General features: G+C 69.2%; 87 protein-coding genes and 1 pseudogene. 36 read left to right on the top strand and 52 right to left on the bottom strand.

Features of this window, described 5'->3' with window-relative positions; genetic code table 11:
• Window positions 1–575: 575 nt before the first annotated feature.
• The 5 genes from C5E10_RS14250 to C5E10_RS14230 all read right to left on the bottom strand — a co-directional run bounded on the left by C5E10_RS14250 (window position 576) and on the right by C5E10_RS14230 (window position 5936).
• A complete protein-coding gene (locus C5E10_RS14250) occupies window positions 576–1325 on the bottom strand; it encodes an ABC transporter permease (RefSeq protein ID WP_104332200.1) in 750 nt (249 codons plus the stop codon).
• The gene (locus C5E10_RS14245) at window positions 1325–2050 is read right to left on the bottom strand and encodes an ABC transporter permease (RefSeq protein WP_104332199.1); all 726 of its coding nucleotides are present in this window, start codon (window positions 2048–2050) and stop codon (window positions 1325–1327) included. Before C5E10_RS14245 ends, C5E10_RS14250 begins: the two co-directional genes overlap by 1 nt.
• Window positions 2047–3111 (bottom strand): ABC transporter ATP-binding protein, encoded by a 1065-nt coding sequence (locus C5E10_RS14240; RefSeq protein ID WP_104332198.1) that lies wholly within the window; start codon window positions 3109–3111, stop codon window positions 2047–2049. The genes C5E10_RS14245 and C5E10_RS14240 overlap by 4 nt, the downstream gene beginning before the upstream one ends.
• Before the next feature lie 46 nt (window positions 3112–3157).
• Window positions 3158–4837 carry an aromatic amino acid ammonia-lyase gene (locus C5E10_RS14235; RefSeq protein ID WP_104332197.1) on the bottom strand — a complete coding sequence of 560 codons (1680 nt, stop codon included), beginning with the start codon at window positions 4835–4837 and terminating at the stop codon, window positions 3158–3160.
• Between the two features lie 160 nt (window positions 4838–4997).
• A complete protein-coding gene (locus C5E10_RS14230; RefSeq protein WP_104240162.1) occupies window positions 4998–5936 on the bottom strand; it encodes an ABC transporter substrate-binding protein in 939 nt (312 codons plus the stop codon).
• A 243-nt stretch (window positions 5937–6179) separates the two neighbouring features.
• On the opposite strand from C5E10_RS14230, the gene C5E10_RS14225 reads away from it, so the two are divergent.
• Window positions 6180–7121 (top strand): asparaginase, encoded by a 942-nt coding sequence (locus tag C5E10_RS14225; RefSeq protein WP_258071152.1) that lies wholly within the window; start codon window positions 6180–6182, stop codon window positions 7119–7121.
• A gap of 695 nt (window positions 7122–7816) precedes the next feature.
• Here C5E10_RS14225 and purM read toward each other — a convergent pair.
• Window positions 7817–8923, bottom strand: coding sequence for a phosphoribosylformylglycinamidine cyclo-ligase (gene purM / locus C5E10_RS14220; RefSeq protein ID WP_104240161.1), 1107 nt, complete (start codon window positions 8921–8923; stop codon window positions 7817–7819).
• Between the two features lie 308 nt (window positions 8924–9231).
• Here purM and purF point away from each other — a divergent pair, with 308 nt between their 5' ends.
• The 4 genes from purF (at window position 9232) to C5E10_RS14200 (ending at window position 12897) form a co-directional block, all read left to right on the top strand.
• Window positions 9232–10689 carry an amidophosphoribosyltransferase gene (purF, locus tag C5E10_RS14215; RefSeq protein ID WP_104240160.1) on the top strand — a complete coding sequence of 486 codons (1458 nt, stop codon included), beginning with the start codon at window positions 9232–9234 and terminating at the stop codon, window positions 10687–10689.
• A 162-nt stretch (window positions 10690–10851) separates the two neighbouring features.
• Window positions 10852–11484 (top strand): biotin transporter BioY, encoded by a 633-nt coding sequence (locus tag C5E10_RS14210; RefSeq protein ID WP_104332196.1) that lies wholly within the window; start codon window positions 10852–10854, stop codon window positions 11482–11484.
• Between the two features lie 51 nt (window positions 11485–11535).
• Window positions 11536–12237, top strand: coding sequence for an energy-coupling factor ABC transporter ATP-binding protein (locus C5E10_RS14205; protein ID WP_104332195.1), 702 nt, complete (start codon window positions 11536–11538; stop codon window positions 12235–12237).
• A 45-nt stretch (window positions 12238–12282) separates the two neighbouring features.
• Entirely contained in the window at window positions 12283–12897 is a 615-nt protein-coding gene (locus tag C5E10_RS14200; protein WP_104332194.1) for an energy-coupling factor transporter transmembrane protein EcfT, read from the top strand.
• A 25-nt stretch (window positions 12898–12922) separates the two neighbouring features.
• On the opposite strand, the gene C5E10_RS14195 is transcribed toward C5E10_RS14200, so the two are convergent.
• Together C5E10_RS14195 and C5E10_RS14190 are read right to left on the bottom strand one after the other, a co-directional pair.
• A complete protein-coding gene (locus C5E10_RS14195; RefSeq protein WP_104332193.1) occupies window positions 12923–13354 on the bottom strand; it encodes a hypothetical protein in 432 nt (143 codons plus the stop codon).
• Between the two features lie 107 nt (window positions 13355–13461).
• A complete protein-coding gene (locus C5E10_RS14190; protein WP_104332192.1) occupies window positions 13462–13836 on the bottom strand; it encodes a sterol carrier family protein in 375 nt (124 codons plus the stop codon).
• A gap of 129 nt (window positions 13837–13965) precedes the next feature.
• Between C5E10_RS14190 and purD the strand changes: the two genes are divergently transcribed.
• From purD to C5E10_RS14170, 4 genes are all read left to right on the top strand, one after another.
• Entirely contained in the window at window positions 13966–15249 is a 1284-nt protein-coding gene (gene purD / locus C5E10_RS14185; protein WP_104332191.1) for a phosphoribosylamine--glycine ligase, read from the top strand.
• Entirely contained in the window at window positions 15246–16139 is an 894-nt protein-coding gene (locus tag C5E10_RS14180) for a phosphoribosylaminoimidazolesuccinocarboxamide synthase (protein ID WP_104298105.1), read from the top strand. The genes purD and C5E10_RS14180 overlap by 4 nt, the downstream gene beginning before the upstream one ends.
• A gap of 212 nt (window positions 16140–16351) precedes the next feature.
• Window positions 16352–17893: a SulP family inorganic anion transporter gene (locus tag C5E10_RS14175; protein WP_104332208.1), complete on the top strand. Its 1542-nt coding sequence runs from the start codon at window positions 16352–16354 to the stop codon at window positions 17891–17893.
• Between the two features lie 48 nt (window positions 17894–17941).
• The gene (locus tag C5E10_RS14170; RefSeq protein WP_104240152.1) at window positions 17942–18250 is read left to right on the top strand and encodes a DUF1905 domain-containing protein; all 309 of its coding nucleotides are present in this window, start codon (window positions 17942–17944) and stop codon (window positions 18248–18250) included.
• Between the two features lie 21 nt (window positions 18251–18271).
• Here the strand turns inward: C5E10_RS14170 and C5E10_RS14165 are convergent, their stop codons facing one another.
• On the bottom strand, window positions 18272–19753 hold the full coding sequence (locus C5E10_RS14165) for an MFS transporter (protein ID WP_181062782.1): 1482 nt from the start codon (window positions 19751–19753) through the stop codon (window positions 18272–18274).
• Between the two features lie 93 nt (window positions 19754–19846).
• On the opposite strand from C5E10_RS14165, the gene C5E10_RS14160 reads away from it, so the two are divergent.
• The gene (locus C5E10_RS14160) at window positions 19847–20560 is read left to right on the top strand and encodes a TetR/AcrR family transcriptional regulator (protein ID WP_104332189.1); all 714 of its coding nucleotides are present in this window, start codon (window positions 19847–19849) and stop codon (window positions 20558–20560) included.
• Window positions 20561–20894: 334 nt separating this feature from the next.
• Here C5E10_RS14160 and C5E10_RS14155 read toward each other — a convergent pair whose 3' ends face one another.
• The 3 genes from C5E10_RS14155 to C5E10_RS14145 all read right to left on the bottom strand — a co-directional run bounded on the left by C5E10_RS14155 (window position 20895) and on the right by C5E10_RS14145 (window position 24558).
• A complete protein-coding gene (locus C5E10_RS14155) occupies window positions 20895–22007 on the bottom strand; it encodes a transaldolase family protein (protein ID WP_104332188.1) in 1113 nt (370 codons plus the stop codon).
• Window positions 22008–22297: 290 nt separating this feature from the next.
• The gene (locus C5E10_RS14150; RefSeq protein ID WP_146080293.1) at window positions 22298–23116 is read right to left on the bottom strand and encodes a hypothetical protein; all 819 of its coding nucleotides are present in this window, start codon (window positions 23114–23116) and stop codon (window positions 22298–22300) included.
• Window positions 23117–23154: 38 nt separating this feature from the next.
• Window positions 23155–24558 carry an AI-2E family transporter gene (locus C5E10_RS14145; protein WP_104332186.1) on the bottom strand — a complete coding sequence of 468 codons (1404 nt, stop codon included), beginning with the start codon at window positions 24556–24558 and terminating at the stop codon, window positions 23155–23157.
• A 165-nt stretch (window positions 24559–24723) separates the two neighbouring features.
• Here C5E10_RS14145 and purS point away from each other — a divergent pair, with 165 nt between their 5' ends.
• From purS to C5E10_RS14130, 3 genes are read left to right on the top strand one after another with little or no spacing between them, the layout of a single operon-like run.
• A complete protein-coding gene (gene purS, locus C5E10_RS14140; RefSeq protein WP_104240146.1) occupies window positions 24724–25086 on the top strand; it encodes a phosphoribosylformylglycinamidine synthase subunit PurS in 363 nt (120 codons plus the stop codon).
• Window positions 25083–25787, top strand: coding sequence for a phosphoribosylformylglycinamidine synthase subunit PurQ (gene purQ / locus C5E10_RS14135; protein WP_104240145.1), 705 nt, complete (start codon window positions 25083–25085; stop codon window positions 25785–25787). Before purS ends, purQ begins: the two co-directional genes overlap by 4 nt.
• Window positions 25788–25820: 33 nt before the next feature.
• The gene (locus tag C5E10_RS14130; RefSeq protein WP_104332185.1) at window positions 25821–26327 is read left to right on the top strand and encodes a DUF3817 domain-containing protein; all 507 of its coding nucleotides are present in this window, start codon (window positions 25821–25823) and stop codon (window positions 26325–26327) included.
• Between the two features lie 110 nt (window positions 26328–26437).
• Here C5E10_RS14130 and C5E10_RS14125 read toward each other — a convergent pair whose 3' ends face one another.
• Entirely contained in the window at window positions 26438–27466 is a 1029-nt protein-coding gene (locus C5E10_RS14125) for an ATP-dependent 6-phosphofructokinase (protein ID WP_104240143.1), read from the bottom strand.
• Between the two features lie 192 nt (window positions 27467–27658).
• Window positions 27659–29179 (bottom strand): MFS transporter, encoded by a 1521-nt coding sequence (locus tag C5E10_RS14120; RefSeq protein WP_181062781.1) that lies wholly within the window; start codon window positions 29177–29179, stop codon window positions 27659–27661.
• Window positions 29180–29233: 54 nt separating this feature from the next.
• On the opposite strand from C5E10_RS14120, the gene C5E10_RS14115 reads away from it, so the two are divergent.
• Window positions 29234–29788, top strand: coding sequence for a TetR/AcrR family transcriptional regulator (locus C5E10_RS14115; RefSeq protein ID WP_104332184.1), 555 nt, complete (start codon window positions 29234–29236; stop codon window positions 29786–29788).
• Window positions 29789–30046: 258 nt separating this feature from the next.
• Here the strand turns inward: C5E10_RS14115 and C5E10_RS14110 are convergent, their stop codons facing one another.
• The gene (locus C5E10_RS14110; protein WP_104332183.1) at window positions 30047–31090 is read right to left on the bottom strand and encodes a LacI family DNA-binding transcriptional regulator; all 1044 of its coding nucleotides are present in this window, start codon (window positions 31088–31090) and stop codon (window positions 30047–30049) included.
• Between the two features lie 177 nt (window positions 31091–31267).
• On the opposite strand from C5E10_RS14110, the gene C5E10_RS14105 reads away from it, so the two are divergent.
• The 3 genes from C5E10_RS14105 (at window position 31268) to C5E10_RS14095 (ending at window position 34454) form a co-directional block, all read left to right on the top strand.
• Window positions 31268–32203, top strand: coding sequence for a dihydrodipicolinate synthase family protein (locus C5E10_RS14105; protein WP_104332182.1), 936 nt, complete (start codon window positions 31268–31270; stop codon window positions 32201–32203).
• A gap of 192 nt (window positions 32204–32395) precedes the next feature.
• Complete coding sequence (locus tag C5E10_RS14100; RefSeq protein ID WP_104332181.1) at window positions 32396–33697, top strand: Nramp family divalent metal transporter; 1302 nt, start codon at window positions 32396–32398, stop codon at window positions 33695–33697.
• A gap of 184 nt (window positions 33698–33881) precedes the next feature.
• Window positions 33882–34454 carry a YdeI family protein gene (locus C5E10_RS14095; RefSeq protein ID WP_104332180.1) on the top strand — a complete coding sequence of 191 codons (573 nt, stop codon included), beginning with the start codon at window positions 33882–33884 and terminating at the stop codon, window positions 34452–34454.
• Window positions 34455–34643: 189 nt separating this feature from the next.
• Here C5E10_RS14095 and thrC read toward each other — a convergent pair whose 3' ends face one another.
• Window positions 34644–36068: a threonine synthase gene (thrC, locus tag C5E10_RS14090; protein ID WP_104332206.1), complete on the bottom strand. Its 1425-nt coding sequence runs from the start codon at window positions 36066–36068 to the stop codon at window positions 34644–34646.
• Between the two features lie 62 nt (window positions 36069–36130).
• A complete protein-coding gene (locus tag C5E10_RS14085; protein WP_104332179.1) occupies window positions 36131–37621 on the bottom strand; it encodes an amino acid permease in 1491 nt (496 codons plus the stop codon).
• Window positions 37622–37867: 246 nt separating this feature from the next.
• Here C5E10_RS14085 and C5E10_RS14080 point away from each other — a divergent pair, with 246 nt between their 5' ends.
• Window positions 37868–38383, top strand: coding sequence for a GyrI-like domain-containing protein (locus C5E10_RS14080; RefSeq protein WP_181062780.1), 516 nt, complete (start codon window positions 37868–37870; stop codon window positions 38381–38383).
• Between the two features lie 929 nt (window positions 38384–39312).
• Here C5E10_RS14080 and galK read toward each other — a convergent pair.
• Both galK and galT read right to left on the bottom strand, forming a co-directional pair.
• Complete coding sequence (gene galK, locus C5E10_RS14075) at window positions 39313–40476, bottom strand: galactokinase (RefSeq protein WP_104332177.1); 1164 nt, start codon at window positions 40474–40476, stop codon at window positions 39313–39315.
• Entirely contained in the window at window positions 40473–41603 is a 1131-nt protein-coding gene (galT, locus tag C5E10_RS14070; protein WP_258071149.1) for a galactose-1-phosphate uridylyltransferase, read from the bottom strand. Before galT ends, galK begins: the two co-directional genes overlap by 4 nt.
• Window positions 41604–41673: 70 nt before the next feature.
• On the opposite strand from galT, the gene C5E10_RS14065 reads away from it, so the two are divergent.
• Entirely contained in the window at window positions 41674–42477 is an 804-nt protein-coding gene (locus tag C5E10_RS14065; protein WP_258071148.1) for a DeoR/GlpR family DNA-binding transcription regulator, read from the top strand.
• A gap of 126 nt (window positions 42478–42603) precedes the next feature.
• On the opposite strand, the gene C5E10_RS14060 is transcribed toward C5E10_RS14065, so the two are convergent.
• Genes C5E10_RS14060 through C5E10_RS14045 form a run of 4 tightly spaced genes read right to left on the bottom strand, consistent with a single transcriptional unit; the run spans window position 42604 to window position 46761 of the window.
• On the bottom strand, window positions 42604–43821 hold the full coding sequence (locus C5E10_RS14060) for an ABC transporter ATP-binding protein (RefSeq protein WP_146080292.1): 1218 nt from the start codon (window positions 43819–43821) through the stop codon (window positions 42604–42606).
• Entirely contained in the window at window positions 43818–44690 is an 873-nt protein-coding gene (locus tag C5E10_RS14055; RefSeq protein ID WP_104332175.1) for an ABC transporter permease, read from the bottom strand. The genes C5E10_RS14060 and C5E10_RS14055 overlap by 4 nt, the downstream gene beginning before the upstream one ends.
• Entirely contained in the window at window positions 44687–45634 is a 948-nt protein-coding gene (locus tag C5E10_RS14050) for an ABC transporter permease subunit (RefSeq protein ID WP_104332174.1), read from the bottom strand. The genes C5E10_RS14055 and C5E10_RS14050 overlap by 4 nt, the downstream gene beginning before the upstream one ends.
• Window positions 45634–46761 carry an ABC transporter substrate-binding protein gene (locus C5E10_RS14045; protein ID WP_104332173.1) on the bottom strand — a complete coding sequence of 376 codons (1128 nt, stop codon included), beginning with the start codon at window positions 46759–46761 and terminating at the stop codon, window positions 45634–45636. Before C5E10_RS14045 ends, C5E10_RS14050 begins: the two co-directional genes overlap by 1 nt.
• A gap of 269 nt (window positions 46762–47030) precedes the next feature.
• Here C5E10_RS14045 and purL point away from each other — a divergent pair, with 269 nt between their 5' ends.
• Together purL and zapE are read left to right on the top strand one after the other, a co-directional pair.
• Window positions 47031–49430 (top strand): phosphoribosylformylglycinamidine synthase subunit PurL, encoded by a 2400-nt coding sequence (purL, locus tag C5E10_RS14040; protein WP_258071147.1) that lies wholly within the window; start codon window positions 47031–47033, stop codon window positions 49428–49430.
• A gap of 30 nt (window positions 49431–49460) precedes the next feature.
• Window positions 49461–50717 (top strand): cell division protein ZapE, encoded by a 1257-nt coding sequence (zapE, locus tag C5E10_RS14035; RefSeq protein ID WP_104332171.1) that lies wholly within the window; start codon window positions 49461–49463, stop codon window positions 50715–50717.
• A gap of 158 nt (window positions 50718–50875) precedes the next feature.
• Here zapE and C5E10_RS14030 read toward each other — a convergent pair whose 3' ends face one another.
• From C5E10_RS14030 to C5E10_RS14020, 3 genes are all read right to left on the bottom strand, one after another.
• Entirely contained in the window at window positions 50876–51229 is a 354-nt protein-coding gene (locus C5E10_RS14030; protein ID WP_104332170.1) for a VOC family protein, read from the bottom strand.
• Between the two features lie 101 nt (window positions 51230–51330).
• Complete coding sequence (locus C5E10_RS14025; protein ID WP_104332169.1) at window positions 51331–52167, bottom strand: GyrI-like domain-containing protein; 837 nt, start codon at window positions 52165–52167, stop codon at window positions 51331–51333.
• A 205-nt stretch (window positions 52168–52372) separates the two neighbouring features.
• Complete coding sequence (locus C5E10_RS14020; RefSeq protein ID WP_104332168.1) at window positions 52373–53149, bottom strand: 1-acyl-sn-glycerol-3-phosphate acyltransferase; 777 nt, start codon at window positions 53147–53149, stop codon at window positions 52373–52375.
• A 198-nt stretch (window positions 53150–53347) separates the two neighbouring features.
• On the opposite strand from C5E10_RS14020, the gene C5E10_RS14015 reads away from it, so the two are divergent.
• The 3 genes from C5E10_RS14015 to C5E10_RS14005 all read left to right on the top strand — a co-directional run bounded on the left by C5E10_RS14015 (window position 53348) and on the right by C5E10_RS14005 (window position 55557).
• Window positions 53348–54064 carry a triose-phosphate isomerase gene (locus C5E10_RS14015; RefSeq protein WP_104240126.1) on the top strand — a complete coding sequence of 239 codons (717 nt, stop codon included), beginning with the start codon at window positions 53348–53350 and terminating at the stop codon, window positions 54062–54064.
• Window positions 54065–54103: 39 nt separating this feature from the next.
• Entirely contained in the window at window positions 54104–54952 is an 849-nt protein-coding gene (locus C5E10_RS14010; protein WP_104240125.1) for a class II fructose-bisphosphate aldolase, read from the top strand.
• A gap of 74 nt (window positions 54953–55026) precedes the next feature.
• Window positions 55027–55557: a YjbQ family protein gene (locus tag C5E10_RS14005; protein ID WP_104332167.1), complete on the top strand. Its 531-nt coding sequence runs from the start codon at window positions 55027–55029 to the stop codon at window positions 55555–55557.
• A gap of 376 nt (window positions 55558–55933) precedes the next feature.
• On the opposite strand, the gene C5E10_RS14000 is transcribed toward C5E10_RS14005, so the two are convergent.
• From C5E10_RS14000 to C5E10_RS13975, 6 genes are all read right to left on the bottom strand, one after another.
• Window positions 55934–56887 (bottom strand): sugar-binding transcriptional regulator, encoded by a 954-nt coding sequence (locus C5E10_RS14000; protein WP_104332166.1) that lies wholly within the window; start codon window positions 56885–56887, stop codon window positions 55934–55936.
• A gap of 267 nt (window positions 56888–57154) precedes the next feature.
• Entirely contained in the window at window positions 57155–58456 is a 1302-nt protein-coding gene (locus C5E10_RS13995; RefSeq protein WP_104240122.1) for an NAD(P)H-dependent oxidoreductase, read from the bottom strand.
• A gap of 46 nt (window positions 58457–58502) precedes the next feature.
• Window positions 58503–58988, bottom strand: coding sequence for a transcriptional regulator GutM (locus C5E10_RS13990; RefSeq protein ID WP_104332165.1), 486 nt, complete (start codon window positions 58986–58988; stop codon window positions 58503–58505).
• 3 nt (window positions 58989–58991) lie between these two features.
• Window positions 58992–59366: a PTS glucitol/sorbitol transporter subunit IIA gene (locus C5E10_RS13985; protein ID WP_104298078.1), complete on the bottom strand. Its 375-nt coding sequence runs from the start codon at window positions 59364–59366 to the stop codon at window positions 58992–58994.
• An 86-nt stretch (window positions 59367–59452) separates the two neighbouring features.
• Window positions 59453–60529 (bottom strand): PTS glucitol/sorbitol transporter subunit IIB, encoded by a 1077-nt coding sequence (locus tag C5E10_RS13980; protein ID WP_104240119.1) that lies wholly within the window; start codon window positions 60527–60529, stop codon window positions 59453–59455.
• Window positions 60526–61128: a PTS glucitol/sorbitol transporter subunit IIC gene (locus tag C5E10_RS13975; RefSeq protein WP_104240118.1), complete on the bottom strand. Its 603-nt coding sequence runs from the start codon at window positions 61126–61128 to the stop codon at window positions 60526–60528. The genes C5E10_RS13980 and C5E10_RS13975 overlap by 4 nt, the downstream gene beginning before the upstream one ends.
• 275 nt (window positions 61129–61403) lie before the next feature.
• Between C5E10_RS13975 and C5E10_RS13970 the strand changes: the two are divergent.
• Both C5E10_RS13970 and C5E10_RS13965 read left to right on the top strand, forming a co-directional pair.
• A pseudogene (locus tag C5E10_RS13970) lies at window positions 61404–62288 on the top strand (aldo/keto reductase).
• A gap of 418 nt (window positions 62289–62706) precedes the next feature.
• Window positions 62707–63591 (top strand): helix-turn-helix transcriptional regulator, encoded by an 885-nt coding sequence (locus C5E10_RS13965; RefSeq protein ID WP_104240116.1) that lies wholly within the window; start codon window positions 62707–62709, stop codon window positions 63589–63591.
• A 194-nt stretch (window positions 63592–63785) separates the two neighbouring features.
• On the opposite strand, the gene C5E10_RS13960 is transcribed toward C5E10_RS13965, so the two are convergent.
• The 4 genes from C5E10_RS13960 to C5E10_RS13945 all read right to left on the bottom strand — a co-directional run bounded on the left by C5E10_RS13960 (window position 63786) and on the right by C5E10_RS13945 (window position 67643).
• Window positions 63786–64202 carry a cupin domain-containing protein gene (locus tag C5E10_RS13960; RefSeq protein ID WP_104332164.1) on the bottom strand — a complete coding sequence of 139 codons (417 nt, stop codon included), beginning with the start codon at window positions 64200–64202 and terminating at the stop codon, window positions 63786–63788.
• Window positions 64203–64299: 97 nt separating this feature from the next.
• Window positions 64300–65361: a zinc-binding dehydrogenase gene (locus tag C5E10_RS13955; protein ID WP_181062779.1), complete on the bottom strand. Its 1062-nt coding sequence runs from the start codon at window positions 65359–65361 to the stop codon at window positions 64300–64302.
• Between the two features lie 515 nt (window positions 65362–65876).
• Window positions 65877–66926: an aromatic acid exporter family protein gene (locus tag C5E10_RS13950; protein ID WP_181057683.1), complete on the bottom strand. Its 1050-nt coding sequence runs from the start codon at window positions 66924–66926 to the stop codon at window positions 65877–65879.
• Between the two features lie 57 nt (window positions 66927–66983).
• Entirely contained in the window at window positions 66984–67643 is a 660-nt protein-coding gene (locus tag C5E10_RS13945; protein ID WP_104332163.1) for a hypothetical protein, read from the bottom strand.
• Between the two features lie 37 nt (window positions 67644–67680).
• On the opposite strand from C5E10_RS13945, the gene C5E10_RS13940 reads away from it, so the two are divergent.
• Window positions 67681–68619: an alpha/beta hydrolase gene (locus C5E10_RS13940; protein WP_104332162.1), complete on the top strand. Its 939-nt coding sequence runs from the start codon at window positions 67681–67683 to the stop codon at window positions 68617–68619.
• A gap of 53 nt (window positions 68620–68672) precedes the next feature.
• Here C5E10_RS13940 and C5E10_RS13935 read toward each other — a convergent pair whose 3' ends face one another.
• Genes C5E10_RS13935 through C5E10_RS13925 form a run of 3 tightly spaced genes read right to left on the bottom strand, consistent with a single transcriptional unit; the run spans window position 68673 to window position 73471 of the window.
• Window positions 68673–69803, bottom strand: coding sequence for a hypothetical protein (locus C5E10_RS13935; RefSeq protein WP_104332161.1), 1131 nt, complete (start codon window positions 69801–69803; stop codon window positions 68673–68675).
• Window positions 69800–71848, bottom strand: a complete 2049-nt coding sequence (locus tag C5E10_RS13930; RefSeq protein ID WP_104332160.1) for a hypothetical protein — start codon at window positions 71846–71848, stop codon at window positions 69800–69802. The genes C5E10_RS13935 and C5E10_RS13930 overlap by 4 nt, the downstream gene beginning before the upstream one ends.
• A gap of 3 nt (window positions 71849–71851) precedes the next feature.
• Window positions 71852–73471, bottom strand: coding sequence for a phenylacetate--CoA ligase family protein (locus tag C5E10_RS13925; protein WP_258071145.1), 1620 nt, complete (start codon window positions 73469–73471; stop codon window positions 71852–71854).
• 171 nt (window positions 73472–73642) lie between these two features.
• Between C5E10_RS13925 and C5E10_RS13920 the strand changes: the two genes are divergently transcribed.
• Together C5E10_RS13920 and C5E10_RS13915 are read left to right on the top strand one after the other, a co-directional pair.
• Window positions 73643–74647 (top strand): intradiol ring-cleavage dioxygenase, encoded by a 1005-nt coding sequence (locus C5E10_RS13920; protein WP_104332159.1) that lies wholly within the window; start codon window positions 73643–73645, stop codon window positions 74645–74647.
• A 36-nt stretch (window positions 74648–74683) separates the two neighbouring features.
• Window positions 74684–74986, top strand: coding sequence for a twin-arginine translocase TatA/TatE family subunit (locus C5E10_RS13915; protein ID WP_104332158.1), 303 nt, complete (start codon window positions 74684–74686; stop codon window positions 74984–74986).
• Here the strand turns inward: C5E10_RS13915 and C5E10_RS13910 are convergent.
• A complete protein-coding gene (locus C5E10_RS13910) occupies window positions 74938–77514 on the bottom strand; it encodes an excinuclease ABC subunit UvrA (RefSeq protein WP_104332157.1) in 2577 nt (858 codons plus the stop codon). The genes C5E10_RS13915 and C5E10_RS13910 overlap by 49 nt on opposite strands.
• 145 nt (window positions 77515–77659) lie before the next feature.
• Between C5E10_RS13910 and C5E10_RS13905 the strand changes: the two genes are divergently transcribed.
• Window positions 77660–78841 carry a Gfo/Idh/MocA family protein gene (locus tag C5E10_RS13905; protein ID WP_104332156.1) on the top strand — a complete coding sequence of 394 codons (1182 nt, stop codon included), beginning with the start codon at window positions 77660–77662 and terminating at the stop codon, window positions 78839–78841.
• Between the two features lie 774 nt (window positions 78842–79615).
• On the opposite strand, the gene C5E10_RS13900 is transcribed toward C5E10_RS13905, so the two are convergent.
• The 3 genes from C5E10_RS13900 to C5E10_RS13890 form a co-directional block, all read right to left on the bottom strand.
• Entirely contained in the window at window positions 79616–80656 is a 1041-nt protein-coding gene (locus tag C5E10_RS13900) for an NAD(P)-dependent alcohol dehydrogenase (RefSeq protein WP_104332155.1), read from the bottom strand.
• Window positions 80657–80755: 99 nt separating this feature from the next.
• Entirely contained in the window at window positions 80756–82447 is a 1692-nt protein-coding gene (locus C5E10_RS13895) for a threonine/serine exporter ThrE family protein (RefSeq protein ID WP_104332154.1), read from the bottom strand.
• Window positions 82448–82479: 32 nt separating this feature from the next.
• Window positions 82480–83553, bottom strand: coding sequence for an aminotransferase class V-fold PLP-dependent enzyme (locus C5E10_RS13890; RefSeq protein WP_104332153.1), 1074 nt, complete (start codon window positions 83551–83553; stop codon window positions 82480–82482).
• Between the two features lie 236 nt (window positions 83554–83789).
• On the opposite strand from C5E10_RS13890, the gene C5E10_RS13885 reads away from it, so the two are divergent.
• A complete protein-coding gene (locus C5E10_RS13885) occupies window positions 83790–84254 on the top strand; it encodes a DIP1984 family protein (protein ID WP_104240099.1) in 465 nt (154 codons plus the stop codon).
• A 290-nt stretch (window positions 84255–84544) separates the two neighbouring features.
• On the opposite strand, the gene C5E10_RS13880 is transcribed toward C5E10_RS13885, so the two are convergent.
• Complete coding sequence (locus C5E10_RS13880) at window positions 84545–85012, bottom strand: hypothetical protein (protein WP_104332152.1); 468 nt, start codon at window positions 85010–85012, stop codon at window positions 84545–84547.
• A gap of 149 nt (window positions 85013–85161) precedes the next feature.
• Window positions 85162–85437, bottom strand: a complete 276-nt coding sequence (locus C5E10_RS13875) for a hypothetical protein (protein WP_104332151.1) — start codon at window positions 85435–85437, stop codon at window positions 85162–85164.
• A gap of 26 nt (window positions 85438–85463) precedes the next feature.
• On the opposite strand from C5E10_RS13875, the gene C5E10_RS13870 reads away from it, so the two are divergent.
• Window positions 85464–86000 carry a CGNR zinc finger domain-containing protein gene (locus tag C5E10_RS13870; RefSeq protein WP_104332150.1) on the top strand — a complete coding sequence of 179 codons (537 nt, stop codon included), beginning with the start codon at window positions 85464–85466 and terminating at the stop codon, window positions 85998–86000.
• Between the two features lie 276 nt (window positions 86001–86276).
• On the opposite strand, the gene C5E10_RS13865 is transcribed toward C5E10_RS13870, so the two are convergent.
• Window positions 86277–87578, bottom strand: a complete 1302-nt coding sequence (locus C5E10_RS13865; RefSeq protein ID WP_258071144.1) for an O-acetylhomoserine aminocarboxypropyltransferase/cysteine synthase family protein — start codon at window positions 87576–87578, stop codon at window positions 86277–86279.
• 99 nt (window positions 87579–87677) lie between these two features.
• Between C5E10_RS13865 and C5E10_RS13860 the strand changes: the two genes are divergently transcribed.
• Window positions 87678–88865 (top strand): MalY/PatB family protein, encoded by a 1188-nt coding sequence (locus tag C5E10_RS13860; protein ID WP_104332149.1) that lies wholly within the window; start codon window positions 87678–87680, stop codon window positions 88863–88865.
• Window positions 88866–88927: 62 nt separating this feature from the next.
• Here C5E10_RS13860 and C5E10_RS13855 read toward each other — a convergent pair whose 3' ends face one another.
• On the bottom strand, window positions 88928–89317 hold the full coding sequence (locus C5E10_RS13855) for a chorismate mutase (RefSeq protein ID WP_104332148.1): 390 nt from the start codon (window positions 89315–89317) through the stop codon (window positions 88928–88930).
• A 128-nt stretch (window positions 89318–89445) separates the two neighbouring features.
• On the opposite strand from C5E10_RS13855, the gene C5E10_RS13850 reads away from it, so the two are divergent.
• A complete protein-coding gene (locus C5E10_RS13850) occupies window positions 89446–90507 on the top strand; it encodes a cation diffusion facilitator family transporter (RefSeq protein ID WP_104332147.1) in 1062 nt (353 codons plus the stop codon).
• 11 nt (window positions 90508–90518) lie between these two features.
• Complete coding sequence (locus tag C5E10_RS13845) at window positions 90519–91169, top strand: GntR family transcriptional regulator (protein WP_104332146.1); 651 nt, start codon at window positions 90519–90521, stop codon at window positions 91167–91169.
• Window positions 91170–91295: 126 nt separating this feature from the next.
• Here C5E10_RS13845 and deoC read toward each other — a convergent pair whose 3' ends face one another.
• The 4 genes from deoC to C5E10_RS13825 all read right to left on the bottom strand — a co-directional run bounded on the left by deoC (window position 91296) and on the right by C5E10_RS13825 (window position 94331).
• The gene (gene deoC, locus C5E10_RS13840) at window positions 91296–91988 is read right to left on the bottom strand and encodes a deoxyribose-phosphate aldolase (RefSeq protein ID WP_104332145.1); all 693 of its coding nucleotides are present in this window, start codon (window positions 91986–91988) and stop codon (window positions 91296–91298) included.
• On the bottom strand, window positions 91988–92413 hold the full coding sequence (locus C5E10_RS13835) for an organic hydroperoxide resistance protein (protein WP_104298057.1): 426 nt from the start codon (window positions 92411–92413) through the stop codon (window positions 91988–91990). The genes deoC and C5E10_RS13835 overlap by 1 nt, the downstream gene beginning before the upstream one ends.
• Before the next feature lie 57 nt (window positions 92414–92470).
• Window positions 92471–93121, bottom strand: a complete 651-nt coding sequence (locus C5E10_RS13830) for a GNAT family N-acetyltransferase (protein ID WP_181062778.1) — start codon at window positions 93119–93121, stop codon at window positions 92471–92473.
• 592 nt (window positions 93122–93713) lie between these two features.
• Window positions 93714–94331 (bottom strand): YitT family protein, encoded by a 618-nt coding sequence (locus tag C5E10_RS13825; protein ID WP_104332143.1) that lies wholly within the window; start codon window positions 94329–94331, stop codon window positions 93714–93716.
• Between the two features lie 89 nt (window positions 94332–94420).
• On the opposite strand from C5E10_RS13825, the gene C5E10_RS13820 reads away from it, so the two are divergent.
• Window positions 94421–94900 carry an Lrp/AsnC family transcriptional regulator gene (locus C5E10_RS13820; protein ID WP_104332142.1) on the top strand — a complete coding sequence of 160 codons (480 nt, stop codon included), beginning with the start codon at window positions 94421–94423 and terminating at the stop codon, window positions 94898–94900.
• Between the two features lie 27 nt (window positions 94901–94927).
• On the opposite strand, the gene C5E10_RS13815 is transcribed toward C5E10_RS13820, so the two are convergent.
• The coding region (locus tag C5E10_RS13815; protein WP_219820373.1) for a sugar phosphate isomerase/epimerase at window positions 94928–95164 on the bottom strand (237 nt) is incomplete at its 5' end.

Raw genomic sequence — 95164 nt, 5'->3', positions numbered from 1 at the left:
CCCCGAGCATCCCTGCGCCCGCGCCCCGCGCATTCCTGGTGCCGCGCCCCGCGCGTCCCTGCACCCGCGCCCCGCGCCCACCGCGCGCACCCGCCGCCCACCTCCGCCCACCTCAATCGCTGCCCGGCGTTTCGCCCCCCAGAACCGTCCCTGGAGGGCGAAACGCCGGGCAGCGAATGCTTGCGTCACGCGGCGGCACACCGGGGTGGGGTGGCACGGGGTGAGGTGAGATTGCACAGCGCTTTCGAGTGCGCTGCGAACTTCGGTGGCGAATCACCTGCTGGTCCGGGTTATCAGACTCACTCTGCCGAGGTACCACCGAAGTTCGAGCTCCATGCCCGCAGCGGCGTCTCCCACCGGTCCTGAGCCCCGAGCAACGCGCAACGCGCAACGCTGCCCGGCGTTTCGCCCTCTAGAACGGCTCCTAGAGGGCGAAACGCCGGGCAGCGATTACTTACGGGGCGAGGGCGGGGCTAGGCAGGAGGGCGAAACGCCGGGCAGCGATTGCTTGCGGAGCGGGAGGGCGAGGCGAGGCGAGGCGGGGCGGGGCGGCCGCCCGTCCGTCCGAGGGCTGGCTACGCGCTCGCCGTGCTCGCGGATGCGCCGGTCGCGCCCGAGGAGGCGCCGACGCGAGAGCCGGAACCGGCCTCAGCCCCGGCACCCTTCGACCCGCGCTTCGTGCGGCCAGGGACGACGAGTCGCCCGAGCAGCGCGAGCAGGCCGTCGACGACCAGCGCGAGCCCCGTGACGAGGACAGCGCCGACCAGCACGCGTCCGTAGTCGGTGACGGCGAGGCCGTCGAAGATGTAGCGTCCGAGGCCGCCGAGGTTCACGTAGGCGGCGATGGTCGCCGTGGCGATGACCTGCAGCACCGCGCTGCGGAGCCCCGCGACGATGAGCGGCATCGCGTTCGGCAGTTCGACCTGCCACACGATCTGCCACTCGGTCATGCCCATGGCGCGCGCCGCATCCACCGTCGCGCGGCTCACGTTCGCGACACCCGAGTAGACGCCGGCGAGGAGCGGGGGCACGGCGAGCACGACCAGCGCGATCACCGGCGGGAACAGTCCGAGGCCCATGAGCAGCACGAGCAGCGTCATGAGACCGAGGCTGGGGAGCGCGCGCAGCACGTTGGCGGTGGCGACGATGAACGTCGTGCCCTTGCCCGTGTGGCCGATGACGAGACCGAGCGGGAACGCGATGACGGCGGCGAGCGCGACCGCCAGCAGCGAGTACCAGAGGTGCTCGCCGACTCTGGCCGGGATGCTCGACGAGCCCGCCCAGTTGGCCGGGTCGAGGAAGTAGGACAGCATCTCGTTGAACATCAGATGTCCCCCTTCGCGATGACGGTGTCGAGCATGGCGGTCTCGGTGCGCTCGTTCGGCGTGCGCCTCGACGCCCGCTTCGCCTTCACCCGGTCGCTGCGCAGCCACGGGGTGGTCGCGACGCCGATGATCGCGATGACGCGGTCGAAGATGAACGCGAGCACGAGGATCGTGATGATGCCCGCGAAGATCTGGTCGGGGTAGTCGCGTTGGAACCCGGCGGTGAAGAGCTGGCCGAGGCCGCCGACGCCGATGACGGCGCCCACGGAGACGAGCGACACGTTGGTGACCGCGACGACCCTGAGCCCGGCGACGAGCACGGGGATGGCGAGGGGCAGCTCGACCGCGATGACGCGCTTGATGGGCGAGTAGCCGATGGCGCTCGACGCGTCCTTCACGTCGTCCGGAACCGCGTCGAGCGACTCCAGCACGGTGCGGATGAGCAGCGCCGTCGAGTACAGCGTCAACGCGATGATCACGTTGAGCGGGCTGATGATGGGCGTGCCCACGATCGACGGGATCACGACGAAGAGCGCGAGCGAGGGGATCGTGAAGACGATGCTCGCGACGACGATCGCGACGCCGCGTCCGCGCGGTCGCCCGACGAGGAGCATCCCGAGCGGCAGGGCGATGACGAGGCCGAGCACCGTCGGCACCACCGACAGCACCGTGTGCTGGATGATGATCGGCCAGACCGTCTCCCAGTTCGCGATGAGCCAGTTCATGATCGCTCGCCGCTCGCGTCCGCGACGCGGGCGAAGACGGCCTCGCCGCGCACCACTCCCGTGGCCACGCCGGCCTGGTCGACGACGATCGCGAGGCCGGCCGGGGAGGCGAGCACCGCATCCAGGGAGCGCCGCAGGTTGTCGTCGAGCGTCACGACCGCGCCGACCGGGACGCGCAGCGAGCTCGCGCGGTGCAGCCACGCGTCGGGGCGGCCGTCGTCGTCGACCGCGAGCGACCACTCGGCCGTGTGCCCATCGAGGCCGATGATGCCAGCCACGGCGTCGGCGAGGGGCTCAGCGGTGAGCGAGGCGTCCCGGAACGTGAGGGCGCGGTAGCCGCGGTCCTTCGAGATCATGCTCGACACGAACGTGTTGGCGGGCCTCGTCATGACCTCCTCGGCTGCCGCGTACTGGTGGAGCACGCCGCCCGGCCCGAAGACGGCGATCTTGTCGCCGAGGATGAGGGCCTCGTCGATGTCGTGCGTCACGAACACGATCGTCTTCTTCAGCTCGCGCTGCAGACGGATCATCTCCTGCTGCAGCTCATCGCGCACGACCGGGTCGACGGCACTGAACGGCTCGTCCATGAGCAGGATGGGCGGATCCGCCGCGAGGGCACGGGCCACGCCGACGCGCTGCTGCTGGCCGCCGGAGAGGTCGGCCGGGTAGCGGTGGACCAGCTCGGGGCGGAGGCGGACGCGCTCGATGGCATCCATGGCCTTCGCTCTGGCCTCCTTCGCGGGGACCCCCTTCAGGCGCAGCACCGTCGCGACGTTGTCGAGCACCGTGCGGTGCGGGAAGAGGCCGGCGTTCTGGATCACGTACCCGATGCCGAGGCGCAGCTGGGTGGAGGGCACGTCCGCGACGTCCTTGCCCGCCACCGTGATGCGGCCGCTGGACGCGTCGATCATCTTGTTGATCATGCGCATCGACGTGGTCTTGCCGCATCCGCTCGGCCCGACGAAGGCCGTGAACGAGCCCTCCTCGATGTTGAGGCTGAGGTCGTTCACCGCCGTGGTGCCATCCGGATACGTCTTGGTGACGTTCTCGAAGGTGATCATGCTGCTCCTTGGCTGGTGACGGGTGGTCGTGGGGCGAGCGTGGAGCTCACGCGTCCTGCACGTGCTCGCTCAACTCTGCGATGTCGGCGCGCACGCGGTCGATTCGCTGAGAGGTCATGATCGCCGGGTCGTTGAGGGCGAGGGTCTCGCGGATGCGCTTCGAGAGCTGCACCACAAGCGGAGCGCGGTCCTTCATGCTGGGGGCTGGAGCGGCAACGCCCACGCCGACGGCCAGGAGCCCCTCGATGGCGAGCAGCCGCTCGGCCGCCTCGAGGCTGTCCTCGAGGAGCCGCACGGCCAGGTAGCCCTGCGCGTTGTGGTCTTCCACGCCGTCGCCGACCACCCCGCCGAGGTGCGAGACGGGCGCCGCGAGCTGCTGCAGGCGCGCCATGAGCGACGAGGCCGTGTTGGCGAGGATGACGGGCACGAACGGATGGTCGGCGTCGTCGATGGACAGCACCTGCTCGACGAGCGACCGCTCGGAGCGGAGGCGCCTGATCATGAGCGAGCAGCGCCGCTCGCTCATGATGCCGAAGTGCGCGAGCAGGAGGCGCACGGAGTCGGCCGTGATGGCCATCTGGATGGTCGAGAAGTTGCCGTTCGAGATGATGACGTCGTTGTCGATGTCGATGTACGGGTTCTCGCTGCGCGCGTTCAGCTCGACCGTGACCGACTCGCGCAGCACATCCGCCTGCTCGATGAGGGTGCCGTGCACCTGCGGCACGGTGCGCATGGAGAGCGGGTCCTGCAGGGAGCCCGCCGTGGCCGGCCCGTAGGCGCGGCTCGAGCCGAGCAGGGAGCGGAAGCGCGCGGCCGCCCTGATCTGGCCGGGGTGGGGCCTGGCCGCCACGACCTTCTCCTGGAAGCCCTTGACGCTGCCGTTCAGGGCGTCGAAGGTGTGGGCGACGACGAGGTCAGCGGATGCGGTGAACCGGTCGAGCCGCACGGAGGTGAGGGCCGCGATGCCGACGGAGGCGGCGTTCGCCCCGACGAGCGCGAGCCCGTCCTTCGCGGCGAGCTCGAGCGGCACGAGGCCGGCCGTCGCCAGCGCCTCGCGGGCGGGGACGGTCTGCATGCCGGTCTCGTCGAGCACGCGCCCGCGGCCGACGAGCACGTTGCCGACGGCGGCGAGCATCGACAGGTCGGCGGCACCGACGGACCCCTCGGAGGGGATGGCCGGGGTGACGCCGCATTCGAGCAGGCAGCGCAGGCCCTCGAACAGCGCCGTCGTGGCGCCGGAGTTGCCCTGCGCCATGACGGCGAGACGCGCGAGCATCACGGCTCGCGCTTCGATGGGGGTCAGGTTCTTGCCGACCGCCGCGTCGTGGGAGGCGAGCACGAACAGCTGGAACGCGTGCTGCAGCTCCTCCGGGATCTCCTGGTCGCGCAGCGGTCCGAGGCCGCGGTTGACGCCGTACGCGGGCTCGCCGCGGGCCATGACGCTCTCGATGACGCCCCGCGCCTCCGCGAGCCGGACCCTGACGTGCGGGTCGATGTCGAGGTGGCCGACCGTGACGGCGAGCCGCTCCAGGATCCGCGGCGTCATCCGGTCACGGCCGATGACGAAGCTCGTCAGCGGCAGCGACCCCTCTGCGCTGGTGCCCGCGAGCGCGTTGACTCCCGCCGAGGAGGCATCCGTGACCGACCGCTTGCCCTGCGCTGCCCGCTTGCTGGGGCGCATCGTGGGTCGCACGTGCGGCCGTTCGGCGTCTGCATGCTGCTGCATCCGGAACTCGCTTCTCGTAGATCTTGGAGCTGGAGGTGAGGAAAGCGGGAGAGTCGGTCGGGAAGTCGGTGGTTCAGGGTGTTGCTGCTGAGAGGGTGGATGCGGCTGGACTCGCCCGCATCCACCCTCGCGGCGTCACCGCGTGTTGGGGAAGCGGAGCCTAGGCGCCGAGCAGGCCCTTCTCGGTGAGCCAGTCGGTCGCGGCCTTGGTGGGCTCGACCTTCTCGTCACCGGAGACACGCGTGTTGAGGGCGATGAGCTCGTCGGTCGTCAGCTGCGCCGAGATGGCGTCGATGACCTCAGCGACCTCGGGGGTGAGCTTCTCGGTGTTGCCGACAGGGATGACCTGCTGGGCCGGGAAGTTGTTCTTCGGGTCCTCGAGCACGACCAGGTCGTTCTCGACGATCGCGGGCGACGTCGTGAAGATGTTCGCGACCTGCACCTGTCCGCTGACCAGCGCGTCGACCGTTGCCGGTCCGCCACCATCGGCGATGGGGGTGAACGCTGCGGGCTCGACGCCGTAGTTCGCCTTCAGGCCAGGCAGACCCTGCGGGCGCTCCTGGAACTCGGCCGGGGCACCGTAGGTGATCTCGGCGTTATGGGCGGCGAGGTCGGCGATGGTCGTCAGGTTCCACTTCTCAGCGGTCTCCTTCGTGACGACGACCGCGTCCTTGTCCTCGGCGTCGGCCGGGGTGAGGCCCGTGAGCCCCTCCGTCTCGAGCGCTGCGGTGAGGTTCGTGTTGATGGTCTCCGCGTCCGTCGTCTCTGCCTCGGGGTCGAGGAAGATGAGGAGGTTGCCCGTGTAGTCGGGGATGAGGTCGATCGATCCGTCCGACAGCGCGGGGATGTACGCCTCGCGCGAGCCGATGTTGAACTGCGTCTCGACGGTGAAGCCGGCGTCCTTCAGCGCTTCCGCGTAGAGGTTTCCGATGATCTCGGACTCTGGGAAGTTCGCCGAGGAGACGACGATCGTGTCGCCGGATGCGGCACCACCGTCGGTGCCGCCAGCGTCGGGAGCGGTCGGGTTGGAGCAGGCCGAGAGGAGGCCGATCGCTGCGAGTGCAGCGATGCCTCCGGTAATCAGACGCTTCTTCTGCATTGGGGGTCCCCTATCTTCGGCGGTAGCCAGAACATCAGTGAGTTCGGCCATCTTAGGAATGTGCCCCATGAATTCGGAGCGCGCTTCCCGGATAGCGCGAATTAACTCTGTGTTACGTGCGCAACGTCGCGGACCGGCCCGGTGTTCCCGAACCAGATGCGGCGCATGCTCAGTACATTCGCACGAATCGGGCGAAGTCAACCCTCAGCGCGCGCGGAAGCCAAACCGGGTAGAAATGACCACGTGACGACCTCATCCTCGCTCCCGCTCATCGCCGTCATCGCGACGGGCGGCACCATCGCCAGCACGACGACGGCATCGGGCGCAACGACGCCGAGCCTCGGGGCGGATGCCCTGCTCGAGGGAACCGCAGCGCAGGGCGCCCAGCTGCGCGCCGTGAACCTCATGGCCGTCGACTCGTCGAGCCTCACGCTCGCCGACATGCAGTCGATCAGCGACGAGGTGCGACGCCAGGTCGAGGACGACGAGGTCAGCGCCGTCATCGTCCTGCACGGCACCGACTCGATGGAAGAGACCTCGCTGCTCACGGACCTGCAGCTCGAGAGCGACAAGCCCGTCGTCTTCACCGGCTCGCAGTTCACGGCCGAGTCGGAGTCGCCGGACGGGCCTGCGAACGTCGCGGCAGCCCTCGCCGCCGCGCTCGACCCGGAGAACCGCGGCCGCGGCGTGCTCGTCGCGTTCGGCGGCAGGCTGCTCAAGGCGTGGGGACTGACGAAGGCCTCAGCAGACCGCGCGGATGCGTTCCGCAGCGTCACCGACAAGCCCGCCCGCCGCCTGCACCTTCCCGCGCCCGTCGCCGGCATGCGCGTCGACACCGTCGCGGTCAGCCCCGGCGCTGACGCGACCCACCTGCACGCGAGCCTCGAGGCCGGTGTGCAGGGCATCGTCCTCGTCGGCCTCGGCTCGGGCAACGCGAGCCAGAGCGTCGTCTCCGCGGCGTGGGAATGCCAGGCATCGGACATCCCGCTCGTCGTGTCGAGCCGTGTGCCGTTCGGCGTGCTCAAGGCCAGCTACGGCGGAGGCGGCGGCGGACACGACCTCGCGGTCGTCGGCGCCATCCACGCGGCGGTCCTGCGAGCCGGTCAGGCGCGCATCCTGCTCGCCGCCCTGATCGCCAACGAGGCGACGCCCGAGGAGATCGCGGCGGCCTTCGCCGCCGAGTAGCGGCGCGGCGCCGCGCCGCCGCCGCGTGACCAACATCAGTGCAATATCGGCGCCCGAAGCCCCGAAACCGGCTCAAAGCGCCTCTATCGCACCCAAGTTGGTCACGACCCCGCGACACTGCCCCGCTCAGCCCTGCGACCGCCGCCGCGTCAGCCGCCGCGGTGAGACTTGCCCCTCGTCCGCGGCGCCGCCGGCGCGTGACCAACATCAGTGCAATAACGGCGCCCGCAGCCCGGAAACCGGCTTAAAGCGCCTCTATTGCACGCAAGTTGGTCGCGACCCCGCGACACTGCCCCGCTCAGCCCTGCGACCGCCGCCGCGTCAGCCGCCGCGCTGAGACTTGCCCCTCGTCCGCGGCGCCACCGGCGCGTGACCAACATCAGTGCAATAACGGCACCCGCAGCCCCGAAACCGGCTCAAAGCGCCCCTATTGCACGCAAGTTGGTCACGCCCCCGCGGCACAGGCCTGTTCAGGCGCTGCGACCGCTACCGCGTCAGCCGCCGCGCCGAGGCCCGCTCCACCGCCGGGACTCCGCCGCGCGTGACCAACATCAGTGCAATATCGATGCCCGCAGCCCCGAAACCGGCTCAGACCGCCCCTATTGCACGCAAGTTGGTCACGTCGCGGGCGAATGACACCGGGGGGGGGCACCACCCCTCGCCTCTCGGCGAGACGCGACGGCTCGTGTTCTGTCCTAGCTGGCGTAGCTGCCGACGAGGCGCACCGCGCCGCCATCGACGCCCTTGGCGCCCTGCTCGAAGCCGTCGAAGTCGCGCGACTCGGTCGAGATCGTGCCGGCAACCCACGACGGCAGGCCAGCGGCCTCGAGCCACTCGACGACCGCGGATGCACGCTGGGCGTCGACGACGGCGAACATCCCGATCCCGAGGTTCCAGGTACCTTCCGTCGACTCGAGGTCGGTGCCCGCGAAGCCCGCGAGGACGCGGAAGATGTCGTTCGGCGACCACGCGCCGCGGTCGAGCTCGATCCAGGCGCCCTGCGGGAGGACGCGCGCGAGGTTGGCGGCGATGCCGCCGCCGGTGACGTGGCTGAAGGCGTGCACGGCGCCGTCGAGGGCAGGCTCGGCGAGGAGCTTGACGAGGGGGCCGGTGTAGAGGCGGGTCGGCTCGAGGAGCACTTCGCCGACGACGCCGCCGAGCTCCGCTGAGGTGTCGGTGAAGGCGAGGCCCTGGTCGGCGACGATGCGGCGCACGAGCGAATAGCCGTTCGAGTGGAGGCCGCTCGAGGCGATCGAGATGACGACGTCGCCGTGCTGCACGCGCTCCGGTCCGAGCATCCGGTCAGCCTCGACGACGCCGACCGCGGCGCCTGCCACGTCGTAGTCGTCTGGCCCGAGGAGGCCAGGGTGCTCTGCGGTCTCGCCACCCGTGAGCGCGGTGCCGGTCTCGGCGCACGCCTTCGCGATGCCCTCGACGATCGAGGCGATGCGCTCCGGCACGACCCGGCCGCAGGCGATGTAGTCGGTCATGAAGAGGGGCTCGGCGCCCACGACGACGATGTCGTCGACGACCATGGCCACGAGGTCCTGGCCGATCGTGTCGTGCTTGTCGATCGCCTGCGCGATCGCGACCTTCGTGCCGACGCCGTCGGTCGACGTGGCGAGGATCGGCTTCGTGAACGAGGTCAGACGCGAGGCGTCGAAGAGCCCGGCGAAACCGCCGACGCCCCCGAGCACTTCCGGTCCGTGGGTCGCCTGGACGGCGCGCTTCATGAGCTCGACGGCGGTGTCACCCGCACGGGTGTCGACGCCAGCGGCGGCGTAGAGGTCGTTGCCTGACACAGAATGCCCTTTCCTCGGGGGGATGCGCCCAACAGCCTAGTGCGCCGCGAACGTGACGCCGGAAGCGAACCCTCTCCACGCGGGTGCGCGCGGATCCGCGAGCTGTGACAAAATCGGAAAATCGTTCAGGGCGCCTCGGTGCCTCATCACACTCGTGGCCCTCGCGGGCCCCGTCGAAACCGTGGCCCTCGCGGGTCCGGTCAAATCCGTGGCCCTCGCGGGCCCGGTCAAAATCAGTGGCCCTCGCGGGCCTGGTCAATTCAGTGGCCCTCGCGGGCCCGCTTACCTGTGCTTGGAGCTCCCCCAGCGTGTGCGGCATTGTTGGTCACGTCTCGACCAGTCCCGTCAACCAACAGATCTACGATTCCCTCCTGCTCCTGCAGCATCGCGGTCAGGATTCGTCCGGCATCGCGACGGCGGACGGTGACACCTTCCACATCGCGAAGGTCAAGGGCCAGGTGCGCGAGGGCTACCGCACCCGCGACATGCGGAACCTGCTCGGCAACGTCGGCCTCGGCCACGTCCGCTACGCGACGGCCGGCAGCGCGAAGAGCGACGACGAGGTGCAGCCGTTCTACGTGAACGCGCCTTACGGCATCGTCCTCGTGCACAACGGCAACCTGACGAACACACGAGAGCTGCGCAAGGAGCTCTTCAACGTCGACCGCAGGCACCTGAACTCGTCGAGCGACACGGAGCTGCTGCTCAACGTCCTCGCGAACGAGCTGCAGCACGGCATCAACGGGGACGAGCTCACGCCGGATGACCTGTTCGATGCGATCTCCCGCCTGCACGACCGCGTCGAGGGTTCCTACGCATCCGTGGCCCTGCTCTCCGGACACGGACTGCTCGCGTTCCGCGACCCATTCGGCATCCGCCCCCTCGTGCTCGGTCGACGCGACGACGAGCACGGCCGCGACGAGTGGGTCGTGGCGTCCGAGTCGCTGGTGCTGGAGTCCGGCGGTTACGACCTGGTCCGCGACGTGGAGCCGGGCGAGGCGATCTTCATCACGATGGGCGGCGAGCTGTACTCTCGCCAGTGCGCCGTGAACCCGCGCCTCGTGCCGTGCTCGTTCGAGTACGTGTACCTGGCCCGCCCCGACTCCGTCATGAACGGCATCTCCATCTACGAGTCGCGCCTGCGCATGGGGAAGACCCTCGCCTCGAAGGTGGAGCGCAGCATCACCGCCGGCGATATCGACGTGGTCATGCCCATCCCGGACTCGGGCCGTCCGACCGCGATGGAGATGGCGAAGACCCTCGGCATCGACTACCGCGAGGGCTTCTACAAGAACCGCTACGTGGGCCGGACGTTCATCATGCCGGGGCAGAAGGTGCGCAAGAAGTCGGTTCGCCAGAAGCTCAACGCGCTCCCGACGGAGTTCCGCGGCAAGAACGTGCTGCTCGTCGACGATTCGATCGTGCGCGGCACGACGTCGAAGGAGATCGTCGAGATGGCGCGTCAGGCTGGCGCGAACTCGGTGACGTTCGCGTCAGCTGCTCCCCCGGTCCGCTACCCGCACGTCTATGGCATCAACATGCCGTCGCGCGGCGAGCTCGTGGCCTCCGGCAGGTCGATCGAGGAGATCGCGTCGGTCATCAGCGCCGACCGCCTCGTCTACCAGGAGGTCGGGGACCTGTTCACGGCCATCACCGAGGGCTCCGACGTGAAGGAGCTCGACATGAGCTGCTTCGACGGCAAGTACGTGACGGGCACCGTGACGCCCGAGTACCTGGCCTGGCTCGAGCTCAACACGAAGAGCTAGCCGGGCGGGACAGACCTTCGGGAGACGCATGTTCGTCACACGACGAGCATGCGTTTTCCATAGGTTCCCGCAGGAGCGCACGCCCCGGGGACGCTCAATGCGGTTCGGCTGCGGCTGCGGGGCCGGGCGGACCGCAGGTCTGCGCGCCGGTAGAGTCCGTGCATGACCGACGCGCACCCCGCACCCCGCAATCGCACGCGCGACCTCACGCAGATCGCCGTGTTCGCCGGCATCGTGGCCGCGCTCGGAGTGGTGCCGGCCATCACGATCCCCGGCCCCGGAGTGCCGATCACCCTGCAGACGCTCGGCGTCATGCTCGCGGGCGCCGTGCTCGGCTCGAAGCGCGGCTTCTCGGCGCTGCTGCTCTTCGACGTCCTGGTGCTCGCCGGCCTCCCGCTTCTCGCGGGCGGCCGGGGTGGGCTCGCGGTGCTCGCGAGCCCCACAGTCGGCTACTTCATCGGCTTCCCCATCGCGGCGTTCGCGGTCGGCTGGCTCGTCGAGCGCTTCGGCAGCCCGTTCCGCATCCTTCCCGGCATCGTCTCGACGGCCGTCGGGGGCGTGTTCGTGCTCTACCTGCCCGGGATCATCGGCGTCGCACTCGTGGCGAAGATCGGTTTCGGGGCCGCGGCGCTGTCGGCACTCGCCTTCCTGCCGGGCGATCTCGCGAAGGCCGTCATCGCGGCGCTCATCGCGCGAGGTGTGCACAAGGCCTACCCGGGGCTCCTCCCCGACCGGCGGCGGCGCGACCGGCCGACCTCGCCCGACCAGGCAACGGCACCGGCAGTGGATGCGTGACGCCGGGGCCGCCGTCGCACCTCGCGGGTGCCTCCTGAGCCGCGGCCGCGCATGATCGAGCTGCGCGACGTGAGCGTGAGCTTCGGCGATGGCGCGCAGCGTCGCTCCGTGCTCGACGGCATCTCGGTGACGCTCGGCGAGCAGCGCATCGGCGTCATCGGCGCGAACGGCTCCGGGAAGTCGAGCCTCGCGCGACTGCTCAACGGGCTGCTGCTGCCCTCGAGCGGGACCGTCTCGGTCGAGGGCTTCGACACGAGGCGCGCGGGCAGGGAGGTGCGGCGCCGGGTGGGCTTCTGCTTCACCGACCCCGACTCGCAGATCATCATGCCGACCGTGGGCGAGGATGTCGCCTTCGGGCTCGGTCGCCGCGGCCTGAGTAGGGCGGAGGTCGCCGCACGCACGGCTGCGGCGCTCGAGCAGGTCGGTCTCGCCGACCGCGCCGACCATCCAGCGCACCTGCTCTCCGGAGGGCAGAAGCAGCTGCTCGCCCTCGCGGCCGTGCTCGTGACCGAGCCGAGCATCCTCGTGCTCGACGAGCCGACGACGCTCCTCGATCTGCGCAACTCGCGCGCGATCGCGGCGCGCATCGCCACGCTCCCCCAGCAGGTGGTGCTCGTGACGCACGATCTCGAGATCCTGGCGGGCTTCGACCGCGTGCTCGTGGTGCACGAGGGGCGCCTCCACTTCGACGGTCCGCCACGGGATGCGGTCGCCGCCTATCGCGCTGCTGTCTCCCTCGAGGGAGGGCTGTGACTCCCCTTCCCGCGACCACGACCACGACCGCTTCGGCGAGGGCTCGTGGCTGACCGCGGAACGGCACTCGCCGTCTACGTGCCTGGCAGCTCCGTCATCCATCGCCTGCCTGCCGGGCTGAAGCTGCTCGCGCTCGTGGCTGCAGGAGCGGCCGTGCTCGCGCTCGGCTCACCGCTCTCCGCCGGCATCGCGGTCGCGGTCGCGGCGCTCGGCTTCGCGGCGGCGCGCCTTGGCCCTCGATACGCGTGGCGCGGCGTGCGCCCGACCTGGATCTTCCTGCTCGGCATCTTCGCCTTCCAGTGGTGGACCGCCGACCTGTCTCGGGCCGTCGGCGTCGTCGGCTCGATCGTCGCTCTGGTGCTCGCGGCGACGCTCGTGAGTCTCACGACCCGCACCACGGACATGATCGACGCGATCGTCTGGCTGCTCGGGCCGCTGCGTCGAGTGGGCGTGAACCCCGACCGCGTCGCCCTGCAACTCGCCCTCGGCGTGCGCGCGGTGCCCCTCGTCGCCGAGCTCGCCGAGACCGCGAGGCAGGCACAGTACGCGCGGGGCCGTCGCGGCAGCCCGCGGGCATTCGCCGTGCCGCTCGTCGTCAGGGCGCTGCGCCGCGCCGACGCCATGTCCGACGCCTTGCACGCGAGGGGCCTCGACGACTGACGATGGCCCGCCTGCTGCCGGTGCGCTAGGAGCGGTTCTCGAGCTCGTCTGCGCGGATCAGGCGCGCGTCGACCGAGCGCTTCGCCGACACGCGACCCGCGATGTACCCGGCGATGCCGCCGAGCGCGAGTGTGACGGGCACCGTGAACGCGAGGAGGAACGCGAACACCTGGATGCGGGAAAAGACCTCGTTGGGCGGGAACGCGAACGTGAGGATCGTCACGAGGACGACGCCGACGATCGCACCGAGCACGAGGAAGCTGCTCATGCGAGGAACGTGGTGGACCCTCGCCGCCATCTCCCGAACGCCGTCGTCCTCGTCTTCTTCCTGCTCCTCGAACTCGGCGAGTTCAGCGTCGTAGCCCTCGAACTCGCGTCCGGCGTCGACCTCGCGGCCTGCCATGGTGTCGCCGCCCTCTTCGGGGCGCGACTGAGTGGGTTCGTTCTCGCGGAGCATGCATCCATTGTCGCGCAGTTCGCGGGGAGCGTTCGCAGACTCCGCGGGGAGCGCCGCGGCGCTTCGACGAGCAGGGCGGGCAGACCGTCCAGGGCGTGGCGCGCCTGTCAGCGGCGCACGAGCGGCAGCCAGGGCGAGACGTCGGCACGGGTTCCGGATGCGCGCACCCGGTTCGCCTCGAACGCCTCCTGCCAGGTCACGCCGCCAGTGGCGAGCTCGAGCCAGGTGTCGACGTCGAGCTCGATGACGTTCGGCGGCGTGCCGCGGGTGTGGCCCGGGCCCTCCACGCACTGCACGGCACCGAACGGCGGCACCCGCACCTCGACGCTCGCCCCCGGGGCACGGTCTTCGAGAGCCTGCAGGGTGTAGCGGACGGCCGTCGCGGCGTCGGCGCGGAGCGTCGGGCGGCCCGCGGCGCGGGCTTCGCTCCAGGCGGTGATGGCTCCGAGCCCTGCGGCATCGGCGATTCGGGGTTTCGGCACACCCCATTGTGCGACAGGCCCGGCGGGCGCGGTGCGAATGCGGTGCCGTGCGTGGCGGACGGGTGTCGCCGTGCGGTCATCTGCGTTCACGCGGCCGCACGAGCCGTCGTCCCCGGTTAGGCTGGTGCGGTGAGAATTCTCGTCCTCGGATCCGGTGCCCGCGAGCACGCAATTGTTGCCGCCCTCCACAGCGAGCGCGCACACTCGATCGTCACGGCCCCGGGCAACCCCGGCATCGCCGCTGAGTCTGAGGTGATCCGGCTCGACGTGAACAACCCGTCGCTTGTCACCGACTTCGCCAAGGACGAGAGCTTCGACCTCGTCGTCATCGGCCCTGAGGCCCCGCTCGTCGCGGGTGTCGCCGACGCGCTGCGCGAGGCCGGCATCCCCGTCTTCGGCCCGTCGAAGGCCGCCGCCACGATCGAGGGCTCGAAGACGTTCGCGAAGGACGTCATGTCCCGCGCCGGTGTCCCCACCGGTGGTGCGCGCCTCGCGGAGACGCTCGACGAGGTCGCCGCCGCCATCGACGAGTTCGGCGCGCCGTACGTCGTGAAGGCCGACGGCCTCGCCTCGGGCAAGGGCGTCATGGTGACCGAGAGTCGCGAGGACGCACTTGTCCACGCCGAGCACTGGCTCGCTGCCGGGCCCGTGCTGGTCGAGGAGTTCCTCGACGGCCAGGAGGTCTCGCAGTTCGTCTTCTCCGACGGCGTCAACGTGCGGGCGCTCCCGCCCGCCCAGGACTTCAAGCGCCTCCTCGCCGGTGACGAAGGGCCGAACACTGGCGGCATGGGCGCGTACACGCCCGTCCCATTCCTCAACGAGCGCTTCGGCGGGGAGCGCGCCTTCTCGAAGCTCGTCGTCGATCAGGTCGCGAAGCCGGTCGTCGACGAGATGCGTGCCGCCGGCACCCCCTTCGCCGGGCTCCTCTACTGCGGGCTCATCGTCACGAGCGCGGGCATCCGCGTCATCGAGTTCAACGCCCGCTTCGGCGACCCCGAGACGCAGGCCGTGCTCGAGCGTCTCGACCAGCCGCTCTCCGAGCTCCTCTACGCCTCTGCGACCGGCACCCTCGGGCACCTGCCCGAGGAGCTCGCGATCGCCGACAACGCGGCGGTCACGATCGTGCTCGCGAGCGAGGGCTACCCGGAGGACGTGCAGTCGGGCCGCACCATCGCCGGGGTTCCGGATGCGCTGGCCGAGCCGAACGTGAAGGTGCTGCAGGCGGCGACCACGCAGCGCGACGACGACACCCTCGTGACGAGCGGCGGCCGCATCCTCAACGTCGTCGGAACCGGAGCGACGATCGCCGAGGCCCGCGCGTTCGCCTACCAGGGCCTGTCTCGCATCCACATCGACGGCGCCCAGTACCGCGCCGATATCGCGGAGCTCGCAGCCCGCGAGCAGCAGTCGTGACCGACGCGGCCAGCGCTCCAGCCCTCGAGGGCTGGTCGCATGTGTCGTCCGGCAAGGTCCGTGAGGTGTACGAGACCGCCGACGACAACCGCGTGCTGCTGGTCGTCGCGAGCGACCGCGTGAGCGCGTTCGACCACATCCTCTCCCCCGGCATCCCCGGCAAGGGCGCACGCCTGACGGCGCTGAGCCGCTGGTGGTTCGATCGCATCGACGTGCCGAACCACCTCCGCGAGCCGTCCGGGTGGGGCGCCGCGTTGCCGGCCGACACCGCGGCACGCTCCATGCGTGTCGTGCGCCTCGAGATGTTCCCCGTCGAGTGCGTCGTGCGCGGCTATCTGACCGGCTCCGGACTCCTCGAGTATCGCGAGCACGGCACCGTGTGCGGCATCCAGCTGCCGCTTGGCCTCGAGGACGGCGACCGGCTGCCGACGCCGATCTTCACTCCCGCGTACAAGGCGCCTCAGGGCGAGCACGACGAGAACATCAGCTTCGAGAAGATGATCGAGCTCGTCGGCCTCGACGACGCCGTCGCGCTGCGCGACCTCTCGCTGCGCATCTTCCGCGAGGCATCGGCCATCGCCGAGGAGCGCGGAGTGATTCTGGCCGACACGAAGTTCGAGTTCGGGCGCAACCCAGCCAACGGCGAGATCACGATCGGCGATGAGGTGCTCACGAGCGACTCGTCCCGGTACTGGGATGCGACGCTCTACGCCGACGAGAGCCTGCCGCTGAAGCAGCGCCTGTCGTCGTTCGACAAGCAGATCGTTCGCGACTGGCTCTCCGCGAATTGGGACAAGCAGGGCCAGCCGCCCGAGCTTCCCGCCGAGGTCATCGAGCGCACTCAGGCCCGTTACGCGGAGCTCTTCGACCGCCTGGGCGTCCGCGCCTAGGTCCGTCCAGGCCCGTCCGACGCCCCTCGAGCGCAGCCGCGCCTTGGGTGCGTGCTCGTCTCGTCGTAGAATCGCCGTCGGCGGCGCACACGCTGTCGCCCTCCGCTGGGCTTGACGACCCGGACTCCCTCCTGGAATCCCGCACGCGCATCCGCGTGTGCCCGCACCGGCCGTTCCCTTCGCACTCCTCCCTTCGAGACTGGAACTTCGCCGTGACCTCCTCCCACGCCTCCGCGCCCGCTGCAGCTTCGGCGGCCCCGGCCGCGCTCTCCCCGGAGCAGCGCCAGTCGGTGCTCCGCACCCTGCGGTCGCCGCGCCTCCTCAAGGTCGAGGTGCTCGGTGGACTGGTCGTGGCGCTCGCGCTCATCCCCGAGGCGATCGCCTTCTCGGTCATCGCGGGAGTCGATCCTCGGGTCGGCCTCTTCGCCTCCTTCACGATGGCGGTCTCCATCGCGATCCTCGGCGGCAGGCCCGCCATGATCTCCGCGGCGACGGGCGCCGTCGCCCTCGTGATCGCGCCGCTCATGGCCTCGCACGGTCTCGACTACCTCATCGCGGCCGTCCTCCTCGCTGGGGTCCTGCAGGTGCTCCTCGCAGTGCTCGGTGTGGCGAAGCTCATGCGCTACATCCCGCGCCAGGTGATGGTCGGCTTCGTCAACGCGCTCGCGATCCTCGTGTTCCTGGCGCAGGTCCCGGAGCTGCTCGGGGTGCCGTGGCTCGTGTATCCGCTCACCGCGCTCGCGCTTGTCATCGTGTTCGGCCTGCCGCGGCTGACGACCGTCGTACCGGCCCCGCTTGTCGCGATCGTCGTGCTCACGCTCATCACGGTGCTCGCGTCGATCACCGTGCCGACGGTCGGCGACAAGGGCGAGCTGCCGAGCACGCTGCCCGGATTCTTCATCCCGGATGTGCCCCTCACCTTCGAGACGCTCCAGCTGCTGTTCCCCTTCGCGCTCGCGATGGCGTTCGTCGGGCTGCTCGAGTCGCTCATGACGGCGAAGCTCGTCGACGACATCACCGACACCCGCTCCAGCAAGACGCGGGAGGCGTGGGGGCAGGGCGCCGCGAACATCATCACCGCCTTCTTCGGCGGGATGGGCGGCTGCGCGATGATCGGGCAGACGATGATCAACGTGAAGGCATCCGGCGCTCGCACGCGCATCTCGACGTTCCTCGCCGGCGTCTTCCTCCTCCTGCTGGTCGTGCTGCTCGGCGACCTGGTGGCGCTCATCCCGATGGCCGCGCTCGTCGCCGTGATGATCTTCGTCTGCTGGGCGACGTTCGACTGGCACTCCATCCGCCCGTCCACGCTGCGCGGCATGCCCCTGAGCGAGACCGCCGTCATGCTCGTGACGGTCGTCGCGACCGTCACGACCCACAACCTCGCGATCGGCGTCGGCGCCGGCGTGCTGTGCGCGGTGCTGCTCTTCGCGCGCCGCGTCGCGCACGTCGTGCAGGTGCGCCGCACGCTCTCGGATGACGGCGCCGTGACTTCGTACGCGGTGACGGGGCAGCTGTTCTTCGCCTCGTCGAACGACCTGTACGCGCAGTTCGACTACGCCGCCGACCCGGCACGCGTGGTCATCGACCTGAGCGCAGCGCACGTCTGGGACGCGTCGACGGTCGCCGCCCTCGACGCGGTGATCGAGAAGTACGAGAAGCACGGCGCCTCCGTGGAGGTCGTCGGCCTCAACGACGAGAGCGAGACCCGCCTGCGGCGGATGCGCGACGTGCTGCCGGGCGGCGGGCACTAGAGCCGCTCTGGGCTCGCCGCGAGCCGCCCCGTGCGCGATCATGGACGCATGGAGTTCTCGTTCTCGAATCCGCTGTGGCGCTGGGAGAAGCGGCGCGAGCTGTGGACGTTCGTGAGCCTCAGCGAGGACGCCTCCGACAGGATCGCCGCGGCCACGGAGCGCTTCACGCACGGCTTCGGCTCGGTGCGGGTCGAGGCGACCGTCGGCGGATCCACGTGGCGCACCTCGATCTTCCCGAGCGACGCCACCTACATCCTGCCTATCAAGAAGGCCGTGCGGGAGGCCGAGGGACTCGAACTGGATGCGCCCGTCGTCGGCAAGGTGCGGCTCGTCGACGTGGAGGACCCGCAGCGGTAGGGGGCGCATCCAGCCACACTCTCAGTGCGCGAGTGCGGGAGCTGCCCCTGCCTCCGCCGGTTCCTGGCTGAGGGATGCGCCCTGACCGCGGCGGCGGAACAGCAGCGCGGAGACCACGGCCCCGACTGCGAAGAAGCCTGCACCCCACCAGTAGGCGGCCGCGTAGCTGGCGATCATCGAGTCGCCGACCGCTGCGGGCCCGTGCTCGACGAGGTAGTCGGCCGCGGCGGTCGCGGCGAGCGTGTTCAGCAGGGCCGTGCCGATCGACCCGCCCACCTGCTGGCTCGTGTTGACCATGGCCGACGCGACGCCCGCGAACTGGCGGTCGACGCCGAGCGTCGCTGTCTGCATCGACGCCGGCATGATCGTGCCCATCGCGAACCCGATGAGCATGAGCGGCGGCATGACGTGCCCCGCGTACGTGCTCGACGCATCCAGGAACGTGAGCCAGAGCATGCCGCTCGCGCCGAGCGTCATGCCGATCGGGACGAGCACCTTCGGACCGAAGCGCGGCACCAGCAGGTTCGTGCCGAGCTGAGCCGCGAGCACGAGCATCCCGATCATGGGCAGGAACGCGAGACCGGTCTGGATCGGCGAGTAGCCGAGCGTGAGCTGCAGGTAGTACGTGACGAAGAGGAAGATGCCGAACATGCCGGCACCGGCGATCATGACCGACAGGTAGGCGGCACCGCGGTTGCGGTCGCGGACGATGAAGAGCGGCAGCAGCGGATGCCCGGCACGCGCCTGCCAGAGCACGAACGCCACGAGGAGCACCGCGGCGCCCGCGAGCATGCCCCACGTGAGCGGGGAGTCCCAGCCGTCGGTCTCGGCGTTCGAGAAGCCGTAGACGAGGCCGAAGAGGCCGCCGGAGACGAGGAGGGTGCCCGGGATGTCGAGCTTCGGGCGCGGGCCGGAGCGCGAGATGGAGGGAACGTAGATGACGGCGCCGACCAGGGCGACGGCGGCGATGGCGACGTTGATGTAGAGATTCCAGCGCCAGTCGAACGCTTCGGTGAGCACGCCGCCGAGGAGCAGGCCGACAGCTCCGCCTGCGCCGGCGATCGCGCCGAACACGCCGAAGGCGCGGGCGCGTTCCTTCGGGATCGTGAAGGTCGTGGTGAGCACGGCGAGGGCGGTGGGGGCGAGCAGCGCGCCGAAGACTCCCTGCAGTGCTCGGGCTGCGACGAGCAGCTCGAACGAGGGGGCGGCACCGCCCAGCGCTGACGCGATCGCGAAGCCGATGAGGCCGATGACAAACGTGCGCTTGCGGCCCATGAGGTCGGAGAGGCGACCTCCGAGCAGCAGCAGGCTTCCGAAGGCGAGCGAGTACGCGGTGACGATCCACTGGCGCTGGCCGTCGGAGAAGTCGAGGTCGGCCTGCGCAGACGGCAGGGCGATGTTGACGACCGTCGCGTCGAGGACCACCATCAGCTGGGCGAGGCCGACGACGATCAGCGTGAGCCAGCGGCGACCGTCGGTCGCAGGGGTTGAGGTTTCGGACATGCGGCTCACCATATACGAGACTGAGTCGTTTCGGATACCTTGAGTTTCGTAATGTCGCGAGCTAGGCTGTGACCACAACGAGAGGTAGTTTCGATGACGCAGACCGACCTCGCCGACAGCTCCCCCGCAGCACCGGCGACCGAGGCGACAGGAGCGGCGACCGCACCCGAGGCACCGACCTCGCAACCCCCGGCAAGCGCCGAGAAGAAGCCGAGGCTCGGCCGCAAGCGCGACCACACGCGAGACACCGACATCCTCGAAGCGGCACTGGATGTGCTCGCCGAAACGGGCTACGACGGCATGACGATCGACATGGTCGCGACCCGCGCGAAGGCCGGCAAGGCCACGCTCTACCGACGCTGGGCCTCGAAGTCAGACCTCGTGCTCGACGCCGTCGCCTGCATGAAGTCGAAGGACCTGGACCTCGCCGCCCTCCCGGACACGGGCTCCCTGCGGGGCGACCTGGTCGCGCTGGTGCGCCCACCGAGCATCCGCGACGCCGAGCGCAAGCTCAACGTCATGACGGGGGTCGTCTCGATGATCGCCCGCGACCCCGAGATGGCCGCGGCGGCCCAGGAGGCGATCGTCGCACCGAGAGCAGCCGCCAACCGCGCCATCTTCGAGCGGGCGATCGAGCGCGGGGAGATCTCCGCCGACGTCGACCTCGACACCCTGAGCATGATCGCGCCAGCCATGGCCGCCTTCCGCACGCTCATCCTGCGCCGCTCCCCCGACCGCGACTTCCTGATCGGCATCATCGACAACGTCGTGCTGCCTGCAGCCAAGCGTGGCGCGCCCACGAGCTGAGCATCCGCCAGGCGCAAGAGTCAGCCAGAAGCACCCGCTCGAGGCGAGAAACCTGCATCTCCCTCACTCTTGTGGCGGTTCCGGAGAGAAGAAGGGGTGGGAGAGGGCGGCGGGAGAGGGGACGGAGCCGGGGCACTCCGAAAGCAGGGGTGCGCATGCGCGGGGCGCGCAAAAGGGGAGGCGCCTCGGCTTTCCTCGCGAGAAAACGACGGCACCTCCCCTGCGCCGCCCCACTGATTGAGCAGCAGGCGGGATGAGCTCGGCACGCTCCGGGTGTCGCGCCTCGGCGCGGCCGAACTCAGTTCAGGAAGCGGATACGGCAGACCGGCGGCCGCTAGGCGGCGGGCACCAGGATGTCGCGCACGAGCGCGTCGAGCTGGGCGTCCGCGTCGAGGAACTGGCGAAGCGTGTTGCGTGCCGCACCGAAGTCCTGGAACTCCTCAGCGGTCATGCCCTCGACCTCGTAGGCCCGGCGGAACTCGCTGAGGGTGTTCAGCTCCTCGAGGATCCCGGCTTCGACGGGGACCCCGATGCGATCCGCGACGGGGATGTCGTTCTCGTTGATGCGCGCCTGCCAGTCGAACGGCGGCGAGACGACGAGGTCTCCGCCCACGAGCTCCGACCACTGGAGCTGATTGCGGAATGCCGCCGAGAGCACACGGCTGCGGTAGCCGCGCTCCTGGAACACGGCGTGCGCGCGCTTGAGCGCCGCGACACCTGCCCACTCGAGGATGCCGGGAGTGACGAGGATGCGGTTGGCGGTCGTCCACTTCTTGAGCCAGTCGTCGAGGCGCCCACCCATGATGGTGACGACGTGCCCGAACTCCTGCTCGGGGAGACCGTCGGCGGCCCGGCGCTCGAGGGCACGCTCGAGGGCTGCACCGACCGCGACAGCCTGCGGCACGGTGAAGCTGAGGGTCGCGTTGATGCTGACGCCGCGGTAGGCGGCTTCCTCCATGGCCTCGATACCCGTCTTCGTGGCGGGGATCTTCACGATGATGTTCTTCGCGAGCTTCGAGAACTCCTCGGCCTGGTCGGCGAGGGCAGCTGCGTCGCGGTGCAGGCGCGGGTCGGTCTGAATGGAGAGGCGGCCGTTGCGGCCTCCGCTGCGCTCGAACTCCGGCTCGAGGAGGAGGGCCGCGTTGATCGAGAGGTCGCGCACGGCCTGCCAGCCGATCTCCGACTCGCCCCACGTGGGGTTCTGCGCCGCGATCTCCTTGATGCGCGGGCCCCAGACGTCAGGGCGCTTCTTGATGGCCGCGAAGGCGATGACGGGGTTGCAGGTGGCGCCGACCGCGCCGAACTCAATGGACTTCGTGAGCTCCTCGGGGTCTGCGGAGTCGTTCCAGAGGGCGGTCTTCGTGTTCTGTGCCGCCCAGGCGAGGGGTGCGAGCTTCGTGGCTGAAGTGCCGTTGTCACTGGACGGCGCTGTGTCGAGCAGGGTCATGCTGTTCTCCTCATCGGTGGCGGATGGCCGGGTTCGCCGGTGCCGCGGCGGCCGCACACCCCGAGGTCCGAGGCGTCAGACCTCGCGGGCCATCACCGACGTGGATGCTCGTCTTCGAGTCCGTGTCGGCCGATACCCACCTGCCGCATATGTCCTGACATTATCACAACAGGTTTTGGGTGCGCCAGAGGTCCGCGCGTCACGACGGCGAGAAACGAGCGGCGAGCTGCGTGCAGCGTGCAGCGTGCAGCGTGCTGCGAGTCCGCCTATGTCCAGGCGCCCGAGGACCGCTACTCGCCACCGCGGTCGGCGGTGCGCCCTCTCGGCGACGTGGCCTTCTGCGGCATCCGCATGACCACGACCGCGACGACGGACGCGACGAGCAGGAGGGCGCTGAGCATTCCGAGCACCCAGAGCACGTCCCACAGGTAGCGGTCCCACCAGGACGGTTCGAAGTCGACGATCGCGAGCCAGGTGTTCTGGAACGCCTCGACGGCGTTCCTCCCGCGAGCGTTGCTCTCGCCGGATACCCACAGGGACGGGGCGAGGAAGATGAGCATGAGCATGCCCGCGAAGGTCATCCGCTCGAGCCGGGCCCTGGCGAGGCTCCCCTTCGGCGCTGGCTCGGCGTTGATCGACGCCGCCCGCGCGGGATCGCGCCAGGACAGGACGGGAAGCACCACGAAGACGAGGCCGACAAGCGCCCCGCAGAGCACGGCAGCGAACCCGACCAGCCAGGTGAGGAAGGCGTTGAGCAGGAGCTCGGCGACCGGCGATTCCGTCTCGTTGAGCTCCGGGACGATGCCGCCAGTCAGCGTCAGCACGAGCAGGAGCAGTGAACCGAGCAGCCAGGCGGCCGTGAACAGCACCGGCCCGACCACCATCGTGCGAACCATGAAGCGCCCGAGCAGCGGGCGATCCGGGGTGTCAGGAAGACTGAGGAGCTCGACGATCAGCCAGATGCCGAGGAGCGCGGGAGCACCCATGCCCGCGTAGGACCAGGTGGAGGCGTCGTACGGGAACTGCGTGACGTCGGCAATCGTGTAGAGCGTCCAGACGCCGACGAGTACCGCCACCGCGATGCCTGCCGAGCTGAGCTCGGCGAGCATCCCCTTGCTCCGGATCCCCCGGGTGAGCTGGCTCCACATCAGGCGTCGGCGTTCGAGCCCTTGGCGTCGGAGGCAGCGCCGACAGCGGCATCTTCCTCGCCGAGGTCCTTGCGCCACGGCAGCCGCGTGCGCATGTCGTCGGGAACCGCCTCGTCTTCCTGCAGCTTCTCGAGGGGCTCGTACCAGGCGCGGATGAGCGCCCAGCTGACTGCCGCAACGGGCACCGCGAGCAGCGTGCCGACGATGCCACCGAGGATCGTGCCGACGGTCAGCGCGATGAGGACGACGAGCTCGTGCAGCTTGAGCGACTTGCCGAGTACGACCGGCTGCAGGAAGTTGCCCTCGAGCTGGTTGACGAGCACGACGATTCCGACGACGACGACGGCGGGGACGAGCCCGTTCGTGACGAGTGCGACCAGCGCGGCCAGGACACCCGCGAGTGTCGCTCCCACGATCGGGATGAACGCGAGGATGAACACGAGGACCGCGAGCGGGAAGGCCAGGGGCACACCGACGATGGCGAGCCCGATGCCGATGAACACCGCATCCACGAGCGCGACGATGACCGTGCCTCGGACGTACCCGCCCATGACCTCCACCGCACGGGACCCCATGAGGCGCGCGCGGCGCTGGTTTGCGCCCTTGAGCGGCTTCGTGAGGAAGCCCCAGATGAGCGGGCCGTCTTTCATGAAGAAGAAGAGGATCACGACGAAGAGCACGCCGCTCGTGATGAAGGTGGTGACGCCGGAGATGCCGGCGGTGAGGCCGCTCGCCGCTGCGTTGCCGAACTGGCTCGTGAAGATGAAGTCCTGGGCCTGCCCGAGCCACTCGTTGATCTGGTCCTGATCGATCGTGATGGGGAAGGTCGCGTTCACCCATTCGATGGCCTGGTTGAAGCCCTGGACGGCCTGCTCGGAGAGCTCGGACCACTGGTTCCGCACGAGCAGGACGACCGTCGTGAGGGCGCCGCCGAGGAAGATGATGATCGCGAGCAGCACCGTGACGGTCGCCAGGGCCGGCGGCCACTTCTTGGACGTGAGGAACTTGATGATGGGCCACGCGGCGGCGGACACGATGAGCGCCAGCAGCACCGGGATGACGACGATCGTGACCTGCAGCCCCGCGAAGATCAGCAGTGTCGCGGCCGCGACGATTACCAGCCCCTGCAGCGCGCGTGTGGCGACTCGGCCGAGCTGGTCGGTCCACATGACGCCCACGCTCGTCGGGCGGCGCCCGCGGCCCTCGCCGTCGTCGGGCGCGTACGCCTGCACGGCACTGCCGCCGACCATGACCTCGTCTCGGGCCGGGGCCTCGAGGTGCTCGACCGACCCGGCGGACTGCGCCGCCAGCTGGGCTGCCACGGAAGATGCGGAGGGGGCCGGCAGCGCAGGGCGAGCCGCTGGCTTGTCGCGGCCGAAGAGGCGCTTGAGCTTGTCGCTCATGGATGCTCCCAGAAGGTCGGTGAGGCGACCGGCGGAGGTGCCCGCCGGCGCGAAGATGTGACAAGGCTATGCGTGTGCACCGACATTGTGGACGAGCCTCGCGCATCCGCGCCTGACGGTAAGCTGGGGGCGTCTCTTTCCTCCATCGAATCGGAGCCGCTCCCGATGCCCAAGATCGTCGTCATCGTCATGCCGAAGCAGGAACTTCTCGACCCGCAGGGCAAGGCCGTCGCGGGCGCACTCTCGCGCCTCGGCAAAGACCACCTGCACGACGTGCGCGTCGGCAAGCGCTTCGAGATCACCACCGACCGCGAGGTCACGGCCGAGCTCATGGAGGAGATCTCGCAGGTCGCCGATGAGCTCCTCGCCAACGGGGTCATCGAGGACGTCATCTCCATCGACGTGCTGCCCGACGGCACCGAGACCCCGGACGACGCCGACGAGCTCGACGACGCCGCGGTCGAGACCGAGGACTCCCTCGCGTCGGTCATCGCCGCCGAGGTGCAGTCGAAGGGCTCCGCTTCATGAGCCCCCGCATCGGCGTCATCACCTTCCCCGGCTCGCTCGACGACCGCGACGCCCAGCGCGCCGTTCGCCTTGCGGGCGGCGAGGCCGTCGCGCTCTGGCACGGCGAGCACGACCTGCACGGCGTCGACGCCATCATCCTCCCCGGCGGGTTCAGCTACGGCGACTACCTCCGCGCCGGCGCGATCGCGAGCCACTCGCCGATCATGGCCGAGGTCATCACGGCCGCCAACGCGGGCCTGCCCGTGCTCGGCATCTGCAACGGCTTCCAGATGCTCACCGAGGCGCACCTCCTGCCAGGCGGGCTCATCCGCAACGACCACGGCAAGTTCGTCTGCCGTGACCAGGTGCTGCGTGTCGAGAACAACGACACCGTCTGGACCAACGCGTATGAGAAGAGCGCGGAGATCACGATCCCGCTGAAGAACGGCGAGGGCGGCTTCATCGCCGACGACGAGACCCTCGCGCGCATCGAGGGCGAGGGCCAGGTCGCGTTCCGCTACGTCGATGTCAACCCGAACGGCTCCCGCAACGACATCGCCGGTCTCACGAACGAGCGCGGAAACGTGGTCGGCCTCATGCCGCACCCCGAGCACGCGGTCGAGCTCGGCTTCGGTCCGGACACGGCAACCCACATGGCCTCGGGCCTCGATGGGCTCCCGATCTTCCGCAGCGCCGTCGAGGCGCTGCTCGCACGCGTCTAGAACTTGTCGCAGACGGAGAGTGCAGCGCAGCCGATGACGCAGACCCAGGCGACCTCGCCCGAGGCCACGGCCGACGACCGGCGGCTCACCCCGCGGGTCCTCCTGCGGGCCGTGTCGATCGGCGAGGCCATCACGTGGGCTCTGCTGCTCACGGGCATGTTCCTGAAGTACGTGACGCAGACCACCGACGTCCTCGTGTCGGTCGGCGGCTCGCTGCACGGCGCCATGTTCATGGTCTACCTCGTCGTCACGGCGTTCGTCGGCATCAACCAGCGCTGGCCGTGGTGGATGTTCGGGCTCGGCTGGTTCGCCGCCATCCCGCCGTTCGCGACCCTCGTCTACGACTGGTGGGCGGAGCGGCGCGGTGCGCTCGAGGGCGGCTGGCGCGAGGCTCCGTCGAAGGGCTTCTCGCTGCAGCGCATCGTGCGCTGGTTCGTCGACCGCCCCATCACCATGAGCGCGGCCGTCATCGTCCTGGCCGTGGTCATCCTCACGGGTTCCCTCAGCGGCGCCCTCGTCGGCCCGACCGGCGCCCACTAGGACCACTCACGCGTCGGGAGCAGCCGACCCGTCAACGCTCAAGCGATACGAAGAGGGCGGATGCACGCGCATCCGCCCTCTTCGCTCGTCTCGGCCCGGGGGCCTCTGGCCTAGCGGCCGAAGAAGATCTTCGCCTGGTCCCAGCGATCCTGCGGCACGGTCTTGAGGCCGTCGAGCGCCTCCTCGAAGGCGACCGTCTGCATCTCGGTACCGCGGAGGGCGACCATGTTGCCCCACTGCTTCTCATTGACCATGTCGACGGCGTACTGGCCGAAGCGGGTCGCGAGCACGCGGTCGAACCCGGTCGGGGCCCCACCGCGCTGGATGTGGCCGAGCGTCGTGTTGCGGGTCTCGATGCCCGTGAGCTTCTCGAGCTCAGCGGTCACGTAGTCGCCGACGCCGCCGAGCAGCGGACGCCCGGAGACCTCGGTGCCCTGCGACAGCACCTCGTCCATGCCCTCGGGAATGAAGCCCTCGGCGACGACGACCAGCGGCGAGCGCCCACGCTGGTGGACCTCGGAGACCCACTCGGCGACCTGCGTCATGGGCACCTTCTGCTCCGGGATGAGCACGGCGTGAGCACCAGCGGCCATACCCGAGTGCAGGGCGATCCACCCGACGTTGCGACCCATGACCTCGGCGACCATGACGCGGTGGTGCGACTCGCCGGTCGTGCGGAGGCGGTCCATGGCGTCGGTCGCGATCTGCACGGCCGTGTCGAAGCCGAACGTGTAGTCGGTGGCCTGGAGGTCGTTGTCGATCGTCTTCGGCACGCCGACGACAGGGATGCCGGCGTCAGCGAGGCGCTTGGCTCCCGCGAGCGTGCCCTCTCCACCGATCGCGATGAGCGCATCCACCGAGTGACGCTCGAGCATCACGGCGATGTTCTCGGGGCCGCCGTTCGGCCCGTCGAAGGGGTTGGTGCGGGACGTGCCGAGGATCGTGCCACCCTGCTTCGCGAGGCCGCGGACCTTGGTGCGAGGGAGGTCCATGATGTCGCCCTCGGTGACACCGCGCCAGCCGTCGCGGAAGCCGACGAACTCGTTGTCGTAGGTCTTGATGCCGTGGAGCACGCTGCCGCGAATGACAGCGTTGAGTCCGGGGCAGTCGCCGCCGCTGGTCAGCAGTCCGATCTTCATGCGTTCGCTCTCCTCTGGGTGTGGCAAATCTCGCAAACAGCCATCACGGTCGAGTAGCCCACCCCACGGAAACGAGTTCAGTGCAGAAGCGGATTCCTGCGTTGGAAGACGGCTCGACAGCGACAGTACCGGGTCCGGGTGGCTTGCGCGATTTCGGAGACCTGATAAAGGCGGCGCTGCGCGCGCCGTCGGCTAGGCCGTGGCCTTGCCGACCATGCGCAGCGCGAGGATGATCGCGCCGACCATGAGCACGGCTCCGACGGCCGATGTGACGGTGCTGCCGGCGTCGAACGCGTGGAACGCCGAGTCGAGGAGCGTCTGCGCCTGAGCGGTCATGCCGCCGGCCTCGAGCTCGTTCGAGACGTTCACAGCGCCGGCGAGGGTCTCGCGGGCGGCATGCGCCTGCTCGGCCGTCGCCCCCTCCGGGACGACCATCCCAGAGCGGTAGCTCGCCGTGAGCACGCCGCCGAGGACGCTCGTGCCGAGCACCGCGCCCACCTCGTAGGCCGTCTCGGAGACGGCGGATGCCGCCCCGGCCTTGGCGGGCGGGACACTCGCGATGATGACGTCGTTGGAGAGGGTCTCGGCGATCGCGATGCCGGCGGCGAGGAGCGTGAAGGCCGCGACGAGCATCCACAGCGGGGCCGAGCCGCCCGTGATCGCCAGCGCGAGGTAGGCGAGGAACGCGAGCCCCAGGCCGAACGCCATGGCGATGTGCACCTTCACGCGGCGCACGACGCGCACGATGAGGAGCCCGGCGACGATCATCGTGACGGTTCCGGGGAGCAGCATGAGGCCAGCCTGCAGGGGTGTGAGGCCGAGGATGAGCTGCAGGTGCTGCGACAGGAAGAAGAGGAGCCCGACCAGCGCGACGACGCTCACGAGGTTCACGAGCACGGAGCCCGTGAAGGCCGGCACCGCGAAGAGGCGCATGTCGAGGATCGGGTTCTCCTGCTTCAGCAGGCGACGCACGAACAGCCAGCCGGAGAGGACGCCGATGAGGAGCGCGCCGACCGAGATGAGGTCGATGCCGTCGGTCGCCGTGTGCTTGATCGCGAAGACGATCGGTGCGAGGGCCGCCATGGAGAGGAGGATCGCGGGAACGTCGATGGGGCCCGGGTTCGGGTCGCGCGACTCGGTGACGAGCAGCGGCGCGAAGATCAGGAGCGGCAGGAGGAATGGGACGGCGATGAGGAAGACGGAGCCCCAGTGGAAGTGCTCGAGGAGCACGCCGCCGACGATCGGGCCGATGGCCGTGCCCGCAGAGAAGCCCGTCGCCCAGACGGCGATGGCGAGGCGGCGCTGGGCGCGGTCATGGAACATGCCGCGCAGCAGCGAGAGCGTGCAGGGCATGATCATGGCCCCGAAGAAGCCGAGGAGGAGTCGCGAGATGAGCAGCATCTCGGCGGAGACGGAGAATGCTGCGAGCACGGAGACGAGCGCGAAGCCCGTCGAGCCGATGAGGAGCAGCTTCCGGCGGCCGATGCGGTCGCCGAAGGAGCCCATCGTGACGAGCAGACCCGCGAGGACAAGCGGGTAGATGTCGATGATCCAGAGCTGCATCGCGGCGCTCGGCTGGAGGTCGAGGGCGATGTACGGGAGGGCGAAGCTCAGGACCGTGTTGTCGATCGACACGAGGAGGACGGGGAGCATCAGCACCGCGAGGCCGAGCCATTCCTTCCGGCCCGCGCGCTGTTCGATCAGTGTGGTCATGAAAGAGGACTATACCGACCAGACGGTACAGTTGGCAACTGTAGGATGGCGGCCATGAGTTCAGCTAGAGACCGGATCCTGGACGCCTACGAGGAGTCGTTGACCACCGTGGGCGTCGCCGCGACCACCCTCGACGCGGTCGCCCGCATCGCGGGCGTCTCCAAGGGCGGACTCATCTACCACTTCCCCTCCAAGGAGGCACTGGCGGACGCCCTCATCGAACGCTTCACGGGCATGGCCCGCGCGAGCGCAGAGCAGCTCCAAGGCGACGCGGCATCGACCGTCCGGCACTTCATCGAGATGAGCAGCTCCGTCGGCGACGCGCTCGACACGGCCTGGCTCGCCGCGATGAACCTCTCCCGCAACGGCAACCAGAGCGCGACGCGCGCCATCCTCGAACTCGAGCGCTCCTGGCACGACGCGATCCTCGAGTCGACCGGCAGCCCCCTCATCGCCCACATGACCAAGCTCCTCGGCGACGGCCTCTACCACTCGAGCTCGTTCGTCACCGAGTCGCGCGAGAGCCTGCCGGAGGCCGCGAAGCTCCTGCCGAGCGACGAGGAACGCGAGGAGATCATCCGCACCCTCCTCGACCTGCTCGACGACTAGCCACCACCCCACTGACCAACTTGCGGGACCACACCCGCCCACCCGGCACGGCCCGCACCGCGCACCCGCATCCATCACGGGAGTTGGTCACCGGCCACGCAGGGCACGAGCAGGCAGCGGGCCATCTGAGCGCGGGACGTGACCAGCATCCGTGCAATATCGGGCCGATGCGGGCATCACACGTCAGATCTGCCGCATATCGCACTCATGTTGGTCAGGGCTGCCGCGAGCGCCGGGCGCCCTGCCAGCCGCCGCGACTCAGCGCTGCGGGGGCGGGCAGCTGGATGCGCGCGGGATGAGCGTCGGCATCGCGCGCCGGATGACGGACCCGACCCCGGGCGTCAGCAGCAGCTCGAGCGCCGTCGTGGCGATCTGGTCGAACGATGTGCGCACGGAGGTCAGCGGCACGGGCAGGGCCTCGGCGAGGGGGACGTCGTTGTAGCCGACGAGCGCGAGGTCGGTGCCGATCTGCAGGCCGTGTCGGTGCGAGGCCGCCATGACCCCGAGCGCGAGGTTGTCGTTGGCGGCGAAGATCGCGGTCGGGGGCGTCTCGGTCGCGGCGAGGATGCGCTCGGCCGCGGCCGCACCGTGCTCGATGCGGAAGCCGTCGCCCGCGATGCGATGCGGCGGGATCTCGATGCCGGCCTCGCGCGCCGCCCGCAGGGCGCCGGCCAGGCGGTCACGCGCACTCGAGGTGAAGTCGGGACCCGTCACGAGCGCGATGTCGCGGTGGCCGAGGTCGACGAGGTGGCGCACGGCGAGGTAGCCGCCGACCTCGTCGTCCCCCAGCGACGAGGGGCTGACGCCGTCGGTACGCAGCACGAGGGCGAGGGGGATGCCGGACTCCTGCAATGACTGGGGAAAGCTGTCGACACGGCGAGACGAGGCGATGATGAGGGCGTCCACGTTGCGGTCGAGCAGCACCTGGGCCGCACGCTGTTCACCCTCGGCGTCGTCCCCCGTGGTGGCCACGACGGCGACGTAGCCCCTCGCGGCAGCGGCACGCTCGATGGCCTCGTACATGAGCGCCATGACGGTGTCGCTGAGGCGCGGCACGAGCACGCCGATCGTGCTCGTCGAGCCGCGGCGGAGCTGGGATGCGAAGACGTTGCGCCGGTAGCCGAGCTCGTTCGCGATCTCGCGGACCCGCACGGCGGTCGCCGACTGCGACTGCGCGGTGCGCTCGTCCAGGATGCGGCTCACAGTGGAGATGCTGACGCCGGCCTCGGCCGCGACTTCCTTGAGGGTCACGACTCGTCGCTCGCCCGCTGCGGGGGCAACGGCACTGTCGTTTCGCCTCATGCGGAGGAGTGTATCCCGGCCCTCGACGCCTGCTCGGCAGGAACCTCCAGACTCGACCCTTGACATCGGGAACGTTTGCATGAAGACTTGCAATCGTTCCTGCAAACGTTTGCATCAGCTCGAGAGGGCAGCGGCGAGCAGGACCCACCACCTCAACGATGAGCAAAGGAAGACAAGATGTCGATCGACCTCCGCGGCCTCTCCCCCGCCCCCGTCACCCCCTTCACCGAGGACGGAGCCGTCGACTACGACGCCATCCAGCGCCTCGGCTCCTGGCTCGGCTCCGTCGACGGCGTCAAGAGCCTCGTCGTCCTCGGCCACGCCGGCGAAGGCACCTTCCTCACCCAGTCCGAGCAGGCGAAGGTCATCACCGCCTTCCGCGAATCGGTCGACTCGCGCATCCCGATCGTCGCCGGCATCACCCAGGAGGGCAACGCCGTCGCCGCCGAGGAAGCGAAGCGAGCAGTGGATGCGGGTGCATCCGCCGGCCTCGTCTACCCGTCCCACGGGTGGCTGCGCTTCGGCTACCAGGACGGCGCACCGCAGACGCGCTACCGCGACATCTACGAGGAGAGCGGACTGCCGCTGATCCTCTTCCAGTACCCCGACAACACCAAGGCCAGCTACAACCTCGACACCCAGCTCGAGATCGCCGGCCAGGAGGGCGTGTTCGCGACGAAGAACGGCGTGCGCAACATGCGCCGGTGGTACACGGAGATCCCCGCGCTGCGCGCCGCGTACCCGGAGCTGCAGATCCTCTCCTGCCACGACGAGTACCTGCTCCCGACCATGTTCGACGTCGACGGCCTGCTCGTCGGCTACGGCAACATCGCCCCTGAGGCGCTCGTCGAGCTCATCGAGGCAGGCAAGGCGCACGACTACGACCGGGCGCACGAGATCCACGAGCGCCTCCTGCCCGTCACGAAGAACGTCTACCACCGCGGCTCCCACATGGAGGGAACCGTCGCGCTGAAGTGGGGCCTCGTGCACCGCGGCATCCTCGACCACGCCACGGTCCGCACCCCGCTGCTGCCCCTCGCCGACGGCGCGGACCGCGAGATCGCGGAGGCGTTCGCCATCGCCGGACTCGACCGCGTGACGGTCGCCTCCTAGCAGGGAGGGGCAGCGACAACAGGGTCGCTGCCCCTACGCTTGGCGTCGACTGCTGCAAGCTCGACGACACACGCCGCCCAGACGCGGCACCGGAAGCACGGGCCCCGAAAACCCGTGCGACCCCCAAGTCAATGACGACTTCGCGGCCGGATGCACCCCATCCATCGGCCGCACTCCACGAAGGAGACCCCCATGGGCGACACCCGCCTCCACTCGACGCCGGGCACCGGCCACGCGCGAGTCTCGACCGAAGCAGTCCGCACCATCGTCGAATCCCGCCGAACCCGGCGCCGCTTCTGGCAGCAGCTGGCCCTCATCGGCCCCGCCTTCGTCGCGGGCGCCTGGCAGTTCGGCCCAGGAAACCTCACCACGGCAGTGCAGGCCGGAAGCTCCTACCAGTACACGCTCATCTGGGTCATCGCCGTCTCGACGGTGCTCATGATCTTCCTCACCGACATGAGCGTGCGACTCGGCATCAAGTCGCCGGTCTCCCTCATCGCCTCCATCAAGGACCACCTCGGGAAGCCCCTGGGCGTCGTCGCGGGCGTCGGCGTCTTCCTCATCACGCTGTGCTTCTCGGTCGGCAACGCCGTCGGCTCCGGACTCGGCCTCTCCATGCTCGTCGACGGCTCGTCGCCCGTCATGTGGACCCTCATCTGCACCCTCGGCGTCGCGGCGGTGCTGTTCATCCGCAGCATCTACAACGTCATCGAGAAGGTGCTCATCGCCATCGTCGCGCTCATGGCGATCTGCTTCGTCGTGAGCGCGTTCGTCGTGAACCCCGACTGGTCGGCGGCTGGCCGCGGGCTCATCCCCACGGCGCCAGAAGGCTCATGGCTGCTCATCGTGGCGCTCGTCGGCACGAACTTCTCCATCAACGCCGCCTTCTACACCTCCTACGGCACGAAGGAACGCGGCCGGAAGGAAGAGGACTACCGCGACGTGACGATCGTCGACACCATTCCGGGCATCATCGCCCCTGGCATCATGACGGGGCTCGTCATCATCGTCGCGGCCGGCGCCCTGGGGAAGACGTCCGAGACGGCGACCTCCATCACCAGCCTTGCCGCCATCTTCGAACCGCTTGCCGGCCCCATCGGCGGCTTCATCTTCGCGCTCGGTTTCGCGGGGGCGGCGTTCTCCTCCATGATCCCGAACGCGATCGCCGGCGGCACGATGCTCTCCGACGCGTTCGGCCGCGGCGCATCCGCCAACACCCTCACGGCACGACTCACGAGCGGCTTCATCCTCACCTTCGGGCTCGGCGTCACGCTCATCTTCCAGACCTCGCCGGTCGAGCTCATCGTGCTCGCCCAGGCCCTCACGATCCTGGTCGCTCCCGTCCTGGCCGCACTCATCATCATCATGGCGAACCGCCGATCGCTCATGGGCGAGATGCGCAACAGGTGGTGGCAGAACGCGTTCGGCATCATCGGCCTCGCCGCCGTGCTCGCCCTCTCCGTTCGGCTCCTCCTGAGCTTCCTCGCCGGGTAGGTCTTCCGGTGGCCGTTGGCCAGGGTCCGTGTGCGGCAGCATGCTGCGCCAGGGCTCTGGCCAACTTGCGTGACCAGGCCCATCGGCGCTCGCCGGGGCCCGGCATCGTCCTGGGCGAGCAGGCGCATCCATCACGGAAGTCGGACAGCACCGGTCGCCCCGGGCACCCTCCTAGGATGACGACATGGTGAGCTTCGCCGACAAACCCATCCACGACTTCACGATCGAGCAGTGGGAGGCGTTCCTCGCATCCGGCCCCGACGACGGCGGCGTGCGCTTGAAGCTGCGCAAGAAGCTCTCGAAAGCGCCGGGCATCACCTGGCAGGAAGCCCTCGACGTGGCCCTCTGCTACGGGTGGATCGACGGCCAGTCGGCGCGATTCGACGACGACTACATGCTGCAGGCATTCACGCCGCGGCGGAAGAACAGCCCGTGGTCGCAGATCAACGTCGGGCACGTGGCCCGCCTCATCGACGAGGGGCGGATGCAGCCTGCCGGCCACGCGGAGATCCAGCGCGCGAAAGCCGACGGCCGCTGGGACGCCGCCTACCGGGTCAAGGACGCGGTCGTCCCCGCCGACCTCCAGGCGGCGCTCGACGCGAACCCCGAGGCGCTGGCCTTCTTCGAAGCGATGAAGAAGCAGGCCCGCTTCCAGGTGATCTTCCGCATCACGGGCATCAAGACACCCGCGATCCGCGCCGCCCGCATCCAGGATGTCGTCGAGAAGGCGGCGCGCGGCGAGCACCACTACAAGTAGGCGCGCGTCAACCGGCGCGTCTCCCACCCGCGTGCCCGTCTCTACGGCGCAGACATGCGAAAAATGCATGCTCCCGAAGTCGAGTGCATGAATTTTTCACATGTCTGGCACGCGCACAGGGCAGGCAGAAGGCGGGTGGATGCGCCCGGCGAGCGAGCGCATCGCGGATGCGTTCGGGGCGGCTAGCGGTTAGCGGAGCACGCGCTCCGAGATGAACGCGCGCAGCGCCTGCTCGTCGTCGTCGAGCTCGACGACCCGCTGCGGGGCGTCGAGGAGAGCCTGCGTCTCCGCATCCACGTCGACTGCCGCGCCGAGGGCCTCCGAGATGGTGTCGGCGAACTTCTGCGGCTTCGCGGTCTCGAGCACCAGCATGGGCACGCCGTCCTCGAGGTGCTCGCGCGCGACCTTCACGCCGTCGGCCGTGTGCGGGTCGATGGTGACACCGGATGCGTCGTGCACGCTGCGGATCGTCGCGAGACGGTCGGCGTGCGTGCTCGTTCCGCTGACGATGCCGAAGAGCGGCTCGAACGTGTGCTGCGCGACGGAGAGGTCGATCTCGCCGGTCTCCGCGAGCTCGCTCCACGCGGCGGCCGTGCGGCCGCCGTCGCGACCGAGCAGCTCGAACACGAACCGCTCGAGGTTCGACGCGCGCGACACATCCATCGACGGGCTCGACGTGGCGAGGGTGTTCTCGGCGTTGCGCGGGCGGTAGAAGCCCGTGCGGAAGAACTCATCGAGCACGTTGTTCTCGTTGACGGCGAGCACGAGCTTGCGGACCGGCAGGCCCATGAGCTTCGCGTACAGACCCGAGAGGATGTTGCCGAAGTTGCCGGACGGCACCGCGAACGAGACCTCGAAGCCGTCGCGCTCATCCGCTGACAACTCGTCGGTCGCACGCAGCCACGCCCACACGTAGTAGGCGATCTGGGCGGAGATGCGGCCGAAGTTGATGGAGTTGACGGCGCCGATGTTGTTGCCGCGCTTGAAGTCGATGTCCTCGGCGAGGCGCTTCACGAGGTTCTGGCAGTCGTCGAAGACGCCTTTCACGGCGATGTTGTGCACGTTCTCGTCCTGCAGCGAGTACATCTGCGCGCGCTGGAACGCGCTCATGCGGCCCTGCGGCGAGAGCATGAAGACCGAGACGCGCTCGCGTCCGCGCAGGGCGTGCTCCGCGGCGGACCCGGTGTCGCCCGAGGTGGCGCCGAGCACGTTGAGCACCCGGTCGCGCTTGCCGAGCACGTAGTCGAGCGTCTGCCCGAGGTACTGCATCGCCATGTCCTTGAACGCGAGGGTCGGCCCCTCGGACAGGCCGACGAGCGTGAGCTGCGCATCCAGCTTCTGCAGCGGAACGACGTCCTCTGACGCGAAGCGGCCCTCCCCGTAGGCGTGCGCGGTGAGCTGCTCGAGGTCCTCGCGCGGGATGTCGGTCGCGAAGAGGCCGAGCACCGCCGTCGCGAGCCCGGCGTAGTCGAGCGAGCGCCAGCTCTCGAGGTCCTCGTTCGTGAAATGCGGCAGCAGCTCCGGCACGGCGAGTCCGCCATTAGGGGCGAGGCCCTCGAGAAGAACGTCGGAGTAGGAACCGAGCGTGCCGCCACGGGTAGAGATGTATTGCAAGTTCACTCGCCTCAGTCGTCGTGTTTCACCGGGAATGTGCGCCCCCATCGTATCGGGGCGGCTCAGTCGCGGGAGGTGCCCTTGACTTCCGGCGTCCGCCGCCCAACCTGAACCTCGAGCGCCGTGGTCTCGTCGACCAGCTCAGCGCGGCGCTTGCCGGCGGAGCCCACCGCGAACCGGTACGCGAGCAGCAGCAGGGCCAGCCACACCGCGCCGACGATGAGCGCGACGCGCGTGCTCTCGAACCAGCCGAGCACACCGAGCACGAACACGAGGAAGCCGAGGGTCGCCCACGACGCGAACGGCCACAGCGGCACGGGGAACTCGGACGCGCTGCGCCCGCCGCGCGCGATGTCGCGCTTCATCGCGATGTGCGAGCAGACGATCATGATCCACACCCACACCGTCGCGAAGGTCGCGATGGAGGCGATCACGAGGAACACGTCCTCGGGGATGACGGCGTTCATCCACGCGCCGACCGCGAGCGCCGCGACCATGAGCGCGACCGTCGCCCATGGCACGCCGTTCCCGGAGACGCGCAGGAACACGCGCGGTGCCTGCCCCTGTTCTGCGAGACCGAAGATCATGCGGCCAGCGCCGAACACGTCCGAGTTGATGGCCGAGAGGGCCGCCGTGATGACGACGAAGTTCAGGATGTGCGGGGCCGCGGGGATCCCGAGGCCGTCGAAGATCGACACGAACGGGCTCGCGTCACCCGTGATCGTGTTCCACGGCGCGAGCATCATGATGACGGCGAGCGCGCCCACGTAGAAGAGGAGGATGCGCAGTGGCACGCTGTTGATGGCCTTCGGGATGACGCGCTTCGGGTCCTGCGCCTCGCCGGCCGTGATGCCGATGATCTCGATGCCGCCGAACGCGAAGACCACGATCGCGAACGACGCGATGACCCCCTCGATGCCCATGGGGAAGAAGCCGCCCGTCACCGGGTTGAAGAGCGCCCCGATACCGGACGCATCCGGTGACTGGTTGCCGAAGCCGAAGATGATGATCGCGATGCCGCCGGCGATCATGGCGATGATGGCCGTGACCTTCACGAGCGCGAGCCAGAACTCGAGCTCGCCGAACGCGCGCACCCCGAGCAGGTTGATGGCGGCGATGAAGAGGATGACGGCGACGATCCACACCCAGCGGGCGACGTCCGGGTACCAGAAACCCATGTACACGCCGAACGCGGTGACGTCGGCGATCGCGACGACGATCATCTCGAACGCGTACGTCCAGCCCGTGATGAAGCCCCAGCGTGCGCCGAGGTAGAGGTTCGCGAACTGCCCGAACGAGCCCGTCACGGGGTGGCGCACTGTCATCTCGCCGAGCGCGCGCATCACCATGAAGACGGCGGCGCCCGCGATCGTGTAGGCGAGCAGCACCGCCGGACCCGCCGCCTGGATCGCGGCGGAGGACCCGTAGAAGAGGCCGGTTCCGATTGCCGACCCGAGCGCCATGAAGCGGATGTGCCGCGCCGTGAGCGCCCGCGCGAGCGGCCGCTTCGGGGTGGCCCCTGATTCGATGCCGTCGTTCTCGACCGTGTTCATGCGCAGCTCGTGTCTCTCGTCGCTCGGTGGCGCATCCACCCGACCGTCTTCTGCGCCGGCGCGCCACCTGCGGAATCGTAGCCCCTCGGCGCGCCATCCTCGGCGCTGGACCCACGCTGGAGCGATGCCAGGAACCCGCCGAGAATCCGGGGAGGTCACCCGCGAATGACGTCCAGCGCACGGCCCGTTGCCCTAGGTTGGCGTCAAGCATCTGCCCCGCTCGAGTGGGGCGTCGAGGAGGACACCATGCCAGAGACACTTCCGCTGCCCGATTCCCCCCGCCAGGGCGTGGAGCGCTTCGAGCTGAGCGCCGTCCCGCTTGCCGTCGCGCGCTACGACAACGTCAGCATGAGCGAGCTGCGGACGCTCTTCGACACGACCTTCCAGGCGATGGCTGCGGCGATCGGCGCCGACAAGGTGCATCCCGCCGGACCCGCCCTCGCGGTCTACCACGGCGACCCCTCGCAGACGTTCGACGTCGAGATCGGCTTCCCGGTCGTCGAGCCGATCCGCGAGAAGACGCTCGTCGGCGACGTGACGATCCAGAATTCCACCCTGCCGGCGGGAGCGGCGGCCGGTGCGTCGCACCTCGGATCGTTCGACGGCCTCGGCGAATCGTGGGGTCGACTCATCCAGGATCTCCGCGACTCGGGCGACGAGCCGGGCTTTATGGTGGAGATCTACGTCACCGAGCCGAGCCCCGACATGAACCCGGACGACCTGCGCACCGACATCATCGTCTCGCTCGCCCAGCGCGGGTAGGCACGCGGCCGGTCCGCACGCGCGCAGACCTCACAGACCTGGGCCCCGTGCACCCACCCGGCGGCGAGCAGGTGCGCAAGCCCAACATCTGCGCCAACAAGACGAAGCACACCCACAGACCCCCACACAACTGGGCTTCCCGCACCCATCCGACGGCAACTGGATGCGCGACCCCGACGTCTGCGCCGAGAAGGCGAAGCACGTCCACAGACCCCCACACACCCACCCGACGGCAACTGGATGCGCAACCCCAACTTCTGCGCCAACATAGCGAGGCACGCCCGCAGACCTGGGCCTCCCGCACCCACCCGGCGGCAAGCGGATGCGCAAGCCCAACATCTGCGCCAACAAGACGAAGCACACCCACAGACCTAGGCCCCGTGCACCCACCCGGCGGCAAGCAGGTGCGCAACCCCAATGTCTGCGGCAAGAAGGCTAGGCACACGGACAGACCTGGGCCTCCCGCACCCACCCCGCGGCAAGCAGGTGCGCAACCCCAATGTCTGCGCCGAGAAGGCGAGGCACGCGCCCAGACCTGGGCCCCGCGCACCCACCCGGCGGCGAGCAGGTGCGCAACCCCGACGTCTGCGGCAAGAAGGCTAGGCACACGGACAGACCTAGACCTCCCGCACCCACCCCGCGGCAAACAGATGCGCAACCCCAACGTCTGCGCCGACAAGGCGAGGCACACGCACAGACCTGGGCCCCGCGCACCCACCCCGCGGCAAGCAGATGCGCAACCCCAACGTCTGCGCCAAGAAGGCTAGGCACACGGACAGACCTAGGCCTCCCGCACCCACCCCGCGGCAAACAGATGCGCAACCCCAACATCTGCGCCAACAACACGAGGCACGCCCACAGACCCCACAGACCTAGGCCCCGTGCACCCACCCGGCGGCGAGCAGGTGCGCAAGCCCGATGTCTGCGCCTCAGACGCGGCCTGCGCCCTGCGACGGGAGCACCTCGAAGGTCGCAGGCTCCGCGAACCCGGCCGCGGCGAAGGCCTCATGGATGCTGCGCGAGACCTCGGCGAGGTCGCCCCGTTCCACGAGCGCGATCGCCGCTCCCCCGAAGCCGCCGCCCGTCATGCGCGAGCCGATGGCTCCCGCAGCGACGGCCGTCGATACAGCGAGGTCGAGCTCGGGCACGGAGATCTCGAAATCGTCGCGCATCGATGCGTGCGACTCGGCGAGCAGCGGGCCGATGCTGCGCGGGCCGCCGTCGCCGAGCGCAGCGACGACAGCGAGCACCCTCGCGTTCTCGGTCACGATGTGCCGCACCCGACGGAACGTCTCGTCGTCCAGCACCCGCTCTGCGCGCTCGAGGTCGCCGACCTTCACGTCGCGCAGCGAGGCGACGCCGAGCCCCGCCGCGCCCTTCTCGCACGACGCGCGCCGCTCCGTGTAGCCGCCGCTCGCGTGGGAGTGCTCGACACGGGTGTCGATGACCAGAAGTGCGAGGCCCTGCGCCTCGAACGCCAGCGGCACGATCCTCGACTCGAGCGAACGGCAGTCGAGCAGCACGCCGGAGTCGCGCTGGCCGAGGAGCACCGCCGACTGGTCCATGATGCCCGTCGGCGCGCCGACGGCCTCGTTCTCCGCGAGGCGTCCGACTCGAGCGAGCGTCCGCCGGTCGAGTCCGAGGCCCCACAGCTCATCGATCGCGACCGCCACAGCCCCTTCAAGGGCGGCGGATGAGGACAGGCCAGCCCCGAGGGGCACATCCGACTCGATGTGCAGGTCGAGGCCGCGCACCTCGCTGAGGTCGGCGCCCAGCTCGCCAGCCGCCCAGATGACGCCGAGCGCGTACGCGGACCAGCCGCCGAGCACATCCGGTGCCAGCTCCTCAATACCGATCTCCTCGACGCCCTCGCGCAGGCCGCTCGAGACGCGGACGAGTCGGTCGTCGCGCAGCCTCGCCGCGACCACCGTGTGCCGGTCGATCGCGAACGGGAAGACGAAGCCCTCGTTGTAGTCGGTGTGCTCCCCGATGAGGTTGACGCGGCCGGGCGACGACCAGAGACCGTCTGGCGCCCCATCGTGGATGCGCGCGAACGCCTCGGCGGCCGTCGTCGCGAGCTCCGGCCGGGTCACGCTGCGTCCACCTTCGCGAGCGCCGCGCGCAGGAGGCCTGCCGTGGCTTCCGGTGGGACGTCGCCGATGAAGGCGCCCATCGCCGACTCCGAGCCGGCGAGGAACTTGAGCTTGTCCTCCGCACGCCGCGGTGAGGTGATCTGCAACATGAGCCGGATGTCGTCCCGATGCGAGTTGACGGGCGCCTGATGCCAGGCGGCGATGTAGGGGGTCGGGGTGTCGTAGATCGCGTCGATGGCGCGGAGCACACGGCGGTACTCGCGGGCGATCTCGTCGCGCTCCTGGGCCGTCGTCTCGGCGAGGTCGGCGACGTGACGATGCGGAAGCATGTGCACCTCGAGCGGCCAGCGCGCGGCGAACGGCACGAAGAACGTGACGTGCTCGCCGCGCAGCAGGACCCGGTCGGAGGCCTGCTCGAAGTCGAGGATGTCCTGGAACAGCGTCGGCCCGTACGTCTCGATCGAGCGGATGAGGGCGCTCGTTCGGGGCGTGATGTACGGGTAGGAGTAGATCTGGCCGTGCGGGTGGTGCAGCGTCACCCCGATGTCCTTGCCGCGGTTCTCGAAGGGGAACACCTGCTGCACGCCGGGCAGCTGCGAGAGCGCCGTCGTGCGGTCAGCCCACGCCTCGACGACCGTGCGGGCGCGGGAGAGGGAGAGCGATGCGAAGGATCCCTCCGACTCCGGGCTGAAGCAGACGACCTCGCAGCGACCGATGGATGGCTTCGTGCGGCCGAGGCCCACGGATGCGAGCTCCTCGAGCTGCACGTCGGCGTCGATATCGTCTCCGCCCAGCGTGGGGCCGAACGAGGGCGACTTGTTCTCGAACACGGCGACGTCGTAGTTGCTCGGCACCTCGGTGAGGTTGGCGGGCGTGGACGGCGCAAGGGGGTCGAGGTGCTTGGGGGGCAGCATGACGCGGTTCTGCCTGGCCGCGGCGATCGAGATCCACTCACCGGTGAGCGGGTCCTGACGCATCTCGGCGACCGGTGGGCGATCGGCGGGCACCCGGCTGTCGAGGGCGCGCTCGGGGTCGAGCGTCGTGTCGGCGTCGTCGAAGTAGATGAGCTCGCGACCGTCGGAGAGCAGCGTCGGACGCTTGACGATGTTGTTGGTGAGGGAATGCACGCTCCGATTACGCCACTTTCGTTTTCGAAAGTCAAGTGCCTTTCGCTTGCGAAGGCGTAAGCTGGATCCCGTGGTGAACATCGAGACGACCCCAGAGGGCCCCGCGCACGCGCGCAGAGCCGAGCTCGTCGAACTCGTGAAGCGTACCGGCTTCGCCAGGGTCGCCGACCTGAGCCGAGAACTCGGCGTCTCCGAGGTGACCGTGCGCTCTGACCTCACCGCGCTCGAGCGCGACGGAGTGCTGGGCCGCGTGCACGGCGGCGCGATCTACGGGCACGGGCCGACCGGCCTCGAGACCTCGTTCGAGACGGCGCGGCAGAGCGCCGCCGACGAGAAGCGCCGCATCGGCATCGCCGCGGCCGCGCTCGTGACCAGCGGCTCGAGCGTGCTCCTCGACGTCGGCACCACCACGACGGCCGTGGCGGAGGCGCTCCTCGCCCGGGAAGACCTCGACGACGTCGTCATCATCACGAACGGCCTCTCCATCGCGCTCGCCCTCGAGTCGGCCATCCCCCGATTCACGGTCGTCGTGACCGGAGGCACCCTCCGCCCGCTCCAGCACTCGCTCGTCGCGCCGTACGCCTCCGCCATGCTGGAGCGCATCCACACCGACCTCGCGATCATCGGCTGCACGGGCGTGCAGGTCGCGGCCGGCGTCACCAACGTGAACCTGCCGGAGTCGGAACTCAAGCGGGCCATGCTCCACGCCGCGGACCGCTCGGTCGTCGTCGCCGACGCCAGCAAGCTCGGTCGCGCCCACGTCGGCGTCATCGGGGGGCTCGCCGAGTTCGCGAGCATCATCACCGGCACCGAGGCCGCCGCCGACGACATCGCGGCGCTTCGAGCCGCCGGCAGCGACGTGCAGCAGGTCTAGCCGCCGCACTCAGCCGGCCGGGCGCCTCGGCACACCCGTCCGTGTCCAACATCAGTGCGATTCCGGCGGTGTCCGACACTCAAACGCCAGAACGCAGCGAAATCGCACTCATGTTGGTCAGCAGAGCTACTGCCCGGCGGGGACCGCGAGCGCAGGCGCCGGATGCACGTCGACGGCGACGACGCTGCCCGGCTCGAGCGCGCCCGTGTCCCGGCTCCGCATGTGCGCCCGCAGGAGCGTGCCGTCCGCGAGTCGCGCCTGGACGACGACGTGGGCCCCGAGGAACCCGGTCGAGACGACCCGCGCGAGCGCCTCACCGGCGGGCAACGCGTTGTCAGCATCGAGGCTCGTCGATGCACTCGGACCACCCGAGCCACCCGAGCCAGCCGCGGCACCCGGTTCACTCGCCGAGTCCTTCGAATCGGCCACCACGAAGGACACGTGCTCCGGCCGGAGCAGCACGTCGACGGCGCCCTCGGCGCTGCCCGCGAGCAGCGGCACCCGCTGCCCGAGCACCGTCGCGACTCCGCCCTCCGCGCTGGCGCGCACGCGCGAGTGGTGGCCGATGAAGTCGGCGACGAACGCGTTCTCGGGCGTCGAGTAGATGGCCTCGGGCTCGCCGAGCTGCTCGATGATGCCGCCGCGCATGACGGCGACCCGGTCGGCGACGGCGAGCGCCTCCTCCTGGTCGTGCGTGACGAACACGGTCGTGATGCCCACCTCGAGCTGGATGCGGCGGATCTCGTCGCGCAGTTGCACGCGCACCTTCGCATCCAGCGCGGAGAGGGGCTCGTCGAGGAGCAGCACCTTCGGCTGGACGGCGAGCGCGCGTGCGAGCGCGACTCGCTGCTGCTGACCCCCGGAGAGCTCGTTGGGGTACCGCTCGCCGAAGCCGCCGAGCCCGACGAGCTCGAGGTACTCGGGCACACGCGTGCTGCGCTCCTTCGCCGAGATTCCGCGACGGAGGCTGAGCGGGAACGCGACGTTCTGCGCCACCGTCAGGTGCGGGAACAGCGAGTACGACTGGAACACCATGGCCATGTCGCGCTTCGAGGCCGGCACGTTCGCGACGTCGCGGCCGCCGACGAGGATCTCGCCCTCGTCGATGTCCTCGAGTCCCGCGAGCGCGCGCAGGGCGGTGGTCTTCCCGCATCCGCTCGGCCCGAGGAGGGCGACCATCTCACCGGGCTTGATGCTCAAGTCGAGTCCGCGCAGTGCCACGGTCTGGCCGAAGCGTCGCGTGACGCCACGTATCTCGACGCCGACGGCCATCTGGGAGTGCGTGGTGGAGGTGGATGCGTCGGTGCCGCCAGGGGAGGCGACTTCAGGGAGGGTGCTGGTCATGGGCGTGCCTTTCGGGTCGTGCGCTTCCTGCGCCCCGCGAGCAGGTCGAGGGCGATGAGCAGGATCGTGGTGACGCCGAGCGCGAGGAGCGACATGACGGCGGCGATCTGCCCGTCGGAGAGGTTGATCTGGAAGAGGGCGGTCTGCAGGTTGTCGCGGGCGAGGAAGCGGGCGACGGTGAACTCGCCGAGCACGACCGCGATGGTGACGAAGCTCGCCGAGATGAGCGCGGTGCGGATGTTCGGCAGGATCACGCGCACGATGATGACGGGCCAGGACGCCCCGAACGAGCGGGCGGCCTCGGTGAGGGTCTTCAGGTCGATCGACCGGAGGCCGGCGTCGATCGAGCGGTAGGCGAACGGCAGCACGAGCACGACGTAGGCGAACGCGAGCCACACGGTGTTCGACCCGAGGGGCGTGGAGGCGAGGAAGCGGTAGATCGGTGCGAGTCCGACGACGAGCACGACGGCGGGGATGGTGAGCGGCAGCAGGCAGATGAACTCGACCGCCCGGTCCATGGCGGGCACCTTGAGCCGCACCCACACCATGGTGGGCACGAGCAGCACGAGCATGATGGCGACGGTGAGGACGCACATGATGAGCGAGTTGGTGAGCCCGGACCAGAGCACGTCGAGGGTCGAGTACTCGCCCGTGTTGCCCGCGAAAACGCGCTGCCAGGCGTCGAAGCTGACCTCCCCCGTGAGCGGGAAGCGGATGGAGAACTCGAAGAGGCTCACGAGCGGCACGAGCAGCGCGACGGTCGTGAGGGTGAGCACCGCGATGCGGAAGCCCTGCTGGCGGCGGCGGGCCCGCTCGACGAGGCCGCGGCGGCGCGGACGCACAGGAGCGGATGGTGCGAGCTGCGTCATCGGGACAACCACCTTGCGCTGCGCTTCTGCAGGAGCGCGTAGAGCGACATGACGATGGCGACGACCACGATCATCCCGAGCGCGAGGGCCTGCGCGTAGGACTCGAGCCCCGCGGTGTTCTCGTTGCGCAGCGCCGCCTCGATCTCCATCGGCACGATGATCGTCTGCTGCGAGATGAGGGCGGCCGCCGTCGCGAAGGCGGAGAAGGAGTTCGCGAACAGCAGGAGCACGGAGCCGAGGAAGCTCGGCGCGAGCAGCGGGCCGGCGACTCGGAACCAGTACACGAGCGAGCTGCCGCCGAGCATGACGGTCGCGTCACGCCATTCCCGGCGGATGCCGTCCACTGCCGGCAGGAACACGATGACCATGAGCGGCACCTGGAAGTAGAGGTAGACGGCGACGAGGCCGGGGACGCTCGACAGGAAGCCGGAGTCGACCTGGAAGCCGGCCGCTCCCTGCAGGAATCGCGTGAGCATCCCGTTCGTGCCGATCGTCGCGACGAACGCGAACGCGAGCATGACCCCGCCGAACTGCGCGAGCACCGAGTTGAACGCCGTGAAGACGCGGCGACCGAGGCTGTTCGGCGGGCTCGTGGAGAGGGCATACGCGACGACGGCGCCGATGACGGCGCCCAGCACGGCGGTGACGACCGACAGCCACGTCGATGTCCAGAAGATCGTGATGGAGGCGGGAGAGAGGAGCCGCTCGAATCCGCTCGTCGTGAAGACGCCCTGTCTGGTGAAGAACGCGCCGATGACGACGAGTACCGTCGGCAGCAGCAGGAAGATGCCCGTATAGAGGAGGAAGGGGGCGACACCGAAGAGCGACGTCCGCGACGCCGCCTTGGATGCGCCCGACGGGCGGCGCCCGAGCGCGTCAGGCGTGGCTGCGAGTGCAGCGCCTGACGGCTCGGTCGCCGCCGCGAGGGGTGCGGTCGCGGTCATCAGGAGATCGTCGAGTCCCAGTTCTCGGCGAGGAACGCGTTCGCGGTCTCGGCCTCTTCCGAGGTGGGCGTCACGGGCGTGCCCTCGACCTCGGGGAGGCTCTCGAGCGCGGTCTGGTCGACCGTGCCCTCGGCTTCCATCCAGTCGAACAGGACCGGCATGGCGCCGCCGGCGAGCCAGATGTTCTGCACCTCCGGCGAGTACAGGTACTCCATCCAGAGGCGAGCGGCGGCGGGGTTCGGGGCGTCGACGTTGATGGCCTGGTTGTAGTACGCGGCGATCTCGCCGCCCTTCGGCACGAAGGTCGCCCACTCGACGCCCTTCGCCTCGAGGCGCTCGACGGTCGAGAGCTGGTTGTAGCTCCAGTCGAAGACGACACCGTGCTCGCCGGCGTCGACGGTGCCGGCCGTGACGTCCTTCAGGTTGAGGGTGCCAGCCTCCTTGAGCTTCGCGAAGTAGTCGAGGCCCGGTTGCAGGTCGGCGAAGTCGCCGCCGGCCGCGTTGTTCGCCGAGAGGAAGCCGTTGAACGCCGCGCCGGCCTCGGCGGGCTTGCCGTTGAGGGCGACGGAGTTCGCGAACTTCGCGTCGGTGAGCTGGTCGATCGAGGTGATCTCGCCGTACTTGGTGGCGTTGTAGCCGACAGACATGATGCCCGTGTAGTCGTTCACCCAGAGGCCGGTGGCCTCCTTGTTGGCGTCGGGGATGTGCTCCCAGTTCTCGACCTGGTAGGGCGCGAAGTAGTCGGTGGATGCGAGGGCGACGTTCGCTCCGAGGTCGAAGACGTCCGGTGCCTGGTCGGTGCCCTTGTTGGCGTCGGCCGCCGCGATCTCCTCCTGTGAGGAGGCGTCGGGGAGGATCGAGTTGACGGTGATGCCGTACTTCTCGGTGAAGCCGGCCTTGATCTCGCCGTAGTTCGCCCAGTCGTCGGGCAGCGCGATGACGTTGATGGTGCCTTCGGCCTTCGCGGCTTCGACGAGCGCCTCCATGCTGCCGAAGTCGTCGAGGCTCGTCGCGGTGGCCGCAGCGGCGGTGTCGCCGGTCTCACCCGTCGCGGGGCTCTGCGAGCACGCGGTCAGGGCAAGTCCCGCGAGGGCGAGGGTCGCCACAATTGAAAGTCGCTTGTTCATGCGAAGTCGATGTCCTTCTCGGAATCCTGGTGGGGCCGGAGGCCGAGAGGCCAGCCGGCGCAACCCTGCCGACTGGCTGGGCGGACACAGGCCACCACGCCAGCGTGAACACCAGCGGTCACCGGATGAACGCCGACGGACGCGCATCTGAACGGCCCATTCGCGCGCATCCGCCGCCCATCGCGCGGCCGCCCGCGAACGCCGTAGACTCGTCCGGTGCGGACACGCCCCGACTTCTCCGCATCGCGCCGCCAGAAGGAGCCTCGCCAGTGAGCAGCCAGACCACAACCCCGTCTTCCGAAGCAGTTGGCCCGGACACCGTCGACAACGCGAAGGCGACTCCCGAGAAGGAGCAGCCGTACGGCGCCCTCGGGCTGAAGCCGGACGAGTACGACAAGATCCGCGAGATCCTCGGCCGCCGCCCCACCTCGGGCGAGCTGGCCATGTACTCGGTCATGTGGTCGGAGCACTGCTCCTACAAGTCCTCGAAGAACTACCTGCGCCAGTTCGGCCAGAAGGTCTCCGACGAGATGAAGAAGAACCTCATGGTCGGCATGGGCGAGAACGCCGGCGTCATCGACGCTGGCGAGGGCTGGGCGGTGACCTTCAAGGTCGAGTCGCACAACCACCCCTCCTACATCGAGCCGTTCCAGGGCGCCGCGACCGGCGTCGGCGGCATCGTCCGCGACATCATCTCCATGGGTGCCCGCCCCGTCGCGGTCATGGATGCGCTCCGCTTCGGCGCGATCGACGAGGCCGACACGGCACGGGTCGTGCACGGCGTCACGAGCGGCATCTCCTTCTACGGCAACTGCCTCGGCCTGCCGAACATCGGCGGCGAGACCTGGTTCGACAGCGTGTACCAGGCGAACCCGCTCGTCAACGCGCTCGCGGTCGGAGTGCTCCGCCACGAGGACCTCCACCTCGCGAACGCCCGCGGCGCCGGCAACAAGGTCGTGCTCTTCGGTGCGCGCACGGGCGGCGACGGCATCGGCGGCGCATCCATCCTCGCGTCCGACTCGTTCGACGAGAAGGGCCCCACGAAGCGCCCGGCCGTCCAGGTCGGCGACCCCTTCGCCGAGAAGGTGCTCATCGAGTGCTGCCTCGAACTGTTCCGCGAGAAGGTCGTCGAGGGCATCCAGGACCTCGGTGCCGCAGGCATCTCCTGCGCGACGAGCGAGCTCGCGGCGGCCGGCGACGGCGGCATGTACATCGAGCTCGACAAGGTGCTGCTGCGCGACCCGAACCTCACGGCCGAGGAGATCCTCATGTCGGAGAGCCAGGAGCGCATGATGGCGGTCGTCGCTCCCGACAAGCTCGACGCGTTCATGGCCATCGTCGACAAGTGGGACGTCGAGACGAGCGTGCTCGGCGAGGTCACCGACACGGGCCGCCTCGTCATCAACTGGCGCGGCGTGGAGATCGTGAACGTCGACCCGCGCACCGTCGCGATCGACGGGCCCGTCTACGACCGTCCCGTCGCCTACCCGAGCTGGATCGACGCGCTCCAGGCCGACTCCGCATCCACCCTCCCCCGCCCCCAGTCGGGTGAGGAGCTCCGCGAGCAGGTGCTCGCCCTCATCTCGTCGGCGAACCTCGCCAACCCCGAGTGGATCACGCAGCAGTACGACAGCTACGTGCTCGGCAACACCGCCTTCGGCACTCCGGAGGACGCCGGCATGGTGCGCATCGACGAGGAGTCGGGGCTCGGCTTCGCCATCAGCCTCGACGCCAACGGCCGCTACGCGCAGCTCGACCCCTCTGCCGGGGCCAAGCTGGCGCTCGCCGAGGCGTACCGCAACGTCGCCGCCACGGGCGCACGCCCCGCCGCCGTCTCCGACTGCCTCAACTTCGGCAGCCCCGAGAACCCCGAGGTCATGTGGCAGTTCGCGCAGGCCGTCGAGGGACTCGCCGATGGCTGCCTCGAACTCGGCATCCCGGTCACGGGCGGCAACGTGTCCTTCTACAACCAGACGGGCGACGTGCCCATCCACCCGACCCCCGTCGTCGCCGTGCTCGGCCTCATCGACGACGTCGCACGCCGCGTTCCGTCGGGCTGGCAGGAGGAGGGCGACAACCTCTACCTCCTGGGCACGACCCTCGAGGAGCTCTCCGGCTCCAGCTGGGCCGACGTCGTGCACGGACACCTCGGTGGCCTCCCCCCGCAGGTCGACCTCGACCGCGAGAAGGCGCTCGCCGACCTCGTCATCGGCGCAGGCCAGCAGGGCCTCCTCACCTCCGCACACGACCTCTCCGAGGGTGGCCTCGCGGCAGCGATCGTCGAGGCCTCGACACGCTTCGGCGTCGGCGCGCGCATCGTGCTCGACGGCCTCATGCGCAAGGAAGGCGTGGATGCGGCTACCGCGCTCTTCAGCGAGTCGGCCGGGCGCATCCTCGTCTCCGTCCCGCACGACGACGACGTGCGCTTCCAGGCGATGTGCGAGGCGCGTGACTTCCCCGTCACCCGCGTCGGCGTGAGCGACGGCATGGGTGCCGACGCGAAGCTCGAAGTCCAGGGCCTCTTCGAGTTCACGCTCGCCGAGCTCTCCGAGGCGCGCGGTGCGACGCTGCCGAAGCGCTTCGGCGACGTCGTCGGACCGAACTCCGCGCCGATCTCCGCAGCCATCACGGCGGCAGCCTCGTCGGCGCCGACCTCGTCGGCAAACTAAGCGCCGCATCTTTTGAGTCTCGGTCTCGGGATGGGTTCCACGCTTCGGGATGGGTTGCTTCCCATCTCGGGGCGAGGAACCCATACCGAAACTGCTGGTACGAGCGCTGGCGAGGTCTTCGCTGCGATCACGGCGTCAGCGACCGCGGCCGGCTTCGCCCTCGATGATGTCCAGCGGGTGGTCGCTCTACGTCTCGCCGCCCTCGGCGCGCAGATCGTCGAGCACGAAGCTCTCGACGCGGAGAACGCCGCTCCGCGCCCAGCTGCCGACGCTGCCCCCGACCTCGCCGGAGCGAGCGACCCCGTCGCCGCCGAGGATGATCGCCCCGACGCATTCGCCGCCCATTCGACGGCCCCACGCGGCCTCTACCTGTGGGGGCCCGCCGGCCGCGGCAAGTCCTGGCTGCTCGATGCCTTCTACGGCGCGGTTCCCGTGGACCGGAAGCTGCGCGTCCACTTCCACTCGTTCTTCAACGAGCTGCACTCGCGCATCTTCGCGAACCGCGGCTCCGAGACCGTCTTCGCGAACGCCGTCCGCGAGCTCATCGGCGACGCGAAGCTGCTGCTCTTCGACGAATTCCACGTGCACGACCCGGGCCACGCGACGCTGCTCACGGCCCTGCTGCGGTATGCCCTCGACCACGGCATCACGGTCGTCGCGACCTCGAACTACCGGCCGCAGGGCCTCCTCCCGAGCCCCGTCTACCACCACATCTTCGAGCCTGGCATCGAGCTCATCGAGCGCGAGCTCGACGTCGTGGAGCTGCCGGGCGAAGTCGACTACCGCCGTTCTCGCGCTGACGCCGTCGAGCGCCGGGGCTTCGCGACCGGTTCGTGGGTGCACGTGCCGAGCGTCACGTCGACGCAGGTCGACGGCGCAGACGAGCATTCCACTGCAGACGCGAGCCTCGCACCCGGCGCCACGCGCCCGGCACCGGCCGAGGCGACGAGCCTCGAGCTCGGCGGCCGCACCTTCGCGGTGACCGCCGTGCGCGGCCGCGAGCTGTGGGCGACGTTCGCGGAGCTCTTCATCGTGCAGACCTCGTCGCTCGAGTTCCTGCAGTGGGCGCGCGACTTCGACACGTGGCACATCCTCGACGTTCCGCTCCTGGCCTCCGTCGGCCGCGACCCGCAGCAGCGCTTCGTGAACGCCGTCGACGTGCTCGTCGACTACGACATCGAGGCGCACTTCCACGCCGACGCGTCGTTCGACGAGTTCGTCGCCGCCGCCTCCGGCCGCGCCGACGCGTTCCGCATGGTCAGCCGCCTGCACCTCCTGCAGCGCTGACCAGCTTCCGTGACGAGCGAGGCGGCAAGCTCCGTTCAGGTTGCGGATGCGGGCATCCGTCACGGAAGTTGGACAGCGGCAGGGAGACGCCGCAGTGCCGAGAGCGCCGACAGCACGCTCATGTTGGTCAGGAGAGCGCCACCGGCGAGCGGCTGGCGTCAGCCCTGCGGCTTGCGCTGCCAGACGCCGAAGCGGTTGCCGAGCGGGTCGCGCAGATGCGCGAACTTGATCCTGCCGTTGTCGACGAGCGGGATGACGGTCTCCGCCCCGTTCGCGGCCGCCTGCTCGAGCTTCGCCTCGATGTCCTCGACCTCGACGTAGAACACCGCCCAGCTGCCGCCGCCGACCGTGTTGGAGTCCCAGAGCCCGCCTCCGTTGCCTGCGCCGCCGACCATCCCGTAGCCGCCGGGCTCGAGCGAGCCGAACGTCCACCCGAACGTGTCCCCGTAGAAGGCCTTCGCGGCCTCCGGGTCGGTGGTGCCGATCTCGAAGTAGTTCACGTTGTCCGACATGGTTGCTGTCCTCTCGTTCGGATGCAGCGCAGCGATTCTGGCTGCGCCGCCGGCCTGTTCGGCCGTTGGATCCGATCGTGAGGTCTCACACAGTGTGAGAGTCAAGCCGCAATGGGGACGTTGACCTCGGTGACCCAGTTGTCCGGGTTCGGCTCGCGGCCCGGGCCGTGCACGTAGACGTTGAAGATCGGGCCGACGCGGGTGCGACCTTGCCTGGCGACCCAGCTGCCCGCCGTCGCCGTGGCCTCGTTGATCGTCTCGAAGCCGCCGCGGTGGGTGACCGTCGCGACGCGCTGCTCGGGGAGTTCCACGACCTCGTACCCCTCGGGCACGGATGTGCCACGGTACTCGCGCCAGATCGCCATCTCGACATCATCGTCTCGATACTCGTCGTCGAAGTAGGTGGCACCACCGACCTCGCCGAATGCAGCGGGGTCTCGCGAGGTGAGCTCGGCCACCGGCCCACGGAAGTCGACCCAGAGCGGGCCCTCGGAGGGGTAGTCGGCGACCGTGCGGCGCAGGTACAGCACGCGCAGCGCCGGGAAGGTGCGCTCGGTGACGTCCAGGCGGGTCGAGCGCGCCGCGAGCCCATCGAGGAGCGTCACGGCGAGCGCCTGCTGATCGGCGACCCGCTGCGCCTCGGCCTTGAGCTCATCGAGGTGCAGCTGCAGGCGAGGCCGGAGCACGTCAGGGGCCGCGAAGAGCGGCAGGAGCTCTGCGATGGCGGGGATTCCGCACCCGGCGTCGCGCAACATCCGCACGCGCCCCGCATCCCGCAGCTGGGCCGCGGCGTAGCGTCGGTACCCGCTGAACTCGTCGACCTCGGCGGGCGCGAGCACGCCCCGTTCGGCGTAATGCCGCAGCATGCGCACGCTCAGACCCGAGTAGCGCGAGAACTCGCCGATGCTCATCAGGCTTCCGGGATGTTCACCGTTCATGCGCCAAGTCTGGCACCGGGTCGCGTGTGCCGGCGATCGCTGACCAACATCAGTGCGATTTCTGGCCTTCGACCCGCTTCCGGCACCGGATGCAGGGATCCTGCACTGATGTTGGACACGGCCCGCGGCGACGGCAACGGCAACGGCGACGGCAGCTGCTGCGGCGGCCCCAGCGGCAGACGCAGGGCCAGCGGCAACCGCCCCGCTACTTCCTGGCTGCCTGCTGCGCTCGCGCGGCCTCGCGCCTGCGGTCACGCGCGGCGTCTGCCGCGGCCGCAGCCTCGGGCGTGGGAGCGGTGCCGCCGAGCACGCGGGGCTGCCACCACTTGCCCGCGCCGTCTTCCGGATAGTTCGACTGCAGCTCGCTGAGGAGCGTCTCCATGACCGCCTTGAGCTTGGCCGTGGTGTCGGCGGGGTCGTCGTCCGGTGCGACATGGATGGGGGCGCCGAAAGAGAAGTGCACGGGGATATTGAGGCGCTCCCGCAGGGTGATCTTGCGGTTCTTGGTGAGCAGCCGGTGCCCACCCCAGACGGCAACGGGGATGATGGGCACGCCGGCCTGCGCGGCGAGGCGTGCGGCTCCGGTCTTGAAGTCGCGAATCGTGAACGACGCGCTGACGCCGGCCTCGGGGAAGACGCCGACGAGCTCGCCGTCACGCAGGGCGGTCGCGGCGGCGGCGAAGGCGTCCGCACCGGCCTTCATGTTCACCGGGATGTGCCGCATGCTGCGCATGAGTCGGCCGACGACGGGCTTCTCGAACACGCTCTGCTTGGCCATGAAGCGGATGCGCCGCCGGTTGTGCATCCAGGTCGCGCACTCGACGAGGGCGAACTCGAGGTAGCCGAAGTGGGTCATCGCGATGACGGCGCCGCCGGTGTCTGGAACGTGCTGCGCGCCGCGGACCGTCTGGCGAACGCGGAGCGCTGCGAAGACAGTGCGGCCGACCCCGATCGCAAATGAGTAGACGGGTTCGCGAGTCATGTGGCTCCCTGATCCAAGTGTGAGGTGCCACCTTATTCGGGGCACCTGGGACGATTCCGGGGCGCACGCGGACGTCGGCGGGGCCCGCGCATCCGTGCTCTTGCCAGTTGCTCTCCGCAGATGCGATACTTGCCACACTGCACGTTCGTACATTCTTTAGTGCAACTTTGTGCATTTATCCGCTAGGAGCAACTGACAATGGCTGTCCCCATCCCTGTACGGAGCCCGTTTCTGATCGTCAACCCGAAGGCGTACCTGACGGGGAGCGAGCTCATGAAGCTGGCACACCTCACCGACGAACTCGCTGGAGCGTTCGACATCGACGTCGTGTTCACCGCGCAGCACATCGACCTCCGGTCGGTCGTCGCCGAGACGACGAACCTCTGCGTCACCGCCCAGCACGTCGACCCGATCGTGCCTGGCCGCGGCATGGGGCACATCCTCGCCGAGGGCCTCGCCGAAGCCGGGGTCAAGGCCGTCGTGCTCAACCACGCCGAGCACCCCCTCACCTTGGCCGACCTCGACGCGACGATGCGCCGTTGCGAAGAGGTCGGTCTTGCAACCATCGTCTGCGCCGACTCCGACCTGCAGTGCCGCGCGGTTGCCGACCTCGACCCCTCCGGCATGATCTGCGAGCCGACCGCCAACATCGGCACGGGGCAGATGGACGCGGGCGACTACATCGAGCGCACGACTCAGATCGTGAAGAACGTCGACCCGGCGATCCTCGTCGTGCAGGCAGCCGGCGTGAGCCGCGGCGCCGACATCACGCGCGTCCTGCAGCAGGGCGCCGACTGCTCCGGCGGCACGAGCGGCATCATCAAGCACCCCGACTGGCGCGAGATCCTCACCGAGATGTTCCAGGCGCTCGCCGACCACCGCGACGCGCAGGCGAGCGCCGCCCCCGCCAACTGACCCGCTCCCCCACAGGGCCACCAGAGAGAAGACCAACACATGCTCATCGGACTCGACGAAGCGCTCCGCTACGCACAGAAGAACAACATCGCCATCGCGGCGGTCAACACCCCCTACTTCGAGGGGCTGCTCGGCACGATCTCCGCTGCCGAGAAGGCGGGCGTTCCCGTCATCCTGCAGCACGCGCAGGTGCACGAGAGCACCCTGTCGATCGACGACATCGGGCCGGCCATGCTCGCGCTCGCAACGCGCAGCGAGGCTCCGTTCGTGCTGCACGTCGACCACGGCGAGGACATCGAGTACATCGCTCGCGGCCTCGACATCGGCTTCAACTCCGTCATGATCGACGGCTCGACGCTGCCGTACGAGGAGAACGTCGCCCGCACGACCGAGGTCGTGAAGCTCGCGAAGGAGCGCGGCGTGGGGGTCGAAGGCGAGCTCGGCGTCATGACGGGCAACGAGAACGGCGACCCGAGCCAGGGCATCGCCGACGAGACCCTGTACACGGAGCCAGCACAGGCGAAGGAGTTCGTCGAGCGCACGGGGGTGACCGCGCTCGCAGCCTCCTTCGGCACGGTGCACGGCATGTACCACCAGGAGCCGAAACTCAACTACGAGCTCATCGAGCAGCTGCGGGACGCGACGGGCGTGCCCATCGTCATGCATGGCGGGTCGGGGCTGAGCCTCGACGAGTACCACCGTTCCATCACGCGCGGTGTCCGCAAGATCAACTACTACACGTACGCGGCGAAGGCGGCACTGGATGCGGCACTCCGGGCCGCGGAGCAGCCCAACACCATCCTGTTCCCGAAGGTCGCAAAGGCGGTCTCCGCGCAGGTCGAGGCCGACGTGGCCGAGTTCATCCAGGCCCTGCGCCCGGGCGCCTGAACCGAGCCAGCCCCACCAACCGACATTTGCGCGCGCGCCGAAGCACGCGCATCCACGACGATGAAGGAACACCGATGACCGTCTACCAGACCACCCTCCAGCTGCAGTCGCAGGGCGGCACGCCCAGCTACATCGACGTCACGGCGGAGGTGAAGGAGGCGATCGCGACGAGCGGCATCACGGCGGGCACGGTCACGGTCATCTCTCCCCACACGACGTGCGCCGTGTTCTTCGAGGAGTTCGTGCACGACCGGCTCGAGGACGGCACCGAGTTCCTGCAGGCCGACCTCGACGACGTGCTGAACCGCATCGCCCCGAACCAGACGGCCGTGCCGCCCGAGGGCGAGTACCGCTACCCGGGCCCGGAGCACTACGCCGACGTCGAGTCGTGGCCGGACGCCGAGGTGTACCTGCCCGGCGGTGACAAGACGGCGCTGCTGAACGCGGAGGCGCACATCAAGTCGACGATCATCGGCTCGAGCGAGGTGTTCGCGGTCATCGACGGCAAGCTCGGCGTCGGCGTCACCGGATACATCTACTTCGTCGACTTCGACCGCACGCGCGCCCGTTCGCGCAAGTGCCAGGTCGTCGTCATGGGCGAGTAGGCGCGCGCTCCTCCTCCGAGCATCCGCCTCCACTGCCGCCGCCAACGCCGTCGGCGCACCGACGCCGCCGTTCGATCGCACCCTGACTCCCCCGTCAGCGGCGGGGTCGACCGGCGGCGTTCTGCGTCTCTGAGCCGTGGCGACGGTTTGGACGTGGATCCGGTTTGGGACGTGGGTGCGGGTGCGGGTGCATCGTCGCGTGTCGATCCAAGAGTTTCCTGCCCCGGCAGCTGCGCTGCGCACAGCACGCGCCTCCCAGCGAACCCTCGAGCGCGGCAAGAGTCAGCCAGAAGCATGGAGCTCCGCCGCAGAACCTGCTTCTCGCTGACTCTTCGGCCCCGGACTCGGGCCCCGGGGCCAGGGCCGGGCCAGCGCCCTACACGAGCTCCACGAGGGCGCGCGCGAGGTCTTCGTCGAGGATCACGCCGTCGAGCGCCCCCGTGCGGAGCGCGCCGGCGACCCCAGGGGCCTTCTCGGCGCCAGCGGCGAAACCCACGACTTCCGGGATCTTCGCCAGTTGGCCGAGGGTGATGCCGATGACCCGCTCGGAGACCGGTGCGCCAAGGGCGCGCCCCTGGGCGTCGAAGAAGCGACCGCAGATATCGCCGACGGGCTGCTGCGCCTCCAGCTCGGCGCGTTCGGCATCGCTGAGCCGCATCGCGGAGACGATGTGCCTCGACGCGTGGAGGCCGTAGGAACCGATGCCCACGAACGCGAGCTGCACATCCGTCGCCCGCTTGATGGCCATGGAGATCGACGATTCCCCGGTGAGCGCAGCCCAGGTCTGGGGCGACTCGACGACGGCGGGCGACTCGAAGCGGAAGGCCTTCGCCCCCGACTTCTGCGAGAGACGCTCGAGGGCCGTGTTCCCGGCCGGCCCCGAGTCGAACGGCATGCCGCCGACGAGGGGGCACAGCGTCAGCGCGCGACCCGTGGACTCGACGTGGATCTGCTCGACGAACGCGTCGATCGACTTGCCCCAGCTCAGGCCGACTGACCCGACCGACGGAACACGCTCCGAGAAGTAGTCGGCGGCCGCTCCGGCCACGACATCGAGGGGGTGCCTGCCCGGCAGGGCCGAGACGACGACGGCGGCACCGACACCGAACGCATCCGTGATCTGCCGTTCGAGCTCGTCGACACGACCGACGACGTGGGGGTCGTGGATGCGGATCTCGACGATCCCCTGCTCGCGTGCCGCCGACAGGATGCGTGAGACGCTCGCCCGCGAGACGCCGAGTGCCGTCGCGACGTCGCTCTGGGAGAGGCCGTCGAGGTAGTAGAGGCGCGCTGCTCGGACGAGGGTCTCGGCGTTGCGGGGTGCTGGCATCCCGAGCCTTCCTTCCTGTGGGTGGTGCAGAGCGACGCGCAGGCTGTGCTGGGCAGGAGGCGCAGCGCTGCTCACTCCTGCGTGGCCCTGCGGTGCGGGACGGCTTCCCCAGATGGCGACGGCTCCCGCACCGCGCTCTCGCGCCGTTCGGGAGCCGCCCCGACGCCGCGCGCTGGGCGCGGAGTCGGTGATCCGGTTCACCTGATCCTATCGACCGACGATCGGGCGCCCGGTCCAGCTGGGCGCCCGACGGGTGTCGGACAGGGGTCAGGCGCCGATGACGCCAGCCGCGACCAGCGAGTCCTGCAGGCGGCGCATCGCGATGAGCGGACGCGTCTCGTCGAGCTCGACGTCGTCGTAGGAGACGATCTCGCCCGCCTTGATGTCGCGCTTCAGGATGCCCCCGGAGATGAGCCCGATCGGGATCGAGTTGTCGGCGCGTGCCTCGTCGGCGTCGACGGCCCAGCCGTGCACGTGGTGCCCGCCCATGCCCTCGAGCTTCGTGCCGGCGGCGAGGTCGAACTTCGCCTTCGAGGCGACCTCGGTGCGCCACGTGGTGGTCTGGAAGTCGGCGCGACGCTCGAGCACGGCCTCGCTGATCGAGAGGATCGCCTCGACCGAGGCGAGGTGGTACGGGCGGTAGAGGGCGTAGTACGGCCCCTTGCCGAGCTTCAGGTAGTCGAGCTCGTGCGTGACGACGTCGTCTTCCGACTTCACGACGACGAACACGCCTGGCGCGACATCGCCCTCGACCGTGTACTCGACGGCCGGGGTCGAGGTGAGGACTCCGCCGTCTTCGACGGGGATGAGCGTCGTCGCGAGCGTCGCGATGTCGGCAGCCGGGCCGTGCATGCCCGGCTTGTTGACGGGGAAGCCGGTCGCGTTCGAGAGGGAGGCCATCTCGATCTGCGTCTTCGTTCCGTCGGTGAACTCGCACAGGATGCGCGGGTTCATGTTCTTGGCCTTCGCCTCCTCCATGACGTCTTCCGGCACGTCCGTCGGGCGGTTCGGGTTGTTCTTGCCCTTGCCGGCCGCGACGACGGTGAGGCCGAGGTCGGTGGCGTGCTCGACGAGCTTGAGCGCCTCGACGGGCTCGTCACCGCGGCAGATCGTGTAGATCTGCTGGCCGGCGTTGGCGATGCTGGCCAGGAAGAGCCCAACGGTCACGTCGGCCTCGACGGTCATGAGAGCGACGTCCTTCTTGCCGAGGAGCGACGCGTAGGCGACCTGCGCTGCGATCTCGGTGACACCGGAGACCTCCAGCACGACGTCGACGGGGAGCTTCGGGATGAGGAGGCCGTCGTTGATGACCACCGGGCGGCGAGCCTCGATGTGCTCGGCGACCACGGCGAGGTCAGTCTCGACCTGGACGTCGCTGCGGCCGGCGCGAGTGTACGCATCCACACCGCGCTCGACGGCGATGTCGGCGACGACGGCGACCTCCATGCCCTTGGCTCGCTCGATCTGCGCGATGAGGCCTGAGCCCATCTGACCGGCCCCCACGACGCCGACGCGGATGGGTCGGCCGAGTTCTGCTTCACGCTGGATGAGGCGCTGGGTGTAGTTCATGTGCGTTCCTTGCTGAGTTCGTGGGGTGGGGTGCTGATCAGGGGTGCTAGTTGCTGACGCGGGAGAGGCCGGCGAACTGCTTCGGGGCCGCGCCCTTGACAGCTTTGGGCTGCGCACGCTTCTTCTGGCCCTTGACCGGCGGCAGCGTGACCTGGGCGCGCACCGTGTGCGGCAGCATGCTGATCGCCTGGCGGACGGCGGTACCGAGGTGCTTGTGGCGGGCCTCCGCGCGGTCGTAGACCGTCGTGAGCGGGCCCTCGAGGTCGGGAGCGGGCTTCAGGCGTCCGAAGACGCTGAACCCGAGGAGCGCGCGCGCCTCGACGACCTCGAGCGTGGTCGGGTCGACGAGCAGCACGGCGATCGCGCCGCGGAAGGCGCCCTTGCCTCGACCGCTGACGAGGTTGAGGTTCTTGCCGGCGTTCGCCTTCGCGATCTCGTTGACCTGGCTCATGTAGGCGCGCATCTGCACGACCGTCATGAACATGCTCAGGACAAGCGCGAGGACCAGGACGGCGGGGAATCTCCAGTCCATGATCTACACCTCGTTCCGGCGCACGCTGATGAGTGCGCCTTCGGCGGGAGTCGTGAGGGTGCCGGTCGCCTGGATGGCGCCCGGTAGGAGCGCGGTGTCCTCCGCGTTCAGGTAGAGCACCACGTGACCCAGTTCCTGCAGGTTCGGGTTGGCGAGATCGCCGACCGCGGTGACCGTGACGGCCTCGTCGCCGATCACGAACTCGTCGCCGGCCTGCACGGGGACGAACTCACCCGAGTGGCCCTTGTGCACGAGGCTGACCTCGGCCAGCGCATCCGGAACGGGTTCGCCGAAGAGGATGTAGACGCCACCCTCGAACATGTCGTTCGCGTCGGGTCCGATGCGTGCGATTTCTGACTGCCAGATGGTCGTGGACACGTGGTGGTCCTTTCTTGAGGCGAGAGGTTGAAGCGAAGTTCAGGGGTGGATGCGCGGGCGGGCCGGTGCGGCCCGCCCGGCGCCCACTAGATGAGGAGGAAGGAGGCGAAGTAGGCGAGCACAACCGCGAGGGGCGACGTGATCTGCCTGGAGAACAGCACGGCGGGGACACCGACCGCGACCGTCTCCGGCTCAGCCTCACCGAGGGAGAGACCGACGGGGATGAAGTCACAGCCGACCTGGCCGTTCACCGCGAAGAGCGTCGGCAGTGCGTACTGCACCGGCAGCGCGCCTGCCGCGATCTGAGTTCCCATGAGCACGCCGACGACCTGGGCGATCGCGGCACCTGGGCCGAGGATCGGCGACAGGAACGGGAGACCCGTGATGACGCCGAGCAGGATCAGGCCGATCGGGTTCGAGGCCAGCGGGGACACCGCGTTGGCGATGAAGTCCGAAGCGCCCGTGTACGTGACGACTCCGATGAGGAGCGAGACGTACGCCATGAACGGCAGGATCGTGTTGAGGGTCAGCTTGATCGCCTGGCGGCCCGAGGAGAGCAGCGTGTTGATGAAGTAGCCGATGGCGTTTCCGAACTTCACGACGAAGCCCGTGAATCCGCTTCCCTGCGCTGCGACCCTGGCGCGTGCATCCGCCTTGGCCTTCGCGGCGACCTCTTCCGGGCTCAGGCTGGGCGCCTCGGCTGCGGCCGGGGCACCAGCTGCTGCCGTTGCCGCCGCGTCGAGCGCGACCACGTCACGAGGGGCGACGTCGGAGACGAAGATGTCCTCGGTGATGAACTGGGCGAGCGGGCCGCCAGGTTCGCCGGGGTACACATCCACCGTCGGGATGCGCTTCTTCGGGTACACGCCGATGCGCGCCGTGCCACCGCAGTTGATGACCGCGCAGAGCACGTTCGCGTCCGGCACGTTGTTCTTGAAGCCGTCGACGGCCTCAGCGCCCGTGAGCTCTGCGATCTTCTGGGCGACCGGGTGGATGCCACCGCCCGTGACCGACAGGACGATGTTCTTCTCGGCATTGGGGACGAGCGTCAGCCCGTCGCCCCAGCCGCCGCGACCGCGGTTGACCTTGACGCCCTTGTAGTCCGCGGTGCTCGCGCCCCCGTCGGCCGAGTTGGCGTTCGTGTTCTCAGCGTCTGTGCTCACAGGACACCACCTTCGCTCTTGGAGCCCTGGAGGTGGCCCTCTGCATACATCTCGTCGAAGCGAGCGAACGTCGCCTCGTGTCCGCCGCGCTTGATGAGGATCTTCGTGATCCACTGCGTCGTTATGCCGCGGATGAAGATGACGACGATGCCGACCATGAAGTACAGGGCCGCGAGGGTCGCGTACTTGTCCGGCGCGATGGAGAGGACACCGGCGGAGATGCCCGTCCAGACGAAGAGCTCACCCGCGTTGGCGTGAGGCAGGAACGCCGTGACCGGGTGCACGAACGACACTGCGGAGTCGTAGAAGGCCGGCTTGTAGCGCTCGGGGAGGAAGCGGCCGAACGTGTAGGCCATGGGGTTCGTCAGCATGATGACCGCGATGATCGGCATGACCGTGTAGCGAGTGATCGCGTACTTGCCAGCCCAGCGGACGGCGCGCGTGACGCGCTCCTCGCCGATCCACGTGGTGACGGCGTACATTGCCGTGAGCAGCACGAGAAGCAGGGGGAGGATGCCCGTGATGAGGCCCATGAGGCTCTCGGCGGAGGCGTTGAAGAGGCCGATGAAGTTCTCGGCGATCCAGGTGATTACTTCCATGCCGGCTGCCCTCCCGACATGGTCGTCGAGCTGTGCTCGACTGTGCTGGCCGCGGGGGCGGCAAGCGGCGACGTAAACCGCATGTTCTGACTCCTTTGTCGGGGTGTGCACGAAGTTGCAAATAGATATGATCGTTTGTGCACCTGCCGAAAGTGTAGGCATGCGGGACCCCGTGCGCAAGTGCGGGTTTTCACCCATCCGAAACGGCTTCGGTTCGACTGACAGGTTCTGTCAGAACCTGTCACCCCTCAGCCGCCAGACGTAGCGTTTCCAGCATGAGCACCACGAACCTCACCCTGAACAACGGCGTCGAACTGCCCAGCATCGGCTTCGGCGTCTACCAGTCCGCACCCGAGGAGACCGCAGCCGCCGTCGCCGAAGCCCTGCGCGTCGGCTACCGCCACATCGACACCGCCGCCGCCTAAGGCAACGAGCGGGAAGTCGGCCAGGCGATCGCCGCATCCGGAGTGCCCCGCGACGAGATCTTCGTCGAGACCAAGGTCTGGATCAGCGACTACGGCTTCGACGAGACCCTCCACGCCTTCGACAAGTCGGCCCGCAAGCTCGGCCTCGAGCAGCTGGACCTGCTCATCCTCCACCAGCCGCTCCCCACCGACTGGGAGAAGACGATCGGCGCCTACCGTGCCCTCGAACGGCTCTACGCCGACGGCAAGGTGCGCGCCATCGGCGTCAGCAACTTCATGCCAGACCACCTCGACCGGCTGCTCGACGCGACCGACATCGTGCCGACCCTCAACCAGATCGAGCTGCACCCCTACTTCCAGCAGAAGGACGTGCAGGAAGCGGATGCGCGCCACGGCATCCTCGACCAGGCCTGGTCGCCCATCGGCGGCATCACGTTCTACCGCGAGGGCGATGGCGGAAGCACGCTGGAAGACACGACGATCCGCGCCATCGCGGACGCCCACGGCAAGAGCCCCGCGCAGGTCATGCTGCGCTGGCACGTGCAGGAGGGCCGCTCGGTGATCCCCAAGTCGGTCAAGCCGCATCGCATCGCCGAGAACTTCGACATCTTCGGCTTCGAGCTCACGCCCGACGAGGTCGCCCAGATCGGCGCCCTCGACAAGGGCGTGCGCCGCGGGCCCGAGCCCGAGTCGCTGACGCTGGAGGCCTACGGCATGCCCATCCCCGAGGCCTGATCGGTGCGGCCGCCCGCGGCCTGACCGGTGCGTCCTGATCCGTGCGGCCTGATCCGTGCGGCCGCGCGCCTCTCAGCGCTGACCCCCCCCTCGCGGGTGTCAAACTTCCGGGACAAGAACGCCCGCGCAGGCCCAAACCGCGCGCCTGAGCCGATCTGGTCCCGGAAGTTGGCCAGCCACCCGTCGTCAGCCGAGTCGGGGCCGGGCAGGCTCCCGGGCCGACGCCGACGCCCGGGCCGAGGCCCAGGCTGGCTTGGCTCCGCCCCTGTCCAACTTCAGTGCAGAATCAGCTCCACCGGGCGTTCCGCTCGCGTTCCCGCCGGAATCTGCACTGAAGTTGGACAGCGGCGCGTCTGCAACCACCACCAGGTACTCGCGGGGCCTCCCTCGCTCGAGCCCGCGGGCGTAGCTTGGACACATGAACGATGTGCGCGAGCAGGTGAAGGAGTTCCTCAGCTCCCGCCGGGCGAAGATCACCCCCGAGCAGGCAGGCCTGCCGGCCTACGGAGGGAACCGCCGCGTCGCGGGACTGCGGCGCGAAGAGGTCGCGATGCTCGCCGGCGTCTCCGTTGACTACTACGTGCGGCTCGAGCGCGGCAACCTGTCGGGCGCCTCGGAAAGCGTGCTCGATGCCATCGCGTCGACGCTGCAGCTCGACGAGGCCGAGCGCGAGCACCTGTTCAACCTCGCACGGGCGAGCGCTCCGCCCAGGCGAGTGTCGAGGAAGCGGGGCGGCGGCGAGCTGCGCGCCTCGGTCCGGCAGATGCTCGACGCATTCTCCGAGGCTCCCGCGTGGGTGCGCAACGACCGACACGACGTCCTCGCGGCCAACCGCCTCGGCCGGGCGCTCTACTCCCCCGTCTTCGACGACCCTCGCCGGCCCGTCAACACGACGAGGTACATCTACCTGAATCCGGCGGCCCGCGACTTCTGGCCGGACTTCGACCGCATCGCCGCCGACGCGGCATCCATGCTGCGGATGGAAGCGGGCAGGAACCCCCACGACCCTCAGCTGCATCAGCTCATCGGAGAGCTGTCGACGCAGAGCGAACTGTTCCGCGAGATGTGGGCGGCAAAGGACGTGAAGTTCCACCGCAGCGGCGTGAAGCGCCTGAACCACCCGGTCGTCGGCTTGCTCGAGCTCAACTTCGAGTCGCTGCCGCTGCCGAGCGAGCCCGGCCTCACGATGAACGTCTACACGGCCGCCGAGGGAAGCCCCAGCGCCGACGGCTTGCGGATGCTCGCCTCCTGGGCGGCGACGGAGTTCCCCGTCGAAGCGCAGGCAGCCTTCCAGCAGCAGTAGACGCGAGCTGGCTGCCTGTTGCCGCCCTGCTGCACGCCCCTCGTACGCGCGCGAAAGTGAGCCAGACGCATCCGCCCACAAGGGTTCTGGATGCGTCTGGCTCACGTTCGCGGAGGCGCGGGGCGGGGCGGCGGCGGGTCAGCGGGTGGCCGAGCGGCGCGTGAGGCCCTGCCAGCCGTCGCGCGTGCGCCCGCTCACCACTCGCTCTGCGGGTATTCCTCCGGCGTGAGCAGCTCACCCCAGACCGTCTCGGGCTCGTCGGAGTCAGCACCTGGAGCTTCCCAGAGCGCGAGGTGGCACATGAAGTTGTCGGCGGATGCTCCATGCCAGTGCCACTCGCCGGCCGGGGTGTAGACGGTGTCGCCCGGGCGCAGCTCGATGAGCTCCTCACCACGCGACTGCACGTAGCCGTACCCCTCGGTGACGTGCAGGGTCTGGCCGACCGCATGCCGGTGCCAGGCCGTGTGCGCGCCCGGTGTGAAGCGCACCAGGTTGAGGCGGGTGCGCGACGGCTCGGTGCCCGCGTAGTAGGCGTTGAAGTAGACGTCGCCGGTGAACCACTCGGCTGGGCCCTTGTTCGTGGGGGCCTTGGGCTGGAGTTCTGTGCTCATGAGGGTGTTCCTCTCGACAATCGATCACGCATTTCGGGTTCGTGCGCGGCCGCGCACGCGGTGAGCGTGCACGGTGAGCGTGCGCGGCCGCTGGCGCCTACATCTGGACGAGCACCTTGAGGGCTTCGCGCGCATCCATGGCGGCGTAGCCGGCCGGCACCTCGTCGATGCCGATCGTGCGGTCGAAGACGAGGCCGGGGTTGATGTCGCCGTTCAGCACCTGCTGGATAGCCGGTTCCATGTAGGCGCGGACGGGCGCGGGCCCGCCGGTGAGGGTGACGTTCTTGCCGAAGAGCGAACCGAAGCCGATGGGCGCTTCCTCGTACTGCGGCACACCGACCCGGGAGATGACGCCGCCAGGGCGCACGATGCCGTAGGCCTGCTCGTAGGCGGGCATGTGCCCGACTGCTTCGAGCACGACGTGGCTGCCCTCGCCGTTCGTGAGGTCCATGACCTGCGCGATGCCGTCGTCACCACGCTCGGCGACGACGTCGGTTGCGCCGAACTCGATGCCGAGGTCGGTGCGCGAGGTGTGCCGACCCATGAGGATGATGCGCTCGGCGCCGAGCTGCTTGGCGGCGAGCACAGCCGAGAGCCCGACGGCGCCGTCACCGATGACGGTGACGGTCTTGCCGCCTTCGACACGACCCATGTGGGCTGCGTGGTAGCCGGTCAGGTACACGTCGGACAGCGTCAGCAGGCTCGCGGTGAGCTCAGCGCTCTGCCCGCGGCCGAGCGCTGCAGCGTCGACGCCGGGCACGACGACCAGGCTGCCGTCGGCCTGCGGGATACGGGCGAACTCCGCCTGCAGACCGCCGACCTCGGGGCTTCCGTAGAAGCCGCCGTGGAGGCACGACGTCTGCACACCCTCGCGGCAGAACACGCACGTGTTGTCCTGGAACGCGAACGGCGCGATGACGAAGTCGCCGACCTTCAGGGTCGTGACGACCGCGCCGATCTCCTCGACGATGCCGATGAGCTCGTGTCCCATCGGGGACCCCTGTTCGCTCGCCTGCATCGAGTGATACGGATGCAGGTCCGAGCCGCAGATACACGCCTGCGTGACGCGAACGATCGCGTCGGTGGGCTGCTGGATGGTCGGGTCGGCGACGGTCTCGACTCGGACGTCGCCCGCCGCGTACATGAATGTGGCCTTCATGGGTGCCTCTCGTTGCGCTTCCGGGAACGGCAGCGCGCCCGCCGCCCTCGTCGAGAGCACCGGCCGCCGCCGTTCCTCCATTGGATCGCTACCAGCCTGCGCCCGGGAGGGGCAGGTGTGCCAGGTACTGGCATGCCCTGCCACGGCGCGCGGCGGCGGGTGACCAACATCAGTGCAGAAACGGGCGCTTTCACGGCCGCCCGCATCCGCGTCGCGGATATTGCACTGGTCGTGGACAGCACAGGATGAGAGCCTCCGCCCAGCGAGACTGAGCGGCGGAGTTGGGCGAGAGGTGCGGCAGGGGTTGGCAGGGGATGCGTCGGCACAAGCGACCTGCGTCACGGAAGGTCCGTGCCAGCGCTCCGTGTCCAGCATCTGTGCGAAGTCGGGCTCTGCCAGGGGGTTTCGAGCCTCCGGGGCCGACATTGCACTGATCTTGGACAGCGCACGGCGAGAGTCCCGGCCAAGCGAGCCCGGACGATAGACCGCGCGAAGGCGGAGGGGGTGCACCGCCGCTACGCGTCGGCGGTGAGCCCCTCGTGGATGCGGCGGAGGTCTTCGATGAGGGAGCCGATGAGCACCCAGCTGCCGCCCTTGGGTGCCGAGACGACCAGCGGGGCGGTGAGGGCGGGCGGTTCGAGGATGAACCCGCGGGGCTCTCCGGGCTCGCTCGGGATGAGGATGCGCGTGTCGTGGGCTGCCCGTCGGAGCTGCTCGGCGATCGCGATGGCCTGCGGCTCGTCCGCGAGGGTCGGCTCCCAATGCTCTGCGACGGCGCGGGTCATGCCGGTGAGCTGTGTGACGATCGGGCGGAAGCGGTCGAGGAGCTGGCGGCACTCTACGAGCTCCTCGTGGTGGCTCGACTTGCGCGGGTTGAAAGCGAGGGACTCCAGGCCGTCGGCGATGGAGTTCTCTGCGGCCCCCGCCATGGGGCGCAGCAGGCGCGCCTTGAGGAGCATCTCGGTGAGGCTCGCGGCGGTCTGCGGCTGCTCGATGGCGTCGGCGAGTCGCTCCAACGACGCGGCGATCTCATTGCCGAGCATCGCGGTGTCGCGCTGCGCCGGCCCGACGAGCACGGGCGGCAGGATGATGGCGTTCACGAGCAGCCCGAAAGCCGCGCCGATGAGGGTCTCGAGGATGCGGTCGAGCGCGTACTCGGGCGTGGATGCGCCGAGCGCGAGCACGAGCATGGCGCTGATGGCGACCTGGTTGCTGGTCGTCGCGGTCATGCGCAGCAGCCAGGCGACGATCATGGCGACGACGATCGCGAGGAGGATCACCCACGACTGGGGGCCGAGGACAAGCGAGATGGCGCTCGCGACGGCGACGCCGATGACGACGCCGGCGCTTCGCTCGAGCGCTTTCGCGAACGACTGGTTGACGCTCGGCTGCACGACGAGCAGCGCGGCGACGGCCGCGAACACCGGCAGCGGGCCAGGAATGAGCCACCCCGCGAGCAGCCAGGCACCCACCGCCGCGATGGCGGTCTTCGCGACCTGCAGTGCGGGCACGCGCTTGCTCGCCTGAATCCGGTCGAGGCCGGTGAGACGGGAGAGGGAGCGCACTGACTCAGCGTAAGCCGCGGGCCGGAGACGATCCTCAGCGAGTGCCAGGAGCCTCGGTCAGGACGTGGTCGCCGTGAAGATGACCAAGGCCAGGACGATGAGCAGCAGGATGACGAACACGAAGACGCCGCCGGCGATCAGCAGGGCGAGGGCGACCGGGTGCGCCTGCCACCACGGCACGAGGCGAGGGTCCCGCTGGCGCAGCTGCGGCGGCGTGACGAGCTCGGGGACGGACATCCACGGCACGCCCCGGCTCGAGAGGTCCTGCATGATCGCCGTGAGCTGCTGCGTGCTCCACATCTGCCCGACGAGGATCAGCAGGCGGCGGTCGTGGCCCGTCACGATGAGGTGATGGGTGGGAGGTCCGGAGAAGCCGCCGAATGACATCCTGTCGACCGTGACGACGCTGGTGGCCTCGGCCGCCGCGAACCGGCGGGTGCGGAACATCCACTTGTGCTCGATCCAGCCGTCGCCGAAGCGGATGTAGGTCTCGCGCATCGACTTGCGCGCGAGCCAGATGGAGAGCGGCACGGAGCCCCCGAGGAGGACGACGATCAGTGCGCCGTAGCCGAAGCCGAGCCAGAAATCCTGCAGCGAGAAGAGGACGGTGAGGATCAGCAGGAGCGGGGCGAGCATTCCGAGGCTGATCCAGGACTGCCGCATGTTCAGCGCGACGGCACGGCGCTGGGTTTCCGGGGAGAGGCGTAGCTCGTGCATTCGAAGAGCCTAGAGCGTGTGCCCGTATGGTGGGCGGATGCCGAGACGCTCGCCGACTGCACCGCACGGGGTGGATGCGACGGGTTCCGCCGTCGCTGGCCCGAACGGCCCGGTGCCGGTCCGTTCCTACGCGCCCGCCGCGGGCCCTGCCCGGCTCTCGAGTTCGCCGGTGATCTGGCTGCACGGCGGCGGCTTCTATTCCGGCGGCCTCGACCAGCCGGAGACGCATGAGGTCGGGCTCGCGCTGGCGCGCGCGGGGTTCGAGGTGACGACCGTCGACTACCGGCTTGTGACGCTCGGCGGGCGCGACCGGGCCCAACGCGAAGCGTCCGGGTCCGCGCAGCGCCCGGAGCGGTCGGGACGCGCGACCCAGTCGGGACGCTCGGCTCGGTCGGAACGCGACCGGCGCCCCGATGTGCGCTTCCCGGTGCCGCTCGACGACGTGCTCGCGGTCGTCGAGGCTGTCGCCTCCCGGTCGGGTCGTGACGTGGTGCTCGGCGGGGCAAGTGCCGGTGCGTGCCTCGCGGCGGCGGCGGCGTACCGGCTCGCGCGGGCCGAGCGCTCGCCCGTGCGGGGCCTGTTCCTGACCTACGGGACGTTCCACGCGCAGCTGCCGACCCGGTCCTCCGAGCTGCTGAGCCGACTGCGCGGGAGCCGCCGCTACGTCCACACTCCCTGGCTCATCGGTGCCATGAACCTCAACTACGCGGGGAGCGAGGACGTGCTCTCACGTCCGGACGCGTTCCCCGGCGGACACGACCTGACGGGCCTCCCGCCCTCGCTAGTGGTGGACGCGGACCGCGACGCGATGCGCGCATCCGGTTCGTCGTTCGCACGCGAGCTCGCCGCAGCCGGTGTCGACACCGAGTACCGCGTGATCCCCGGGAGTGCGCACGCCTTCCTCAACCGGCCGCGCGACCCGGCCTTCACGCGCGGCATCGACCTGATCAGCGAGTGGATGCGGCGCCTCGACTGAGCGGACTCGAGTGGCCCCGAGCGGACGACGCGTTCCGCGCCGCGCGGCGCTGTTCAGCGTCGCGGTGCCCGGGGCGGGTGTGGGTCGCTCGGAACTCCGACGCGCGTGACGAACAGCGGCACGTCGCGGCGGGAGAGGCCGAGCCGGTAGCGCAGCTCGCCCTGCGCGAGCGACGAGTCGATGACCTCCGAGGCTGGCGCGAAGGCCGCCCCGCGCGCGGTCGCACGCAGCCAGAGGCGCAGGAGCGCCTGACCAGCTTCGAGCACTCGGGCCGGTGGCAGCCCGAGCGGGGAGTTGAGTACCCGCGTGATCTCCGCCCCAGAGCCGAGGTCGAGCAGCTTGGTGTCGGCGACGAGCACGAAGGCCGTCGCCTCGGCGGGGGCGTCTTCGTCGGCGGCCGACACTGGCACCTCGAGCAGCACGCGACGCCATAGCTCGCCGAGCGGTGCGGTGACGCCGACTGCAGCGTCTCGGAGGCGCCGCCTCCTGGTGAACGCCGAAGCGACCCGGGTGGCGAACGCCGGGATGCCGAGCGCCTTGTCGTTCAGCCCGTCGACCGTGTAGCGCGGATGCGAGGGGTGGAGCCGCAGCCAGTGCGCGAGCTCGCGCGCCACAGCCGGCTCTCGCAGGGTGTCGGCCGTGCCGAGAGACGAGAAGTGCCGCAGGTCGTCGGCATCGACGGGAACGAGCCGCAGCCACTCGGGGAGCGAGCCGGAGAGTTCGAGCACCAGACCGCGCGCGGGCTCGAGCCCGCTGCGCACGGTCTTGCGTGCGGCGAGCATCCGTCGCTCGGAGTCGGGGTCGAACGCAGACTCGGCGGGCTGTGTCGTGTCGCCGCCGGTCGAAGACACGGTGTCGTGGTGCAGCTGGATGCGAAGCACCGGTTCGTCGCTTCTGGCCTGCACGATCGCTTCCGGGTCGGCAAGCGCGGGGAGGAGCTCGACGTCGAAGGCCACGCCGTGCGCTGCGGCGCTGACGCTGAAGGCCTCGAGCCACGCGCCGAGGCCGAGCAGCGTGTCGCGTCCGGTCGGGTCTGCGGCGGGAAGCGTCCGCTTTCGCGAGACCCTCAGCTCCACGGCCGCCCCGTCACCGATCATGCGCGGCGACCACGGCTGGGTGTTGTGCGCTGACGGTGCCGACGCTGCGTCGGCGATGATCTGATTCAGCGTGTGGATGCCGGTCATGGCTGCTCCCCCTGGTTCGTCGCCTGCTGCTGCTGCCCCGCGATCGCTGTGTCTGCGCCCTGGCTGCCCCGAGAGCCCACGGGCCGCCGGTAGAACACCGTGCTGTGCAGCTCCGACCCGCCCATCCTGCTGAGCTGCCTCGCCGAGGCGGGGTTGTCGAGGCCGATGTAGGTCGAGCGCAGCGCCGTGTAGCCGCCCTCGATGAGTGCCTCGCCGACGGTGCGCCCCAGCAGCGTGCTGATCCCGCGACCGCGAGCCTCGGGCACCGTGCCCTGGATGGTGAGCACCGCCTCCCGTGGCTCCCGCCGTTGGCGCCAGATCTGGAGCAGCGCTCTCGCCCCGATACGACCGGAGGAACGCTGCACGATGCGAGTCACGTCGGGCACGCAGAGCAGGAAGCCAAGTGGTGCACGCGTCTTCGCGTCGAGCGCGAACACCCAGATGGCGGGGTCGATGATGGCGACGAGCCCGCTGGTTGCCTCGCGCATCTGCGCCGGCGAGATCTGCGTGTAGTACGGCAGCTCGGCGAAGGCGGCGTTGACGAGCTCCCGCTGGCGGGCCACATCGCGTGCGAACCGCAACCGCGACGCCCGTTCGATGACGATGCCGGCGGCCTCGAGTTCGGCCTCGGTCGGAGCCGTGAAGGCGTCGCTCTCGATCTGCCCGAGGCGGCCCTGCTCGAGCCGGGCGATCCATGTCGCCGACTCGTTCCACGTCGTGAAGCCCAGCCCCTCGTAGGCGCCTGGCACCCAATCCGGGTTCCAGGCGCCCTCGACGAATCCCCGCTCGCCGAAGCCCGAGGTGATGACGCCGCCCACTTGGTTGGGGAGCAGGGTGACGGGTCCGAGGAGCTCGTGCCGACCTGCCTTCGCGGCACGTTCCTCGACGGCTCCGACGATTGCTCCAAGCGCCTCCGCGTCGGCCGCGGCGACCGCGCCGAACAACTGCAGGCTCGATCCGAGCTTCGCGTCGAGGGCGCCGCTCGTGTGCGTCACCGCGCGGGCGACCGGTGCTTCGTCGCGGTAGGCGAGCAGCAGCTCCACCTCCGACTCGTGCGCGTGCTTGTCCTTCCACCACGACCGCAGTGTCGACTCGAGCACTGGCACCTCACGGCTCGGGTCTGAGACGCGCCCCGGCAGCTCCACGAACTCCAGGAACTCCAGCTCAGAACTGACGCCTCGCACCTCGATCCCGCGTGACTTCGACTTCGCCCCAGCACGGCCTGAGAGCGCATCGGTGGTCAGGACCGAGCCAGGCACCGCTGCGACTGGGCCGCGCGCATCCACATCAGTGCCGCGACCATCCGCCTCGTGAGCCGCTTCGCCTTCGACGGTCGCCAGCTCCTGCTCGCTCGCGAAGAGTCGGATGAACCCGGCGTCGGCGTTCTTGGTGTCCTTCACGATCCACTGCATGAGGTGCCGGTGCTCGGGCATCCTCGCGAAGCGGATGAGGGCGTCGCGCGTCGAGAAGTTCGCCAGCGTGCCGAGCGTCCACGGCGCCTCCCAGTAGATGCCGTGCCAGCAGTAGTCGGGCATGCGCCGCATCTTGCCGGTCATCCGGCCCCAGATCCGACTCGTCACTGCCCAGGCGAGCGGGGTCGTGTATCGCGTCGCACCCACGAACATCGATGCGGTATCGAAGATCGTGTGCGAAGGCGGCGGGATGGGCGTCGTCAGCCGCTTCGGCTTGCGCGTGGGCTCGGCGACGAGCGGTGGCGTGCGACCTTCGGCCCGTTCCTTGGCGACGGGGGCGAAGCGGGGGTTGTGCGCCATCTCGCCGGGTGGCGGCTCGGGGTCGGCCCGCCAGATGCCGTTCGAGTAGCCGCGGGTCTCGGCGAGCAGGAGCTTCGTGCGCCCGTCGTGTCGAGCGGCGACCTGGCGGGCGCGCTCGACGCTCTCGAAGAGCAGCAGCTCCGCCGTGACCCGACGGTCGCGGAGGCGCCGCCGCCAGATCACGCCCTCCCGCTCGGCGCTGCGCCCCTCGACGATGACAAGGGCCTCCGCCCTTCCCTGGATGGGCGCCTTCGAGAAGTCGGTGGTGTACACGGCCTACTCGGCGTTCTTCACGACGTAGACGTTCTTGATCTTCGCGTTGCCCCCGGTGAACGGCCCCGTGCCGAAGGAGTGCACCTCGATGCGGAGGTCACCCGTCGTCGGGTCCTCGTCGAGCGACTGGGCGAAGTCGCGCGAGACGGAGGCGAGGTGGTCGACGATGCCCGCCCTCGTCGTCTCGCTGAGCGTCGCGAGCTCTTCGCTCGAGAGCGCCGCGCCCTCGCGCAGCTGGAGGTGCACGACGGGCCGCTGCTCGTGGCCGTCGAGCTCCAGCAGACCGAGCTTGAACGACTCGATGTCGCCAGCGTGCGGGTTGTCGCGGTAGAGCCCGTTCTCGATGTCGATCGGATAGAGGTTCGCGCCCATGTACGAGATGGTCGAGTCCTTCCTGCCGAAGAGCAGGAGGAACGGCAGTTTCATCCGCTGCACCGCGAATGCGCGGTGGAACGCCCTGGACAACGCCGGGTCGAGCTCGGCGATCTTCTCGCGCACCTCGGGGAACGAGAGGATCTTCGCCTCGTCGCCGATGTTGTAGCGCAGCTTCGGGCTGAGCACGGCGGACGAGTTGAGGGTCACGACGAGCTCGTTGCTCGCGTTCGTCTCGAGGTAGGTCTCGAGCGGGTTGTACTGGAAGACCATCGGGATGCGCGACTCGTCGTCACCGAGGAGCGCCCGCCTCAGCCGCTCGTCGGCGAACATCGCCCGGCGCAGCCAGACGCACGCGTCGGACTCGCCCGCCATGCCGATCGTGAGGTCGGATGCCCCGTACCCCGAGTACACGCGGCCGAAGCGTTCCTCCAGGTAGTCACGCAGCCCCTCGGTCATCGCCTCGCCTCCGACGAAGCCGTTGAGTCGGTGCTTCGACCAGTCGAACCACTCCTCGCCGTCGAGCCGGTCGCGCAGGTGCTTCAGGAACGGCGGGTAGGCGCTCACCAGGTACTGGTACTTCGGGCCGAAGTGACGGATGGTGTCGACGATCTTGTCGATGTCCGGCCCGGTGTTCTTGACCATCGAGATCTTCGACAGCGCGTGGCCCGTGTTGGTGCCGGTCGCCCAGGCCCCCATCGAGAAGGCGTTGATGCCGAAGAGCTTCTTCGTGCCGAACAGCAGCGTGATGTAGCCCGCCACATTGTTGTGGATGGTCTTCAACTCGTGCCGCCCACGGATCCAGTTGAAGGGAGAACCGCTCGACCCGCTCGACTCATCGACCACGGTGCCGACCGTGTCGATCTCCCCACCCCAGCAGCGCTCGTCTTCCGTGTAGCGCTTGACGTAGTCGTCCTTGCTCGTCTCGGGGTAGCTCGAGAGCTGCCACCACCGGAACGTGAAGTCGTTCTCGTGCAGCCACCGCTGGTACGCGGGCACGTCGAGGTTGGCGCGCTGGCAGATCATCCAGGCGTTGAACTTCGCGAAGTCGCCCATCGCCGGGACGTAGTGACGGGCGGTCCACCGCCAGATGGCCGGGTGCAGGTGATAGAGGTCGTAGGTCTTCGTGAGCGCACCGGAACCGAGTCGCAGCAGCGTCTGCCGCAGCTTGGATGCACGCTGCAGGCCGGCTGGTCCTGGGCTCGCCGCTCTGCCTGTCCCCGACTCCCGAACACCGATCTGCTGCGTCACGTCGCTCCCCCGCCTCTCGCCACCGCCGAAGTGTGCGCATAGCTAAGCACGAGCCACGGACATTCAGCCTGGGATCAATGCCATAGCCCGGGCATAGGCAGGGCATAGCCCCCTACTGGGCAGGCAGCTCATGCTGACGTCCACCCCACGACGAAGAGCAGGAGCACCGCCATGATCAAGATCCCCGAACCCGACCTCACGCCTGACGGACCCGCCTACGAGGGCAGGCTCCTCGACCGAGCGGACGAGGAGGTCGTCGACCAGGGCGTCGCCTTCGACATCGGCACGCTCCTGTCGCGGCGCGGACTGCTCAGCATCTTCGGGGTGGGGGTCGGGACGGTCGCCCTCGCCGCGTGCACCCCAGCCGGGTCCGGTGCTGCGGGCACCGCCGCGGCGACGGCAGCGGCCGCGGCCAGCCCGTCCGCGAGCGCTTCGGCAGCGGCCGGTGCCCTCCCCGCGAGCGAGATCCCCGACGAGACAGCAGGCCCCTATCCGGGCGACGGCTCGAACGGCGCGGATGTGCTCGAGCAGTCCGGGGTCGTTCGCAGCGACATCCGCACGAGCATCGGCAGCAGCACTGCAGCTGCCGGTGTCCCCATGACGCTCACGCTCACGATCCTCGACATGGCGAACGGCGACAAGCCCTTCGAGAACGTCGCCGTCTACGTCTGGCACTGCGACGCCACAGGTGGCTACTCCATGTACTCCGAGGGCATCGAAAACGAGACCTTCCTCCGCGGGGTCCAGGTCGCCGACAACTCCGGCAGCGTCACCTTCACGTCGATCTTCCCTGCCTGCTACACGGGCCGCTGGCCGCACATCCACTTCGAGGTGTACCCGACGGTCGACGACATCACCGAGTCCACGAACGCGATCTCGACCTCGCAGGTCGCGCTGCCCGAGTACGCCTCGAACGCCGTCTACGCGCTCGCGGGCTATGCGGGCTCCGCCTCGAACCTGGCCCAGGTCAGCCTCGACTCCGACAACGTGTTCGGCGACGACGGCGGAGCCCTGCAGCTCGCAACCGTCACGGGCGATGCGACGAGCGGCTACAACGTCGCCCTCACCGTGCGCGTCGACACCACGACCGCCCCGACCGCAGGCGCGGCCCCCTCCGGCGGTGGCGGTGCCGGAGGGCCAGGCGGCTCCGGCGGACCCGGGTCACCCGGGAACTGATCGACAACCGACCACCGACGACCGAAGGGCCCCGACATGCTCGCCAATCTCACCGGCTGGCACGGCCTCGCCGTGCTCGCCATCATCGTGCTCATCTTCGGCGCGTCCAAGCTGCCCACCCTCGCGAAGAGTGTCGGACAGTCGATGCGCATCCTCAAGACGGAGGTGCGAGAGCTCGATACGGAGGTGCCCGAGGCGCCCCCGGCGACCCCGGCGACCCCTCCGGAGGTCAGCACCGACGGTCACCCCAAGGGAGGAACGCCGAGCCAACCGCGAGGAGCGGACCCTGATCAGCGCTTCCCGGATGCCGCCAGCCGCTCCACGGCGAGCTTCAAGTAGGGGGCGGTCGCGCTGCCGTCGGCGGCCGCCACCTCCTGCGGAGTGCCCTGCGCGACGACCTCGCCGCCCTCGTCCCCCGCACCCGGCCCCATGTCGATCACCCAGTCCGCTCCGGCGACGACGCGCATGTCGTGCTCGACGAGGATGACGGTGTTCCCCAGATCGACGAGGTCGTGGAGATGCCCGAGGAGGCGATCGGAATCAGCGGGGTGCAGCCCGGAGGTCGGCTCGTCGAGCAGATAGAGAGTGTCGCCCTGCTGAGCCCGACGCAGCTCGGCAGCGAGCTTCACGCGCTGCGCCTCACCGCCCGAGAGCTCCGGCGCGGGCTGTCCGAGCGAGACGTAGCCGAGCCCGACATCGGTGAGCGCGTCCAGATGCTGGAGCACCTCCGCCCGACCGGCGAACTTCTCCCGTGCCTCGGTGACGCTCATCGCGAGCACGTCCGCGATCGACGACCCCTCGTACTCGATCTCCAGCGTCTCCGCGTTGTAGCGCTTCCCGCCGCAGGTCGAGCACGGCGCCTGCACCGTGGGCAGGAAGAGCAGCTCGACCTCCATCGTCCCCTCGCCCTTGCACGTCGGGCAGCGGCCACTGGGGAGGTTGAACGAGAATCGGCTCGCCGAGTACCTCCTGCGCTTCGCCTCATCCGTCGCCGCGAACAGGGAGCGGATGCGGTCGAACAGCCCCGTGTAGGTCGCGACGTTCGAGCGTGACGTGCGCCCGATCGGCGCCTGGCTGACCTGCACGATGCGCGTGAGCCGCTCGGCCGGTCCGATGGCTCGACCTCGCGTGGTCTCCGCCGCGACGGCGACCATGGGGTCTGCCCCATCCGGCTCCTCATCGGCGACGGCCTCGCCCAGCTCACTCGCCAGACTCGCGCGCAGCAGGTCGGGCAGCGCCTGGTTCACGAGCGTCGTCTTCCCCGAGCCCGAGACCCCCGTGACCGCGGTCAGGCAGCCGAGCGGGAACGCCACGGACAGTCCGCGGATGTTGTTGCGCACCACACCCTCGAGCGCCACCTGCTGCTCCCTGGGCCGAGCCTCACGCAGCTTCGGCTTGGGCGAATCCTCGCAGTCGAACAGGTAGCGGCGCGTCACCGATTCCTCGGCGGACCGCACCCCCTCGAGAGCGCCCGAGTAGACGATATGGCCGCCCGAAGCCCCTGCCCCCGGGCCAATGTCGACGATCCAGTCCGCCTCGCGGATCACGTCGAGCGAATGCTCGACGTAGAAGACCGTGTTGCCGCGATCACGAAGCCCGCGCAGGATCCGGAGAAGCGCCTCCGTGTCGGCAGGATGCAGACCCGCCGAGGGCTCATCGAGCACGAAAACGACACCGAAGAGCCCAGCGAGCAGCTGGTTGGCGAGACGAAGCCGCTGCAGCTCACCGCCGGAGAGCGTCCCCGTCTGCCGGTCGAGCGAGAGGTAGCCGAGCCCAAGGTCCGAGAGCGGCGCGAGTCGCGCGCACAGCTCACCAGCCAGCCGTCGCGCGGCGAGGTCCTGCTCCGGGGCAAGCGCCTCCCCCTCCCGCACCCAGCCGGGCTCGAGCACACGCTCCATCAGCACGGCCAGCTCGCGCAGCGGCATCGCCGCGAGCTGCGTGATGTCGAGCCCCTCGAACGTCACGGCGAGAGCCTCCGGCTTCAACCGTGTGCCCCGACACGACGGGCACTGCACGCTCTCCATGAACGCGGCCGCCTTCTCGCGCATCCGCTCGCTCTTCGAATTGGCGAAGGTATCGAGCACGTACCGCTTCACGCCGACGAACGTGCTCATGTACGAGGGCTCGTCGCCCGCCGCCACCGCAGCGCGAACCTGCGCGGGCGACCGGCCCGTGAACACCGGCACCTGCGGCTTCTCCGTCGTGCTCAGCAGCCACGACCGGCGCTCGCTGGGAACGTCGCGCCACGGGATGTCGATGTCGTAGCCGAGCGAGACGAGACTGTCCCGGAGCTGCTTGCCGTGCCACGCCGTCGGCCACGCGGCGATCGCCCCGTCGCGGATGCTCAGCGACGCATCCGGGATCATGAGCGACTCGGGCACCTCGTAGACGCGGCCGAGCCCGTGGCAGTTCGGGCACGCACCTTGCACGGTGTTCGCCGAGAAGTCCTCCGCGAGCAGCATCGGCGCACCCTCGGGATACACGCCGACCCTCGAGAACAGCATGCGCACGACATTCGCGATCGTCGACGTGCTCCCGACCGTCGAACGCGCGCTTCCGCCTCCGCGCTGCTGCGGGAGCGCGACCGCAGGTGGCAGGCCCTCGACCGAATCCACGTCGGGCGGTGAGACCTGGTTCATGAGGCGGCGTGCGTAGGGTGCGACCGACTCGAAGTACCGCCGCTGGGCCTCCGCGTACAGCGTGCCGAACGCGAGCGAGCTCTTCCCCGAACCCGAGACCCCCGTGAACGCGACGAGGGCATCCCGCGGGATATCGACGTCCACGCCGCGCAGATTGTGCTCACGGGCACCCCGAACGATGACTCGATCCGGCGGCCCTGCGGTCAACTGTCCCTCGGCGAAACCCATCGACACAGCATGCCGCCCGCGCTCCTCCCGAAACTGAACGCTTCAGGTAACGCAAGGTTACGCAGAGCTACGACACGACCACACCGAGTAGAAATGTCTCGTTGTCCGAACATATGACAGCTCCAAGCTGGACAAAGGAGTTCCCATGACCGACCAGACCACCACCACTCCCCGCACCATCGGCGTCGGCCTCATCAGCGTCGGCTGGATGGGCCGCCTCCACTCGCGCGCCTACCGGGCCGTCCCCGACCACTTCCCCGAGCTCGGCATCAAGACGCGGCTCGTCGTCGCCGCCGACCCCGTGCCGGAAGCCCGCTCACAGGCAGAGGAACGACTCGGCTTCGAGCGCACCGTCGCCGACTACCACGAAGTGCTCGCCGACCCAGAGGTCGACGTCGTCTCGATCTGCTCCCCCAACTTCCTGCACGCCGAGATGGCCATCGCGGCAGCCGAAGCCGGGAAGCCGTTCTGGATCGAGAAGCCCATGGGACGCTACGCGTCCGACTCACGGCGCATCGCATCCGCAGTGGATGCCGCCGGCATCGTCACGGCTGTCGGGTTCAACTACCGCAACGCACCGGCGATCGCGCACATGAAGCAGCTCATCGAGGATGGCGCCATCGGTCGCGTCACGAACGTGCGCGGCGCGCTCCTCGCCGACTACTCGTCCGACGCCCTCGCACCGCTCACGTGGCGCTTCGAGCGCGAGCGCGCCGGATCCGGCGTGCTCGGCGACCTGCTCTCGCACGGCCTCGACCTCGCCCAGCACGTCGTCGGCCGCATCGGCAGCGTCTCCGCGACCGCCGAGACCTTCATCACCGAGCGCCCAGCCCCGGGCACGGGCATCGTCGACCGCTCCGCCCCCGGAACCGGAGATCTGAAGCCCGTCGAGAACGAGGACTACGCCGCCCTGCTCATGCGCTTCGACAACGGTGCGATCGGCATCATGGACTCCAGTCGCATCATGCGCGGCCCCCGCGCCGAGTACGCCCTCGAGGTGTACGGCACCAACGGCTCACTGCGGTGGGACTTCCAGCGCCTCAACGAGCTCGAGGTCTGCCTCGACTCGTCGAACCCGTACGGCTACACGACCGTCTACATGTCCCCCGGCCACGGCGAATTCCACCGCTTCCAGCCAGGCGGCGGAACGGGTATGGGCTTCGACGACCTCAAGACCATCGAGGCGGCGCGGTTCCTGGAGAGCGTCGTCACGGGCAGGCAGGTCGCACCGTCGGTCGCCGACGGGCTCGTCGCCGCGCAGATCGTCGAGGCAGCTGAGGCGTCCATCGAGGACGGCCGCTGGCACGACGTGCCCGCCCGCGCGTAGCCGCCGACACCGCGCCTCCGACGACGAAGCTCCCGATTCCGGAGTCCCGGAGTCCCGGGTCCCGGGTCCCGAACCCCGAGAAAGTCTCGGAGCCCGCGAGGGTCTCGGGATGGGAAGGTCACTTCGTTGCGGGAACATCCCCAGCACCAAGTGACCTTCCCATCCCAAGACTCCGCGCCACGCGCCCGAGACCACATCCCCGCCCACGCGCAGCAGCCGCTGGCGCCCCCAGACTTCGACACCGCCGCCGACCGCCGACCGCCGACGCTGCCACCGCCGAGTCCAGGAACCCCAAATGTCCTGGAGCCCCCGAGTCCTGGGGTCCCGGAACTCCAAAGTCGCGGAGCCCGCAAGAATCTCAGGCTGGGAAAGTCACTTCGTTGCAGGAACATCCCCAGCACGAAGTGACTTCCCCAGCCCGAGACCTCACGGCACGCGCCCAGACCACATCCCCGCCCGAGGTCAGCCGCCAGCACGACGCCCCGACCCCGACACCGCCGCCGCCGAGCGCCGCCACCGACTGCCGACGCTGCCACCGCAGAGTCCAGGAACCCAAGTCCCTGGAGCCCCCGAGTCCCCGAGTCCCATAGTCCCGGGATCCCGGAGCCCCGGGGTCTCGGAGCCCTCGAAAGTCTCGGGATGGAGAAATCACTTCGTTGCTGGAACATCCCCAGCACAAAGTGACTTCCCCAGCCCGAGACTCCGCGCCACCCGCCCGGAATCGACGGAGGGCTGGCCGGGCGAACGCCGCGACCAGCCCTCTCGAGACGACTGCTAGAACGTTGCGGCGTCGATCACGAAGCGGTAGCGCACGTCCGACTTGAGAACGCGCTCGTAGGCCTCGTTGATCTGCGCGGCGTCGATGAGCTCGATCTCCGGCGCGATGTCGTGCTCGGCGCAGAAGTCGAGCATCTCCTGCGTCTCGCGGATGCTCCCGATCGTCGATCCTGCGAAGGAGCGGCGGTTGTTGAAGAGCGTGAACGCGCGCACGGGGATCGGCTCGGCCGGCGCACCGACGTAGACCATGGTGCCGTCGAGCGTCAGCAGGTTGAGGTACTGGTCGATCTCGAGGTTCGCGCTCACCGTGTTGATGATGAGGTCGAACGTGTTCCGCAGCTCCGAGAACGTGGCCTCGTCGCTCGTCGCGTAGTAGTGCTTCGCTCCGAAGCGCAGCCCGTCTTCCTGCTTGCTGAGGGTCTGCGAGAGCACGGTGACCTCGGCGCCCATGGCGACGGCGATCTTCACGGCCATGTGGCCGAGGCCGCCCATGCCGACGACGGCGACCTTCTTGCCGGGTCCTGCATTCCAGTGGGCAAGCGGGGAGTACGTCGTGACACCGGCGCAGAGCAGCGGGGCGGCCTTCTCGTACGGGATGCTCTCCGGCACGCTGAGCACGAAGTCGGCGTCGACGACGACGTTCGTCGCGTATCCGCCCTGCGTGATGCTGCCGTCGCGGTCCTTGCCGCCGTACGTCATGACGTTGCCGTTGGTGCAGTACTGCTCGGAGCCGGCCTTGCAGTTGTCGCACTCGCGGCACGAGTTGACCATGCAGCCCACGCCGACGCGGTCGCCGACCTTGTGCTTCGTGACGCCGGAGCCGACCTCGGCAACCGTGCCCACGATCTCGTGGCCGGGGGCGAGCGGGTAGGGAACCTGGCCCCATTCGCCGCGCACGGTGTGGATGTCGGAGTGGCAGATGCCCGAGTAGGCGATGTCGATGAGCACGTCGTTCGCGCCGACGTCGCGGCGCTCGATGGTGATGGACTCGAGCGGTTCGGTTGCTGAGGGGGCGGCGTAGGCCTTCGCGGTCGTCATTCGTGCTCCTTCGGGATGTGCGTGGAGGTCGTTCGCTCGCCTGCTCCGGTTCTCAGAGCAAGGCGGGACCGAGGAGACTCTATGCCTCACCCCCGACCGTCACTCTCCGCGAGCGTTCAGGTCACCGCGCTTGAGCGCGACGTTGGGGTGCGTCGGCCGCACCGTCTCGTCCGGCTGGGCTGGCGCCGCTGGCGCGTCTGGACCCTTCGCGGCGGCGCCCGTCACCGCATCCACGACCTCGTCGACCGAGACGATGCGCAGCATCCCGGTCTCGAGCCCGACGGCGACCTCGTCGGGGATGACGTACATGGCGCGTGTCTCAGGACCGGCGGTCGCGGTTCCTCGGAACTGTCGCTTCGACATGACCCTCGCCTCGCGCGGCGCCGCGCGACGACGCCGGAACTGCCGGGCGAGGAACCGCCCCAGGGTGACGCCGCCGGCGATGCCGATGCCGATGGAGCCCGCCTGCACGAGTCGCAGCACGCCGTCGTCCGAGGAGGAGCTCGACGTGATGTCGAGCATCCCCTGGTAGATGGCCAATCCTGGAAGCAGGGGCACCGTGCCGCAGACGGTGGTGATGGTGGCGGGGATGTGCAGCTTGCGTGAGAGGCCTTCGCCGAGGACGCCGATGATGAGGGCGGGCACGGCGGTCGCGACGAGCGGCTCTGTTCCGGCCGTCACGAGGATGTCGTAGCCGAGGTACGCGATTCCGCCGAACACCATGGCGACCAGGGCAGTGCGCACGGTTGCATAGGATGCGAGCGCCCACGCCGCGGCTGCGATGGCGGCGCCGACGACCTGCACGGCCGATGGCCAGGGCTGCACGGATCGCTCGACGAGGCGCAGGTCGATGCCGAGACCCCGCGCGACGTCGAGCACGATGGCGATGCCGACGATGAGGCCGAGCGTGAGCAGCACCACTTCGAGCAGCCGGCCCATCGCCGTGATGGGGAAGCCGTTGATGGCATCGTCCGCAGCGCCAACGAACGACATCCCGGCGAGGAGGACGACAAGCCCGGACGCGACGACAAGCGCCGGCGGGAGCGCAGCGAAGTCGACGGGCAGCACCGGACGCAACGCGAGCAGGCCAACGGCCACGCCCGTCGCGATCGCCGCTCCCGCGATCTGCAGGAAGAAGGCGGGAAGCCCCCAGCGGCCAAGCGCTTGGAGGACGAGGTCGACGATCACGGTCGTGGCCGCCGAGAGCAGGCAGACGAGCGGCCCGCCGCCGAGCAGGAAGCCGACACCGCCGGCCATGAGCGCGAGCCACACGGTGACCATCGACCGGCGGAAGCGCTGCGGGGCGACGAGGATCTCGTCGAGGCGCTGGTGGAACGACTCGAGCTGCTTCAGGGCCTCCTCCAGCTTTGCCGGGTCGTCGATCGTCTCGGCGACGTCGATGTCGTTGGGGTCGGCCGCGATCTCGCGCGACAGCTCCATGACCCGGGTGAGGCGGTCGTAGTCGGGGAGGCGGCTGTTGACGACGCGCAGCAGGCTGATGCCCGCGCCGTCGTTCGCGCCGTCGTGGACGACCAGGATCGACGTGAAGGTGAGGTCGATCTGGCAGTCGACGCCGAACGCCTTCGTGGTGCGGCGGATCGCATCCGTCACGTCCGTCGCGGAGGCACCGAGCGCGAGCATCGTCTCGCCGACCCGCACGGCCAGCTCGAGCACCTCGCGGATGCTGCGTTCGGCGAGCAGGGCACGCTGCGCGCGGCGCCCGATGGTCGTCGACGGGGTTTTCCCGCCGACCTTCCTGGCCAGGTTGTCGAAGAAGTTCTTACCGCGCACGGCCGGAGTCTAATTGCGCGGGAGGGGCCGCGTCAGCGTCCGGAGACGATGTGCACGAGGCCTCTCAGCGCCTCGCCGAGCGGCTCGACTTCGTCGGCGGTGTTGTGCGCGTGGAAGGACAGCCGCAAGTTACCGGCGCGGTTGGCGGCCATCACGTCGAGTCGCTCGAGCGTGTCCTTGATCTGCTTGCCTGCGCCCTCGACGGGGGCGAGCGCGAGGATCGCGGAGCGAGCATCCGGGAGTCCCGCCGCCGACGCAAACGTGGCGCTCACCTCGAGCGCGTGCGCTTCCAGTTCCGGCGCCCCCACGCCAAGGAGGAACTCGAGCGAGGCCTCGGTGCCGACCCATGCGTGCCAGGCGGGCGAGACGTCGAAGCGTCGCGCATCCGCTGCGAGCCGCAGCGGCAGCCCGTAGATGCTCGACCACGGGTCCTCACCTGCGTACCAGTTCGCGGCGAGCGGGCGGATGCTGTCGTGCAGTTCCGGGTCGAGCGTCAGGAAGGCGGTGCCTCGCGGGCACAGCAGCCACTTGTAGGCGGCGCACACGGTCGCGTCGAAACGGCTCGCGTCGACGTCGTTCCACCCGGCGGACTGCGTGAGGTCGATGAGGGTGCGCGCCCCGTGCTTGTTCGCCGCAGCTTCGATGGCATCGAGGTCGGCGAGGGCGCCCGTCGAGGACTGCACCGCCGAGACGACGACCCAGGCCGTGTCCGAGCCGATCTCCTCGGCGAGGGTGTGCACGGGCACCTCGCGCAGCCTGAGGCCACGGTCGGCGTGGGCCGCGAAAGGGAAGCTGACGCTCGTGAAGTCGTTCTCTGCGAAGAGCACCTCGGCGCCGTCCGGAACTGAGGCTGCGATGAGCCCGACGAGGGGCGAGACCTGGTTGCCGATCGCCACCCACGAGGTGGGCACGTGCACGAGCTCCGCGTAGAGCTGCCGCGATCGAACGACCGTGGGGTCGTAGTCGTTCGCCTGTCGGCGCCCCGCGCTCCAGCCTGCGATCTCCCGGGTGAGCGCATCCGTCGTCGCCTTCGGCGGCAGCCCCATCGACGCGGTGTTCAGGTAGAGGGGCTCTGCCGAGAAGGCGGCTGCGTGGATCCAGGACATGTCGCCAGGCTAGCGACCGGGGTTGGGGCGCGCCGAGCCGACGTCCGCAACTGGGGGCTGGCGCCTTCGGCCGCTCCCCAATAGTTTGATCGCATGACCGGCTTCCAGGCCCCGACACGGGCGTCTCCGGCCCCGTCTCCGTCACCACGACCGCTGAGAGCTGAGAGCTGAGAGCTGAGAGCTGGATCTTCGGCGCTGCCATCATCGAGCCAGCAACGACGTGAGATCGTGAGCACATGAAACTCGCCGAAGCGCTCCTGGAGCGCGCTGATCTGCAGAAGCGCGTCGAGTCGCTGCAAGCTCGCATCGTCGCGAACGCCTCCTATCAGGAGGGTGAGCAGCCGACCGAAGACGCCAGTGAGCTGCTCGAGGAGTGCGCGACTCGCCTCCTGCAGCTGGAGCGTCTCGTGACGTCGATCAACATCACCAACGCGACCGCGCCCACGGAAGATGGGCGCACGATCACGGCGCTGCTCGCGGCGCGGGAGACGCTGCGCACGCAGCACAGCATCCTGGTACGGGCAGCGGATGCGGCGGCCGGGTCGTGGGGACAGCGGCAGATGCGCAGCGAGCTGCGGCAGATGTCCGCCCTGCCGGTGCGTGACGTGCGAGCCAAGGCCGACGGGGTCGCGCAGGCGCTCCGCGAGCTGGACGTCGTCATCCAGCGCACGAACTGGGAGGTGGAGCTCCTCGAGGCGTAGCCGCCGACGGAGCGAACACGGGAAGACTGCGGCGGTGAGTCGGTAGGCGAACGGCGCGAGCACACACCGAGGGCTGGCGGTTTCCAGTCCACCTGTCGACGCGGTGGGCAGCGTCTCGGCTTCGGCCGTCACACCTCAGCCCAGCATCCCTCACCGGGAACCGTGCACGTAGGACACCTCATCACCATGTGCTGGCCGGACGCCGAGGGCGGGATCGGGGACCTCACCGCGCCAAGATGGCGGACCGCATCTTGCGAGTGCCCGCGGGGTTTGGCGGCGCCTCGTGCGCGCTACGCCTGCTCGCTCGGCAGCACCGATACGGCGAACCACTGCCCGTAGCCGTCCTGCGCGAAGGTGAGCGTCGATCCGCGGTCGATGATCGCCTCGTTGTGGGTTCCGCACATCGACACGTGCTGCGTATCGTAGGAAACACCGGGGCGCACCTTGCCGTCGATGACGGGCAGCAGCGCAACCGGGCCGTCGGTCGTCAGGCCCGGCAGGTCGCGGTCGCCGACGCGGAACAGCTCGCGGTCGATGCCCGAACTCGCAGCGAGCGCATCGACATCGCTGTACGGGCAGCCGAGCACAAACGCGCTCGCGTCCTCGGGGAGCAGCTCGTCGATCTCCATCGTGGCCGAGAGCTCGTTGACCGTGAGGTGATCGACCAGGCGCACAGGATCAGGGGTCGCGCAGGCAGACAGCGAGGTCACGGAGAGCACGCTGAGGGCGACGAAGGTCAGTGCTCGACGGGGGTGCACGTGAGCGACACTACTTGTTGGACCGGGTCTATCGCGTCATCCGAAGTGGTGAACTTCGTCATCCGAGAGATGGATGTGACGCATCCGTGGCCGTGCATGTGACTCCGGGCATCCGGACGGCGCCCGCCCTCCACGGCACCTCCCCGAGCCTAGGAGCGATCTACGGGGCGCGCGCCGACCCCGTGAGAGATGGGCGTGGGAAAGAAGTCGCGCGGCTCGAGGAGTTCCGCCCGGTGCGTGCCACAGCTCGCGCAGGCGCTGTAGATGATCGTGCCGAGCGACGTCGCGTGCCGGGATGCGGTGACCCACCCGTGCTCGACGCACGTCGACCCACTGTCGGCGACTGCTTGGGTGGGCGCCTGCACGGCGGTGGGGAGCGCGATGGGGCGCGTGGCGAAGTCATCTGCTGGCGTGAGTTTCTTCATGCCATCGAGCCTGGTGTAATAGCCTTATGCATCTCAACCCTTACGGTGAGTACGCCGTCGTCCTGGCCGCTTCACTGGCCAACGACTGGCCAGCGGACCGCCCCGCGCTCCTCGCTCGCACCCGAGAGCACGGGATGACCATGCCCTTTCCGCCAGAAGCCGAGGACCACGCGCGCACCCGAGCCGTGATCGACGAGTGGCTCGGAGTCGTGGATGCCCCGAGTGACGAACTGCGCGCCGAGGTCCTCAACACCCTCATGGCCTCGGCGACCGCCTATCCGCGCCTCACCAACCACGACAACGAAGGCTGGCACCTCCACTACCGCGACTGGAACATGTCGCTGCCGGACATACTGCTCGCCGTCATCACCGTCGGCACCGCCCTGCACCTCACGACGCGAGGCATGCACCGCCTCGGCCGGTGCGCGGCCGGCCTCGACGAGGGCGATGCGTGCCGCAACGTGGTCGTCGACGTCACCCGCAACGGGCGCCAACGGTACTGCTCGGTGCGCTGCGCCAACCGGGCCGCAGTCCGCCGGCACCGGGCTCGCGCGGCGCGGTGAGCGCATCCGCATCCTGCACGCTCCTCTCCCGGGGCACCTGCGAGATACCCGGATGCGCGTGATGGGTTTCCGCGACCGTGATGGGAAAAAACCCATGACCAGTCACCGAAACCCATCACGCCCAGCGCCAAAACCCATCAGGAACGCAGAAACCCCGCAAGCTCACCCGGCGCGAGCCGCACGCGCGCGACGCCGACGACCCGGAGCCGTCCCACCCAGGGCCGCGCCAGGCAGAGGTCATGCCGCCCAGGACCGTGCAGCCTAGGGCCGCGCCTGCTAGGACCGCGTCGCCTCGAGGCCGCGCTCGAGGTCGGCGAGGATGTCCTCGATCCCCTCGATGCCGATCGACAGGCGGATGAGTCCTGGAGTCACACCGGCCTCGTCACGCTGCTCCTGCGAGGAGCGCTTGAAGATCGTCGACTCCATGTGCAGCGCCAGCGATCGCACGTCGCCGATATGCGTCATGTGGCTGACCAAGTCGAGGGCCTCCACGAACTTGCGCGCCGCATCCGGGCCACCGGGAAGGTCGAACGAGACGACGGAGCCAGCACCGTCCGGCAGGTACTTCTGGGCGAGGGTGTGGTACTCGTTCGATGGCAGCCCCGAGTAGTCGACCGAGGCGACCTCGGGTCGAGCCTCCAGCCATTCGGCGACGCGCTGCGCGTTCGCGACGTGGCGCTCCATGCGCAACGAGAGCGTCTCGATGCCGTGCAGCAGCAGGAACGTGCTCGTCGGCGGCACCGTGGGTCCGTAGTCGAGAACCGTGACCGACTTCACGTAGCTCATGAACGTGTCGGCGCCGTAGCGCTCGATGAACGACGGGGCCCCCTCGAACGACCCCTTCGTGAAGTGCGGGAACCGCTCGGAGTTGGCAGCCCAGTCGAACTTCCCTGCGTCGACGATGACGCCGCCGATGACCGAGCCATGACCCGAGAGCCACTTCGAGGTGGAATGGATGACGATGTCGGCGCCCCACTCGATGGGGCGACAGAGGTAGGGGGTCGCGACCGTGTTGTCGACGATGAGCGGCACCCCGGCCTTGGCGGCTACACGCCCGAGCAGCTCGAGGTCGACGACGTCGTTCTTCGGGTTGGGGATCGACTCCGTGTACACGGCCCGAGTCTCGGGGCGGATGCGCGCGAGCCACTCCTCCTCGCTCGCATCCGCGCGGAGGAACTCGAAGTTCAGGCCCTGCCGGGTGAGGCTGCCGTCGAACAGCTGCCGGGTGCCCCCGTAGAGGCTCGCCGTCGAGAGGATGTGGTCACCGGAGGCGGCCAGCGAGAACAGGGTCATGGCGATGGCCGCCTGCCCGCTCGACACGACGAGCCCGTTCCGCCCGCCTTCAAGGTTCGCGATGCGCTTCCCCGCGACGACGTTCGTCGGGTTGTCGCCGCGCGAATAGGCGCGCCCGACGCTCTCTCCGGAGAATCGGGCCTCGGCCTCGTCGTAGGACGGGAAGACGTACCCGGCGCTCTGGTAGATCGGGGTCACGCGTGCGCCGACGTCGCTGTCGACGACCGCGCCGGCGTGGATCTGCCTGGTCGCAAAGGTCTGTTCGTTTCGCTCTTCAATGGCCACAGGGTCAACGTACGGAACTCGCGTCAGCTTGTGGAGCCGCGGCGAAACCTTTGGAAATACGCGAGGGGGCTCGAGCGTTTGCGTGGTTACGTTTCCCACATGCCCTCGCCGACAAGCAGCACCGAGACCACGAGGCGCTTCGACGCCGTCACCCGCGCGGAGCTGGCCCGCCCCGACAGCCGAAAGTGGAGCCTCAACGAGGGCACCATCGGCGCGTGGGTCGCGGAGATGGACTTCGGGACGGCGTCGAACGTGCGGCAGGCGATCCTCGGAGCCGTCGAGAAGGACGAGCTCGGCTACCTCGCCCCACCCACCTGGGCGCGCACGGCGACGGCCGCATCCGCGTTCTTCGAGCGACGCTACGGCTGGGCGGTGGAGCCCGAGCGCATCCACCACATCGCCGATGTCATGGGCGCCTTCGACGTGTTCGTCCGCCATTTCACGGCTCCGGACTCCCCGATCATCGTGCCGACGCCCGCGTACATGCCGTTCCTCGTGACCGACGCGTTGCAGGGGCGCGAGACGATCGAGGTGGCGGGAGTGATCGAAGACGAGCGCTGGACGCTCGACTTCGAGGGCATCGAGCGTGCCTTCGCGAACGGGCCGGCCAACGTGGTGCTCGTCAACCCGCATAACCCGACGGGCGCCGTCTACACGAGAGACGAGCTGCTCCGCCTCGCCGACATCGTCGAGCGCGGCGGCGGCCGCGTCTTCGCGGACGAGATCTGGGCGCCGCTCACCCTCGACGGGCCGCAGCACATCCCGTACGCGTCCGTCTCGGCCGAAGCGGCCCGCCACTCGGTGACCTCGACGGCGGCCTCGAAGGCGTGGAACGTCGCGGGCCTGAAGTCCGCGCAGATCATCTTCACCAACGACGACGACCTCGAGCACTACCGCACGTTCGGCTTCGGAGTCGTGTGGGGCTCGTCGATCCTGGGTGCGTTCGCCGCCGAGGCCGCGTACAGCGACAGCGACGGCTGGCTCGACGAGGTGAACGCGGCGCTCGTCGAGAACCGCGACCTGCTCTTCCGGCTGGTTGCCGAACTCCTGCCCGGCGTGCGCGCCATCGTGCCCGAATCGACCTACGTGGCCTGGCTCGACGTGTCAGCCCTCGGCATCGATGGCTCACCCGCGAAGTTCTTCCTCGACAACGCCGGCGTCACCCTGACCGCAGGCGCGTCCTGCGGGTCCGGTTTCGAACAGTACGTGCGCATCGTGTTCGCCACCCCGAAGCCGGTGATCGAGGAGATCATCCGGCGCATGGCCGACGCTCTCGCGACCCGCTAGGGCGCCCGCGCCTTCCCCAGGAAGCCGAAAGCCGGAAGCGGGAAGGCGGGCGGGCCGATCGCCTAGTTCTGCTCGGCGATGCGTTCGTGGTGGCGGATCACCTCGGCGATGACGAAGTTGATGAACGTCTCCGCGAACTCGGGGTCGAGGTGCGCCTCCTCCGCGAGCTGGCGAAGGCGGAGGATCTGGCGTCGCTCACGGTCGGGATCTGCGGGTGGCAGGCCGTGCTCCGCCTTCAGCTCGCCGACGAGGGTCGTGAATTTGAAGCGCTCGGCGAGCATGTGCACCAGCGCGGCATCGATGTTGTCGATGCTGCCGCGAATCGAGGTCAGCCGGCGCAGCGCTGCGTCGTCCGACGTGTGCTGGACCTGCACGTCGCGAGCGGATGCGGGGGACTCGACGCCATCGACGTGCTCGTTCCTGACTGCGGGGGCTTCGCTCGATGAGGACATGCCAGGAGCCTAGCGCTGGCTCCGTGTCGCGAGAAATACGCGCCAGGCGTGGCTCGGGACCGATACTCCCCGCCACCGTCCCAGGATTGAAGATTGTCAACAATCGACAGCCGGGCTAGCCTGGACACATGTCGAACCCCACCGAGCCTGCCGAGGGCCACCGCCACGACGGCGATCAGCCGGCGCACGACCACGACGGCGGCGAGGCCTTCAGCCCGACGCATCCGTGCGTCGAACGCTCCTCCGAGCTCCACGAGGACCACGGGCACAGCCACGGGCTCGGTGACCACACGACGGCCACGGGCAAGCACCGCAAGAAGCTCATCATCGTCCTCGCCATCACGGCGAGCGTCTTCCTCGTGCAGATCGTCGGAGCCTTCGCCTCGAACTCGCTCTCCCTGCTCGCCGACGCCGGCCACATGCTCACGGACGCGGCCGGCGTCACCGTCGCGCTCCTCGCCAGCTACGTGGCGACACTCCCCGCATCCTCCCGCCGCACCTTCGGCTTCCAGCGAGCGGAGGTACTGGCGGCACTCATCAACGGACTCATCCTCGGCGTCATCGCCGTCACGATCTTCATCGAGGCGATCCGCCGATTCGGGCAGGAGGTCGAGGTCGAGTCCGGCATCATGCTCGCCGCGGCGGTCATCGGCGCCGTCGCGAACCTCGTCTCGCTCCTCGTGCTGCGATCGGGCCAGAAGGAGAGCCTCAACGTGCGCGGCGCGTACCTTGAGGTCCTCGGCGATCTCCTCGGCTCGGTGGCCGTCATCATCGCGGCCATCGTCATCTGGGTGACGGGGTGGATGGTCGCCGACCAGATCGCGTCGATCCTCATCGCCGTCCTCATCTTCCCGAGGGCCATCAGCCTGCTCCGCGAGGTCGTGGACGTGCTCATGGAAGCCACCCCGAAGAACGTCGACCTCGACGCGACTCGCAGGCACCTCCGGTCCGTGCCTGGGGTCGTGGATGTGCACGACGTGCACGCGTGGACCATCACTTCCGGCGTCCCCATGTTCTCCGCTCACGTCGTCGTCGCCCCGGAGACGCTCGACGAGCGGGGCCTCGACGCGGTGCTGTGCGAGCTCGACGCGTGCCTCAAGGAGCATTTCGAGACGAGCCACAGCACCTTCCAGGTCGAGCCGGCCACCCATGTCGACCACGCGGCCCACTCGGGCCAGCTCCACAGCTGAGGACGCACCCCATGAGCGCAGCAGCCACGCTTGGCCTCCAGAGCCAGCAGACCTCGGCGATCATCGCCGACCATCTCCGAGAGCAGGTCATCGACGGCTCGTTCGCGCCAGGTGCGCAACTGAACGAGGCGCGCATCGCCGCTGACTACGAGGTCTCGCGCGGGCCGGTCCGTGAGGCCCTGCAGCGACTCGTCCAGGAGGGCCTGCTCGAGAGCCGCCGCAATCGTGGCGTCTTCGTCCGCGAGCTCACCGACGAGGACGCCGCGGAGATCTTCGCGGCCAGGGAGGTGCTCGAGTGCGCGGCCGCCGCTGTCATCGCGGCCAAGCCCTCCGCCGAGCGGGCGAGCATCGCCTCAGCCCTGTCCTCCGTCGTGGCGGAGCTGCACGAGGCCGCCGATGCCGGCGACGAGGTCCGAGCACTCCGCCTCGACCACGCCTTCCACCGGAGATTCGTGGAGAGCGCAGGCAACTCGCGCCTCTCCCGGGCGTACTCGACCATCGCGACCGAGTCGCTCATCTGCACCTCGCACGCAGTCGGCGCGCACCCCGCGCTCGGTGACTTCAGCACCCACCACGAAGAACTGGTGCGCCTCACCGAGCAGGGCGACATCGAGGGCATCCATGAGGCCGTGCACCGGCACCTCACGCCACGCACCGCCTGAACGAGCGCAGCCTGACCAGCGCGCGAGCTCGAGGCACAGCGACGAAGAACGCATGCCCTGAGGGCATGCGTTCCTCGCACGTTCAGCGTTCCGGGCCGCCGAATGGGAACCCGGAAGGCCGGTTTTCTAGCTGCTGAGGCCGTCCAGCACAGCTGCCGTTCCGGAGAGGCCGAGGCGTGAGGCGCCGGCTTCGACCATGGCAAGCGCATCCGCCGTCGAGCGGATACCGCCGGACGCCTTCACGCCGAGCCGTTCGCCAACGGTGGCGCGCATGAGCGCGACGGCATGGGTGGATGCTCCACCAGCGGCAGAGAAGCCCGTCGACGTCTTCACGTAGTCGGCCCCCGCAGCCTCGGAAGCCTGGCAGGCCGCGACGATCTCGTCGTCGGTCAGCGCTGCGGACTCGATGATGACCTTGAGGAGTGCGGAAGGGGCTGCCTCTCGGACCGCGGCGACGTCCGCCTGCACGAGGTCGGCCCGGCCAGCCTTGAGCATGCCGATGTCGATGACCATGTCGAGCTCGTCGGCACCGTCGGCGACGGCCCTCGCCGCCTCTGCGGCCTTGATCGCAGAGTGGTGCTTCCCAGAGGGGAACCCGACGACGGTCGCGATCTTCACCTCGCCCGGATCTCCCTGCACGGGGAGCATGTTGGGCGAGACGCAGATGGAGAACGCCTTCAGGGCCTTGGCCTCCTCGAGGAGGGCTGCCACCTGTCCCGGGGTCGCGTCGGTCTTCAGCAGCGTGTGGTCGACGATGCCCGCGAGCTCGGCTCGCGTGACCCGGTCATCCGGATGCGACTGTTCGTTCAACTCCGTCATCAGCTGACGACGTTGATCTGCACGTCGACGTTGCCGCGGGTGGCGTGCGAGTAGGGGCAGATGTCTTCGTGCGCGATGCGAGCGACCTCTTGGGTCTCCTCGCTCGACAGGTTCGGCGCGTAGACGTCGTGGACCACCGAGAGCTCGAAGCCAGTGGGCTCGCGCTTGCCGATTCCCACCGAGGTGGAGACGGCGGCGTCCTTCGTGTCCTTGCCGAGCTGCTTTCCTGCGGCGTGGAAGGCGCCAAGGAAGCAGGCCGAGTATCCGGCGGCGAAGAGCTCTTCAGGGTTGGTGCCCTCTCCGCTGCCACCCATCTCCTTCGGGGGACGCGTGTCGAGATCGATGCGGTCGTCTTCCGAACGCACGTGGCCGTCGCGGCCACCACCGGAAGCGTGGGCAATTGCGGTGTACACAGGAGTCGTCATGGGTCCATGGAACCACGTCTGCTCACGGACACGCTGAGGCGAGCTCCTCGATCTCTTTCAGCGGGCTGATCTTCCGTCGAGTGGACCCGCCTCGCCCACCAGCGCCGCCCCGGCCTCGACGCGCGCACGCAGCTGCTCGCGCACTGCCGGCCACTCAGACTCGATGACGGAGAAGCGGACCGTGTCTCGCCAGGTGCCGTCCGCGCGGACCTGGTGCCGCCGCAGCACCCCCTCCCGGGATGCGCCCAGTTTGGCGACCGCCGCCTGCGAACGTTCGTTGCGGTTGTCGACACTGAACTCGACTCGCCCGAAGCCCACCCCGAAGAGGTGTTCGAGGAGCACCAGCTTCGTGGCCGGGTTCACGACAGTCCCCCACACGGCTGGCGCGTAGGCGGTCCACCCGATCTCCGCCGACTCCCTGGCCAGGTCGACGCGACCGATCGACGTCGTGCCGACGGCGCGCCCGTGCTGCGGCCCGCCGTTGACTCTGACGACGTAGGTGCAGCCGCTCCGAGGCCCCGGTGTGTAGTTCTCCACCCAGTCACCCCAGTCTCGACGGTCGGGCATCCCAGCTGGACCCCCACCCCATCCGGAGGCGAACACCTCTGGCACGCAGAGGACATCGCCGAGTTCCGACCAGCCTGCCGCGCTCGCCGGCTGGAGAGAGACCTGGCGGCCTTCGAGTGCCTGTGCGGGATCGAGATGCATAGCCTCATGAAACACGATCCGAGCACACCGATCGACACCGACGCATCCAGCACCGTGAGGTGCGACGCAGGTTCGAGGACAGCGGCACGGAATGCCGATTCCGTTTTCGCTGGCTGGATCGGCCGTTCGCGTTCCCGGCGAATTCCCAGATCCGACGTCGATTCGCGAGCACACCGACCAGAAGGCATGTGGACGATGCGAATGGACTAAACGGTTCATTAGCGACCCCCGATGCGCGCGTTCATCCGCCACCGCCGTGTTAGCTTCGTTCATGTGGTGAGCGAAATGAGCACCGTCCGGGCAACCTCACGGAAGTGAAGCCGTCTTCGGCGGCACAGTCACCACATCCGTGAGGCCTCGAGCTGCGGTTCGAGATGCGAAACGGAACAGAGAGCAACCAAATACTCCCCTCGCCGGCGCGTAACGCCGGGTTCGAGAAACTGCAGCCCGAATCAACTCGGGTGGGCGTCATCGGGGGACGACGCCCAACTGCACTCCTCACCTGGCGACCGCGGCAGGGGACGATGGGCACCAATCTCGGGGGAGATTGGTGCCCATCACTGCATGCACGGCCCGCGACGGGCACCTGAGGTCAAGACGCCCGGTACCTGCCCGGCCGGTGGTTGAGCATGATGATGAGGCTCAGCACCCCGGCCCCGAGTGCCGAGATGAGCACCTGCGACGGGTCGAGGACGGTGAAGGAGGCAAGCACCACCAGCAGGTCGAGTGCCAGCAGCACGTAGCCGGCCCGCACGCCGAACTTCTCCTGCGCGACGAGTGCGACGACGGTGAATCCGCCGAGGCTCGAGTTGTGTCTGAACAGGATGAGCAGCCCGACGCCGCACAGGACGTTGCCGAGCACCGCCGCGTAGACGGAAGGCAGCTCGAGAGGCCCCACCCCCGCGATGGATGCGTGCAGCGAGGTCAACACGGAGACGAGCGCGATCGAGACGAGACTCCTCACGACGAACCGCCAGCCCTTGCCTCGAGCTGCGAGCGCGAAGAACGGCAGGTTCACGACGACGAAGATGACCCCGAACGGAACGGGCAGCACGTACCCGAGCAGCAGCGCCAGGCCGGCGGTCCCGCCCGTGACGAGGCCGCCCGACTTGAGGAGGAAGAGCCCGAACGAGATGACCAGCACTCCGACGGCGAGGCCGGCGATGTCGTCGAGAGCACGGTGGCGTGGAGGCGCGACGAGTTCAGGCATGCGCAGAGCATGTCGTCCGCGGGTAGTCTGCGCAAGACAAGCTCCGCAGGCTGCGCAGTTTGCACGCCTCGCGCACCGGAGGAGGATATTTGCCCAATCATCGCGGCTTCGACGCCCTTGACGCCCGCATCATCCGCACGCTCGACCGACTCCCCGGCGCCTCCGTGCTCGCCCTCTCGAGAGAGCTCGGCGTCGCCCGGAACACCGTGCACGCTCGCCTCTCGAGGCTCGCCGACGAGGGGATGCTCTCGCCGGAGAGCACCCGCCTCAGCGCCGCCGCCCTCGGCTATCCGCTGACGGCCTTCGTCGCGCTCTCCCTCAGCCAGAACGCCGCCGACGAGGCCTACGAGCGACTCGGCGAGATGGCCCAGGTCGTGGAGGTGCACTCGACGACCGGCGATGCCGACCTGCTGGTGCGTGTCGTCGCGAAGGACACCAGCGACCTGCATCGAGTGACGCGCGCCATGCTCGAGCTGCCCGGGGTCACCCGGACGAGCACGACCGTCTCGCTCTCCGAGGTCGTGCCGTACCGGCTCTCCCTCATCCTCGACGACCTCGCAGAGGGCTAATCCGGGCTGACTCGTCCTGCTTGCTGGCTAGTCCTGCTTCGTGGAGAAGGCCGAGTCGAACGCCGCCTCCGATGGGCGATACGTCGAGAGCTTGCGCACGAACCCCAACGCCTCGGGAGCACCCACGAGACGGTCCATGCCCGCGTCCTCCCACTCCACCGACAACGGACCCTCGTAGCCGATCGCGTTCAACATGCGGAAGCAGTCCTCCCACGGCACGTCCCCGTGCCCGGTCGAGATGAAGTCCCAACCCCGCCGCGGGTC

The sequence above is a fragment of the Pseudoclavibacter sp. RFBG4 genome (assembly GCF_002931515.1).
Classification (GTDB): domain Bacteria; phylum Actinomycetota; class Actinomycetes; order Actinomycetales; family Microbacteriaceae; genus Pseudoclavibacter.
This window is presented reverse-complemented; position numbering and strand designations above follow the sequence as displayed.

Excerpts from the sequence above, each read along its gene's own strand:
- C5E10_RS14250 (WP_104332200.1), bottom strand. The coding sequence starts at position 1,325 with ATGTTCAACGAGATGCTGTCCTACTTCCTCGACCCGGCCAACTGGGCG.
- C5E10_RS14245 (WP_104332199.1), bottom strand. The coding sequence starts at position 2,050 with ATGAACTGGCTCATCGCGAACTGGGAGACGGTCTGGCCGATCATCATC.
- C5E10_RS14240 (WP_104332198.1), bottom strand. The coding sequence starts at position 3,111 with ATGATCACCTTCGAGAACGTCACCAAGACGTATCCGGATGGCACCACG.
- C5E10_RS14235 (WP_104332197.1), bottom strand. The coding sequence starts at position 4,837 with ATGCAGCAGCATGCAGACGCCGAACGGCCGCACGTGCGACCCACGATG.
- C5E10_RS14230 (WP_104240162.1), bottom strand. The coding sequence starts at position 5,936 with ATGCAGAAGAAGCGTCTGATTACCGGAGGCATCGCTGCACTCGCAGCG.
- C5E10_RS14210 (WP_104332196.1), top strand. The coding sequence starts at position 10,852 with ATGACCGACGCGCACCCCGCACCCCGCAATCGCACGCGCGACCTCACG.
- C5E10_RS14205 (WP_104332195.1), top strand. The coding sequence starts at position 11,536 with ATGATCGAGCTGCGCGACGTGAGCGTGAGCTTCGGCGATGGCGCGCAG.
- C5E10_RS14195 (WP_104332193.1), bottom strand. The coding sequence starts at position 13,354 with ATGCTCCGCGAGAACGAACCCACTCAGTCGCGCCCCGAAGAGGGCGGC.
- C5E10_RS14170 (WP_104240152.1), top strand. The coding sequence starts at position 17,942 with ATGGAGTTCTCGTTCTCGAATCCGCTGTGGCGCTGGGAGAAGCGGCGC.
- C5E10_RS14165 (WP_181062782.1), bottom strand. The coding sequence starts at position 19,753 with ATGTCCGAAACCTCAACCCCTGCGACCGACGGTCGCCGCTGGCTCACG.
- C5E10_RS14160 (WP_104332189.1), top strand. The coding sequence starts at position 19,847 with ATGACGCAGACCGACCTCGCCGACAGCTCCCCCGCAGCACCGGCGACC.
- C5E10_RS14155 (WP_104332188.1), bottom strand. The coding sequence starts at position 22,007 with ATGACCCTGCTCGACACAGCGCCGTCCAGTGACAACGGCACTTCAGCC.
- C5E10_RS14150 (WP_146080293.1), bottom strand. The coding sequence starts at position 23,116 with ATGCTCGCCGAGCTCAGCTCGGCAGGCATCGCGGTGGCGGTACTCGTC.
- C5E10_RS14145 (WP_104332186.1), bottom strand. The coding sequence starts at position 24,558 with ATGAGCGACAAGCTCAAGCGCCTCTTCGGCCGCGACAAGCCAGCGGCT.
- purS (WP_104240146.1), top strand. The coding sequence starts at position 24,724 with ATGCCCAAGATCGTCGTCATCGTCATGCCGAAGCAGGAACTTCTCGAC.
- purQ (WP_104240145.1), top strand. The coding sequence starts at position 25,083 with ATGAGCCCCCGCATCGGCGTCATCACCTTCCCCGGCTCGCTCGACGAC.
- C5E10_RS14130 (WP_104332185.1), top strand. The coding sequence starts at position 25,821 with ATGACGCAGACCCAGGCGACCTCGCCCGAGGCCACGGCCGACGACCGG.
- C5E10_RS14125 (WP_104240143.1), bottom strand. The coding sequence starts at position 27,466 with ATGAAGATCGGACTGCTGACCAGCGGCGGCGACTGCCCCGGACTCAAC.
- C5E10_RS14120 (WP_181062781.1), bottom strand. The coding sequence starts at position 29,179 with ATGACCACACTGATCGAACAGCGCGCGGGCCGGAAGGAATGGCTCGGC.
- C5E10_RS14115 (WP_104332184.1), top strand. The coding sequence starts at position 29,234 with ATGAGTTCAGCTAGAGACCGGATCCTGGACGCCTACGAGGAGTCGTTG.
- C5E10_RS14110 (WP_104332183.1), bottom strand. The coding sequence starts at position 31,090 with ATGAGGCGAAACGACAGTGCCGTTGCCCCCGCAGCGGGCGAGCGACGA.
- C5E10_RS14105 (WP_104332182.1), top strand. The coding sequence starts at position 31,268 with ATGTCGATCGACCTCCGCGGCCTCTCCCCCGCCCCCGTCACCCCCTTC.
- C5E10_RS14100 (WP_104332181.1), top strand. The coding sequence starts at position 32,396 with ATGGGCGACACCCGCCTCCACTCGACGCCGGGCACCGGCCACGCGCGA.
- C5E10_RS14095 (WP_104332180.1), top strand. The coding sequence starts at position 33,882 with ATGGTGAGCTTCGCCGACAAACCCATCCACGACTTCACGATCGAGCAG.
- C5E10_RS14085 (WP_104332179.1), bottom strand. The coding sequence starts at position 37,621 with ATGAACACGGTCGAGAACGACGGCATCGAATCAGGGGCCACCCCGAAG.
- C5E10_RS14080 (WP_181062780.1), top strand. The coding sequence starts at position 37,868 with ATGCCAGAGACACTTCCGCTGCCCGATTCCCCCCGCCAGGGCGTGGAG.
- C5E10_RS14060 (WP_146080292.1), bottom strand. The coding sequence starts at position 43,821 with ATGACCAGCACCCTCCCTGAAGTCGCCTCCCCTGGCGGCACCGACGCA.
- C5E10_RS14055 (WP_104332175.1), bottom strand. The coding sequence starts at position 44,690 with ATGACGCAGCTCGCACCATCCGCTCCTGTGCGTCCGCGCCGCCGCGGC.
- C5E10_RS14050 (WP_104332174.1), bottom strand. The coding sequence starts at position 45,634 with ATGACCGCGACCGCACCCCTCGCGGCGGCGACCGAGCCGTCAGGCGCT.
- C5E10_RS14045 (WP_104332173.1), bottom strand. The coding sequence starts at position 46,761 with ATGAACAAGCGACTTTCAATTGTGGCGACCCTCGCCCTCGCGGGACTT.
- zapE (WP_104332171.1), top strand. The coding sequence starts at position 49,461 with ATGGGTTCCACGCTTCGGGATGGGTTGCTTCCCATCTCGGGGCGAGGA.
- C5E10_RS14030 (WP_104332170.1), bottom strand. The coding sequence starts at position 51,229 with ATGTCGGACAACGTGAACTACTTCGAGATCGGCACCACCGACCCGGAG.
- C5E10_RS14025 (WP_104332169.1), bottom strand. The coding sequence starts at position 52,167 with ATGAACGGTGAACATCCCGGAAGCCTGATGAGCATCGGCGAGTTCTCG.
- C5E10_RS14020 (WP_104332168.1), bottom strand. The coding sequence starts at position 53,149 with ATGACTCGCGAACCCGTCTACTCATTTGCGATCGGGGTCGGCCGCACT.
- C5E10_RS14015 (WP_104240126.1), top strand. The coding sequence starts at position 53,348 with ATGGCTGTCCCCATCCCTGTACGGAGCCCGTTTCTGATCGTCAACCCG.
- C5E10_RS14010 (WP_104240125.1), top strand. The coding sequence starts at position 54,104 with ATGCTCATCGGACTCGACGAAGCGCTCCGCTACGCACAGAAGAACAAC.
- C5E10_RS14005 (WP_104332167.1), top strand. The coding sequence starts at position 55,027 with ATGACCGTCTACCAGACCACCCTCCAGCTGCAGTCGCAGGGCGGCACG.
- C5E10_RS14000 (WP_104332166.1), bottom strand. The coding sequence starts at position 56,887 with ATGCCAGCACCCCGCAACGCCGAGACCCTCGTCCGAGCAGCGCGCCTC.
- C5E10_RS13995 (WP_104240122.1), bottom strand. The coding sequence starts at position 58,456 with ATGAACTACACCCAGCGCCTCATCCAGCGTGAAGCAGAACTCGGCCGA.
- C5E10_RS13990 (WP_104332165.1), bottom strand. The coding sequence starts at position 58,988 with ATGGACTGGAGATTCCCCGCCGTCCTGGTCCTCGCGCTTGTCCTGAGC.
- C5E10_RS13975 (WP_104240118.1), bottom strand. The coding sequence starts at position 61,128 with ATGGAAGTAATCACCTGGATCGCCGAGAACTTCATCGGCCTCTTCAAC.
- C5E10_RS13965 (WP_104240116.1), top strand. The coding sequence starts at position 62,707 with ATGAACGATGTGCGCGAGCAGGTGAAGGAGTTCCTCAGCTCCCGCCGG.
- C5E10_RS13960 (WP_104332164.1), bottom strand. The coding sequence starts at position 64,202 with ATGAGCACAGAACTCCAGCCCAAGGCCCCCACGAACAAGGGCCCAGCC.
- C5E10_RS13955 (WP_181062779.1), bottom strand. The coding sequence starts at position 65,361 with ATGAAGGCCACATTCATGTACGCGGCGGGCGACGTCCGAGTCGAGACC.
- C5E10_RS13945 (WP_104332163.1), bottom strand. The coding sequence starts at position 67,643 with ATGCACGAGCTACGCCTCTCCCCGGAAACCCAGCGCCGTGCCGTCGCG.
- C5E10_RS13940 (WP_104332162.1), top strand. The coding sequence starts at position 67,681 with ATGCCGAGACGCTCGCCGACTGCACCGCACGGGGTGGATGCGACGGGT.
- C5E10_RS13935 (WP_104332161.1), bottom strand. The coding sequence starts at position 69,803 with ATGACCGGCATCCACACGCTGAATCAGATCATCGCCGACGCAGCGTCG.
- C5E10_RS13920 (WP_104332159.1), top strand. The coding sequence starts at position 73,643 with ATGATCAAGATCCCCGAACCCGACCTCACGCCTGACGGACCCGCCTAC.
- C5E10_RS13915 (WP_104332158.1), top strand. The coding sequence starts at position 74,684 with ATGCTCGCCAATCTCACCGGCTGGCACGGCCTCGCCGTGCTCGCCATC.
- C5E10_RS13910 (WP_104332157.1), bottom strand. The coding sequence starts at position 77,514 with ATGGGTTTCGCCGAGGGACAGTTGACCGCAGGGCCGCCGGATCGAGTC.
- C5E10_RS13905 (WP_104332156.1), top strand. The coding sequence starts at position 77,660 with ATGACCGACCAGACCACCACCACTCCCCGCACCATCGGCGTCGGCCTC.
- C5E10_RS13900 (WP_104332155.1), bottom strand. The coding sequence starts at position 80,656 with ATGACGACCGCGAAGGCCTACGCCGCCCCCTCAGCAACCGAACCGCTC.
- C5E10_RS13890 (WP_104332153.1), bottom strand. The coding sequence starts at position 83,553 with ATGTCCTGGATCCACGCAGCCGCCTTCTCGGCAGAGCCCCTCTACCTG.
- C5E10_RS13885 (WP_104240099.1), top strand. The coding sequence starts at position 83,790 with ATGAAACTCGCCGAAGCGCTCCTGGAGCGCGCTGATCTGCAGAAGCGC.
- C5E10_RS13875 (WP_104332151.1), bottom strand. The coding sequence starts at position 85,437 with ATGAAGAAACTCACGCCAGCAGATGACTTCGCCACGCGCCCCATCGCG.
- C5E10_RS13870 (WP_104332150.1), top strand. The coding sequence starts at position 85,464 with ATGCATCTCAACCCTTACGGTGAGTACGCCGTCGTCCTGGCCGCTTCA.
- C5E10_RS13860 (WP_104332149.1), top strand. The coding sequence starts at position 87,678 with ATGCCCTCGCCGACAAGCAGCACCGAGACCACGAGGCGCTTCGACGCC.
- C5E10_RS13855 (WP_104332148.1), bottom strand. The coding sequence starts at position 89,317 with ATGTCCTCATCGAGCGAAGCCCCCGCAGTCAGGAACGAGCACGTCGAT.
- C5E10_RS13850 (WP_104332147.1), top strand. The coding sequence starts at position 89,446 with ATGTCGAACCCCACCGAGCCTGCCGAGGGCCACCGCCACGACGGCGAT.
- C5E10_RS13845 (WP_104332146.1), top strand. The coding sequence starts at position 90,519 with ATGAGCGCAGCAGCCACGCTTGGCCTCCAGAGCCAGCAGACCTCGGCG.
- deoC (WP_104332145.1), bottom strand. The coding sequence starts at position 91,988 with ATGACGGAGTTGAACGAACAGTCGCATCCGGATGACCGGGTCACGCGA.
- C5E10_RS13835 (WP_104298057.1), bottom strand. The coding sequence starts at position 92,413 with ATGACGACTCCTGTGTACACCGCAATTGCCCACGCTTCCGGTGGTGGC.
- C5E10_RS13830 (WP_181062778.1), bottom strand. The coding sequence starts at position 93,121 with ATGCATCTCGATCCCGCACAGGCACTCGAAGGCCGCCAGGTCTCTCTC.
- C5E10_RS13825 (WP_104332143.1), bottom strand. The coding sequence starts at position 94,331 with ATGCCTGAACTCGTCGCGCCTCCACGCCACCGTGCTCTCGACGACATC.